Origin of the sequence: Streptomyces sp. NPDC091279 (assembly GCF_044757465.1) — a bacterium.
GTDB lineage: Bacteria > Actinomycetota > Actinomycetes > Streptomycetales > Streptomycetaceae > Streptomyces.
This window is the reverse complement of the sequence record NZ_JBIVVA010000002.1, coordinates 341,217-456,559: the sequence shown is the minus strand read 5'-3', so window position 1 is coordinate 456,559 and position 115,343 is coordinate 341,217. Positions and strand designations below refer to the sequence as shown.

Below are 115,343 nucleotides of genomic sequence, written 5' to 3'. Positions count from 1 at the left end.
GCGCCCGCTGCGGACGCGGCGCGGCAGCAGACCCCGCAGCAGCGGGCCGATCCTGCCGTAGAGGTCGGGGACGCCCGCGACGTCGGTGAGGATGTAGTAGCCGTCGAGCCGTGCGGTGGGCATCAGTTGCTCGAAGATCTCGAGGTGGCCCAGGTAGATCGCCGCGAGGAACACGGGGTGCCCGGTGCCGGCGTAGGCCGCGAGGAGCAGCAGCATGAAGACGACGTTGAAGTAGACGCCGCCGAGGTCCGTGCGCAGGCGTCCGGCGCGGGTGGCCCGGTAGACGTCGGTGACGTCGGTGTAGAGCGAGGGCCAGATGAGGTAGAGGCCGCAGCCGATGCGTCCGGGGGTGGCACCGGCGTGGTGGCAGGCCGAGGCGTGCCCGAACTCGTGGAAGACCAGGGACGCCACGATCAGGGCGAAGACGGTCAGCAGCGGGAGGGGTCGGCTCAGGGTGTCCAGGAGGGCCGGGATCGCCCCGTGGACGAGGAACAGCCAGCCGTCCATGGCCAGCGCCGCGCCCAGCACCAGCACGGTCACCGTCGGGCGGTGCAGCCACGCCAGCGCGCGGGCGGCCCTGCGGACCTGGGCCGGCGGGACGAGGGTGCGGCGGCCCATCAGGCCGAGGAGCAGGTCGTTGCGGGGCGCGTCGGCGGTCACGGCGGTCGGGGCACCGGGCTCCGCGATCACCCCTAGGGGGTGGAGTTTCCGTGCCACGAGATGGCGGATGTTGTCGGCGCTGACGTCTTTTCCGAACGCCTGGCCGACGCGTTCGGCGATGGTCTCGCTGTTTCTCGCACCGTCGATCTCCTGGGCGACGAGAAAGAGCAGAAAAGAGAGCTGGACCATCTGGCCGTCACCCCGGCGGGCGAGAAATACGGGATTCTCGTACTCCGCACCTTGGTAGCGGCCCAGTAATTCGAGACCTTCGGTACGGCGCGGGACGTCCGCGTCCGCCGTGGCCGACATCATTCCTTCATCCGGTGCGGGCATGTCCCGAGCGTTTCTCTCTTCAGCCGGAAGCCGGTGCGGCGCGGGGCGCACGGGGGCCTGCGTCGCCGCGCACCGCACCGGCCGATTCCCCCGCCGGGGGCGGGGAGTCGCGTCAGCGCTGGGGGTGCCCGTGGTGGCCCGGCGCGTGGTGCGTGGGCGCGTGGTGGACCGGTGCGTGGTGGCCCGGCGCGTGGTGAACGGGCAGGTGGTGGACCGGCGCGTGGTGGTGGTGCCCGTGGTGGCCGTGGCCGCCGGGCTCGGGGTGGTGGTGGACCGGCGGGGCGCAGGTCACGCCGTGGTGGGCCGGGGTCGTGCAGTGGAACTTGAGGACGCCAAGGGCCTCTCGGCTCGGCAGCAGGCCCGCGACCTGGGCGTCGAGTTCGGCTTCGTTGAGCATGTGCTTACCGCTTTCTTGAATACCCGGAACGGGAATGTGAGTCCCCTTCCGCCCCGGGTCTCCGGTTTTCCTGTGAAGGACGCTAGGCGCGCTCCAACACCGACGCAAGCGGCGCTCCGCGTTTCGCCGACCAAAACGCGGTCAAGCAGCACAAAGACGGACCCAATAAAGCCGTGATAAACGAACAGGGCACTCGCTCGCGTGAGCGATATTTATTGATTATGCAGCGGAAGTGATCGGGAGAATCGCGGAAATGATCGGGGTCATCCGCGCCCGGTCGCCCACTCCAGTCCGCCCCGTAGGTGGGCGCGGAAGTCCTCGTCGGCGTAGGCCTCCGTGGCGTGGCCGAGGGAGGTGTAGAAGACCCGGCCCGCCGCTTGGGCGCGGCACCAGGCCAACGGATGGTCGGGGCCCATCGCGCCGCCCTCGTAGGACGTCTCGTCGGCGCTGAGCAGGACCCGCACCGAACTCCGGGGATTGGAGCGGAAGTCGTACCACTCGTCGGTGAACTCCCAGACGGCGGGCAGGTGTCGGGTCGCCGGATGGTCACGGTCGTCGGTGATCACCCGGCCCGGCTGACAGGCGGGGTGCCGGTCGAAGCGGGCGCCCAACAGGTCGCCGTAGTAGGGCCATTCGTACTCCGTGCAGGCCGCCGCGTGCACCCCGACGAAGCCGCCGCCCCCGTCGACGTACGCGGCGAGCCGTTCCCGGCCTGCCGGGGTGAGCACCTCGCCGCTGGTGGACAGGAACACCACGGCCGCGTACCCGTCCAACTCCCCTTCCAGTACGGCCGGGTCCTCCGTGTGGTCCACGGGATGGTGAGCCAGCTCGCGAACGGCGGTGACGGCGGCCGGGATGGAGTCGTGCCGGTAGGCGGTGGTACGGGTGAAGACCAGGAGTCGGGGCGTCATGGGACCGAGCCTATGCGGGCGGTCCGGCGGGGAACGGGTACCGGGCGCGCCGACGGTTTCGGGGGCGGCGGCCTGTTCGAGCGGGGGCCGTTCGTTTGCGTGGGGGCCGATGGTGTCGCCGGAGGGGGTGGCTCCGCCGCGAGGGTGTTCCGCTGCCGGGGCGCCGCTGCGTAGGCTCGGGCCCGATGAACGCGATTCCTGCCCTGCTGGACCACTTGGTCCTCGCGACCCCCGATCTGGCCGCGACCGTCGCCGAGTTCACCCGGCGCACCGGCGTGACCCCCGCGCCCGGTGGTGCGCACGTCGGCTTCGGCACCCGCAACCACCTGGTGTCCCTGGGTGGTTCGCGCTACCTGGAGATCGTCGGACCCGACCCGGAGCAGCCCGATCCCGACGGGCGCCGGCCGTTCGACGTCGACGCTCTCGCCGGTGCGCGGACGGCGACCTGGGCGATCAGCCCGCCCGACCTCGACGCCGCCGTCGCCGCCGCGCGCGCCCGGGGTTACGACCCCGGTGACATCCGCCCGATGAGCCGGCGTCGACCCGACGGCGTCCTCCTGGAGTGGCGCCTGACCGACGGCGACACCGCGCACCCGTCCGGTCTGGTGCCGTTCCTCATCGACTGGCGCGGCGCGGCGCACCCGGCGTCGGGCCTGCCCGTCACTCCGCTGCTGGAGTTGACCGTGACGTCACCCGAACCGGCCGAGATCCAGGCCCTGTTGGCGACCCTGGACGTCCGACTCGACGTGCGGAAAGGGCCGGTGGCCCTGTCGTTCACCGTGGACACACCCCGGGGCCCGGTCACGTTCGGGTAGGGCCCCTGGTCGTGTCCGTTTCCTTCAAGACCGGCCGTCGGTTCGCACCGCTGCCCGACCGGCCGTTGCCCAACTAGCCTCTGTCTGCTGAGTCGTTGTCCGGCCGGGCCAGCAGTTCCCGCAGCGGCACTCCGGTCAACTCCTTGACGTCTCTTGCCAGATGGGCCTGGTCGGCGAATCCGGCCCGGGTCGCCGTGTCCGCGTACGGCACCCTGTCCCGGGCCAGCCGCAACGCCCGCTGGAGGCGCAGCACCCGCCCCGCGCCCGCCCCGCCGGACGGCACCCTGGACCTGTTCCCCCCTCGCGCTCCCCTCCCCCTACTCCCCGTCCTCCTTGGGTGGGTGGGGGTGGTGGTGGGTGTTCTTCGCGTGGGTGCGGAGGCGGGACGTGACGTCTTCCGGGGGGAGGAAGCGGGACCAGCGTTCCGGGAACTCGGACGGCATGTCGGGGTCGTCGTCCGGGTCGTCGTCGGCGAGGGCCGCCGCGCGGGCCACGTACTCGGCGACCTGGGCCTCGCGCAGCCGTTCGTTGGCGGCGCGGGCGGCGGCGGTCGCGGCGGCCGGCCAGACCCGGTCGATCGCGGCGTTGACCGCCGCCCCGACGAGCACGGCGAACGCGGCCACGCCGATCCACAGCAGGACGGCGACGGGCGCGGCGAGCGAGCCGTAGATGGTGGGGCCCTCGACCGTCCTGGTCAGGTAGATGCGCAGCAGGAAGCTGCCGAGCACCCACATCGCCAGGGCCACCAGGGCGCCGGGGACGTCCTCGATCCAGGGCGAACGGACCGGCACGGAGACGTGGTAGAGCGTCGTCAGGAAGGCGATCGACAGAAGGATGACGACCGGCCAGTACAGGACCTGGACGACGGTGGTGGACCAGGGGACGACGTTCACCACGGCGTCCGGGCCCGCCACCATCAGCGGCAGCGCGATCGAACCGATCAGCAGCGCGGCGATGAAGAGGAGGAAGGCGACCAGCCGGGTCTTGACGATGCCCCGGACGCCGTCGAGGCCGTACATGACGGTGATGGTGTCTATGAAGACGTTCACCGCGCGGGAGCCGGACCACAGGGCGAACAGGAAGCCGATGGAGATGACGTCGGGCCGGCCGCCCTTCATCACGTCGTGCAGGATCGGCTGGGCGATCTCGGCGACGCCCCGGTCGGACAGGACCGTCCGCGACGCCTCCAGGATGTTGTGCTCCAGGCTCTGGATGGTGTCGGCGCCGGTCCAGTCGTCGACGTAGCCGAGCAGGCCGATCATGCTGAGGAGCAGCGGCGGCACGGAGAGCAGGGTGAAGAACGCGGCCTCGGCGGCGAGGCCCAGGATGCGGTACTCCATGCAGGAGTTGACGGTGTCCTTGAGCAGCAGCCAGGCGGTCCTGCGCTTGGAGACGTTCCGGTAGAGAGCGCGGGCCCGGTGGAGACGGCCGGCCGGCGTCTGCGGGGGTTCACTTGCTGACTGCACGCGCTAAAGGTATCCGCCGTTGCCGAGTGCGCTCATCCCGCGCCCCCACCGTTCCCACCTGGAACGTGTCTGATGCGCACCATTTTTCGGTGCCGCCCGCGAGGGAGTGCCCCGGGCGACCGTGCGGCGGGGCGATCGGGGTGTCGTGTCCGTCCGGTGCCGGACGACGTTCGCCGAGGTAGGTTCGCCCGCATGGCAGGTACCACGCATGACGTGACCAATCAGGCCCCGCCGCTGGTCGGCTACGACGTCTTCGGGGCCGACCGGGTGCTCACGGAGGCCGTCGAACGGCATCTGGCGCCGGAGCTGCTCGATCAAGCGCGCGACGGGCTGGGCGAACTGGGGCGGGCCACCGGGTCCGCGCAGGTGCAGGAGTGGGCGGCGCAGGCCAACGACCATCCGCCCCGGCTGCGGACCCATGACGCGACCGGCGTCCGGATCGACGAGGTCGACTTCCATCCGGCGTGGCACCGGCTGCTCGGCAAGGGGGTCGGCGCCGGTCTGACGTCGGCCTGGAACCGGCCCGGCGGGCAGGTCCGCCGGGCCGCCGCCTTCGTGGTGTGGACGCAGGCCGAGGCCGGCAACTGCTGCCCCCTGTCGATGACCCACGCGGCGGTGCCCGCGCTGCGCACCGACCCGGAGCTGGCCGCCGAGTGGGAACCGCGGCTGACGTCGACGGTGTACGACCGGGGGTTGCGGCCCGTGCGGCTCAAGGCCGGGGCGTTGTTCGGGATGGGCATGACGGAGAAGCAGGGCGGCAGCGACGTCCGGGCCCTCAGCACCGTGGCGCGGCCGCTCGCCGAGGACGGCACCTATGAGCTGACGGGGCACAAGTGGTTCTGTTCGGCGCCGATGTCGGACGGTTTTCTGGTGCTGGCGCGGGCGGCGGGCGGGCTCACCTGTCTCCTGGTGCCACGCCTGCTGCCGGACGACAGCCGAAACGTTTTCCTGCTGCAACGGCTCAAGGACAAGCTCGGCAACCGTTCGAACGCGTCGGGCGAGGTCGAGTTCGACGGGACGTGGGCGCGGCGGGTGGGCGAGGAGGGGCACGGGGTGCGGACCATCATCGAGATGGTCGCCGCGACCCGGCTCGACTGCGTGCTCGGCTCGGCGGGGCTGATGCGGCAGGCCGTGGCGCGGGCGGTGCACCACTGCGGCCACCGCGAGGCGTTCGGGGCGCTCCTGGTCGACCAGCCGTTGATGCGCAATGTGCTGGCCGACCTGGCGCTCGAATCGGAGGCGGCGACCACCCTGGGGCTGCGGCTCGCGGCCGCGTACGACGACGGGGGTGAGCAGGAGCGGGCGTTTCTGCGGCTGGCGGTGCCGGTGGCGAAGTACTGGGTGACGAAGCGCTGTTCGGCGGTGGTGGTGGAGGCCGCCGAGTGCCTGGGGGGCAACGGCTATGTGGAGGAGTCGGGGTTGCCGAGGCTGGTGCGCGAGTCGCCGCTCAACTCGGTGTGGGAGGGCGCCGGGAACGTGCAGGCGCTGGACGTGCTGCGGGCGTTGCGGCGGGAGCCGGCGGCGTTGGACGCCTATCTGCGGGAGGTGGGACAGGCGCGGGGCGCGGACCACCGGCTGGACGGGGCGATCCGGGAGCTGCTGACCGAACTGGCCGATCTGGCGGGCGTGGAGGGGCGGGCGCGGCGGCTGGCGGAGCGGCTCGCGCTGGTGTTGCAGGGCGCGCTGCTGGTCCGGTTCGCGCCGCCCGAGGTGGCCGACGCGTTCTGCGCCGCGCGGCTGGGCGGCGACGGCGGGGCGACGTTCGGGACGCTGCCGTCGACGTTGGATCTGGCGTCGGTGGTGGAGCGGGCCCGGCCGGTGCACTGAGGCCAGGGTGACCTTACCGAGGGCCCTCGGCGGGCCAATTGGTCACTGTGTGTGCTCAACGGGTGGCATCTTCCGCATATTTGAGAGGTCTTCGGCCCACGCCGTACCGGACTGCCGTAGCATCCCGGTACGGGCCACCCCACCTGCTCCTGGACCAACACACGGACCAACAGACGCAGTTGGCTCGCCTCGGGAGGTTCGATGACGCAACGTGGCAGACACCGCAGACAGCGGCGCGGCAAGGCGGTGCGCGCCTTCCTGGCCGGAACGGCCCTCGCGCTCACCGCCGCCGCCACCATGATCAGCGCCTCGCAGGCCACGGTCGGCGACGACCCCGGCGCCCTCAAGCCCCTCGCCGTCTCCGCCGACACGGCCGGGCTGCGCCTTCAGGAGAACCTCGTTCCCCAGCGGACGCTCGACCGGCTGGCCTCGGCGATGGGCAGGCCGGTCGGGGTGCGCGCGGTCCTCGACGACGCCGACCGCAGCCTGCGCACCGGCGCCGGGTGCCGGGCCTCGGAGCGGGCGGCGCTGCCCGTGGAACCGGCGGCCACGCGCGCGTACTGCTGGAGCGACGTCGACACCCGGGGCTGGCAGCCCGGCGCCGTCACCACCTCGGGGGACGCGGACGACGACGGCCACTGGGGCGCGGACCGGGTGATCCTCTCCGGCTGGAGCGAGGACACCGGCGACGCGGCCCGGCCCGGTCTGGCCCGGGTCGCCTTCATCGACGCCACCGACCCCCAACACCTCAGCTACACCTGGGCGTTGCTCACCGTGCCGGTCGACGGCGGCCGGAGCTACCGGGGGCTGCCCTCGGCCGTGTCCGGCATGGTCTGGTACCAGGGCAAGCTGCTGGTGACCACGGCCGACGGGCTGTACGTCTACGACATGCACCGCGTCCAGCGGACCAGCGTGGCGGGCACCGGCGTCGGACGGGTGCGCGGCGGTTTCGCGGCCGACGGCTACCGGTACGCGTTGCCCGCCGTCGGCGTCTACCGCACCGTCGGCCCGGGTCCCCGGCCCGCGGCGCTCTCCCTGGACCGCAGTACCGCGCCGGACAGCCTGGTGGCGAGCGAGCGGGTCCCGGCGGACAGTGAGCGGCCCACCCGGCTGTGGCGTTGGGCGTTCAGTTCCGACGCGGGGAAGGCGGGGCTGCTGGCCACCGACTCCGGCGGGCGGGCGGTCGCCGAGGAGGCGTACGAGTCCAGGGCGGCCGGGGTGCGGGGCGTGCTGTCGTACGGGGCGCACTGGTACCTGGACCGGGCCGTCGGCTCGGGCGCCGGGCACGGCACGCTGTGGCGGCAGGACACCGAGGACGCGCGGGCCGCCGCGTGCGGCACGGACGACACCCGGCGCTGCTGGAGCGACGGGGCGGGGTCGCTGTCCTACTGGGAGGAGACCGGCGAGGTCTGGTCCCAGTCCGGGAAGATGCTGTTCGCACTACCACTGATGTCGATCGACAGGGCAGTGGGCTGACAGGGCTGCGGACTGACCGGGCTGCGGGCTGACAAGGCCGCTGACTGACAAGGCTGTTGGCCAGGGAGATGCCCCTAGGGACCCGGCAAGGTCGAGCCCCTACGGGCGGCCCTCCGGGCGGCCCTCCGGGCAGGCTCCGGCGGATTCGGGGCAGGTTCGGCGGGCTGGAGCCACCTAGGGAACCCGGAAGGGTCTGCCCCTACGGGACCCAGCAGGGTCGAGCCCCTAGGGGACCCGGTCGGGGCTGGCACCTAGGGAGCGTCCCCTAATGAGACCGGCCCCCTAGGGAGCGCCCCTTGGTCCGCCCCCGGCGCCTCCCTCAAGGGCTCCCCCCTCCCGGCGTCCCCCAGGCCTCCCCCGGCCTCCCCCGGCCTCCCCCGGCCTCCCCCGTCGGACAAATCCCCCGCTCCATCGACAGATGTCCTGGTCGGATGATTCCCTGGCCCGCATGACGAACGTGCCCGTGACCACCTGGTCCCTGGAGCAGACCGCGCCGACCGATCTCCTGCCGGCCGCCGCGCCGGACGGCGATGTCCGGGTCGTCCGCTCCGAGGTGCCCTCCCCCGAGTTCAGCCGGTTCCTGTACGCGTCGGTCGGCGGCGACATCCGCTGGGCCGACCGGCTGCGCTGGAGCTACGCACGGTGGTCGGAGCACCTGGAGCGGCCGGGCGTGGAGACATGGGTCGCCTACGACCGGGGCACGCCGGCGGGCTATGTGGAACTGGAGCCGCAGGACGACGGCGCCGTGGAGATCGTCTACTTCGGGCTGCTGCCCGCCTTCCGGGGCCGCCGGATCGGCGGACATCTGCTGGCGACCGGCACCGCCCGCGCCTGGGACCTGGCCGAACGCTGGCCCGGACGCTCGGTGACCAAGCGGGTCTGGTTGCATACGTGCAGCAAGGACGGGGAGCACGCGATGGCCAATTACCTGCGCCGGGGCTTCACCCTCTTCGACACCAAGGTCGAGGAGGAGCCGGACGGTCCGCCGACCGGTCCGTGGCCCGGCGCCCACCCCGCCTGACCTGCGCTCACTCTCCGTACCCGGGAGCTGCCCCGCGATTGTGACCAACGACACGCCCGTCTCGCTCTACGAGACAGGAGTGTCCGCATGACGGACGAAGCTGGACTGTGTCCAGAACGCCGTGACACGCTTCCGTCATGTCTGGAACTGGGATTGCCTTGGTGAGTCGGCGACACGTCGACCTCGGCCGCATGTCCAGCGCCATCTGTCCGGCGGGCTGACAGTCCCAGCACCGCCGACGTCTCCCCCGCTTTTTCCCTGGCCGACCGCGCAATGGCGCGCGGGTCCGCCCATGCGCCCGAACGCGCAGGTAAGAGCCGCCTTCCCGCCTGTCCCGGAGGACGTACAACCATGGCCGCCACCCCGCAATCGCCCGACGCCGCGTCCGCCCGCCGCAAGGCGAGCCGACACCGCGGCGAAGGCCAGTGGGCCGCGGGGCACTTCACCCCGCTCAACGGCAACGAGCAGTTCAAGAAGGACGACGACGGTCTCAATGTGCGGACACGCATCGAGACGATCTATTCGAAGCGTGGCTTCCAGTCGATCGACCCCAACGACCTGCGTGGCCGGATGCGCTGGTGGGGCCTCTACACCCAGCGCAAGCCCGGGATCGACGGCGGCAAGACCGCGATCCTGGAGCCCGAGGAGCTGGACGACGAGTACTTCATGCTGCGCGTCCGCATCGACGGCGGTCGGCTCACCACCGCCCAGCTGCGGGTGATCGGCGAGATCTCGCAGGAGTTCGCGCGCGGCACCGCCGACCTCACCGACCGGCAGAACGTCCAGTACCACTGGATTCGGATCGAGGACGTCCCCGAGATCTGGAACCGCCTGGAGGCCGTCGGCCTGTCCACCACCGAGGCCTGCGGTGACACCCCCCGCGTGATCCTCGGCTCGCCCGTCGCCGGTATCGCCGAGGACGAGATCATCGACGGCACCCCGGCCGTGGACGAGATCCAGCGCCGGATCATCGGGGACAAGGCGTTCTCGAACCTGCCCCGCAAGTTCAAGTCGGCGATCTCCGGTTCGCCGTTGCTCGATGTGGCGCACGAGATCAACGACATCGCGTTCGTCGGTGTCGTCCACCCGGAGCACGGCCCCGGCTTCGACCTGTGGGTCGGCGGCGGGCTGTCCACCAACCCGAAGATCGGCCAGCGGCTCGGCGCCTGGGTCCCGCTGGACGAGGTGCCGGACGTCTACGAGGGCGTCATCTCGATCTTCCGCGACTACGGCTACCGGCGGCTGCGCACCCGCGCCCGGCTGAAGTTCCTGCTCGCCGACTGGGGCACCGAGAAGTTCCGCCAGGTCCTGGAGGACGAGTACCTCAAGCGCAAGCTGGTCGACGGCCCCGCGCCCGACCAGCCCGTCGCCCGCTGGCGCGACCACGTCGGGGTGCACCGCCAGAAGGACGGTCTCTTCTACGTCGGGTTCGCGCCGCGCGTCGGCCGGGTCGACGGCACCACCCTCACCAAGATCGCCGAGGTCGCCGAGGCACACGGCTCGGGCCGGGTCCGCACCACCGCCGAGCAGAAGATGATCGTGCTCGACGTGCCCCAGGACCAGGTCGACTCCCTGGTGGCCGGCCTGGAGGCGCTGGACCTCTCGGTGCGCCCCTCGCCGTTCCGGCGCGGCACCATGGCCTGCACCGGCATCGAGTACTGCAAGCTCGCCATCGTCGAGACCAAGGCGCGCGGCGCCGCCCTCATCGACGAACTGGAGCGCCGCATCCCGGAGTTCGAGGAGCCGCTCACCATCAACATCAACGGCTGCCCGAACGCCTGTGCCCGCATCCAGGTCGCGGACATCGGTCTCAAGGGGCAGCTGGTCCTCAACGACCAGGGCGAGCAGGTCGAGGGCTACCAGGTCCACCTCGGCGGCGCGCTCGGTCTCGAAGCCGGTTTCGGCCGCAAGGTCCGTGGCCTGAAGGTCACCTCCGACGAGCTGCCCGACTACATCGAGCGGGTGCTCGGCCGGTTCCAGGAGGAGCGGGAGGACGGCGAGCGGTTCGCCGCCTGGGCCTCGCGCGCCTCGGAGGAGGCCCTGTCATGAGCGAGCGGGCCGCACCCTTCTACTGCCCCTACTGCGGGGACGAGGACCTGCGTCCGAGCGAACAAGGTCATGGCGCGTGGGAATGCGCGGCATGCAGTCGCGCCTTTCAGCTGAAGTTCCTCGGGCTGCTCGCCCGGGGACCGAAGCCCACCGACGCAGCGGGAGACCAGACATGACCGCCGTTCAGGAGAAGGACCGCACCACCGACCTCAAGGCGCTCGCCGAGCGGGCGGGCCGGGAGCTGGAGGACGCCTCCGCGCTGGAGATCCTCCAGTGGGCGGGCGACACCTTCGGCCGGGAGTTCTGCGTGACCTCCTCGATGGAGGACGCCGTCGTCGCCCACCTCGCCTCCCGCGCGCTGCCCGGCGTCGACGTCGTCTTCCTCGACACCGGCTACCACTTCCCGGAGACCATCGGCACCCGGGACGCGGTCGAGGCCGTGATGGACGTCAACGTCCTCACGCTCACCCCGCGTCAGACGGTCGCCGAGCAGGACGCCGAGTACGGTCCCCGGCTCCACGACCGTGACCCCGACCTGTGCTGCAACCTGCGCAAGGTGCAGCCGCTCGAACAGGGGCTGACCTCGTATCTGGCCTGGGCGACCGGGCTGCGCCGCGACGAGTCGCCGAGCCGGGCGAACACCCCGGTCGTCGGCTGGGACGAGAAGCGGCAGAAGGTCAAGATCTCCCCGATCGCCCGCTGGACGCAGGACGACGTGGACGCGTACGTCGCCGAGCACGGCGTGCTGACCAACCCCCTGCTGATGGACGGCTACGCCTCCGTCGGCTGTGCCCCCTGCACCCGCCGGGTGCTGGCGGGCGAGGACGCCAGGACCGGTCGTTGGGCAGGAAGCGCCAAGACCGAGTGCGGGCTGCACGGATGACGCACCGCGACCACACCGCCGACATCCAGGAGAGTGACGTGACGACCGGAGCCACCGTCTGGCTCACGGGTCTGCCGAGCGCCGGCAAGACCACCATCGCCAACGAGCTGGCCGCCCGGCTGCGCTCCGAGGGCCACCTCGTGGAGGTGCTCGACGGCGACGAGATCCGCGAGTTCATCTCGGCGGGCCTCGGCTTCAGCCGCGCGGACCGGTACACCAACGTGCAGCGCATCGGGTACCTCGCCGGGCTCCTCACCCGCAACGGCGTCAAGACGCTGGTGCCGGTGATCGCGCCCTACGCCGACAGCCGGGACGCGGTGCGCAAGCGGCACCAGGAGGACGGCGCCCCGTACCTGGAGATCCATGTGGCGACGCCGGTCGAGGTGTGCGGCGAGCGGGACGTGAAGGGGCTGTACGCCAAGCAGGCGGCGGGCGAGCTGACCGGGCTCACCGGCGTCGACGACCCGTACGAGGAGCCCGAGGCTCCGGATCTGCGCATCGAGTCGCAGCACCAGACCGTTCAGGAGTCCGCGGCGGCTGTGCACGCGCTGCTCACCGAGAGGGGACTGGCATGACGACGACCGCCGCGACCGTGAACGAGGGTACGGACAGCCCGTACGCCCTCTCCCACCTGGACGCCCTGGAGTCCGAGGCGGTGCACATCTTCCGTGAGGTGGCGGGTGAGTTCGAGCGGCCGGTGATCCTGTTCTCCGGCGGCAAGGACTCCATCGTCATGCTCCACCTGGCGCTGAAGGCGTTCGCCCCGGCGTCGGTGCCGTTCTCGCTGCTGCACGTGGACACCGGGCACAACTTCCCCGAGGTGCTGGAGTACCGGGACCGCACGGTCGAGCGGCACGGGCTGCGGCTGCATGTCGCGTCCGTGCAGGACTACATCGACCGCGGGGTGCTGCGGGAGCGTCCCGACGGGACCCGCAACCCGCTCCAGACACTGCCGTTGACGGAGAAGATCCAGGCGGAACGGTTCGACGCCGTCTTCGGGGGCGGGCGGCGTGACGAGGAGAAGGCCCGTGCGAAGGAACGTGTCTTCTCCCTGCGCGACGAGTTCTCCCAGTGGGACCCGCGCCGCCAGCGCCCCGAACTGTGGAACCTCTACAACGGCCGCCACGCCCCCGGCGAGCATGTGCGGGTCTTCCCGCTGTCCAACTGGACCGAGCTGGACGTCTGGCAGTACATCGCCCGTGAGGACATCGAGCTGCCGCAGATCTACTTCGCCCATGAGCGCGAGGTGTTCCGGCGCGCGGGGATGTGGCTGACCGGCGGCGAGTGGGGCGGCCCGAAGGACGGCGAGAGCGTCGAGCGGCGGCTGGTGCGCTACCGCACCGTCGGCGACATGTCCTGCACCGGCGCCGTCGACTCCGACGCGACGACGCTGGAGGCCGTGATCACCGAGATCGCCGCCTCCCGGCTCACCGAGCGCGGCGCGACCCGCGCCGACGACAAGATGTCCGAGGCCGCGATGGAAGACCGCAAACGCGAGGGGTACTTCTAAGCATGACGACGATCACGATCGAGGAACTCGCCGAGACCACGTTGCTGCGGTTCGCGACGGCCGGCTCCGTCGACGACGGCAAGTCCACCCTCGTCGGACGGCTGCTGCACGACTCCAAGTCCGTCCTCACCGACCAGCTCGAAGCCGTCGAGCACGCCTCCCGCAACCGCGGCCAGGACACCCCGGACCTCGCTCTGCTCACCGACGGCCTGCGCGCCGAGCGGGAGCAGGGCATCACCATCGACGTCGCCTACCGCTACTTCGCCACCCCCAGGCGGCGGTTCATCCTCGCCGACACCCCGGGCCATGTGCAGTACACCCGCAACATGGTGACGGGTGCCTCCACGGCCGAGCTGACGGTGATCCTCGTCGACGCCCGCAACGGCGTCGTCGAGCAGACCCGGCGGCACGCGGCGATCGCGGCGCTGCTGCGGGTCCCGCACGTCGTCCTCGCCGTCAACAAGATGGACCTGGTCGAGTACCGGGAGCCGGTGTTCGCGGCGATCGCCGAGGAGTTCACGGCGTACGCGACCGAGCTGGGCGTCCCCGAGGTCACCGCCATCCCGATCTCCGCGCTGGCCGGCGACAACGTCGTCGAACCCTCCGCGACGATGGACTGGTACGGCGGCCCCACCTTCCTCGAACACCTGGAGACGGTCCCGGTCAGCCATGACCTGAGCCACTGCCACGCCCGGCTGCCGGTGCAGTACGTGATCCGTCCGCAGACCGCCGAGCACCCCGACTACCGGGGGTACGCCGGTCAGATAGCCGCCGGTTCGTTCCGCGTCGGCGAGGCCGTCACGGTGCTGCCGTCCGGGCGCGCCTCGCGGATCTCCGGCATCGACCTGCTCGGCGTGCCGGTCGACGTGGCGTGGACGACGCAGTCGGTGACCCTCCTGCTGGAGGACGACATCGACATCTCGCGCGGCGACCTCATCGTGCCCAGCGAGGACGCCCCGCCGACCACGCAGGACGTCGAGGCGACCGTCTGCCATGTCGCCGACCGGCCGCTCACCGTCGGCCAGCGGGTGCTGCTCAAGCACGGCACCCGTACCGTCAAGGCGCTGGTCAAGGACATCCCGTCCCGGCTCACGCTCGACGACCTGTCCCTGCACCCGCATCCGGGACAGCTCGTCGCCAACGACATCGGCCGCGTGAAGATCCGCACCGCGGAGCCGCTGCCGGTGGACTCCTACGCCGACTCGCGCCGCACCGGTTCGTTCATCCTGATCGACCCGAACGACGGCACCACGCTCACCGCGGGCATGGTCGGCGAGTCCTTCGCGTCCCCGGAGCCGGTCAAGAACCCGGCCGAGGAAGACGGTTGGGACTTCTGACATGAGGGGTGACGACTTCTACTCGACGTTCGCGAAGGAGGGGGGCCGCGTCGGCAGCGGCCACCTCGGCAGCGGGCAGGGCGGGGTCGCGCGATGTGCGCGATGACGTACGCGCACCGCCTGCGCGCCCTGTCCCCCCGCCCGCCGTCGCGGACACGACGAAAACCCCCAGCCGAATTCCCGGCCACGACCTGACAGACCGTGACCCGCCGGGCCAACGAGAGGAACACCTCCCGTGCCTGCCAACCGCTCCACGTTCCTGCGCCGCGGCATCGCCGTCGTCGCGGCCCTGCCTCTGCTGACGCTCGCCGCCTGCGGCTACGGTTCCCAGGCCACAGGTGAGGCGGCGAACCAGAAGGTCGCCGCCGGGGCGAAGAAGATCGACGGTCTCGACACCGTGAAGATCGGCTACTTCGGCAACCTGACCCACGCGACCGCGCTGGTCGGCGTGAACAAGGGCTACTTCCAGAAGTCGCTGGGCGCCACGAAGGCCGCGTACCAGATCTTCAACGCGGGCCCGTCCGAGATCGAGGCCATCAACTCCGGTGCCATCGACATCGGTTGGATCGGCCCCTCGCCCGCGATCAACGGCTACACCAAGTCCGACGGCAAGAGCCTGAAGATCATCGGCGGTTCGGCGTCCGGCGGGGTCAAGCTGGTCGTGAACCCCAAGAAGATCAAGTCCCTGAAGGACGTCAAGGGCAAGAAGATCGCCACCCCGCAGCTGGGCAACACGCAGGACGTGGCGTTCCTCAACTGGATCGCGGACCAGGGCTGGAAGGTCGACGCGCAGAGCGGCAAGGGTGACGTGTCCGTCGTGCGGACCGACAACAAGGTGACGCCGGACGCGTTCAAGTCCGGTTCCATCGACGGGGCCTGGGTGCCGGAGCCGACGGCGTCGAAGCTGGTCGCGGAGGGCGGCAAGACGCTGCTCGACGAGTCGTCGTTGTGGCCGGACAAGAAGTTCGTGATCACCAACATCATCGTGCGGCAGGCGTTCCTCAAGGAGCACCCGAAGGCCGTCGAGGCGGTCCTGAAGGCGTCCGTCGAGACCAACAAGTGGATCAACGCCAACCCGGACGCGGCGAAGAAGGCGGCGAACGAGCAGCTCGCGGACGACTCCGGCAAGGCGCTGCCCGCCGACGTCCTCGACCCGGCGTGGACGTCCATCCGGTTCACCGACGACCCGCTGGCCTCGACCCTCGGCACCGAGGCGGAGCACGCGGTGAAGGCCGGTCTGCTGGAGAAGCCGAACCTCAAGGGCATCTACGACCTCACGCTCCTCAACAAGGTCCTCAAGGCCGAGGGCGACAAGACGGTCGGCGCCGCCGGTCTCGGCACCAGCTGACCCCGGTCCGACGAGTTCCCAGGAGGTGACGACCATGGCCACCACATTCGCCAAGGCCGAGGAGACGGTCGAGTACGCCGCCCGCCTCGACCATGTCTCGAAGTCCTTCGCGACGCCGGGAGGGCAGCAGCTCGTCCTGGACGACATCAGCATCGATGTCGCGCCGGGCGAGTTCGTCACCCTCCTGGGGGCCTCGGGCTGCGGCAAGTCGACGTTGCTGAACCTGGTGGCCGGCCTCGACAGGCCGACCGCCGGTTCCATCACGACGGACGGGCGCCCGGCCCTGATGTTCCAGGAGCACGCCCTGTTCCCGTGGCTGACCGCGGGCAAGAACATCGAACTCGCCCTGAAACTCCGGGGAGTTCCGAAGAACGACCGCCGCGACAAGGCCGAGCGGCTGCTCGAACTGGTGCGGCTGAAGGGCGCGTACGGCAAGCGTGTCCACGAACTGTCGGGCGGTATGCGCCAGCGCGCGGCCCTGGCCCGCTCGCTCGCCCAGGAGAGCAACCTGCTGCTGATGGACGAGCCGTTCTCCGCGCTCGACGCCATCACCCGGGACGTCCTGCACGACGAACTGACCCGGATCTGGGAGGAGACGGGCCTGTCCGTCCTGTTCGTCACGCACAACGTGCGCGAGGCGGTCCGGCTCGCCCAGCGCGTGATCCTGCTGTCGTCCCGGCCGGGCCGGATCGCCCGCGAGTGGGCGGTCGACATCCCGCAGCCACGCCGGATCGAGGACGCCCCGGTGGCCGAACTGTCCCTGGAGATCACCGATGTACTGCGTGGGGAGATCCGCCGCCATGGCCAGCACTGAGACACCGACGACGGACCCGTCGACGGACCCGTCGCGGACGAGCGCGGACCTGGCGACAGGAACCGCGAGCCAGGTCGCCGCCATGGGCGCGGGCCTGGACGCCCTGGAGACGTCCCTCACCACCCGCCCCACCCTCCGCCAGACCCTCACCACCAAGACCCTCCCGCCGGTCCTCGCGGTCGCGGTGATCCTGGTGGTCTGGGCGCTGCTCTACCCGGTCGTCGACAACCCGTCGAAGCTGCCGTCACCGGCGGCGGTCGGGGACGCGTTCCGGGACGCCTGGCTGCGGGGCACGCTGCTCGACTACATCTGGACCAGCGTCTCGCGCGGTCTGCTCGGCTTCCTCCTGTCGCTGGCGATCGGCACCCCGCTGGGGCTGCTGGTGGCGCGGGTGAGGTTCGTGCGCGCGGCGATCGGCCCGATCCTGTCGGGGCTCCAGTCGCTGCCGTCGGTGGCGTGGGTGGCTCCGGCCGTGATCTGGGTCGGCCTGAACAACTCCATGATGTACACGGTGATCCTGCTGGGCGCCGTCCCATCCATCGCCAACGGCCTGGTCTCCGGCGTCGACCAGGTGCCACCGCTGTTCCTGCGGGCGGGCCGCACGATGGGCGCGACCGGCGTCAGGGGCGTCTGGCACATCACCCTGCCGGCCGCGCTGCCGGGCTATCTCGCCGGACTCAAGCAGGGCTGGGCCTTCTCCTGGCGCTCCCTGATGGCCGCCGAGATCATCGCCAGCTCCCCCGATCTGGGCCTGGGACTTGGGCAGTTGCTGGAGAACGGCCGCAACGCCAGTGACATGGCGATGGTGTTCGAGGCGATCCTGCTCATCCTGTTCGTCGGCATCGCCATCGACCTGCTGATCTTCAGCCCGTTGGAGCGCCGGGTGCTGCGCAGCCGCGGTCTGCTGGTGAAGAGCTGAGCCCCATGGTCAACGAGCCGGTCCTCCTCGTCATCGCCCACGGCAGCCGCGACCCGCGGCACGCGGCGACCGTGCACGCCCTGGTGCGGCGGGTGCGGGCGCTGCGGCCCGGGCTGCGCGTGGAGACCGGCTTCCTCGACTTCAACGTCCCTTCCGTGCAAGGGGTGTTGGAGTCGCTGGCGGCGGACGGCGTCCGGGACGTGGTGGCGCTCCCGCTGCTGCTGACCCGCGCCTTCCACGCGAAGGCCGACATCCCGGCGGTCCTGCGGGACGCGCCACGGAGCCTGCGCATCCGGCAGGCGGAGGTGCTCGGCCCCTCGCCGCTGCTGCTGTCCGCTCTCGAACGGCGGTTGTACGAGGCGGGGTTGACGCCCGCCGACAAGTCCTCGACCGGGGTCGTGCTGGCCTCGGCGGGGTCCACGGACCCGGAGGCGATCGCAGTGATCGCAGATATCGCGCGGGAGTGGCGGCACACCGGTTGGTGCGCCGTGCGGCCTGCGTTCGCCTCCGCATCACTGCCCCGCACCGAGGACGCGGTCGACGAACTGCGCCGGCTCGGCTGCGCGCGGGTCGCGGTGGCACCGTACGTCCTGGCTCCGGGGTTCCTCCCCGACCGGATCGCGCGGGGCGCCGCAGGCGCCGATGTCCTCGCGGACGTCCTGGGTGCGGCGCCCGAGGTGGCCGCTCTCCTTTTGCGCCGTTTTCACACGGCGGTCACGGCTCCCGTCCTTGCGCCTTCACATGTTCCCGGCAGGTTCCTTTCCCGGGTGTAAAGAAGCTCAGGAGATCCTCAGATCCTTTGACCTCGAACTCATCCGTGGGCCAGGATGACAGTGCAACATCAACGGGGAAAGGAAACACACGTGAGGATCACCAAGAAGCGCATGGCCGTGGCCGCCGCGCCGATTGCGGCGGCGATTGCACTGTCCGGCGTCGCGGCCCCGCAGGCCAATGCCGCCAGCGCCACCACCGCCTGCGCCGCTTCGATCAACCCGACGTCCGACGCCAAAATCACGGTGAAGACGTACTACCTGAAGAAGACCAGCACGACGTGGCAGCACACGGACCGCTACTACTACCCGAGCAGCCACGGTTTCAAGAAGAGCCGTTCCGACTTCCGGATCTACTCCTACTTCCTGGACGGAACCAGCGGTAACCCGATCGGCAAGAACAGCCGGAAGAAGGGGCAGGAGCGCTGGGACGAGATCTCCTTCAGCACTCAGTACCCGGTGAGCCAGCGCCCGATCACGAAGAAGGGCACCACCCGTCTGATCGCCGAGGGTCAGTACAACATCGACGCCATCGGCGGCTGGCCCGTCACGTGCAAGTCGAAGTCGTTCGCTTTCTGATCGACGGATGAGGTAATCATGCGGGTGTGCGGCTTCGGCCGCACACCCGTCATTCGTCGCACGGGGGAAAGCATGAGATCAAAAACGGGCTCGGCCGCGCTCGCCGCGGCAGCCGCGGCCCTGGCACTGACCGTCGGCTGCTCGCCCACCGGCGGCGACCGGGCCGCCACCGCTCCGCCTCCCAGCAGCGTGGTCCTGACGGACGCGGACAGCCACGGGTACATCACCTTCGACACCGACCGACAGGTCCTCACCGGTTACACCCACGGCGGGAAGCGCGTGTGGGAAGAGGACCGGTATTTCCCGACCGATGTCCACTGCGCGGCATCCTGTCCGGACGCGGCGGTATCGGCCACGGCGGACATGAACAAGTCGGCGTCCGGAACACAGGTGTTGTGGAAACAGGACGGCCATTCCACGACCCAGTCCTTCACCGATAAATCCCTCGTGGTCCAGTGGGCCCGGGACAAGGACACCTGGGTCGCGACAACGAGTTCCGGCATCAGCTGGTCGGACCATGGCACGACCCATAAGGAGACCTTCGCCAAGGGGCTCGCCGACTCCATGGGGCGATTGTCCGCCGACAACGGCACGCTGCTGATCTCCATCCAGGAGAACGGCGGAAATTCCTGGAGTGTGTACCGGTTCCCGCTCAATAAGGCAGGCCTCTCGCCTTCGCGTATCGCCACGGATCTCCCGGGCAGCGTCGGATGCCTCTCTCCTGAACAGGACACGATGTGGACACTGGGAGACAAGGCATTCGAATTCAATCTGACCACGGGTAAGAAGATCCGTGATGTGAAGAAGTTCGCGAGTGACTGCGCGAGTTCGAAGACATCGACCGTTCTCGGAGCCTTCTCCGCGGACCCGGACCAGTCGACACAGGAAATCTCCATCACGTCCGGCAGCCGGGCCACGACTTTCCAGAAGGTCACGGTCAGGAGTTCCGGGGAGATCTCGGTGTTCCGGGACTGCGCCGTTCTCCTGTCGAACGGGAAACTCACCACGCTCTCCGCGCGGGGCACGAAGACCGAGTCGGAGATCGACGCGCACAGCATGCGGACGCTGCCCGACGGACACGTCTACAGCGTCGCCCCGTCCGGCAAGGTGGCGGAGCACCGCATCGACGCGAGCACCTGCCGGATCGTCTGAACGCCGGTTCCCCTCCGGTCCGGGCGCCGTCGGCTCGACGCCCGGACGGAAGGGACCGGTTCAGGGCTGCTGGACCGACGCGACGGCCTCGTCCGCCAGCGAGGCGAGGTCCGCGAACGGCAGCGATCCGGGTGCCCGGCGTGCGGCGGCGAACTGGTTGGCGAGGCGCTGGAGGAGTTCGTTCAGCGGGGTCGGCACGCCGTGCAGGCGGCCCAACAGGACGATCTCGCCGTTGAGATGGTCAGCCTCGATGGTGCCGGTGGCACGGGTCAACGACTGCCAGGAGGAACCGCCGCCGCGCGGCGCACCGGGCAACGGCACCAGGTCGACCTTGTGCCCGCGCAACGCCCGCTGCTCCTCGGTGCCCGCGTACGGGATGCCGGCGGCGTCGAGCACGGCCGTGCCCTCGGCCCGCACCCGGGCGAACAGTGCTCCGGCGTCGTCGCCGTCGAGGGGGCCCGTGACGGCTTCGATGGCGTTGCCGAGGTTGTTGAGGAGTTTGGCGTACCGCCAGCGCTCGACGTCGGCCACCACCGGCGCCTCGAAGTGCGAGCCCGCCAGGTCGGCGGCGACCAGACGGGCCGTCTCGTCGACCCCGTAGGGGTAACGCCCCAGGTGCAGGATGCCGGTGAGCGGGGCGCCCCCGGCGGAGACGGCGCCCGGCTCCAGATGGGTCGACGGCAGCCACACGCAGACCCCGTACACCCGGCGGAACACCCGTAGGGCGATGCGGGGGCTCTCGACGCCGTTCTGCGCGCAGAGCAGCGGCAGGCGCTCGGCCGCGGTGCCGCCACCGGCGACCTGCGCCGGGCCCCAGACGCTCAGCGCGGCCACCGTGTCCTGGGTCTTGACGGCCAGGACGAGAACGTCGTCCGGCCTCAACTCGCCCAGTTCGTCCGGCCCTTCGACGGCGGGCAGCCGGTGGGTGAACTCGCCGTCGGGCACCGTGAGCCGCAGTCCGTCCGCCCGCAGCGCCGCGAGGTGGGCGCCGCGCGCCACCAGAACCACGTCGTGCCCCGAGCCCGCGAGACGCCCGCCGATCGACCCACCGACGGCTCCCGCTCCAATGATGATGTAACGCATACCCCGAGCCTCGCACAGGGCGGGGGGTGAGGGCTCTTACTGCCGGGGCTGGGGACTGCCAAGGAGCTACGGGTTCGTGGAGCTGTAGGGCTACGGGTATGACGGGCCTACGGGTACTGCGAGGCCTCGCCTCCACGGGGCGTCCCGGGGCATGCCGCCCCTACGGGTCGTACGGGTATTACGGGGGCTCGCTCCGCCACTGGCGGGCCCCTCTCCGCCCCCTACGGGGCGCACTCCGCGCTGCGGGTGAGTTCCGCGAGCTTGGTGACGGTGTTCCAGTTGCGGGTCGTGGCGATGAGACCCCGGTTCACGCGGGGGCGCGAGAGGTGCTCGGCGAGCTGGGAGCGGCCGAGCCCGTCGGGGGCGTACAGGTACAGGGCGCGGTCGCCGAGGCGGAACTCCTCGGGTAGGTAGGTGTCCCGGCCGAGGTCGGCGAAGCGGGCGGGGTCGACGGGCGCGGAGAAGTAGGTGACGTGGAGCTGCTTGGGCTCCAGATCGGCGGCCGGGAAGGGGCAGGCCTCGACGATCGCCCGGAGGTAGGCGTGGTCGCGGACGATCACGTCGACGGGGAAGCCGAATCGTTTCTCGACGGCCTCGGCCAGCTCTGCGGCCAACGTCTCCTCGTCGCCGTGGTCGGCGGTGAAGACGGCCTGGCCGCTCTGGAGATGGGTGCGGACGCCGCCGTGTCCGAGGTCGTCCAGGAGCTGTCTCAGCTCGGCCATCGGGAGTTTCTTCTTGCCGCCCACGTTGATCCCACGCAGGAGCGCCGCGTACGTCGTCGTCATGCCCACACCATAGGTCGGCCGTCGTGCCCCGTGGGGGTGGGCACGACGGCCGGGTTCCGCAGGGGCGGACTGCGCGAAACTCTGGCCGATGGAGGGCTGTGTATTCAACAACTCCGCGCAGCTGTGATTTGTTCAACAAGGTTGCGTAACGACAAAGGGGCGCCGACCTGGGCGGACTGGACACGTCTGGGCTGACTGGGCTTATGCGCAGGGCATATGCCCGTACGGCTGCGAGGGGCGCGTCCTGCATTCCGGGGGCGGGCGTCGGCGCCGGAGGGGGGCGTTGACCGCGGCCCTGGAGGGGGCTGGCCTCGGCCCTGGAGGGGTGTCGGTCGCGGACCTGGAGGTGGTCAGCCCCGAACACCGAGGGTGTCCGCCCCCGGCCCCGACAGGTGTAGGGGCCCGCTCCTCCCCCGTGGGCAGGGGCCAGGGGGTCGTACTGAGGAGTCGAGCGCCCGGCATCTCGCCGGGGAGTGCGAGGAGCCGCGTTTGCCTCACCCCTGCATCCGGAGCGGGGGTGACGGCAGGGACATCCGGGGCGTGCTGCTCCCGGCGGTGCCGGCCCTGCTCGGCGGGTGCAACCGGTACTTCCCGAGGTGGCTCCAGCGCCTCCCCGCCCTCACCCACGACGACCTGCCGGAACCGACGGCACCGCCAGCTGGGCCTGCGGCTCGGGACGGCGAGGGGGAACGGGTCCGTGTGCGGCCCTCGAACTCACCTCGCCGTCAGTCGAGTTCGACTGGCGGCGGCTGAACTCGCCGGATGACGAGGGCCCGTTGAAGCCGCGAGGCCACAGACGGGCACTCGCCACGAACGCCCGCCGGGCACCTACCTGCCTCGCTGCGGGAGTTCGGCCTCGATCAGGTCGGCGGCCCGGCGTGTGCCGCCCTCCTGTGCCATCTCGGCCTGGATTCCCTTGAGTCGGCGGGCCGTCTCGGGGTCGTCGACGAGGGCGAGGGCGGTGGCCCGCAGGATCTCGGCCGTCGCCTCCCCCGTGTCGATACGCCGGGCCACGCCCAACGCCTGGAGCATGTCCGCGTTGCCGAACTGGTCGACCGCCTGCGGTACGGCGATCATCGGCGTGCCCGTCGCCAGCCCCTCCTGACTGCCGCCCGCCCCGGCGTGCGTGACGAACAGGTCGGCCTGTCTGAGGATCGCCAACTGCGGTACCCAGTCGTGGACTTCGACGTTGGCCGGGAGGTCCCCGAGGACGGCCGGGGCGACGCGGCGGCCGATCTGGAGGACCAGGTGCCAGCCGGGCAGGTCACCGAAGGCCCGCACGCACTCCCGGTAGAAGTCGGGCCGGTCGGTGAAGGAGGACCCCAGCGACACGAGGGCCACCTTCTCGACGCCGGCCGGCCGCTGCCAGTCGCCCTGCGCCGCGCGGTCGCCCTGGCAGGCGCCGACGAAGGTGTAGACGTTCTCGTCGACCCGGTCGGCGTTCGGCTGGAGGACCCGTGGGATCAGGACGAGGGAGCGGTCGGGGCGGCCCACGAACGGGTCAGGATGCAGGGAAATGCCGTTCGCCTCAAGCCAGTTGTGGAAGCGGGCGTAGTAGGCGCGGCCGCGTTCGGTGCGGCGGGGCTCGGCCCACATCGGCTCGGCGACCTCCTCCTCGTAGCCCTCCCAGGCGACGAGGTTCGGGGAGAGGGAGATCGCCGGTACGCCCCAGCGGTGGGCCAGAATCCGCCCCGGGTACCCGGTGATGTCGTGCAGGACGAGGTCCGGGGCGTCGCCCTCGTAGGCGTCGGTCAGTTGGGGCAGCGCCTGGATGGCGTCGTTCAGGAACGGCTCCACGTAGTCGAGGAGTTCGTTGCCCCACTCGGCCGGGTCGGCGCCGGGCAGGGGCAGGGTGGAGTGCCAGATCTTCGGTTCGGCTCCGGTCTCGGCGACCTTCTCCGCGAACGCGGGCGGGATCGCGTACGTGACCCGGTGCCCACGTGCGACCAGCTCGCGGATCACCTCAAGGCTCGGGTTCACATGACCGTGGGCGGCGATGGAGAACATCGCGATGTGAGCGGGGGTCGTCGTATCAGCCATATCCCGACGGTAGGCGAGACGAGACGTCTCGTACAACCTGATTGACGACGGGGAGGGTGGGGCGGGTGTGCGTGCGTCGCGGGCGCCCGAGCGGCCGGAGCCCGCGTGACCGTCGGGGGGCCACGCGGGCCTGCCGTCGCCGAGGGGTGGCCCGGCAGGGTGTCCCCTACGGGTCAGCGTGAGAGTTCCTTGTACAGGCGGAGCCAGTGACCCGGGGGCACCTCGCCCACCAGTGACTTGGGGGTGAGGTTCGCCGCGTGGAAGGCCGCGTCGACGCGGTGGCGGGGGTGGGCTCGACGGAGGGAGGCGTGCAGGGTGCCGCCGAGGCCGGAGAAGCCGAGTTCGACCAGGTGGCTCCAGGCGCGGTGGTGCGCCGGGGGGAGCAGCGGGGTGGGGCGGCGTTCGATGCGGATGACCCCGGCATCCACGCGGGGCACGGGGCTGAACCGGGTGCGCGGGACCCGTCCCACCAGTCGCCAGCCGAAGCGGGGCCAGCTGCGGACGGTCAGGAGGGTCCAACTCCCCTAGTCGCCGGTGCGTTTGCGGGCGTATTCGAGCTGGGTGAGGAGGGTGGCGTCGGTGAGGGCGTGCGCCCGCAGGCACCAGTCGACGATGTCGGCGGTGCGGGAGAAGGGCACGTTCCCGGCCACGGAGAAGGAGGCTCGGGGTGGCCGTGCGGTGACGAAGTCGCCCTCGATGAAGCAGACTTGGGGCGTGGTGGCGAAGCGGGCGCGCAGGGCGGGGACGAGTCGGCGGTCGATCTCGTAGGCGCGCAGTTCACGACAGCGGGCGGCGAGGTGTTCGGTCAACGCGCCTTTGCCCGCGCCGACTTCGAGGAGGAGCGGGGTTGGTCGGCCGTGCGGGACGGCGAGTCGGGCGAGGTGGGCGACGACGGCGCGGTCGGCGAGGAAGTTCTGCGAGAGCGCGCGCGAGGTACGGGTGGGGCGGGCCATGGCCTGCGGTCCTTGTCTTCCGTGACGGTGGGGAACGGGCAGCCGTAGGCCCTGACCGGAAGACAGGAGAAGGGCACACCGAGGGGGCGCACGTCAGATGCGTGCGCCCTGTCAGGCGTGCGGGAGCAGGGGACGTCGCTGCGGCTCGGCCGTCAGCGAGCGTCACTTCCCGGGCCGGTCAGGGCTCCGGGACCGCGCCGCATCCGGAGGGAATGCGTGGGGCCCCGGCCGTGACCGGTGAGGATGATCGCGTTGAACGCTGCCATGGGCGCGACGCTAGGGGGTTCGGGTGGCGCGGGCAACGGGTTTTCGGTGGGCGGGCGGTCAGCGCTGGTAGCGGGCGAGGACGAGGTTGCCGTCGTGTTCGAGGCGGTGGCGGAGTGCGGCAAGGCCGATCGCGCCGCTGTAGTACTCCTGGAACGCGGGCGTGGCGACCTTGTCCTTCCACTCGGGGTAGCCGCGCACGGACTGGGCGGGCGCGGGGATGAGGTGGCCGGCGAGCGCGGTGCCGGTCGCCCAGCCGTCGGTCGGTGTGTGCAGGGCGGGGTCCGCGAGGGCCTCGGTGCCGGTGGGCAGCATCCAGTCGCCGAGGGCGAGGCGGACCATGTTCTTCGGGCGCAGCAGAAAGTCGAGGAAGGCGGCGGCCTCCTTCTTGTGCGGGCTGTCCTGGGCGACGGAGAGGGTCTGCGGGCTGACGCCCTGGGTGAGTCCGGCGGCGCCGGCCGGGGCGGGCAGCACCTGCCAGCGGAACCCCTCGGGCGCCTGCTGGGCGATCTGCTGACGGTAGGAGAAGCCGAGCGGGACCATCGCGTACCGGCCGGCGAAGAAGCCGGGGAGCGTGTCGGAGCCGCTGCTGCCCAGGGTGGTGCCGGGGGCGCTGTGGTCGGTGCCGACCTGGTCGCGGACGGTGCGCGGTACGACCTGGTTGGCGGCGCCGAAGCGGACGGTCACCTTGCCGTCGGTGCCTCGGTGGAACATCCGGCCGCCCGCCGACAGGGAGAGGTTGAGGGAGGCGGAGACGGGCTCCTTGAGCGGCCAGGCGACGCCGTGACTCCCGTTGCCGCTCAGCCGTTCGGTGGCCTGCCGGAACTCCGGCCAGCTCCAAGGCCGTTGGGGCGTCGGGATGCGTACGCCGGACTTCTTCAGCAGGGTGCTGTTGGCGATCAGGACACGTGGTTCCTGGAGGAACGGCACTCCGTAGACGCCTTCTCCGAAGGTCGCCGTCTGCCAACTCCGGTGCGGGATGGCCGACTTCAGCCGGGCGGGGAGGAGGTCGCGCAGGTCGGCGAGGTAACCGCCGTGGGCGAAGTCCGCGAGGTCGTCGGAGGCGTCGTGGAGGATGTCGGGTGCCTCACCGCCCTCGAAGGAGGTGAGGAGCTGGTCGTGGACGCTGCCCCAACTCCCTTGCACATACTCGACCTTGACGTCCGGATGGCTCGCGTTCCACTCGGCGACCAGCTCCTTGGTGGCCCGGACGGACTCCTGCTGCCAGGCCAGGGACTGGAAGCGGAGGGTGATCCGGCCGTCGTGCGGGGCGGGGTCGCCGCCGGTGCAGCCGGCCAGCAGGGCGAGGGCCAGCAGGAGGGTGAGGAGGGGGCCGCCGGTCGTGGTCCGCATCAGCTCTTCACCGCCCCGGCCAGCATGCCGCCGGTGATGCGGCGTTGGATCAGCGCGAACACCAGCAGCGAGGGCAGGGTCGCGAGGAACGCGGCGGCGGCCAGCGGGCCCAGGTCCGCGACGCCCTCCGCGCCGATGAAGTGCGTGAGCACCACCGGCAGCGTCTGATGGTCCGGCGTCTTCAGCAGAACGAGCGCGAAGAAGAACTCGTTCCACGCGGTGACGAACGCGAACAACGCCGTCGCCACGATCCCCGGTGCCAGCAGCGGCGCCACCACCGACACCAGGGTCCGCACCCGCCCGGCCCCGTCGACCGCCGCCGCCTCCTCCAACTCCCTTGGCAGCGAACGGACATACCCGGCGAGCAGCCACAGCGAGAACGGCAGCGCCCACACCACGTACACCAGGACCAGACCGATCAGGGAGTCGATCAGCCGCAGGTTCTTCAGAACCAGGAACAGCGGGATGATCACCAGCACCAGCGGGAACGCCTGGCTGACCACCACCCAGCCGGTCGCGGCGCGGGTCAACGGGGAGCGGCGGCGGGCGATGACGTAGGCGAGCGGGGCCGCGATCAGGACGGCGAGCAGGGCCGAACCGGCGGCGGCCAGCAGGGAGTTGGCCGCCGCGTGCAGCAGGGGCTGTTCGTCGAAGGCCCGCCGGAAGTTGTCCAGGGTCGGGTGCCCGGGAATCCAGCGGGGGTGCGAACTGCCCAGCTCGCGTGGGGACTTGAACGCCGTGGACAGCAGCCACAGCAACGGGAGTGCGAGGAAGGCGAGATAGCCGAGCAACGCCAGGTACTGGCCCGCGCGGACGCCGGGTGGGGTCCTCATGTGTCGTCGCCTCCTGAGAGCCGGCCGGCCAGGAAGACGGCCAGCAGGATCGAGACGACGGCGACCAGCGCGCAGCCCATCGCCGCCGCGTACCCGAACTGCCCGTAGCGGAAGGCCTCTTCGTAGGCGAACAGCATCGGCAGCCGGGTGCGTCCGCCGGGGCCGCCGCTGGTGAGCACATAGACCAGGGCGAAGGAATTGACGTTCCAGATGAGGTTGAGGGCGGTGATGGCGAGGGCGACCGGTCGCAGGGCGGGCCAGGTGACCGTGCGGAAACGGCGCCAGGCTCCGGCGCCGTCGACGGCGGCCGCGTCGTGCAGTTCGCGCGGGGTGCCTTGCAGGCCGGCGAGGAGGGCGACGGTGGTCTGCGGCAGGCCCGCCCAGACGCCGACGACGATCACGGCGGGCAGGGCGGTGGCGAGACCGCCGAGCCAGTCGTACCCGGCGCCGAGGCCGAGGTCGCGCAAGGTCTCGTTGAGGACACCGGCGTCCGGTTGGTAGACGAGCCGCCACATGATGCCGACGACGACCTCGGGCATCGCCCACGGGACGATCGCCAGCGCCCGGGCGAGCGGGCGCAGCCGGAGGTCCGCGTCGAGCAGCAGGGCGAGGCCGAGCGCGAGCAGGAACTGCGGCACGGTCACGCCGGCCGCCCACACCAGACCGATCCGGAACGACTCCCAGAACAACGTGTCCTGCGCCAGGTCCCGGAAGTTGAGGAGGCCGATCCAGCGGGTGGGCCGCAGGCGGCCGGACTGGGCGTCGGTGAAGGCCAGCAGGACGCCGTAGAGGAGCGGACCGACGCTGAGGACGAGGATCGGGATCAGCGCGGGCAGCACCAGGAACCAGGCCCCGCGGTCGGGCGGGCCCGCACCGGAGGCGCCCTGCGCGGGCCGCTTCGTCGCGGTCACCGGGGTCACGTCATCGGCTCCTTCACACGGGTCGCGACGGGTGGGGCTGGTAAGTCCGGTGGGGGCGGTGGGCTCTATGAGGCCGGACGGCCCTTGCGGGTCCGGTGGGTTCTTGCGGGTCCGGTGGGTTCTCGCGGGTCCGGTGGGTTCTCGCGGGTCCGGTGGGCCCGGCGGGACTTCGTCATGGTCGTGACGTGAGGGTGGTCCGTCAAGGGCCCGCGCACGTGGTCCGACCTGTACGAATGCGAGACTGGCCGCCGGTGGTGCGGGTCGGTGCCACCGGCGCGACCGACCGGCACGGTTCTGGTGGGCGCGGTTGCGGCGGGACATGGAGGCGGACGATGGACGAGGCACGGGCCCGGAACGTACTGGCCACGGCGGGCGTGCTGCCCGGGCCGCCCGAGCGAGCGCGGCTCCTCGCGCTCGGCGAGAACGCGGTGTTCGCCGCCGGTGACCTGGTGGTCAAGGTCGGCCGCGACGCCGAACTCCTCGATCGGGCGCGCCGCGAACTCGCCGTCGCCGGGTGGCTCGCCGAGGCGGGCGTGCCCGCGGTGCGGGCGGCGCGTCCGGAACCGTTGCTCGTCGACGGGCATCCCGTCACCGTGTGGCAACGGCTGCCCGACGCCGTGCGGCCCGCCGAGCCCCGTGACCTGGCCGGGCTCCTGCGGCTCGTCCACGCCCTCCCCTCTCCCTCCTTCGCCCTCCCGCCCCGCGAACTGCTGGGCGGGGTCGAGCGGTGGTTGCGGCTCGCGGGGGACGCGATCGATCCGGCGGACGCGGAGTATCTGCGTCGGCGGCGGGACGGGTTCGCGTCCGCTGAGGCTGCGCTCACTCCGCACCTGGCGCCCGGGCCGATCCATGGGGACGCGTTGCCGCGCAATGTTCAGGTCGGGCCTGGTGGGGCGGTGTTGGTGGATCTGGAGACGTTCTCCTTCGACTTGCGTGAGCATGATCTGGTGGTCATGGCTCTGTCCCGTGATCGGTACGGGATGTCTGGCGAGGCGTATGACTCCTTCACCGCCGCGTACGGGTGGGATGTGCGGGAGTGGGAGGGGTGCGGGGTGCTGCGTGGGGCTCGGGAGACGGCCAGTTGTGCGTGGGTTGCGCAGCATGCGCCGGGGAATCCGCAGGCGTTGGCGGAGTTCTCGCGCCGGGTGGGGTCCCTGCGGGACGGGAACGAGTCGCTGCGGTGGCGTCCGTTCTAGGTGGGGCTGCGTTGCACTGACGTGCGGGTGAGGTTGCCTTTCGGGCGCGGCGGCGTTGCGGCTGGTCGCGCCCTCGCGGCGGAGCCGCATGTCGGTGCAGCCCCGCGCCCCTTATCGGTGTTGCCGGGCCGGAGTTGGCAGCGTGCGGTCCGCTTGGGTGTCGTTCGGGTGCGGCGCCGTCGTGGCTGGTCGCGCAGTTCCCCGCGCCCCTTCCGGCGCGCTGCTGAGCCGTCGGTGACAATGCTCGGCCCAGCTGGTCGCGCCCTCGCGGCGGAGCCGCATATCGACACAGCCCCGCGCCCCTTCAGGGGCGCTGCTGGGCCGTCGGCTGACACAGCTCGGGCCTGCTGGTCGCGCCCTCGCGGCGGAGCCGCATGTCGGTGCAGCCCCGCGCCCCTTCAGGGGCGTTGCTGAGCCGTTGGCTACATGCTCGGCCCAGCCGGGCGCGCCCCCTTGCCGGCGTTGTTGGGACGTCGGTTGGGCTGGTCGGTCCAGTTGGGTGTCCAGCTCATCTCGCCGGTGTGTTTGATGGTTCTCGTAGGGGCCAGGTGGGGTCTATGACGGCTTTGGGGTTGGAGTGGGTGCGGAGGTAGGACTGGAAGTCTGCTGCCCAGTCGGCGTGCCAGTCGATCTGGCGGTGGTGCAGTTCTGCCGGGCCCAGAGCGGCGAGTTTGGGGTGGCGGGTGGCTATTGCTGTGGCTAGGCGGGCTGCGGCCAGGGCGTCGGATGTGGCGTCGTGGGCCGTGTCGAGCGGGACGCCGTACTCCGCGCAGACCGCTTCGAGGTTGCGCTTGCCCCGGCGGTAGCGGTCGACCCAGCGGTCGATGGTGAGGGGGTCGACGACCGGGGCGGGCTCGCGGCCGCCGAGCCGCTCACGCAGGGACGGCAGGCCGTGGCGGCGCAGTTCGGCGGCGAGCAGGCTCAGATCGAAGGCCGCGTTGTAGGCGACGACCGGCACGCCCGCGTCCCAGTAGCCGACCAGGACGTCCGCGAGGGCGTCGGCGACCTCGTCGGCGGGGCGCCCCTCGGCCGTCGCGCGTTCGTTGCTGATGCCGTGCACGGCGACCGCGTCGGCCGGTATCTCCACGCCCGGGTCGGCCAGCCACTCCCTGCGGCCGCCCGGTACCGAGGCCGTCACCTCGATCACGGCGCCCGTGACGATGCGTGCCTCGAACGGATCGGTCCCCGTCGTCTCCAGGTCGAAGCCGATCAGCAGCTCCCGGTGCCAGCCCATGGGCGGCCCCCCTTCTCATGGTGCGTTCCCCCAGTGGTCTCCACCTTCGCACGGGCCACTGACAATCAGAGGAGCGCGTTCCGCTTGCCCGGGGGACACTCAGGACACAGGGCGCGAATCCACCCAGGACGTCTCGAACTCCTCGCGGTAGGTGGCGAAGAGCCCGACCTCGTCCGCCTCGTGGGTGTCCCCCGGCTTGACCACCCGGTTGCCGTTGCGCAGCACCAGTACCGGCGCCTCCATGCCCCGGGAGTGGCGCAGATAGGACTGGACGACGGCGATGCCGTCCGTGCCGTCGCCGTCGACCAGGTAGGCAGCGGTGCGCGGGGTCTCGTCATAGACCTGGATCTCGAAGGCGTCCGGGTCGCGCAGCCGGGAGCGGACCCGGCGCATGTGGAGGATGTTCATCTCGACGGCGCGGCTCAACTCGCCGCGCTTGATGCCGAGTTCACGCTCACGGCGTTTGACCGCGCTGGAGGCCGGGTTCAGGAAGAGCAGCCGTACCCGGCAGCCGCCCTCGGCGAGCCGGACCAGTCGGCGCCCGGAGAAGTTCTGCACCAGCAGGTTGAGGCCGATGCCGACGGCGTCCAGGCGCCGGGCGCCGCCGAAGATGTCCTCGGCCGGGAACTGCCGCAACAGCCGGACCCGGTCGGAGTGGACGGCGACGACATCGGCGTACCGTTCGCCGACCAGGTCCTCGACGGCGTCGATGGGCAGCCGGCGGGCGGAGGGGACGTCACCGGCGGCGCCGAGCGTCTCCAGGAGCCGCGCCGAGGCCCGTTCGGCCTGACCGAGGACGGCCTCGGACAGGGCGCGGTTGCGGGAGACGACGTTGCGGGTGACTTCCAGTTCGTCCAGGGCGAGTTCGACGTCGCGGCGGTCGTCGACGTAGGGCTCGAAGCACGGCCAGTGCTGCACCATCAGCTCGCGCAGCTGGGGCAGGGTGAGGAAGCTGAGGACGTTGTCGTCGGCCGGGTCGAGCAAGTAGCCCTTGCGGCGGCTGACTTCGCGGACGGCGACCGCGCGCTGCACCCACTCCTGACCAGCCGGTCCCGCGGCGGCGACCACCCAGTCGTCGCCGTGGACGGGCTCGTAGACGGGCCGCAGGACGGCGGCCACCACCGTGCGCAGCCGCTGTTCGACGAGGTTCAGCCAGATGTAGGCCCGGCCGGCTCGCTGCGCGCGCGTACGCACCTCGCGCCAGGCGTCGGCGTCCCAGTCGAGCTCCGGGCCGATGGAGGTCGTCTCCATCGGCCGGGCCAGGGACACCGTGCCGGGCGGGACTTCTGCGGAGTTCCCCTCGTGACCCTCGCCACCAGGGGGCAACTCCAGCCCTCCCGCGCCCACCCGCGCACCGCCTTCCGCTCCCCCGAGCTCTCCCCGTCCCAACGATCAAGGAAGGGTACTCCGGGAGCGGTCGGCGGTGCAGCCGGATGGACAAGGGTCTTTCCCGACCGAGGGCTCAACTACGGGGTTCCACGCGCCCGTTCTGATCGGCGAGGGCGGCCGGAGTGAGCGGATTCATAGCGGTCACGTCCCGTGGGGCGATGGAGAAGCCCTGCCAGTGGACGGGCATGGGCTGCTGGTCCTCGTCGCGGGCGATGTGGTGGAAGCCCACATTGACCCAGGTGATGGGGTGAGTGAGGGTCTGTCCGTTGACCCAGGTGTCGACGGACGTGCCGCGCCCGGCCGGGCAGGCGCCGGGGTTGTTGCTGGCGAACTGCTCGCATTTGTCGTACTCGGTGACGTACAGGTCGTGTTGGGTGAAGGAGCGGCCGGGGAACTTGGTGGTGGCGCCGGGCACGAACTCGTACGAACGCGCGTGCCCGTCCTTGTTCTTGCCGGTCGCGCTGACCATCCGCCACCAGCGGTAGTTCTTGGCGTCCCCGGCGAGTTCCTTGGTGACCTTGGTGACGGTCGTCCTGCTGGTCGGCGCTTGCTGGCCCGTGGCGGGCGGGCTGACCTGGGAGTCGTACTGTTCGACGCGGCCCTTGGTGGAGCCGTCGAGGGCGAAGTCGAGCCGCCAGAAGACGTTGTGGCTGTGGCTGGTGGCGAACGCCTTGGGGCCCTTGCCGATCGGCCAGCCCCGGCCGTCGCCCGCGTCGTAGTCGACGGGCGAGAGGCTGCCGGTGGCGCCGACGTTCATATTGATCGTGCCGTCGTCCTGGAAGCGCCACTCCGTCATGTACTCGTACCAGCCGACCTTGTTGACCGTATAGATCAACAGGTCCTTGCCCTGCTGCTGGTACACCTTGTTGCCGGTGTCGGCCTGCATCCGGTAGGCGTGTCCACGCGCGCGCGTGGTGGTGCACATGCCCTTGATGTTCGGCGTGCCGGAGTAGAACGGGTCGGCGACCTTGACGGTCTTGATCGTGCCGCCGGGACATTCGGCGGCGTCCATATGGACGAGTCCCTGGGCGAAGCCGAAGCCGGTGAGGTCGTCGTACTCGACGCTGCCGTCGTCATAAGGGACGTCGATCTGGCCGAGGCGGGCGCTGGCGAGGACCTTGATGGGCTTGGGCTCGCCCTTGGGCTGGTAGGAGATGTTCTCCAGGACCAGCCCGGCCTTGCTGTCGTAGTGCCAGCACATCCGCCAGGTCGTGCCGGTGGAGAGCTTCTGTTCGACGCGGTAGGCGGCGCTGCACTCGGCGGCGGGGGCCACGGCGGCCCCGGGCCGCGTCTGCGGCTGGGCTGCGGCGGGTCCGGCACCGGTCGCGGCGCCGACGGCGAGCGCGGCCACGGACAGGCCCAGGGTGGCCCGGCTGCGGGCACGGCTGATTCTGTTCACGGGCATGACGAAGTGACTCCCTTACAGGAGGTGCGAGTTCGTGAGGTGTCAGAAGGGCGCGGTCAGTCGCGGCCGAGCGCGACGACCGTGCGCGCGCTGAGGTCGATCACCAGGTGACGGGCGTCGATCCAGGGCCCGTTCTTCACCTTCGGGAAGAGCCGTACGCACCGGTGTGCGCCGCAGGCGTCGAGCGCGGCCGGCTGGGCGCCCGGGGTGGCCCGGTAGACCGCGCCATTGATCAACAGTTGATCCGGGGAGGTCAGCGCGGCGCCGGTGGCGTCCTTGAAGTCCTCCTTGAGTCCCGCGCCGAGCGGGTCGGCGATCAGCAGTGCGGTCGCCTCGTCGAACTCCGCGCGCGCGAGCGGCGGTTGGACGCCGTGCTGCCGGGTGGTCGCCTCGACCTTGCCCGTCGACAGGTTCACCGTCCGGGTGACGAGGGCGTCGTCGCGGTAGTCGTAGAACGCCACGTCCGCGCGGCGCGGCGCGTCCGGGCCCGCCGCCCGGCCCTCCACCGGGTCGGCCAGGTCCACGGTCAGCCGCTGCGGTCCGCGCTGTCCCGCCACGTTCTGGGCGGAGTTGAGCTGCTTCCCCTGGGCGGCGATCTTTTCGACCCGCTTCAGCTCGTCGTCGGTGAGCGGATCGCGTCCGGTCCCCTGGGCGCCTTCCACGGGCGCCTGTTCGACGACGGTCTGCGGGACCACGTCGTTGTGCCCCTGGCCCGCCCATCCGGCGTCCTGGGCCCCGTTGCCGGTCCTGGCGGCGGTGTCGTCGGCGCCCGCCGTGCCCGGCAGGGTGACGGCGACCATCACCGCCGTCGCGGCCACCGCTGTCGCCGCACCGGCCACCACCTTGCCGAGGTGGCGGTGGACTGTCCTGCGCACCATGTTCCCCCCTACTCCCCCTGAAACTCCGGGAGTACGTCTGCCCCATCGCTTCGGCGTTCCCGGTGCGCGGTGGTCATTCCGCTCACAGGGAACGCACTGGTCGGGCGGTAAGAGGGGCGTAAGTCATGGGTGGTTCCCTCACTTTCGGGGAGACTCGGGAGCGAGGCGCGTACGGTGGCGCGCTCTACCTGGAAGAGTCGTGACCATGCAGGTCTGGCCTGGCGAGGCGTATCCGCTCGGTGCCACGTACGACGGCGCCGGTACCAATTTCGCGGTCTTCACGGAGGCCGCGGACCGAGTAGAGCTGTGTCTGCTGCACGACGACGGCTCGGAGACGGCGGTGGAACTGCGGGAGAGCGACGCGTTCGTGCGGCACGCGTACGTGCCCGGCATCATGCCCGGGCAGCGGTACGGGTTCAGGGCGCACGGACCGTACGCGCCGGGGCGCGGGCTGCGCTGCAATTCGGCGAAGCTGCTCCTCGACCCGTACGCGAAGGCCGTCAGCGGTGCGGTCGGCTGGGGCGAGGAGGTGTACGGGTATCACTTCGGCGAGCCCGAGCGCCGCAACGACCTGGACTCGGCGCCGCACACCATGACGTCGGTCGTGATCAACCCGTACTTCGACTGGGGCGACGACCGGCGCCCGCGCACCGAGTACCACCACACGGTGATCTACGAGGCGCACGTCAAGGGCCTCACGATGCGGCACCCGGCGCTGCCCGAGGAGCTGCGCGGCACGTACGCGGGGCTCGCGCACCCGGCGGTCATCGAGCACCTCACCGAGCTGGGCGTGACGGCGCTGGAGCTGATGCCGGTGCACCAGTTCGTCAACGACCACCGTCTGGTGGACATGGGGCTCAACAACTACTGGGGCTACAACACCATCGGGTTCTTCGCCCCGCACAACGCGTATGCCTCCTGGGGCGACCGGGGCCAGCAGGTCCTGGAGTTCAAGTCGGCGGTGCGGGCGCTGCACGAGGCCGGGATCGAGGTCATCCTGGACGTCGTCTACAACCACACGGCCGAGGGCAATCACCTGGGGCCGACGCTGTCGTTCCGGGGCCTGGACAACCCGTCGTACTACCGGCTGACGGAGGACGACGCCCGCTACTACATGGACACCACGGGCACCGGGAACTCGCTGCTCATGCGGTCGCCGCACGTCCTCCAGATGATCATGGACTCGCTGCGCTACTGGGTGACCGAGATGCATGTCGACGGGTTCCGTTTCGACCTCGCGGCGACGCTGGCCCGGCAGTTCCACGAGGTGGACCGGCTGTCGTCGTTCTTCGACCTGGTGCAGCAGGACCCGGTGGTCTCCCAGGTGAAGCTGATCGCGGAGCCGTGGGACGTGGGCGAGGGCGGCTACCAGGTGGGCAACTTCCCGCCGCTGTGGACCGAGTGGAACGGCAAGTACCGGGACACCGTGCGGGACATGTGGCGGGGCGAGCAGCGGGCGCTGGCGGAGTTCGCGTCCCGGCTGACCGGTTCCTCCGACCTCTACCAGGACGACGGGCGCCGTCCGCTGGCCTCCATCAACTTCGTGACCTGCCACGACGGTTTCACCCTGCACGACCTGGTGTCCTACAACGACAAGCACAACCGGGCCAACGGCGAGGACAACCGCGACGGCGAGAGTCACAACCGGTCCTGGAACTGCGGCGCCGAGGGCGAGAGCGACGACCCCGAGGTGCTGGAGCTGCGGGCCCGGCAGATGCGGAACTTCATCGCCACCCTGATGCTGTCGCAGGGCGTGCCGATGCTCAGTCACGGCGACGAGTTCGCCCGCACCCAGCGCGGCAACAACAACGCCTACTGCCAGGACAACGAACTGGCGTGGGTGCGCTGGCCCGACGAGGGCGAGGGTGAGGGCGCCGGTGCCGGGCTCGACGCCTTCACGCGCGCGATGGTGTGGCTGCGCAAGGACCATCCGGTCTTCCGCAGGCGGCGCTTCTTCCACGGGCGGCCGGTGGAGGGCGCCAAGGGCGAGCTGTCGGACATCGCCTGGTTCACGCCGGAGGGGCGCGAGATGACCGGGCGGGACTGGAACTCGGCGCGGGCCTCGGCGCTCAGCGTATTCCTCAACGGCAACGCGATCTCCGAGCCGGACACGCGCGGGGAGCGGATCACGGACGATTCGTTCCTGCTGATGTTCAACGCCTCGCCCCGGCCGCTGGAGTTCGTGGTGCCGGTCAACCACGGGCGGCAGTGGCAGGTGGTCGTCGACACCGCGCGCGCGGACGGCGTGGCGCCGGGCACGGGTCCCAAGGTGGCGGCGGGCGACCGGCTGACCCTGGTGGACCGCAGCATGACGGTGCTCCAGCGGCCGGTGTAGCGGACCTGACCGGTGTCCGCCCCGCGCGCGTACACCCGTGCGGGAGCGGTGATGACAGGAAAGGCGGCGGGGCGGGTACGTAGGGTTCCATGACTCCTGAGCGCCCCGCCTCCGTCGTGCCCACGGCCACCTACCGGCTCCAGCTGACGCCCGAGTTCCCGTTCGCCGCCGTGGCCGGGGCGGTGCCGTACCTGGCCTCGCTCGGCGTGTCGCATCTGCATCTGTCGCCGGTCCTGGAGGCGGTGCCTGGCTCGACGCACGGCTACGACGTCGTCGACCACGCGCGCGTGCGGGAGGAGCTGGGCGGCGAGGAGGGGCTGCGCGCGCTGTCCCGGACGGCTCGGGGGCACGGGCTCGGGCTGGTCGTGGACATCGTGCCGAACCACATGGCGATGTCCCCGCGCCACAACCACGCCCTGTGGGAGGTGCTGCGGGAGGGCCCGGCGTCGCCCTACGCGCGCTGGTTCGACATCGACTGGGAGGTACGGGGCGGGCAGCTGCTGGTACCGGTGCTCGGCGGGCCGCTCGGCACCCAGGTCGAGGCGTTGCGGGTCGACGGCGACGTCCTGCGCTACCACGACCACGCGTTCCCGCTGCGTGCGGGCACCGAGCAGTTGCCGTTGCCCGAGCTGCTGGAGGCCCAGTGGTACCGCCCGGTGTGGTGGCGGCTGGCCCGCACGGAACTGAACTACCGGCGGTTCTTCAGCATTTCGGAGCTGATCGGCGTCCGGGTCGAGGACCCCGAGGTGTTCGCGGCCACCCATGCCAAGACGCTCCAGCTGCTGCGCGAGGGCGTCGTCGACGGGCTGCGGGTCGACCACCCCGACGGGCTCGCCGACCCGGACGCGTACCTGGCGCGGCTGCACGAGGCGACGGGCGGGCGGTGGACGGTGGTGGAGAAGATCCTGTCGGCCGGGGAGCCGCTGCCACCGTCCTGGCCGGTCGCGGGCACCACCGGCTACGACGCCCTGCGCCAGGTCGACGGGCTCTTCACCGACCCGGCCGGGTTCGACGAACTCCTCGCCGGATACCGGCGGTTCGCGGCCCCGCAGACCGACCGGGGCGGCGAGTGGGCGGCGACGGTGCGGCGGGCCGCGTACAAGGTGCTCACCTCCGAACTGGCCGCCGAGACCGACCGGCTGGCCCGCACGGCGGCCCGGCTCTGCGCCGCCTCCCACGACCTGGCGTTGCGCGACCGGGCGCCCTGGGCGCTGCGCACCGCCCTGGAGGAACTCCTCGTCCGCCTCGGCGTCTACCGGCCCTACGAGAGCGGGGACGCGGCGTCGGTGGTCACCCGGGAGGCGGCGGCCGAGGCACGGCTCGCGTTCGTCGTGCCGGAGGAGGCGGGCGCCGTCGACGTGGTCCGCGACCTGGTCCTCGGGACGGCCTGCCCCGGGCCCGAAGGGGCCGAGTTCCGGGCGCGGTTCGCGCAGACGGCGTCGGCGCTGCGGGCCAAGTCCGTGGAGGACACGGCGTTCTACCGCTATGTGCCGCTGCTGTCGGCGACCGAGGTGGGCGGCGACCCGGGGCGACCGGCGGTGTCCCCGGAGGAGTTCCACGCCCACTGCGCGCGCGTGCAGCGCGACTGGCCGCACACCGGGACCGTCGTCACCACGCACGACACCAAGCGCAGCGCGGACGTCCGGGCGGCCCTCGCGGTCCTCACCGAGTGCCCGCAGCGCTGGACGGACGTCCTGGCGGAGGCGACGCACGCCGACACGCCGGTGCCGGACGGGCAGTTGGCGTGGGCGGCCTGGCAGACGCTGTTCGGCCTGGGCGAGGCGGACGAGGAACGGGTCGGGCAGGCGCTGCTGAAGCACATCCGGGAGGCGGGCCTGTACACGAGCTGGACGGAACAGGAGCCGGCCTACGAGGAGGCGGCCGCCGCGTTCGTCGCGGCGGGCCCGTGCGGGGCCCCAGGGCGCCTTGTGACGGCCTTGCGGGACTCCTTGGGCTCCCCGATCCAGGCCAACGTCCTGGGGGCCGCTCTCGTCCATCTGACGATGCCGGGGGTGCCGGACGTGTACCAGGGCACGGAGGGCGAGTTCCGGGCGCTGGTGGACCCGGACAACCGCAGGCCGGTGCGGTTCCCGCCGGTCGACCCCGGGGACAAGAGGGCGCTCACCACGGCCGCGCTGCGGCTGCGGGCCCGACGCCCGGACGTCTTCGGCGCCGGGTCCTCGTACGCGCCGCTGACCGTGACCGGCCCGGCGGCGGCGCACTGTCTGGCGTTCACGCGCTCGGGCGAGGCCGTCACGGCCGTCACCCGGCTGTCGCTGCGCCTCGCGGAAGCGGGCGGCTGGCGCGACACCCGCCTGACCCTGCCTCCGGGCCGCTGGACGGACACCCTGGCCCCGGAACGCGAGTTCACGACCCACGCACGCGTGGAGGAACTCTTCGCCCGACTGCCGGTGGCCCTGCTGGAACGGGTGCCGGAGTAGCGGCAGCTCACCGCAGGTGCCGCCCCGGGGCGGTGGGCGGACGCGGCGGCCTGGAGGGCGAGTTAGCGGGGTACGCGTGCGTGGAGGAGCTTTTGCCCGGTTGCCGGGGCGCTACTGAGCGAGTGCCGGAGTAGTGGCCGCACACCGCAGGTGCCGCCCCAGGGCGGTGGGCGGGCTCGGCAGCCTGGAGAGCGAGTTCACGGGGCACGCGCGCGGGGAGGAGCTTTTGCCCGTTGCCGGGGCGCTACTTGAGCGAGTGCCGGGGCGATAGCCGTCCCACCGCCAGGTGTCACCCCGGCGGTGGGCGGTGCGTGGCGGCCCGGAGGGCGAGTTGGCGGGGCACGCGTGCGTGCAGGAACTTTGCGCCTGGGCGGCGGGCGGGCGCGCGGGCCCCGGAACCTGAGTTCACGGGGCACGCGTGCGTGGTGGAGTTTCTGCCCGCGCACCCCAGCGCCTCAGCACCCCAGCGCCCCAGCGCCCCAGCGCCTCAGCGGCAGGCCCCCCCGGCGGAGGTGTCAGGTGTCGAGGGCGAAGACTGCTCCTGTGCGGTCGGCGAGTACGCATGCGTTGGGGAAGGTGTGCCGGTACTCGATCGACCGTCCGTCCCACACCCCGCGCGCGTGGACGGCGACCGGGGCTTCGAGCGCCGGGCAGTAGCCTCGGGCGGCCGGGATGGCGGCGATGTCGCCCCGCGCGGTGGCGAGTTGGGCGCAGGCCTCGGCGGCGCGGGAGTGTCCCTGGGGCGGGGCGCACATCAGCAGGGTGCCGCGGGTGTCGCTGGACTGGGGCGTGCCCTTGGTGACCGTGAGGTAGAGGTGGTTGCCGGGGATCGTGTGAGCGGCGTCGGCGCCGGCCGGGGTGGCGCAGGCGAGCAGGAGGGTGGCGGCGAGCAGGCCGGCCCGGAGGGAAGAAGTGACGTTCATTCCCGGTGCATCGGCACCACGGCGCCGTGACCCCAGCCCGGCTCACCCGAATGGGAGCGGCAACCGGAACGGGCGCGCGGGAGCCGCCCGGCCAGTTCGAACGCGGCGAGCACCATCCGTGCCTGGTACTCGGCCTGGCGGGCGACCGGTATCCAGCGGGCCCCGCAGCGGTCGCGGTACTCGGCGCACCAGGCGTCGATGAGCCGGTCGAGGCCGGGCCGGACACCGGCCGGGTCGTGGCGCCCGGCGAGCTGGTGGAGCAGTCCGGCGGTGCGCAGGGCGATCCTGCGGCCGGACAGGCGCAGGGCGGTGAGGTGGCCGCCGTTGAGCGTCGGGAATCTGCGGGTGCCGTCGGCGACGTCGGGGTCCCAGGCGTCGGCGAGGCGGGGGCCGACCAGGAGGTAGTCGTCGACGGGGGCGAGCAGCCGGGCGGCGTCCGGCACGCGCGCGAGGTGCGGGGCGAGGCGCGCGAGGACCTCGTCGAGCAGCCGGATGTCGTGGCGCAGGGTGTGGCTGACGGTGCGCAGGACGGCGTCGGGGTCGGCGGCCGGGGTGTCGTCCTCGACGGCGGCCACGCCCCACATGGGGGCCTCGACGACGGCGGTGACCGTGCCGTGCCGGCAGGGGTGCAGCCAGGTCGACTCGACGGCGGCCTCGGTGATCGCGGCGGCCAGGTCGCCGGGGCGGGGTGGTGGTATCCGGTAGACGGCGGGGCCCAGGCTCGGCCAGTACAGGGTGTCGTAGGGGCCGAGTTCGCGCGGGATGCCGAGGCGGGCGGCGGTGTGGGCGAGGCGCCGGGCGAGTCCCGGCAGGTCGTGGGTGACCTCGACGAAGCCGCCGCCGACGTCGACGCCGTGCAGCGAGCACTGGAGGAAGGGACGCAGTTCGTCCTGGAGGGCGAGCAGGGCGCGGGTCTCGGGGAGCGTGGCGCCGGCCGCACCCGTGGGCAGCCACTCGGGCTGTTCGAGGAAGCCGGGGCGGAAGAAGTTCCGGATGTAGCGGCCGAGGGTGTAGGGGCCGGCGAGCCAGCCCTCGTTGTGGCCCAGTCCGTCGGGGTCGGCGCTCAGCAGGAGGTTCCAGGTGGCGTCGGCGCCGTCGGTGAGCCGGGGGTCGGCCAGGACGCGGGCGGCGAGGCGCAGGACGGTGGCGCCGCCGACGGGTTCGTTGGCGTGCGGTCCGGCGACGACGAGGGCCTGGCGGCTGCCGTGTCCGACGCTCAGGAGCAGCAGCGGGCGTCCGGCGCGGGAGGTGCCCACGCGGCGCAGGCGGGCGTTCGCGGGATGGCGGGCGACGAGGGCCGCGGCCCGCGCGCCGAGTTCGTCGACGGTCGGGTAGTACGGGAGGGGCGGCAGGGCACACCTCCACGAGGGCGGCGCCGAGACGGTTCACCTGACGTGCCGGACGTACGCACAGTCAGTCATGGAGTTCCGGGGTACGTCAACACCCGTACGGGCAAAGGGATGTGGGCCCGATGGCCCCGGCGGCAACGTCGTTCAGTGGGCGGCGAGGCGGAACGCCATCTGTCCGAATCCGACCTGGTCGCCCTCGCGGACCACGGCGGCGGCGATCACCCGTCGTCCGTTGACGGTCGTGCCGTTGGCCGAGCCGAGGTCGCGCAGCACCCACATGCCGCCCTGCATGCTCAACTCGGCGTGCACCCGGGAGACCGTCTCGTGGGTCAGCCGCAGCCCGTTGGCGGGGTCGCGGCCGATGCGCAGCGGGTGACCGGCGCCGGGGTGCGGCAGCAGCAGCTTGGGCAGCCGCTCGGCCTGCCAGGCCCGCCGCAGCCGCACGGTGAACCCGGAGACCGCCTCGACCGAGCCGAACACCACCTGGGAGAAACGGCTGCGGGTGGGCAAGTCGGCGGTGAGCACGGCGAGTTCGTCCGAGCGGCGGGCGGTCAGCGCCAGTTCCATGCGGCGCACGAACGTGTCGTGCGACAGCCGTCCGGTGGCGACGCCGTCCCGCAGCAGCTTCAGCGCCTTGTCGCGCTCCACGTCGGAGAGCCGCGCGGGCTGCGTGTTGAACTCGAAGGACGACGTCACATCGGTGATTGTCGGTCAGTGGCCGCCGCGCTGTCCAGAAAGCGGGCTCCACGGGACCCGCCCCGCCCGGGCGACGACACCCGCCGCGCGATCAGGCGCATCCGAGGGCGGATCGACGGCGCATGCAGCACGATGGACGGGACGCCGTCACATGGGGCAGACGAAGGGGAACCGTCCGTGCAGTTCGAGGTGTGGGCACCGCAGGCCGACCGAGTGACGCTCCATCAGGAAGCGTCGTCCACGCGCGCGTTGGAGCGCGATCCCGACCGTGCGGGGTGGTGGCGCACGGAGGCGGAGGCGCGGGACGGGACACGGTACGGCTTCGCGCTCGACGACGGCCCCGTACTGCCCGACCCGCGCTCGCGCCGCCAGCCGGACGGCCCGGACGGGCTGAGCGCGGTCGTCGACCACGGGCGGTTCCCGTGGCGCGCCGAGTGGGCGGGGCGTCCGTTGCCGGGGGCGGTCCTCTACGAGCTGCACGTGGGCACGTTCACCCCCGAGGGCACCCTGGACGCGGCGGCCGAGCGGCTCGGGCATCTCGTCGAACTGGGCATCACCCACGTCGAGTTGATGCCGCTGTGCCCCTTCCCCGGGCGGCACGGGTGGGGCTACGAGGGGGTGTCGCTGTGGGCGGTGCACGAGCCGTACGGCGGCCCCGAGGCGCTGAAACGGTTCGTCGACCGGGCGCACGGGCTCGGCCTGGGCGTCGTCCTGGACGTCGTCCACAACCACCTCGGTCCGTCCGGGAACTACCTGCCGGCGTTCGGCCCGTACTTCACGGACACGCACCACACGCCGTGGGGCTCGGCGGTGAACCTGGACGCGCCCGGTTCGGACGAGGTGCGGGCGTTCCTGGTGGGCAGCGCGCTGGCCTGGCTGCGGGACTACCGCCTGGACGGGCTGCGCCTGGACGCGGTGCACGCGCTCGTCGACACGCGCGCGTGCCACTTCCTGGAGGAGTTGTCGACGGCTGTGGACAGTCTCGCCGCCGAACTGGGCCGGTCGCTGTTCCTGATCGCCGAGTCCGATCTGAACGACCCCCGGGTGATCACCGCGCGCGCGAGGGGCGGGCTCGGGCTGCACGCGCAGTGGAACGACGACTTCCATCACGCCCTGCACACGGCGCTGACCGGCGAGTCGCAGGGCTACTACGCCGACTTCGCGCGGGCCCCGTTCGCCGCCCTGGCCAGGACCCTCACCGGGGGCTTCTTCCATGACGGCGGCTACTCGTCGTTCCGGGACCGGTGTCACGGGCGGCCGCTGGACCGCGCCCGGGTCGCGGCGTACCGGCTGCTGGGCTACAGCCAGACCCACGACCAGATCGGCAACCGCGCCCAGGGCGACCGCCTCTCCGCCGGTCTCTCCCCCGGTCTGCTGGCCTGCGCGGCCACGCTGACGCTGACGGCGCCGTTCACGCCGATGCTGTTCATGGGCGAGGAGTGGGCGGCGGGGACGCCCTGGCAGTTCTTCACCGACCACACCGACCCGGAGCTGGCCGACGCGGTACGGCGGGGCAGGCGGCGGGAGTTCGCGGCGCACGGGTGGGCCGAGGAGGACGTGCCCGATCCGCAGGACCCGGCGACCCGGGACCGTTCCTGCCTCGACTGGTCCGAGCCCGAGCGGGAGCCCCACGCGCGCGTACGGGACTGGTACCGGCGCCTGATCGCCCTGCGGCACGAGCAGCCCGACCTCACCGACCCGGACCTCACCGACACGAAGGTGGCCTACGACGAGGAGAACGGCTGGCTGGCGCTGCGGCGCGGGGACGTCCGGGTCGCCGTCAACCTCTCGTCGTCCCCGGCGGCGATCCCGTTGGGCTCGCGGCACGCGCGCGTGCTGGCCGCGTGGGAGCCGGTGCGGGCGCCGGGGGCAGACGGGCTGCTGCGTCTGCCCGGGGAGTCGTGTGTGGTGCTCTTGCAGGACTGAGCCGGGTCAGGGGCCCTTCTCCTGGGCGTCGTCGCGGAGTTCGGTCACCCGCTCCAGCAGGATCGCCTCCCACGCGCGCGTGAGCCGCAGCCGGAGCAGCGGGAGGGGCTCCTCGGCCCGCCCGTCGACAGCGGCCGCGAGACGCAGCAGGGTGTCGCAGCGGGCCAGCCAGAGGCCGCGCAGGCAGGGGCGGGCGCCGTAACCGGCCAGGGTGGCGGCGCGGACGGCGGCGGGCGAGCCCACGGCGACGGCGAGGCCCGCGATGTCCTCGGCCGGGTCGCCGAGGGCCGCGTCCGTCCAGCCGAGGACGCCCCGCACCCGTCCTTCGGCGCTGAGCACGAGGCGCTCGCCGGTGAGGCCGTGGTGGACGAGGACCGCGCTGCCGGGCTGCACGGCGAGCTGAAGGGCCGCCGTCGCCGGGAACTGCTGGATCAGGTCCGGGTCGAACTCGTCGGCCGCGCCGAGCCGTCCGGCGCTCTGCACCGCCATCCGGCGCAGCGCCTCCAGGGAGCGCGGCGCGAGCTGCGGCACGCCGAGCGCGTCGGCGTGTCGGGCGGGCACCTCGCGCATCCCGGTGAGCATCCCGGCGAGGTCGGCCTCGCCGAGGGCGGAGACGTCGTGCTCCTCGGCACCGACGCCGGGCACCACGGTGTCGAGGGTGTACGTCAGGCCCGGCGTCCACTCGCCGTGCGCGACGCTGACCGGCACGGCGACGGGCAGGTGCGGGCGGACCAGGTCACGCAGGCGCAGTTCACGGCGTTGCCGCAGGGCGGTGTCCCGGTCGCGGGCGAGGCGCAGCACCTGACGGGCACCGACCCACCAGGTGTAGGGCGCGTCGCCGGTCCCGACGGGCCGCACGTCGAGGCCGGGTCCGTCGTCGCCGTTGCCGCCCTTCTTGTCGCCGTTGCCGCCCTTCTTGTCGCCGTTGGCGGCCTTCTTGTCGCCGTTATCGGCCTTCTTGTCGCCGTTGGCGTTCCTGTCGGCCTTGAGGAGCGTGCCGACCAGGCGGCGGACGGTGTCGGCGGTGGGCGCGGGTGCCTGGGTCATCGGCGTACCGCCGTCGCTCCGGTGCCCACGGTCCGCTCGGTCTGCTCGGCGCGCACGGCCCGCTCAGTTCACGACGACGAGGTCGCGGTCGGTGTCGTTGAGGCGTCGGCCGCCGTGCTCGGTGACGGTGACGATGTCCTCGATCCGGACGCCGAACCGGCCGGGCAGGTAGATGCCGGGCTCCACGGAGAAGCACATGCCGGGCACCAGGGGCTGTTCCTCGCCCTCGATCATGTAGGGCGGTTCATGGGTGGTGACGCCGATGCCGTGGCCGGTGCGGTGGATGAAGTACTCGCCGTACCCGGCGTCCACGATGACCTGGCGGGCGGCCCGGTCCACCTCCTGGCAGGCCACCCCGGGCCGCACCGCGCGGAACCCGGCCTCCTGCGCCTCGCGCACGACGGCGTGCACCCGGCGCTCCTCGTCGGTGGGTTCACCGACGTGGACCGTGCGGGAGGTGTCGGAGCCGTAGCCGTCCTTGAGGCCGCCGAAGTCGAGAACGACCATGTCGCCGTCCTCGATGACACGGCCGCCGACCTCGTGGTGCGGGTTGGCGCCGTTCGGCCCGGAGGCGACGATGGTGAAGTCGACCTGGGAGTGCCCGAACCGGCGCAGCAGATCGGCGAGTTCCGCGCCGACGTCGGACTCCTTGCGCCCGGCGAAGGGAACTTTCCTGATCTCCTCGAACGTTGCGTCGGCAGCCGCGCCCGCGGCTGCCATCAGTTCCAGTTCGGCCGCGTCCTTGACGGCCCGCAGCATCGGCAGCGCCTCGCTGAGGGCGGTGTGCTCGGTGTCGGGCAGCGCGCGCTGGAGGCCGAGCAGGTGCAGCGCCCAGGCGTTGTCGCTGATGCCGAAGCGGCCGGTGCTGTCGAGGAGGGCGGCGGTGGCGGCGTAGGGGTCCTTGCCGTCGGTCCAGTCGCGCAGGCTCAGCGCGGCGGCGCCGGGGGCGTGCGCGGCGTCGGGGGCCTCCAGGGTGGGCACGACGAGGACGGGGGGCCGGTCGGCGGTGAGCACCAGCAGGGTGAGGCGTTCGGTGGCGGCGGGGGGCGTGTAGCCGGTGAGCCACACCAGGTCGGGGCCCGGCGCCACGAGGAGTCCGGCGAGACCGGCGTCGGCCGCGGCGCGCACGGCGCGTTCCATGCGGGCCCGGTAGTCGTCGACGGTGAAGGACGTGGGCGTGCGGCCGGACATCCGGGCCTCCCTGGGCGCTGAAGAACGATCGGTGGCTCCACGACAGCGCGTGCGAGGAGCGATCACACGGTACGGGGAGCATCCTGCCCGGCCCGCCGGGGCCACGCGAGCCGATTCGGGGCTTTCGTCCGGCCGCCGGGGGGGCGCCGGGAGGAAACTCCCCCGGCGCGGGGCCGCCGTTACAGGCCGTCGGTGAACAGGAGCTTGTCGGGGGTTCCCGCGTGAACGTCCGTCAGGACGCCGGGGGTGGCGGTGGTGGTGAGGAAGGCGGTGAGGTCGGCGGGGGTCGCGGCGGGGTGCTGCGCCGCGTAGAGGGCGGCGACGCCGGTGACGTGGGGCGTGGCCATGGAGGTGCCGCTGAGGGTGGTGCTGCCGCCGCCGAGTTTCGCGGAGACGACGGAGCGGCCGGGGGCGTACAGGGTGACGCAGCGGCCCCAGTTGGAGAAGCTGCTCTGCCGGTCGTCCCGGTCGGACGAGGCGACGGTCACGACCCGGTCGGCGGAGGCCGGGGACGCGGTGCAGGCGTCGACGGCGTCGTTCCCGGCGGCGACGACGGGCAGGACGCCCTGGTCGGAGAGGGCGGTGAAGGCGTCGTTGAGGGCCTGGGAACGTTCCTCGCCGACGGACGCGTTGAGCACGGCGGGGCGGTGGGCGTGCTGGGCGACCCAGTCGAGCCCGGCGATCGTCTGCGCCTTGTCGCCGTTGCCCGTGCAGTCCAGGACGCGCACGGCGACCAGGGCGGCCTGCGGGGCGACGCCGTAGGTGCGGCCCGCGACGGTGCCGGCGACGTGGGTGCCGTGGCCCTGGCAGTCGAGGCCGTTCCTGCCGTCGCCGACGGCGTCGAAGCCGGGCACGGCCCGCCCGCCGAACTGCTCGTGCCCGAAGTCGATGCCGGTGTCGAGGATGTAGGCGCTCGCCCCGGCGCCGTGCCCCTGGGTGGTGAACTCGCCGTCCAGGGGCAGGTTCCGCTGGTCGATGCGGTCGAGCCCCCAGCTGGCGGCGGGCGCGCGGACGGCGGTGTCCTCGGGGCTCGCGGGAACGCTGACGGTGGAGTTCTCCTCGACGGCGGCGACGGCCGGGTCGGTCCGCACGGCACGCAGCACCAGCGGGTCCAACGTGGCCGCGAAGCCGTTCAGCGCCCGCGCGTACGTGTACCTGGGCGTGATCCCGAGCGCCCGCAGGATCTCCCCGGGGACCCGGCCGGGCTTGAGCGTGACGATGTACTGCCCGCGCACGGCCCGCGGGGAGCGCCCGACGGGAACGGCGGGGGCGGTGGCGGGCAGTTCACCCGCACGCGGGCCGACAACGGCTGCGACGGGCGGTCCGGCCGCGTGCGCGGTGGGAACGGCGGCCAGGGCGGCGGCCAGCAGCAGGGCCGCCGGGGTCTGACGCGGGGACAGGTGCACGGGTGCTCCGTTCCGTCGGATCGCCGGGCCGACGGCCCGGGGCACGATCCCCCGGATCATCGCCGCCACCCGGCCCCCATCCACGCCACCCGCCCGGACCGGCCCGACGGACAACCCTTACGGGGCCCACTACGGGTCTCCGGCCAGCCGTCCCCTTACGGGTCCGGCCACTACGGGTCCGGCCACTACGGGCCCGCCCACTACGGGCCCGCCCACTACGGGTCCGGCCACTACGGGCCCGCCCACTACGGGCCCGCCCACTACGGGTCCGGCCACTACGGGTCCGGCCACTACGGGTCCGGCCACTACGGGTCCGGCCACTGGCTGGGTCCCTTACGGGTCTTGTTGGCTGGGGGAGTTGGCGGCGTTCCTGGGTGGTCCCCTGCGGGTTTCCGCGCGGGACCTTGTGCGGGCGGGCTCGCTTACGGGGCATCCCATACGGGGGGCGTTGCCGGGCCTTGCGGGGCTTCGGGTGAGGTCGTTCAAGGGGGCCCTGAACGGTTGTGACCGCCGCCGGGGCGGTCAGTCCCGGGTGCCCAGCTCCCGGGCGAACTCCGCCGCCGCGCCTCGCAGGGTTCCCGTGGAGAGCAGTTCCGTGCGGTGGACCAGGCGGGGGTGGGTGAGGGGGACGGCGACGGTGCCGGGCACGCCCTCGGCGGCCGGGGCGGGCAGCAGGGTCAGGCCGTGGCCGGCCGCCGCGAGGGCGGTGAGGGTGCGCACGTCGGTGCCGGTGCAGCGCAGGGCGGTGCGGAAACCGTGGCCCCCGTTCGCGGCCCGCAGCTGGGCGAGCGGCAGACCGGCGTCGGGGGCGTCCAGCCAGCGGGCGTCGGCGAGGTCGCCGAGGCGCAGGCCACGGCGTCCGGCGAGGGGGTGGGCGGTGGGCAGCAGGACGCGGACGGCGTCCTCGGCGACGCCGTGGGTGGTGAGCGGGGCGACGTCGGGCAACCGCAGCGGGTCGGTCGGCGCGGCCAGGCCGTCGACCAGGCCGAGGTCGGCCGCGCCGGTCGCCACCGCCGCCGGGATCTCGTCGCGGGCCAGCACCCGCAGGGTCGCGCCGGTGCGCGGGAGGGCGGCGAGGGCACCCGGGGACAGCGCCGTCGGCGCGGCGGCGAGGGTCAGGCCGGGTGCGGGGGCGGCGGCGATGCGGGCGACGTCCGCGCGGGCGGCGTCCAGGCGCAGCAGCAGCGGGCCCGCGTGTTCCAGCAGGCGTTCACCGGCTGCGGTGGGAGCCACCGGGCGGCGGGTGAGCAGGGGCGTGCCGAGGTCCTGTTCCAGGGCGGCGATGTGCTGGGACACCGCCGACTGGGTGTAGCCGAGGGCGCGGGCGGCCTCGGAGAAGGAGGCGAGGTGCGCGACGGTGACGTACGTGCGCAGCAGGTGCGGGTCCATCGCACCAGCATGCATCAGCATCGCTTATCGGCGGACCAGAAATCATCGTTGGACGTGATCCTCGGGGGTGCGGAGGATGGGCGCATGACGAACTCCGCAGCTCACACGCCCCGGATCGCCCTGGTCGGCGACCGTTCGCCCAACGTCGCCGCACACACCCGGGTGCCTCTCCTGCTCGACGCCCTCGCCGAACGGGACCGGCTGGTCCTGGACGCCTACTGGATCTCGACCGAGGACGCGCTCGCCGAGGACGCGGTGAGCGGTTTCGACGCCGTGTGGGTGCTGCCGGGCAGCCCCTACCGCAGCGAGGCGGGCGTGCTCGCCGCGATCCGCACCGCGCGCGTGGCGGGCATCCCGTTCCTCGGCACCTGCGGCGGCTTCCAGCACGCGCTGCTCGAATTCGCCCGGAACGTCTGCGGGTTGACCGGTGTCGCGCACGCCGAGAACGACCCGGGGGCGGCCGATCCGCTCATCGAACCGCTCGCCTGTTCGCTCTCCGGGCACGAGGGCGCCGTCGTGATCGAGCCGGGTTCGCTCGCCGAGTCGGTGCTCGGGACGCGGCGCACGGTCGAGCGTTACTTCTGCTCGTACGGACCCTCCCGGCACCTCGACACGTTGCGGGCGCACGGGCTGCGGTTCTCCGGGCACGACGACGACGGCCACGTCCGGGTGGCCGAACTGCCCGGCCACCCCTTCTTCCTGCTCTCCCTCTTCCAGCCCGAACTGTCCAGCGCCACCGGCCCGCACCCGCACCCGATGATCCGGGCGCTGGCACGGGCCGCGACCGAGCACGCGGCTCAGCGGGCCGTCCGCTGAACGGCCTTACGCTGAACGTCCTTACGCCGAGCGGCAGTTGAGCGGACGGCGGTCGGCCGCTCTCAGCTGAACGACATCGCCGTCATCACCGACATCGCGGACGGGGCGGTGAAGGCGGGCGCGGTGGGAGCGGCAGGGGCGGCCGTGGGAGCGCCGGACGCCATGGGGACGGCGGGGGCGATGGGGGCAGCGGGTGCGATGGGGACGGTGGGGGCCTGGTCGGGGCGGAAGCCGTGGGTGCGGCCCGCCAGGTGTTCCGCCTTGTAACGGTCCACCTCCCGATGCCAGTTGAGGATGCCCGCGAGCCAGTTCTCCAGGTCCTTGACGTAGGCGTCCATGGCCGCGCGGGCCTCCCGGGAGAGGTCGAAGTCGTCGTAGACGATGGGCAGTTCGTGCGCGGCGACGTGCTGGAACTGCTCCATGCGCTGCGTCATGAGGTCGTGGACGACGGCGAGTGCGGACGGGTAGTCGATGCCGAAGAAGTTCTGCACGACGAGGATGGCGTTGTGGATCTCGCCCTCGTACTCGATCTCCTTCTGGTACGAGAAGACGTCGTTGATCAGGCAGGCGTAGTCGATCGCCGCGTTCTCCAGGGAGCGGACCGGGCCGCTGCGGTAGACCTCGGGCGGCACGGCGGGGCCCGCGCCCATCCGGCACAGGTCGAGGGTGAGGTCGGAGCCGAAGGTGCTGCGGCGCATCTCCAGGTAGTCGACGGGGTCGGGGATACGGTTCTGCAACTGGTTGGACAGCTCCCAGACCCAGCTCTCGGTCATCTTGTTGACGGCTTCCTTGAGGGAGACCTTGTCGTCGGTGCTCATCTCGGCCGTGGTCCGCGCCCACAGGTCGATCAGCCCGCGCTCCATGCCGTTGGCCGGCGCGGGCACCGGTTCGCCGCCGACCGGCATGCAGTCCGACAGCCGGTGGGTGATCAGGCGGGCGGCGGCGAGGTCGCGCCGGTGGCCGAAGACCAGCGGGTAGTAGTCGTCGCCGTAGGTGCCCCAGGCGAGCCACTGCGCGCTCAGGTCGAGGGCCTCGGGGGTGGCGTCCGGGTCGATGCCGGCCGAGCACAGCGGCAGGTCGGCGGCGGCGAGCCGGTCCTCGTCCCAGACGCCTTCCTGGAGCATGCCCATGGCGTGCATCCACTCGGTGAGATGGGTCCGCGCGGCGTCGATGTGCGGGCTCAGTTCCAGTGAGAAGGGCATGAAGAAGTCGGGCAGCAGGGAGGGCCCGACCTTCTGGTGCGGCACGTGCGTGTACGCGCGCAGCCGTTCGGCTCCGGCCGCGGCGAGCAGGGTGCGGATGTCGGCGGCGGAGGTGCCGGGGCCGGTGGGCGTCGTCCAGGGTGTGGTGCTGCGCGCGCGTGCGTTCATGTAACGGCTGGAGCGCATGTGCCACTCATGGCCGCCCGACTGCCAGTCCTGGAGTCCCTGCGTGTACTGCGCGACGGCGAGCACCTCGGCCGGAGTCAGCCCCATCTCCAGTGCCACGGCCGGGACTTCGGTGAACGCCGAGTGCTCGAACTGGTGCAGCCGTGAGGTCAGGACGTCGTTGACGATCTCGGCGGCCTCCTGGGTGCCGCAGCCGAAGAACCGCTCCAGGACGAGCACGCCGTTGCTCAACTCGCCCTCCTCCTCGACCTCCCGCTGGTACGAGAAGAGGTCGTTGCGCAGGTGGACGCCGTCCGAGAACGTCTCCATCAGCACCCGCAGCGGCCTCGACTCGGCGACGGAGGCGGGGACTTCGGCGGTCGCGTACTCCACGAGCCCGGCCGACCAGGGGGCGCCGCCGACCTTGCGGCGCATCTCGATGTACTCGACGGGGTTGGCGACCCGTCCCTCGTTGATGTTGGACAGCTCCCACAGGGACTCGTTGAGCAGATGCTCGGTGGCGGTCGCGAAGCGGCGCCGCCACTGCTCGGACATGGCCGGGACGGTGCGGGTCCACAGGTCGGCGAGGCCCGCCTCGACGGGGTTCTGCGGCTCGGGCATCGGGGTGGAGAGGTCCATCGGCATGAAGAGCGGGAGCCGGTCCAGGTAGGCCTTGCCGCCGACCCGGTCCTGGGTGCGCTTGAAGATCTCCAGGAAGTGGTCGTCGAAGAAGAAGACCCACACGTACCAGTCGGTGATCAACGACAGTGCCGGGCCGTCGCAGTCGGGGTGCGTGTAGGCGCACAGCAGACCGTAGTCGTGCGCGTCCAGATCCGACTGCTCCCAGACCCCGGACCCCTCCAGCATGCCCATCTCGCGCGCCCACGCCGTCGAATGGGCGCGCGCCTCGTCCAGGTGGGGATTGAGCCGCGCGAGGTACGGCATGTAGAAGTGCGGAAGTTCAAAGGGCTGCTGCGTCATGGCCGGGCCTTACCCAGGGCCCTCCTGAGCCATCCGTATCCGGGGACATGATCACACCATCGCGTGAATCAGGAGTGATTCCGGGAGTTCTGCGGGGCAGGTGTGACGTTCTTTCACGGGGAGGCCCGAGGGAGTGCCAAGAGGCCTTCGGGGCGGGAGTGTTGGCCGGGGGGGCTGGATCGGACGTGGCACGACTTGGCTCGACGTGGCTTGGGGAAGCGGCTTGGGGATGCGGCGCGGGGACGTGGCTGGGACACGGCTTGGACACGGCTTGGACATAAAGCCACCAGTCCCGCATTCCACGCTCGACTCCCAAGTCAGGGTGAAGGCCTTGCGGTTCAGGTGGCGGACGGCACTCCCACCGCCCTACGCTCGAACATCACATGGAAGCCGACCGGCCGTCCAGGCCCGGGGGAGGTAGGCCGTCATGACGGACACACCGCTGCGCTCCGAACTGCTGCTCGCCCAGGAGGTGTCGGAGCCGGAGGAACGGGAACTGGCCACGCTGTTCGGTGAGTTGGGCGCACCCGCGAGCCGCGTCCGGCGCCGGGCGCCGCACCGTGGCCCGGAGGAGCTGCACTGGTTGGTGCTGGCGTCGCTTCCGTTGCAGGGGTTCCTCGCCGGGATCGGGGCGGAGGCGGTCAAGGACGCGTACCAGGGGCTGAAGGCGCTGGTGAGCCGCCTGGCCCACCGCGACGGATCGCCGGCACCTGGCCCGGTGCCGCGCCCGCTGGTGCTCCAGGACGAGCGGACCGGGTTGCGGGTGGTCCTGGAGGGGGATCTGCCCCAGGAGGCGTACGAACAGCTGGCCGTCCTCGACCTGTCCCGGTTCGCCCTCGGCCCCGTCCACTACGACCGGGCCCACGGCCGGTGGCGGTCCGAACTGGACGAGGCGGCGGGCTGAGGCGAGGCGCGCGATGGCGTGCGACGGGGATGCGCAGCACGGAACGGGGGCCGGGAACTCAATGCCGCCCACTGATCTGCACGAGGCCCAACGGGCCTGCGAACACGCCGAGTCCCTCCTGACCACCGGCTCCCCCAAGGAAGCGCAACAAGCCTTCCAAGCGGTACTCGCGGGGCTGGGGCCACTGGAGGACGGGGATGCGGGGGCTAGCGAGGGTGGGGGTGCCGCCGGGGGCGGGGATGGCTACGGGGGCGAGGGTGCCGCCGGGGGTGGGGGCGACGTTGCCTCCGGAGGCGGGAGTGAGGTTGCCGCTGAGGGCGGGAGTGGTGTTGCCGCCGGGAGTGGAGGTGCGCCCTGGAGTGGGGGTGACTGCACGTCCGGGGGTGAGGGTGGCTACCCGGGCTCGTCCGGGGGGCGGTTCGGGCCGGGGGCTCGGGGTGAGTGCGGGCACGGGGGCGTGGGTGAGGGGCAGGGGGCCGTTCCGGCGGGGGGCGCGGGCGTGGCCGGCGACGGGAGCGCAGGGGCGGGTGATGAATCGGGGATGCCCGACTGGCGTGTGGGCACGGGTGAAGGGGGGCGTGCCTATCCGGCTGGGGGCGGGGACACTGGCTCGTCCGGTGACCGGCGCGCACGAGCACGTGACGACGCGGGAACGCCCAACTGGCGCGCAGGCAGCGGCGAAGGGGAGCAGTCCGGCCCGGCTGGAGGTGGGGACACCGGCGCTCCGGGCGACCGGCGCGCACGGCCGCGCGACGATGCCGGAGGCCCCAACTGGCAAGCAGGCAGCGGCGAAGCGCGATACGCCGACCCGGCACGAGGCCACGGCGGCGACAGCCCCGAGGTGCGGCGCGTCGGCCCCGCTGGTCTCGGGGAGGCCGACGCGTCCGGGGAGCGTGGCCCGGGTGCACGTGGGGGCGGCAGAAACAGCAGCTGGCCTGCGGGGACGGGCGGAGAGTGGCTCGTCGAACCAGGTGGAGCTGGGGACGCGGACTCGTCCGGAAATCGGCATGGGCGGTCGAGCGAGGATGCCAACGGCGTTAGTTGGACGGCGAGTTCAGGCGAAGGGCTGCACGCCGACCCGACCAGGGACACGGAGGCCGACCCGGCCGGGGAACCGTGCGCGCAGGCGCGTGGAGACGCTGGCAGCGGACATCAGCCTGCGGGTGCGAAGGTCCCCGGCGATGCTGAAACCCCCGGCGCTTCAGGGCCAGTTCGCGATCCCGGCACCAGCCCGGAAGGCGCAACGCAGGGCGCCCCCTCCTCCGGCGTCCGCACCGATGACGTCGCCTCTGCCGACCGGCTCGGGGCGCGGGCGCATGTCGGGCTCGGGCGGGTTCTGCTCGGCGCCGGGGACGCGCGGCGGGCGGAGAAGGAGTTCCGTAGGGCCCTGCGGTTGCGGCCGGTCGACCGGGGGCCGGCGTACTGGCTGGGCTGTGCCGCCGCTCACCGGGGTGAGTACGAGATCGCGGAGGACAGGTTCACCCGGCTGCTGGAACGCCGGCCGGGCGATGGGCCCGCGCTGATCCAACGGGGTTACACGCGCGTACGCCTCGGCCGTCCCGGCGATGCCCTCGCCGACTTGCGGTCGGCCGGGCGGCTCGGTGCCCTGGACGCGGAGGCCCGCTGGGTGCTGGCCGCGCTGTCCGGCGGGACGTCTCGCGAGGTGGCCCGCCTGCTGAGCGCGGCGGCGCGAGCCGCCATGGGCAACGGCGAGGTGAGCGGTGTCGGGGGCCCACCGGAGCGGCAGTCGGAGGGGCGAGCCGAGCCACCCGGCCAGACCGAACAGGCTGAACGGCGCGACCGAGCGCAGGAACATCCTGTCCTGACCGGCCAGGCGGAATTGGCCGAACGGCGAAGCCAAGCACAGGAGCGAACCGCCCCAACCAACCAAGCGGAGCAGGCCGAACGGCGGAACCAGGCACAGGAGCGAACCGCCCCGACCGCCCAAGCAGAACTGGCCGAACGGCGAAGCCAAGCACACGGAGGAACCGCCCCAACCGGCCAAGCACAACCGGCCCAACGACGACACCAGGCGCCGCAGGCCGAAGAGGCCGGGTTGCCCGGTCGCCCGGACGCACAGGGCGATTCACGGGGCCGAGCGGAAGAGGCAGACCGGCGTGCCTGGCCCGAAGAGCAGGCCGACGGCCGGGGCGGAAGGAGGTCAGCCGAGGGCCACGCCACCCCACCCACAAACCCCACCGACCCCACCGACCCCACCGACCCCACCGACCCCACCGACCCCCAACCCGAGCCCTCTGCCGCCGACACGGCCAGCGTCACCGGAACCGAGACCCCCACCCGCCCTCACAACCACCCAGTCGCCGCCGACCAGAGCGGAACCGCCAGGTCAAGCGAGCAGGCGGGCCACGGCAACCGGACGCCGGTCGTCGACGTCGGCACCGTCACCGACCAGCACCCGGCGACGTTCAACAGCCAGGCGGACGCGAGCAGTTCGGGACGTCGAGCCGATCACCGGAGCCGACCCACCGCGCCCGGCCAGGGCCCCGAGGGCCCCGCCTCGCCCCAGGCAGCCCAGCCCGCCCACCGGCGTCATGCAGCCCCCGCCCCGGAGGGCCCGGCCGCTCTCCAGCGCCGCGCGTCCGAAGGGGCGACGCCACCGAAGCGCCACGCACCCCCCACCGCCGTCGACTGGGGCAGGGCCGCTCTGCTGCTTGATCGGGCTCGGCAGCTTGACCCCGCTGAGAAGGGGTTTGTGGTGGCGCATGCTGTGGCGCTCTGTCGGGGTGGGCGGCGGGGGGACGGGGTCGAGTTGCTGGCCGGGGCGTCCCGTTCCGCACCCGCGGACCGGCGTCTCACGCACGCCCTCGCCGTGATGGCGTGGCACGCGCTGGACGCCGTTCACGGTGACCGCACGCCCGAGACCTGGCGGCGTTGTGTCGCCCTGTGGGCAGGGCTGTTGCACGACGCCCGGTTCTGGGAAGCGCGGCGCGTCGAGGCCGCCGAGCGGTATGCCACCCCTCTCGGCGACGACGTGCTCACCGCCCTGCGCGCCGACGTGCTGACCCGCCTCGAAGCCCGGATGCCCGAGGCCGATCCGTCCGTCCGCCCCTCCCCCGACATCGTCCTGGACCGCGAGACGGAGGCGGCACGGCTGCTCGCGGAGAACGGCGGTTTCCCGCCCGCCCCCGGCATCGAACCCCTGGTCTGCGGCCCGCTGCGGATCGTGGAACTGGGCCGGGAGGGGGAGTTGGGCGCCTATGTCGCCGGCGCGGGCGAGGCGGCACCGGAACTGCGGCAGGCCTTCTCCCACCTCGGTTACGCACACGCCCTGCTCCGTCTCGACCGCCCGGCCGAGGCCCTCTCCGCCCTGTCCGGCCTGCGCTGCCCGAGCTGTCGCGCCAGGGGGGCGAGTGACTCGGGGTCCAACTCCCTTGACCGACGCAGTCGTTCGGACCGCAATCCCCAAGACTCACAGAACTCGTCAGATCACACCGACGCCTCCGTCGAGCGCCCGGCGACCCCTGTCCAGGCTCAGCGTTCCCGGGCCGCTGTCTGTGATGTGGGGTGTCCTCATTTCGACGCGCGGAATCCCGCGTACTCCGGACTGCCGGACAAGGAGCGGCAGTTGGTGGGGGACGGGCGGGTGGTGGCGTTGGCGGCGCGGCTGGCGCAGGGGCGGGCGGCGCTCGGGGCGGGCGGGGTCGATGTGCGGGCCGCGGCGGTCAGTTGGCAGCGGGCGCTGACGCATGCCCAGGCGCTCGGGAGGCTTCCGGAGGTCGAGGGTGTCGTCGCGGAAGCCGCGCTCGGGGCGGCCAAGAGGCTGCACCGGGCCGGTGACGTGCAGGGCGCGGGGGACACCCTGGAGGCCGCCTACGCGCTCCTGGGCGAGGGGCAACACGACCGGATCAAGGGGCAGTTGGCGCGGGTGCTGACCGACCGGGCGATCGCGCGGGCCAACCGCACCCGGGACCGGATGGAGTCCCCGGCCGCCGATCTGCGCCGTGCCGTCGAACTCAACCCGCATCTGCTGCGCGCCCAGCTGAACCTGGCCGTGGCCCTGCACATCCTCGGCGCGCAACTGCGCTGGTCGGGCAGTCTGTCCGGGGCGATCAGGAACTGGCAGGAGGCGGCCGACCGGCTCACCGCCGCGCTGGTCCACTTCCCCGCCGATCCCGAACTCACCGAGCTGCGGGATCTGGTCAATCATGATCTGGCCCTGGTTCACTCGGAGTTCGAGCAGGGGCGGATCGGGGGTCTGCCGGAGTGATGGAGTACGAGGAGCTACGGGTCCGGGTGCGCCCGGTCGGCGTGCGGCGCCATGTGCTGACGGTCAGCGGGGTCGGCGGCGGCGCGCAGCTGCTGATCGTCGGCGACCGGGCCGAGGAGTACCGCGAGCGGTGGGAGCGGCTGATCGAGGCGGACCTCGGTTACGCCCCGCTGCGCGACCAGGATGCCGCCTCCCGCCTGCGTGACCTGGGCCGGGATGTGTTCGCGCTGCTCGGCACCACGGTCGCGGAGTGTCTGCGGGACGCCCACGACCAGGTGCGGCGGATGCGTCCGGAGCGCGGGCTGCGGCTCCGTTTCGACCTGCCGCCCGAGCTGCGCGCGCTGCCGTTGGAGACTCTGTGCGCGCCCGCGACCGAGCCGGGCCAGTCGCCCGCGCTGCACGACGGGGTGTCGCTGGTGCGGTCGTTGCCGGGCGGTCCGATCGGGCGGCGGCTGCCGGAGCCGGACGACGAGTCGAGCAAGATCCGGCTGCTGGTCGTGCACGCCGCCCCCGACGGCGCCCAGTTGCCGGTGGCCGAGGCCGAAGTGACCGACCTGCTGCGGGAGTTGCCCCGGATCGCGGTGGAGACGACGGTGGTGCGCCCGGCCACCAGGGAGCGGCTGGAGGAGGCGCTCGGCGAGGCGTCCGACCTGCCGACGGCGATCCTGCTGATCGCGAACGGGTCCTACGACAAGGAACTCGGCAAGGGGCTCGTCCATCTGGAGACCCCGGACCGCGCCGTCGATCCGGTGCCCGCCGATCTGCTCAGCGGCATGCTGCTGCGGGTGCCCCGGCTGCGGCTCGCGGTGCTCAACCTCTGTGCGGGGGCGGACAGTTCGCACAGCGAGCCGTTCTCGGGGCTGGCGCAGGCGTTGATCGGCGGCGGGGTCCCGGCCGTCGTCGCCATGCACGGTCTGGTCAGCGACCGGTCCGCCGGGCTGTTCGGGCCCGCGCTGCTGAAGGGCATCGCGCTCAACCGCACGATCGACGAGGCGATGGCCGCCGCCCGGCGCCGGATCTCCTACCAGCCCGGGCACACCGTCGCCGAGTGGACGACCCCGGCGCTGTTCCTGCACGAGGAGTGCCGGCACGGCTGGCTGTTCAAGGCGCGGGAGATCCGCGACGACGAGCACCCGGCGCACGACCCGCTGCGCCGGGGCGCCCAGGCGTGGGAGGCGTACGACAACTCCACCGGGGACGTGCACGCGACGCAGTTCATCGAGGCGGCCCGCTATCAGCGGCTGCGTCGGCAGTGGGGCGAGGTGCGGCGCATCCTCGACACCGGTCATGTCTTCCACGAGGAACAGGAGTTGCTGCGCGACGAGGCGGTGTACGAGCTGGCGTGGCCGCAGGTGGAGCGGTTGTGCCGGCGGCTCGCGGACGGCCGCCCGGCGGAGGCCGCCCAGGCGCTGGCCGGCGTCCGGGACGCGCTGCCGCGCGGCGGCGCGGGCTGGCTGTCGGTGCTGGACGCGGAGGTGCGGGGCCTGGACCGGCTCACCGCCCTGCTGGAGCGGGCCCGTACGGCGGAACGCACCGGTGACTGGGCGGCGGCCCGCGCCCTGAGCGAGGACATCCTCGCCGAGCGGCCCGACGGTTTCGCCGAAGCCGTCCGGCTGCACGGCACGGCCGGTACGGAACTGGCCCTCGCCGCCGCCTGCGCGCGCGCCACCGCCGCATGCGCCGACGCCGACTGGTCGGGTGCGGCGGCCGCGTACGGCGAGGCGCTCGGGCTGCGCGCCGGTCATGGCCCGGCGCTGGCCGGTGCGGCGTACGCGCGCGGGCGCGGCGCCGAGTCCGCCGAGGACTGGCGGGGTGCCGCCGACGCCTTCGGCCACTGTCCGGCCCTGTACGACGGGGCGGCCCGCGCCGCCTACGCGCGCGGGCGGGCGGCTGCGGCCGAGGACGACTGGAGAACGGCGCACGACGCGTTCCGCGAGGCGACGGCGCACCGCGCCAACCCCAGGGCCACACCCCCGGACGCCCCCACGCCCCCTTCGCCCCCGAACGGCCACCGGCCCCAGGACACCCCCTCGGCCAACGGCCCTACAGACGACGCCGACCCGACCAACACCCGGCTGGACAACGGCCGTTCGGGCGCCGTCGCCCCGTCCGGAACCCCCTCGGCCAACGGCCGTCCAGGCGACGCCGACCCGTCCGAGACCAGCCCCGGGAACGACGGCCCGGACACGCCCTGCCCCTCCCCCGCCCTCGGTTCCTGGTTCGCCTACGCGGCCGGGCGGGTCGCTGAGGACGGGGAGCGGTGGGCGGACGCCGAGGCGCGGTTCGGGGCGGCCGTCGGCTTCGAGGACGCCGCACTGCGGGCTCACCATGCCCGGGGTCAGGCGGCGGCCGAGGCCGGTTCCTGGCCGGAGGCGCTCACGGCGATGGAAGCGGCCGTCGCCGAACTCGCCGCCGTCACCGCGCCCCACGCCGCACAGGCCGGGTCGGCCACCGCGCCCGATGCCGACGCACCCGGCACCTCCACCGCCGACGCCCGTTGCACCGCCCTCACGACCGACGCCCGCCCCGCTCCTCCCACCGCCGATGCCCGTTCCGTCGGCGCTCTCCCCGATCCCGCCGCGTGGCTCGGGGAGTTGCGGGGGCGGGTCTACGAGAGCGGGGTCGCCGCAGGTGAAGTCGGGGACTGGGGGCGGGCGTTGGAGTGTCTGGGGCTGTTGCCCGAGGGGTACCGGGACGCGGCGGAGCGGCGGAGGTTCGCGCGGGGGCGGGTCGCCGAGGGGCGCGGGGCGTGGACGGAGGCGGCGAAGGCGTACCGCGAGGCCCGGCATCCGGACGCCGACGCCCGGCGGCGGTACGTGCTCGGGCGGGCCGCCGCGCAGGCCGGTGAGTGGGACGCGGCCCGGGAGCATTTCGCCGAAGTGCCGGACGGCATCGACGACTTCCCGGAGCCGACGGCGCCGTTGCTGCTGTACGCGCGGGGCCGGGCCGCCGCCGCGCGGGAGGACTGGAAGGCGGTCGTCGAGGACTTCGGCGGGCTGCCGGACAGTCACGCGGAGGGCGACGTCGGCCATCGGCGCCGTTACGCGCGGGCCCGGCTCGCCGAACGGCAGGACGCGACCCGGCCCGACACCTGGACCTCCGTCCTCGGCCACCTCGACGACGTGCCGGACGAGGCGCTGGGCGGCGCGGTCGGGCTGCTGCGGCGCAAGGCGACGGCGTTGCACGCGCTGAGCCTGGGCGAACTGGAGCGGGCGCGCGGCCCGTTGGCGGTGTACGCCGACGTCGACGACGAGTTCGCGCTGCTGCACGCGTATGTGCTGGCGCGGCTCGCGGAGCGGGACGAGGACTGGGCGGCGGCGCTCGCGGGCTACCGGGGGCTGCCCGAGGGGCACGGCGATGTGGCCCCGCGTGCCCGGTACACCGGGGCCCGGGTGGCCGAGGAGTCGGCGGCCGGCGCCGATCAGTGGCGCGACATAGCGGAGATCTACGGGGAGTTGGCGGACGCGTTCGCCGACGACGGGGGGTTCGCGGACGCCACCGTGCGGGCCGCCTACGCGCGGGTGCGGCAGGCGGAGGCCGAGGGCGACTGGGCCGAGGCGGTCCGGGGCGGCACCGCGCTGCGCGGGCACGCGGACGCGGCGTCGCTGACGGAGTACGCGCGTGGGCGGCTGACGGAGGCGGAGCGGGACTGGCGGCGGGCCGCCGACGCCTTCACGGTCTGCGGCGGGTTCCGGGACGCGCCGGAGCGGCTGGCGCACTGCACCGGGCGGCTGTTGGAGGAGCAGGGCCGGTTCGCCGCCGCCGTCGACTCCTACGAGCGGGCCGGTGCCGAGCACGAGGGGGCGCGGGCCCAGGCGGCGCGGCTGCGGGCGGTGCTGCGGCTGTCGTGGGTGGAGGGCACGGTCGGTGAGCCGCTGGTGGCGGACCCGTTCGCGCTGCGGGACGGGACGTTCCCCTATCTGGCGCTGAGGGACGCGGGGATCGGGCCCGGTTCGTCCATCGCCGACGTCGACAACGTGTCGTACCTCCTGATGGAACGGCATCAGGCCAACGCCTGGCCGTGGGAGGAGCGGGAGGCCTGGAACCAGCTGCGCAAGGCCGGTCAACGGCTGGAACTGGACGCGTTGTTGTACCGCTGGCACGCGCCGGACGCGATCCGGGAGGCGGTGGCGCGGCTGTCGCCGGACGACCTGTCCGACCCGTTGGACGCGCTGTGCGCACGGTTCCCGAAGGACGCGCCGCTGCTGCTGCTCGTCGCCCGGGGGCGGGACGCGGCGATCGCGGCCTGGCGGGAGCGGCTGGCCCAGGCGCCCGGGGACATGGCCGTGGTGCACGCCCTGGCGGTGGCCCGGCTGTGGCAGGCACGGGAGTTGGAGCACATCGGCGCCTGGGAGCACGCGGTGCGGGTGTGGGAGGAGGCGCTCGCGTACTGGGCGGCGCTGCTCGGGGACGCCCGGCACTGGGACGGCTGGCGCGCCGAACGGGCCGCCTGCTACCGGCATGCGGTGTCCGCGTCCGACGTGGCGAGGCTGCGCCGGGACCTGGGGCTGCGGCTCGCGGACCGGCTGATCGCGGCCGAGCAGGAGCACCTGGACCAGGACCGGCCCGAACCGGCGTCGGCGTACCGGGAGTTGGCGGCCGTTCTGGAGGCGGAGCTGGCGGGGGCGCGGGTGCTGAGGGAGGCCGGTGGGCTGCCGTCGGTGCCGGGTTCGGGGCGGGCGCTGGCCTGTGGGCCGCGGTTCGTGCGGATGCTGGGGCTTGAGGATCAACTCGCGGAGCAGGTCGCCGAGTTGAGTGCGGCGGCTCAACGGGGCGAAGATCCCGGGGAGTTCACGGCGCGTCGGCTGCGCTGGGCGTTCTCGGCGCTGTCGCCCGCCTACGCGTTCGTGGAGGCCCGGCGGTTCGAGGAGGCGTTGGCCGGGCTGCCCGAACTGCCCGCGCTGACCGGGCTGCCCCAGGACTGCGCGGGTCCGGGCGGCGCGGCCGATCCGCGGGAGCATGTGCGGGCGTGCGACCACTGCGCGGGGTTCCTGCGGGACAACCCGGCGTATCTGCGGCTGCCGCGCCGGTATGTGCGCTGCGCGCAGGACGGGGCGGCGCTCGCGGTGCAGGCCCGGCTCTCGCTCGCGCAGACGGCGCTGACCAGCGGCAGTGACGGTCTGGAGGGGGCGTTGGAGCACTGGTCGCAGGCGCTGCTGGTGTCGGGGCGGGCCGGGATGCGGTCGCGCACCGAGGGGGCGGTGGTGCAGATGGTGCTCGGCCGGATCGACTGGCTGATCGAGCGGGAGGCGGCGCAGCGGGACGCGGCCCTGGCGGAGGCGGTGGCGCTGGCCGAGCGGGTCACTCCGATGCTGCGGCCCCTTCCCCCGGACCTGTCGGGGCAGTTGGACGCCCAGCTGTCGCTGGTGCTGTCGGTGCGCGGGGTGTGGCGGGCGTCGTTGCGGGCCCGGCACGGGCTGCCGTTGGACGTGCCGGCGGCGGAGGTCGATCTGCGGCGGGCGCTGGAGCTGAACCCGGAGTCGGGGCACGCCCGCGACAACCTCGTCCGGTGCCTGGTGTACACGCTGGACGAGCGCACCGCCGACCCGGTGGAGCGGCTGGCGTTGATCGAGGAGGGGCTGACGCTGCTGCACACCGGGTTGCGGGGGGCGTTGGCGCACGGGTACCGGGAGACGCTCGCGGACACACTGATCGCCCTGGAGGCGCTGGTGTCCGAACGGATCGGCCTGGCCGGTCTCGCCGAGCTGATCCGCACGACGGACCTGGAGGAACCGGTCGCCCCGCATCAACTCCCGGCGCTGGCACGGCGGTTGACCGAGCGGGCCCGGACGGTTCTGGCGCAGGACGAGCAGGTGCCGTTCGCGCTCTATCTGTTGATCCGGGCGGCCCGCACGGACTCGACGTCGACGGTGGTGCGTCAGGTGCTCCTGGACGCGGTCCGGCGCTGGCGCCGGCTGCTGGGGGCCGACGGGGCGGAGGAGGACGCGTGAGGATCGAGGACCCGGCCGACGGCGAGAGGTCGCCGTACGCGGCGCTGGCCCCGGTGGGGGTGACGCCGTGGACGACGCACGACGAGATGCAGGACATCTCCTTCCCGTTGCAGGAACAGGGACTGATGAACTCCCGTACCCAGCAGGCCTGGAACGACCTGCGCGCGCTGCGCGGCCGCCTCCTGTTCGACCTGTTCGTGTACGACGTCGACGACGGCCCCGAGCCGGGTCCCGAGCCCGACCCGAACCGGCCGTCCGGGCCGCCCCCGCTGTGGGCGGCGCGGCTGCTGGACGATCTGATCCGGTTCGACCGGTGAGCGCGAGGAGTCCGATGAGCGAAGGCGATCCGACGGTGGCCCGGCTCGGCTACGACCACGCCCGGGAGCTGGCCGCCCGCGAGGCGCTCCACCAGGCGCACCGGGAGCGGCTGTTGCTGCTGTGCGCGGACACCCTGGACGGCTTCGACCGGCTGCTGGCCCCCGGTTCGGACCGGGACGCCGAGGGGTTCCGGCGTCATCTGCGGCTGCTCGCCGAGCAGTTGGAGAGCGGGCTGCGTGAGGAGGGCCTCGAACCGATCGGCGTGGTGGGCGAGCGGGCCGGGCCCGGCACCCACCATGTCGTCGACGTGCGGGAGTCGGGGACCGCGGCCGAGGACGAGGTCGTGGAGGTGGTGCGGCGCGGCTACCGCCACGCGGGCCGGCCGCTGCGGCCCGCGCAGGTGGTGGTCGCCGCGCCCGGCACCCGGCCGGGCGGCGGCGCGGAAGTGAACGACAGCGAGGGGGAGCGGGAATGACGGCGATCGGGATCGATCTCGGCACCACCAACAGCGTGATGGCGCACTACGACCCGGCTCGGCAGGAGACCCGAGTGGTGGCCAACGGCGAGAGCGAGCATCTGACACCGTCGGTGGTCGGGGTGCTGCGCCGGGACGGCTCCGAACAACTCCTGGTCGGCAACGACGCGTTGACCTGGGCGGACCGGCAGCCGGAGGACACCGTGGTGTCCGTGAAGCGGCTGATGGGCCGGGACTTCACCGACCGCAAGGTCACCGAGGCCCGGCGGCGGCTGAGTTACCGGATCGTGCCGGGTCAGGACGACGACCCGCGCGCGCATGTGGCGTTCGGCGGGCGGACCACCACCCCGGCCGGGGTCTCCAGCGTGATCCTGGGCAAGCTGGTCAAGGACGCCGGGCAGATGCTCGGCGAGGACGTGACGCATGCCGTGATCACCGTCCCGGCGCACTTCAAGGACGCGCAGCGGGCGGCGACCCGGGAGGCGGCGGAGCTGGCCGGGATCACCGTCAAGAAGATCATCGACGAGCCGACGGCGGCGGCGATCGCGTTCGGCATGGACAAGCGGGCCGGGGAACGCAGCCGCATCCTGGTCTACGACCTCGGCGGCGGCACCTTCGACATCTCGATCCTCGACGCCACCAAGAGCGTGACGGGCACGGCCCAGTTCACGGTGCGGAAGTTCGCGGGCGACGACTGGCTGGGCGGCGACGACTTCGACATGGCGCTGGTCGAGCGGATCGCCGCCTGGGTCGAGGCGGACTGCGGCATCGACCCGTCGCAGGACCCGCGGTTCCTGCTCACCGCGAAGCGCGCGGCGGAGAAGGCCAAGCGGCAGCTCAACAACCTCACCGAGACCGTCATCAGCATCCCGGCCGGGTTCCGCACGGACGACGGCGTCGTCGTCGACGTCCATATGACCGTGACCCGGGAGGAGTTCAGGCAGTGGACGGAGCCGCTGGTGCAGCGCACCATGGACCTGGTCACCGGGACCCTGGACCTCGACGGGCTGACCCCCGCCCAGATCACCGACGTCCTGCTGGTGGGCGGCGGGACGCTGGCGCGGCCGGTGTACGAGACGGTGGAGGCGTACTTCGGGCGGGACAAGGTGCGCCGCAGCATGGGCGCGATGGAGTGCGTGGCGCTCGGCGCGGGCATCCTGGCCGGCACCCTGGACGGCGTGGAGTGCCCGGAGCCGGGCTGCGGGGTCATCAACGACGAGGCCCAGAGCGCCTGTTCGCAGTGCGGCGGCAGTCTCGCGCACGGCCGCACGGCGGGCAGCACCGGGCTGTACGAGGTGACCGGCGTGGACATGGGGATCGGCGCGGTGCGCGGCTCGCGGCGCGATGTGTTCGTGCCGATCATCGAGCGCGGCACCTCGTACCCGATGCGTGATCCGCGCACCAAGCGGTTCCAGGCGACGGACAGCCGGGTGATCCGGGTGCCGGTGTACGAGGGCAACAAGCCGATCGCCAGCGAGAACGACGAACAGGGCGTCGTGGAGTTCGAGTTGCCGCAGCAGATCGAACTGCACCAGCCGGTGGAGGTGTCGTTCAACTACGACGCGAACCGCACGATCACCGTGACGATCACCGTGCCCGGCACCGGGATGCGGCTGGAGGCGCGGCCCAAGCGGGAGAAGCCGCGCACCCCGGCGCCCGTCCTGGCACCGGAGCCGGACAGCGCGACGCTGCGCCAGCGTCTGGAGTACGCGCACCGGGACACGGAGAAGTTCCTCGGCCGGTACGGCGACTACATCGAGGACAGTCAGGAGCAGAAGGTCCGGGAGGACCTCAAGCGGGCCGAGCAGGTGCTGCGGCAGGCGGAGAGCGGCGAGTACCAGCGGCTGACCGAGATGCTGATCGCGGACATGTACAACCACTGCGGGGTCGCCAGTCAGTTCCTGCACGCGCGGGAGGCCGCCGACGGGGCGCCCCCGGACACCGCGAGACTGATCAACGAGGCCGTCGACTATGTGCAGCGGGCGCACTCCGAGGGCAATGAGACGAAGGCCAGGCAGCAGGCCCGGAATCTGACCAACCTGGTGGCGCAGGCGTACGAGGCGCGCCGGGTGTCGGTGCTGCGGGACGCGGAGCGCTTCGACGGCATCCTGCGGGTGCCCGACGACGCGGGCGACGCGTGAGGCCGCCCGAGGACGGCGCCGGTGGGGAACTGGGGCTCGGCATCGACTTCGGCAGCACGGCGCTGCGGGTGGCGTTCGGACGCCCCGGCGGGCCGGTGCGCCGGTTCGCCCTGCACGGCGGGCGCTGGCCGTGGCTGCTGTGCGAACCAGCTGCGGCGGGCCCGCTGCCGGTGACGTTCCCGAGCCTGAAGAGCCGCCTGGGCGGGCATCGTCCGGTGCGGGTCGACGGCGTGGCGGCGACGCCGGAGGACGTGCTGGCGTCGCTGCTGCGGGTGGTGCGGGAGCGCATCGAGGGCGACACCGGCGGCCGGATCACGCACACCGTGGTGAGCGTGCCGGTGTCCTACCGGTCCGCGCAGCGCACCGCCCTGCTGGAGGCGGCGCGGGCGGCCGGGCTGGCGGAGGTGCGGCTGATCGGCGACGCGATGGCGGCGGTCATCGGCCACACCGAGGGCCGCACCAGCACCACCTGCCTGGTCTACGGGCTCGGCTACGGCGGGTTCGAACTGGGCCTGGTGCGCGGGGCGCGGGAGCACTACCGGGCGCTCGGGCACGAGTCGGCGACCGGCACCGGCGGCCGGGCCTTCGACGCCGAGGCCCTCACGGCGGCGCTGCGGGCGGTGCGGGGCCGGTCGGGAGCGGCGGGCCCGGACGAGGCGGGCTGGCTGCGGCTGCGGGCCCGGGTGGCGCAGATCCGGGAGGACCTCGGCGCCCCCGACGGCGGCTCGGGCACCGTCCTCGCACTCGACGAGGGCGCCGGGACACCCGTTCAACTCCAGTTCGACGCCTCCCAGTTGGGGGCGTATCTGGAGCGGCACGCGCGGCGTACGGTGGATCGGGCGCGCACCCTGCTCGACCAGTCGGCGATGACCGCGCGGGACGTGGACACGCTGCTCCTGGTGGGCGGCGGCACCCGGCTGGCGTCGGTCGGGGCGGCGGTGCGGGAGCTGGCGCGGGACATCGTGCGGGCCCCCGAGGACCTGCTCGCGCACGGCGCCCTGCTGCACGCCTGTCAGCTGGCCGGTGCCCCGCCCGGCGCCGTCGACGGGCTCGCGCCGGCCGTCACGGACACCGGTGACGACACCCTCGCGGACGCGCCCCGGCTGTCGGTGACGCTGGTGCCCGCCGCCCCGGCACGGCCCGCGCCGGGCACCCTGGACGTGGGCCGGGCACGGGAGTTGGCCGATCGGGGGCGGGTGGAGGAGGCGCGGGCGCTGCTGGAGACGATCGTCACCGAGGCCCGGGGGCTGCTCGCCGTCCTGCCCGCCGAGAAGGAACAGCCGCTGCCCGTCGATCCCCGCACCCTGCCCGGCTCCCCCGAGCCGCCCGGCGCGCGGGAGCCGACCGAGCAGGAGTACCGGGCCGACCGCAAGGCCGCCCGGCTGCTGTCCACCGCCCGGGATCTGCTGACCGAGGGCCGCTACCGCGAGGCGATCGGCACCGCGCACGCGGCCTGGCGGGCGGCCGGGGAGGGCACGATGGGGCCCGAGGTGCTCGACGCGATGATCGGCGTGCACTGCGCGGCGGCGATGGCCGACTTCTCACCCGAGCACTTCCCCGACGCGGAGCAGTGGCTGTTGTGCGCCTACGGGATCGACCCCACCAACGCCCGGGTGCGGGAGCTGCTCGCCGAGCGCACCTTCAAGCACGCGGAACGGCTGGAGGAGCGCGGACGGCACGAGGACGCCGTCGACGCGGCCCGCCGCTGTCTGACCTGGAACACCGAACACGCGTCCGCAGCAGCCCTGTTGGAGCGGCTGAGCGGGCGTGGCAGGAACCACCGGGATCGAGGCGGCGTCCCTCGCTGAGCAGAGCCCGGCAGATCGCAGGAGCACCGGAGCACCCGGTGCTGAGTCAGGAGAAGGCGCTTGACCACCGCATCCACGCCCCCGGGAGCGAACTTCCTGGACCCCGGCGAACTGGGCAAGAAGCTGACCGTCATGCTCAAGGTCCACGCCGGCCGCTTCGACCGCCGACGGGACGAACTGACGTGTCTCGCCGAGGACTTGAAGAACGACGACGACCGTCTCGACAGCTGGGCGGAGATCGACCTGCTGGACGCCTTCGTGCGCCCCGAGACCCTCAGCCCGCCGCCCGCCCCGGCCGCGCACGCCCCGGGACGTCGGCGCTGGTCGCCCCGGGACGGCGTCCTGGAGGCGGTGCTCGGGGTACTGGTGTTCGTGCCGCTGCTGATCACCTGGTTCGGGCTGCGCGAAGCGGTGCGCGCCTACGGCGAGTTGAGCCGGGTCGATCCCAAGGAGGCGACCCGGCCGTTCCTCCAGCTGTGGCAGACCGGCTTCGACGGCCATCTCGCGGCGGTGGGCCGGTTCGAGAACGTGGCGCTGATGGCCGTGGTGCTGATCACGCTGCTCGTGCTGCTGTCGGTGTGGCACGCCCGTGCCCGCACGGTGGCCGAACGGCGTGAGGAGGAGCGGGAGTTGGAAGATGAGCAGCTTCTTGCCTCGCTGGCCTCGCTGTTGACCCGGGTGCATCTGTGTCTGGTGCCGCGCCGGGCGGCCTCGCCACATCAGTTCTCCCAGGAACTGACCAAGACGGCCAAGCAGTTGCAGACGCTGGTGCAGAACGCGCGGGCCGGAAATGAGGGGCTGCGCACCAGTGTGAAGGCGATGGGCAAGGCCACCGACGCGCTCCATCTGGCGGCCACCGGTCTGACGGCCGAGATGCCCGCCCTCGCGGAGGCGACCCGCCGGGTGGAGACGGCCGTGCAGGCGAGCGCCGCCGCCTCCGACAAAGTGCGCGCGGACGGCGCGGCGGTCTCCCGCGACCTCGCCGCGAAGATCAAGGACGCGGGGGACGGCATGCGGGCGGCGTTCGCGTCGCTGGTCGCCGAGCAGAAGGCGCTGGCGGCCGGTACCGAGCAGACCGCGCGGGCGGCCGAGCGGGCCGCGCAGGCCGTCGCGGAGGGCGCCGGGCGCACCCATGACGTGGTCGACGGCATGCGGGAGGCCACCGAACGCTGGGACGCGGCGGCCGCCCACTGGCAGGACGCCGCCGCCCGCCTCGACCAGGGCATCCGGGGCCTGTCACCGGCCCAGCCGCACCCGGCCCCGGTGGGCCAACCGCCGCTGACGGAGCCCCCGTTGGGGCGGCCCCCGGCCGCCCGGCGGCCCGCGCCCGACGACTTCCCCGGCGCTGTGCCGGACGGCGGCGACGGCCTGGGCGCCGCCCCCGGCACCGTTCCGCTGCGGCGGGGCGGGCGCGCGGACGGTGAACGGTGAGCAGGCGGCCCCGGCAGCGCGGTCCCGGCGTGGTCGTGCTCGCCGGGTGGCTCTTCGCGGACCTGGTGCTGGTGCTGGCCCTGGTCTCCATGGCCGACCGCCCCGACCCGCTCGCCGCCCAGGCCACGCCCTCCCCGAGCCCCACCGTGTCCGCGTCGCCCTCCCCGTCCGCGAGCCCCTCGCCGACCGGCCCCGAGGGCATCTCGCGCACCCCACGGCAGTTCCGGGTGCACGGCACGGACAAGGGCGACCTGGCCCGCCAGATCCGCTCGGCCACCGAGAAGTGGAAGGGCAGCACGGCCGCCCTGGTCCTGACGTTCGGCGGGGGCAACGGCGGAACCGTGTACGCGCATCTGGTCAACGGGCAGCTGGGCAAGGCCCGTTCGGAGATGTTCGGGCGCCGGATGGCGACGGACGACTACCACGATCTGAGCGAGGCCGCGAACACGGCGTTGATCCGCGTGTACTTCTACACCCGGCTCGGCGACTGACCCCCGAGGAAGGGAACGAACGGCGTGGCACAGTGGCGGCCGGGTGAGCGGGCGGCGTGGGACGAACCGGGCGGGCAGGCGCGGCCACCTCTGCCCGAACTGCCCTGTTTCCCGGCCCTGCGCGGCTGGTCCCGGCTCCGTGCGGACCTGGAGCTGCTGGGCTTGCGGCATCTGGCGGACCTCCTGCGCCCGCCCGCGCCGACCAGCGCCCCGGCGTTCGGGAACGCCCCGGTCGCCGACGACTTCCGGGTCCTGGACGGCGTCTGGCTGCGCGCCCGTGGCACCCGCTGGCGGCGCATCGACGAGGACCAGCTCCAGCAGGCCCGCACCGACTGGCTGGCCTGCGGTGACGCCCGCGCGAGCGGTGCGGCGGACCTGCTGGACATCCTCCTCGTGCGGGTACGGCACGACCCGGACGGGCTGCGCAGGCTGCTGCTGTGGCAGCTGGCGTGTCTGCTGCGGGACGGTTCCGCCGGACCCACCGAGGAGGCGGCCGTCGCGCTCGGCGTGCACCGGGACGAGGCGCGTTGTCTGGCGGCGGCGGTCGCGCTCGGGTTCCCGGCGGCGGGCCCCGGCCGGGTGGCCGCGGAGCAGCTCGCGGACGTGTGGCCGGACCGGCGGCTGTGCCGGGCGGAACGGACGGCCCTGGCGGTCCGGGACACCGGCCACGACCGCGCGCTGACCGCGCTCTTCACCGAGGTGCGCGCGCACCGCGCCGAGGTGGACCGGCTGATCACCGAGGCGGGCCGGCTGGCCGGGCGGGGTGCGCACCGGGCGGCGGCCCGGGCCTGGTTCGGGGCGCTGCGCCGGGCGGTGGACGATCCGGACCTGGAGATCGGCCTGTTGGGCGCGGCGGCCGACGCCGCCGTCTCGTCCTCGGACGGCCCCCGGCTGAGGGCCGAGCCGGACGAGCGCACGGTCCGCCTGACCTGGCCCGCCACCCGCTCCACCACCCCGCTCACCTTCCAGCTCCTGCGCTTCCCGGACGGAATGCCCAGCCTGGTCACGGAGTTGGCGGTCGGCGAGCTGCCGGACCAGCGCCACACCGACGTCGACGCACCGGTGGGCCGCCCCCTGCGCTGGGCCCTGGTCCCGCTGCGGGAGGGCCAGGTCGCCGGGGTGCCGCTGGTGTCGGCGCCGGTGGTGATCGCGCCGGGCGTCCGCCAGGTCACGTCCGCGCTCGTCCCGGAGGGCATCCGGCTGCGCTGGCGGACCGACGACGCCTGCACCCGCGTCACGGCGGTCCGGCATACGGGCGGCCACGGCGATCCGGTGCCGGTGCCCTGCGCGCGCGACGGCCTGCTGGACGTGCCGCTGCCGCCGGGCCCCTACGCCTACGAGATCCACTGCCACTATCCGGGCCCCGACGGCACACCGGTGCGGTCGACGGGCGTCCGGGTCGATGTCCGCGCCGAGGAATGGCCGGGCCAGGTCCGGGACTTGACGGCACGCCTGCTGGACGGCGGCGAACGCGTCGCCCTCACCTGGTCGCCCCCGCCCCGGGGCACCAGCACGGTCCTGCCCTGGCCGACGGGCCCGGTGCGAGAAGGCCAGGACGTATCGACCCGCACCGACCTACCCTCGCCCCCGAAGCAGCCCCTCGCCCCGGAACCGTCCCTGGAAGTCCCGGTGCCGGAGGGCTCCCGACTCCGCCTGACCGCCCTCAGCACCCTGGAGGGCCGCGCCCTGACCGGCCCCGACGTGATCGTCGAACGCCCTTGCACGGTACGGAACTTGACGGTCCACCGCCTGTCCGACGTCAGGGCAGCCGCCCGCTTCGACTGGCCTGAACCGGCGATCCTGGTCCACCTGACCTGGGAAACCGACGGCCACCGCGAGGAACGCCGGGTCCCCCGCAGCCAGTACCTGTCCGAGGGCCAGGCGGATTTCCCGGTGGGCCCGACGTCCTACCGGGTAACAGCGGCCGCCCACACCCGCCCAGACGCCCTGACACCCCCCACAGACAGAGCCCAGACAACCCTCCCCGCCCTCCCCCCACCCACCCCACTCCCCCCACCCCCACCCCCTTGGACCAACTGGCGCCGCTGGTGGCCGTTCAGAAGGTAGAAGAAGAGCAAGCCCACCAAGAAAGCCCAGGGCCGAGCAACGCCGCAAAGGGGCGCGGGGAACTGCGCGACAAGCCACAACGGCGCCGCACCCACCCACAACCCCACTTGTCCAGGGGCGCGGGGAACTGCGCAAAACCCCCCACCGGCGTGGCAGCCAAGGAACTACCCAGTCCCCCACCTCACAGCGAAGCGTCACTCACGGATGACCGCCTCCGCCCCGCCCCCAAATTCCACTTGCAGCCCCGGGCTGAGAGCAACCGTCCGCCCAGGATCAACGTCATGCACAGACCCGTCCGCCCGCCGCACAACCCACCGCTGCCCGGACCGATTCGTGATCCCGAACCGCCCCCGCTGCTGCGGATGCTCCGTCACCTCCCCCACCACCGCACTGAAGTCATGCCGCTCCGCCTCCACGGCAAGGTGATGCGCGTACACCCGTGCCTGCGGCCCCAGCCGCAACGACCGAGGCCGACTCCGCGAGGTGGCGGTCCCGGTGGTCAGCTGAAGGCGGGGCGGCAGGTCGAGCCGGCTGCCACACCCCCAGCACAGCGGAGCGGGCCCATCGGGCTCGGTGAGATTCTGCCGCCCACAGGACACGCACCCGCAGATGGTGTCGAGGACCTCGCTGAGCGCGTCCCGCCACTGCCCCTCCCGCACCCGTCGCGCGGGGTGATGCAGCCCGTCGGTGAACGTCTGCACGAACAGCTCACGCAGGATCGGCGGCAGAGCACCCCACGTGGCGACGACGGTCTGCTGCTCCTCGGCCACCGGCCGGTTACGGGTGTCCTTCGGGTCGTAGAGGAAGACGGGCTCGGTGCCGTACAGCTTCTTGCGGGCCTTCTCGTCCATGCAGCGGATCTGCAACGCGAGGGCGCCTTCGAGGGGGTGATGGTTCATCAGGAGCAGGAAGAGCAGCACGGCGAGGGAGTGCAGGTCGCTCTGGATGCCGGGCCGCGCGCCGCGCTCGCCGCGGACCAGCTCGGGTGCCATGAAGTCCATCGTGCCGGCGACGCCCGCGTCCTCACCCTCGAAGACGGCGTTGTCGTTGTCGCAGACCAGGACGTCACCGGTGCGCGGCTCGAAAAAGATGTTGCCCCAGTTGATGTCCCGGTAGGCGATGCCCCGGCCGTGCAGGGCGCGGTAGGCCTCGACGGTGTGCAGGGCGGCCGTGACCAGGGTGCGCTGGGTGGTCGCGGCGACCTCCGGGTCACGCCGGAACAGCGCGGGCAGGTCGTGGAAGCGGTCGGGACGGACGTCCATGAGGTAGCCGAAGCCGGGGTGTCCGCCGTCGGGGTCGACGACGACGGTCTGCGGCCACAGGAACCGGTCGTCGCTCCAGGAGCAGCCGATGAGCCCTTCGAGGATCTGCCGCTGGCGGGCGTCGGCGAGCTGCGGGTAGTACCACTTCAGGGCGCGGTCGCCCTTGCGGGTGTGGACCCGGTACACCTCGCCCTGGCCGCCGGAGCCGAACATCTCGGCGACCTTGATCCGCTCCCCCTCCTCGGTCACCAACGTCAGCCCGGAGGCGAGCATGCCGTTCACCATTGGCGTTCCTCTCGTGCTCAGACGGTGGGCGCGTCGTCGGTGCGGGGCCCGAGCGGGCCCACCGCCTCGAAGGCGCCCACCAGGGTCGTGTCGTCGCCGGAGAACTGGGCGGCGTGGGCCAGCCACTCCGGGAGCCGGTTCTGCACGGCGGGCATCCCCAGTTCGTGGGCGCGGCCGTGCACACCGGCCGCGAAGTCCAGGAAGCCCTGGTGGTCGGTGAAGCTCTTGGAGAGCCCGTCAGTGGACAGCAGCACCCCGGAGGGGCCCTCGCGGGTCAGCGGCTGCCAGTGGCAGCGGGCCCGGTGCCAGGCCTCGGGCGCGCACAGCGAGTCGGTCTCGTCCCCGAGGTCGGGCCCGGTGTACAGCGGCGTGTACGGCGTGCCGACGGCGTCCAGGACGACGATGTCGCCGTCGCCGAGCTGCCAGCAGACCAGGAGCCTGCGGGTGAGGACGGCGCCGACCAGGGTGGTGCCGTAGGCGGTGAGGTCGGGTCCCTCGTCGGTCCGCCAAGGGCGGCCGTGGGCCGGGGAGTTGGCGTCGTGCAGGGCGGCCCTCTGGAGCCAGCGGTGGCTGATCTGCTGGGGCAACCGGCGGGCCTCGCCGCGTAGTTCGGTGAGCGCCTGCCACCAGCGGCCGTCGTCCTCGGGGGCGTCGGGGTCGTCGTGGCCGACGGCGGCGTGGGCGAACTCCCCTGCGCAGGCGAGGAATTCCTCCACGGCCCAGCGGGCGCCGAGGTCGCTGCGGAAGTGCGGTGCGGAGCCGTGCCCGTCGGCGACGGCGAGCACCACGGCCCGCCCGTCGGCGATCCGGCGGGCGACGCAGCGGTCCTGGCTGTGTTTCTTGGCGGCGCCCTTGACCGCGCCTTCGAGCAGCTCCCACTGCTCGGCCGGGGCCACGACGCCCGTCACCAGACGGGGTCTTCGTCCTTGCCCAGGTCCACCTGCGACGGGACCGGGGCCGGTGTCGGGGCCGCGCCGTCGACCCGGGGGGTGGAGGCGGCCTTGACGGCGGTGGACATCCAGCGGATGGCGGCGGCGAGTTGACGCGGGTTCTTCGCGAGCAGCGGTTCCAGCTCGGGGTTGGCGAGGAACTCCTTGAGCATGCTCTTGTCGGCGTCGTCGCCGATGGCGAGGGCGACCCGGACGGCTCGTCTGCCCCAGGGGGTGTCGTCGATGGCACGCAGGCCCGCGCGCCAGTCGTCGGTGGGCTGGCCGTCGGAGACCAGGGCGAGGACCGGCGGCAGGGCGCGCTGCGGCATGGGCGGGGTCTGGAGGGCGCCGGCCGCGAGGCGGAACGCGGCGCCCATGTCGGTGCCGCCGTAGGTGTGCAGGTCCTCCCAGGTGAACTGGTCGACCGGGGTGGGTTCGTCGAGGTGCCAGCTGGCGCCGCTGGCGAAGGACACGGCGCGGACCAGCAGGGTGGCACCGGGGTTGGATCGGGCGGCCGACTGCATCTCCGGGATGGCCTCGCGGATGGCGAAGTTCAGCTCGGCGATCTTGCCGTTCACGCCCATCGAGCCGGAGCAGTCCAGCAGCCAGATGAAGTGCACGGGTCGGCTGGCCATGCTGCCGCCCGGCAGGTCGAAGGTGTCGCTCACGTTGGTCCTCTCCCCCGAGGTCGGGCCGTGAACGGGCCCGGGATTTCCTTGGTTCCAAGCCTAGTTGAGAATGCGCCCAAAGATCTGGTGCCCGCGAGGATTGCCGGACCCGCAGAGGTGAACTGTCCCCCTGCGCGCCCCGTGCGCACCACCCGCACCCGGCGTCACCTGATGCCGTGCCGCCACTTGTTCCAGGCGCCCACCCAGGGCTCCCCGCCCCGCCTGAGCAGCAGTTGGGCCACCTCGGAGAGGTCCCGTTCGTCGAGGTGCGGGAGCACGGCGCCGAGGACGTCGTGGAGGAGTTCGTCGGAGAGCTGGCGCCAGCTGGTGCGGGCGTTGTCGACCGGTTCGTACCAGACGACGAACAGGGCGGCGACCCGGCGGGGGTCGCGCAGCTGCGCCGGTGCCAGCGTGCCGCCCTGTGCGCGGGCCTCGCGGACGGCGTCCCCGTACTGCCGGATCAGGTTGACGCGGCCGGTGGCGAGCCAGCGTTGGGCGCCGGTGCTGCGCAGTTCCTCCGGTTCGGCGCGGATGATCCCGCGGGCGGTCCAGTAGTCGACGGCGTCGTCGAGGACCCGGTCCAGGCCGCCCACCCGCTCCTTCAGCGCCGGGAGCCGGTGTACCGCCTCGGCCAGCGGCAGCCGTCCGGCGGCGAACTCGTGCGCGAGATGGAGGAGTTGGGCGAGGGCGTGGTCGGACTCGGTGAGCTGGCCCTGGCTGTGGGCGGCCGCCCGGGTGAAGTCGTTGTATCTCCGGGTGGTGCTGTCGGGGTGGCGCAGCCAGTGGACGAGGAAGCGGGTCAGTCCGGCGTCGATGATCAGCTGGGGCGGGCAGACCTCGGTGACCCGGCCCTGTTCCCTGGGCGCGGGCTGGCCGCTGCGGGACGGCCAGGCCAGCGGCCACAGCAGCCGTACGGCGGCGGCGTCGGGCACCTGGCCGTCGAAGTGCCGGTGGACCAGTTCGATCCAGAGGTCGACGCCGTCGAGGCCGCGGCCGCGCGCCAGCCGGACCGCCGAGACCGCGAGCCGCAGCGGGAGGGGTCCTGTGGTGTCGAGGTGGTCGTGCAGCCAGTCGCCGTGGGCGGACTCGGCCAGCGCGCGCAGGGCCCTGATCTGCTCCAACCCGACGCCCTGGGCCAGCCGTTGGAGGACCCGGCGGGTGAAGGCGCGGTCGCCGAGGCTGTCGAGGAGGGCCACCGCGTCGGCGCAGCCCCTGCGGTCCCCGGGCCGGGTGAGGGCCCGGGCGACACCGGCCTCGGCGTCGGACAGGACGGCGTCATGTCCGCCGCCACCGGCGGTGAGCAGGATGTGCAGCGGTCTCACCCAGGCCGTGGTGGGCGGCTTGCCGAGCAGCCCGCGCAGTTCGTCCTCGGGCGGCGGCCCGTACTCGGCGCGGACCGCGCGCCGGGTGTCGGCGTCCAGCGGCAGGTCGACGGCGGCGGCCAGGACGGGGTCGATCTCCAGCGGGCCCGCGCCCTGGAGGCGGCGGCGGAGCAGGGCGGCGGCCAGCTGCTGGACGTCGGGGCGGCGGTGCGCGCCGACCCGGGAGCAGATCTCGGTGAGGTCGTGGAGGGCGGCGGCGTCGGTGGTGGGGTCGGCGGCCGCGTCGGTGGCGGCGGCGAGCAGGTCGCGCAGCGGCTCGGAGGCGAGCACGCTCCAGTCGCGGACGGCGAGGGCGCGGCGGGCGAGCGGCAGCAGCGTGAACGCGTCGTCGGCGCGGTCGGCGGGCTTGGGGATGATGCCCTCGCGCCAGAGCCAGGCGGTGAGTTCGGCCCAGGTGTCGGTGAGCGGGGGGCTGCCCGGGCCGCCGAGGCCGTCGTGCACCCGGAACAGATGGGTGCGGGTGACCAGGTCGAACCGGTCGAAGACGGCGTCGTCGAGGTCGGGCCCGATGCCGATGAGCTGCTGGGGGGCGGCGGCCGGGTCGTCGGTGCGGGTGGTGAAGGTGAGGGCGCGGGCGAGCGGCACGGGCAGCGAGGCGCAGGCCAGCGCGATCCAGCGGGCCACGGTCTCCTGCTCGCCCTCGGCGAGCACGAGCTGGCGGCCCGCCGGGTCGGCGAAGAGGCGGCGCACGTCGGCGAGGAAGGGGGCGATGCGGCCGGTCTGGTCGGCGGCGAACTTGACGAGCAGCGCCTCGTCCCAGCGCCGGTCGTGCCGGGCGAAGCTGTCGGCGCCGGGGCCGCCCGCCAGCGCGCGGGGCAGCCAGGAGTCGACGGGCCAGTGCGGCCAGTCCCCGTCGGGCGTGAAGCGGGCGTCGACGCGCACTCCGGCGTACGTCTCGTCGTGGCGGGCGCTGCACAGCAGGGCGCCGCCGTCCCGCTGTGGGAGCCGGGTGTGGCTGAGGGCGGCGGCGGGTGCCGAGCGGTGGGTGACGGCGATGACCCGCCGCAGCAGCGCGTCCGGCACGTCGTCGGGCAGCTCGGTCACCGGGGTGAGCCGGTCGGCTCCGGTGTCGGGATCGCGGTGGAGCACATAGCTGAGTTCACGGATCGCCATGGACCGATTCTGGCGATCCGCGCCGGAAAGCGCAGCAGGACGGACAAGTTGGGCGGGCAACGGGTGGAGAGGGCGGCCGCGCCTGCTCCGTACCGGCCGTTCAGGCCCGCACCTGAACGAGGGCGTGCGTGCCGCCGGTGCGCCAGCGCTGTCCCTCGGCCGCGACGAGGGCCGCCTCGGTGGCCGGGGTCAGTCCGGTGATGACCTCGGACTTGAGGGTGCGCAGCGCGGCGACCGGGCTCGGGAAGTACCCGGTGACGTCGGTGAACGGGGTGGTCGGCGGCCAGCGCCGATCGCCCACCAGGCGGCGGTAGTTGAGGTCGCCCTTGACGATGGTGAGGGTGGCACCGGCGAGTTCGGAGCGGACGTCGTCGGGCAGTTCGGCGTAGGGCAGCGGGCCCGCGGAGAAGGGGTGGGCGCGCAGGGTGAGGGTGCCGTCGGCGAGCGCGGCCCACAGCAGCCTGCCGTACCCGGCGGCGGCGCCGTCGGCCCGCACCAGCCGGGTCAGCGCGTCGACGACGTCGGCGGGGGTGGCGTCGGAGACGTAGTAGGGGTACGGCTTGACGTGCAGCACGGCCCGGCCGACGCGCCCCTCCCGCAGCAGGTGGGCGATGAGGAGCAGGTCGGGGATGAGTTCGCGGCCCGCGTTGTCGGCGATCAGGGCGAGGGTGGCGGCGCCGGAGGGCGGGAGCAGGGACCAGAGGGTGTCGCTGTCGTCGGCGACGAGTGCGGACACGGCGGCCGCGGCGGCCGCGTTCGCGTCGGAGAGGCGGAAGCCGAGGTCGGCGCGGTTGCCCCAGAGGGAGCCGTGCAGCAGGGCGCGGGCCTGTGCGGCGGCGGGGCGGTCGGCGAGGTCGTCGAGGGCGGCGAGTTCCGCGTCGGTCTCGGGGGCGGCGAGTTCGGCCTGCTTGAACGGGCGGAACGGGTCGATGCCCTGCCAGGGCCCCGGCGTGAAGTAGCCGACGGCTTCGAGGAGTCGGCGGTAGAAGTAGCTCTCCGACCAGAGCCACGGCAGCTCGTACCAGGAACGCCCGGCGTAGCCGTCCAGACCCCAGGACGTCCAGTGCTCGCGGTCGTGCGCGTCGGCGGGGAGCGGCTCGACGACGCCCCGCACGCAGCTGGCGTGGAGGGCGTCGAGCGCGCGATGCCGGTCGGGGTCGTAGGGGAAGGCGTCGCGGACCTGCCGGATGATCGCGGGATGCCGCTCGGCCAGGACGCTGCGGGGAAAGGACCCGGGTTCGTCACCGAGGATCACGGCGGGGGTCGGGGCACTGGACATACGACCCACGGTAGCGCGCACCCCACCAGACCCGACGCGCCGCACTGGGAGCCCCGCCTACCCGTACGCCCCGGGCGCGACTCCCACCGACCCACGCCCCCGCGCCGGCCCACGGACTCCCCCGCCTCGAACGCCCCCCCCCAGCCGAGCCCACCCACCAAGGCCAACACCGCCCGCCCCGGCCACCGTTCAGCCGAGCCCGCGCTTTGCGCCCCGCACTCCGCCCGACCGGGCCCGATCCCGCATTCCGGGCCACGCCCACCCGGCTCGAACGCCCACCCCGGGCCACGCCCACCCGGCCAACACCGCGCGCCCCGGCCGCCGTTCAGCCGGGCCTGCGCCCCAGGCGCCGTTCAGCCGGGTCTGTGCTGCGGGCGCCGTTCAGCCGGTCTGTGTTGCGCGCCTCGTTCAGGCCGGTCTGATCTCGCGTTCCAGGCGGGAGGCCAGGTTGAGGTAGCGGGCTCGGCGGGTGACCGGGACCATGCCGCGGATCATGACGTGCCACATCTCGGCGACCCGGCGCGGCTGACGCGCGACGGGTTCCAGGGAGCGGCCGACGACCCGGGTGCCGACGAACCAGCTGACGAGGGCGTGCGCGACCGCCTCCACGTCGATGTCCGGGTGGATGTCGGACTCCTTCATCGCCCCGTGCAGTCTGCGCACGGCGATGTCACGCCACTGGTTGAAGGGGTGGGTCAGCGGCGGGCGCACCTCCACCGGGCCGGTGGCGAGCCGGAGTCCGGCGCGCGGGATGGGGCTCTCGACGGAGAGCCGGGCGATGCCGAACGTGATCCGGATCAGCGCCTCCAGCGAGGAATGACCGCGCGCGTCCATCTCGGTCACCACATCGCGCAGGGTGCGCGACTGGATCTCCATGATGGCGTGCGCGAGGTCCTCCTTCGCCGCGAAGTGGAAGTAGAGGGCGCCTTTGGTGACCTGCGCGTGGTCGACGATGTCGCTCAGGCTGGTCGACTCGTAGCCGCGGCGGTCGAACAGGTCGGCTGCGGCCGTGATGATCGTCGCGCGGGTCTGTTCGGCGCGTAACTGCCTCGCCATCGACTGAACACTCCTGGGACGGAACCGAAGACTCCTGGGACGTGAAAGAACGGGTCATGCCGTTTGTTTCTTACTCCGCGTACACGATAGCTCACGGTGCGAGGGTGTTCGCGGCATATTCCAAGACCGCCGACGGCCGCTGTCCGAAAGGGACTTGGTCCGCCGGGCGACACGTGTCACCGCCCTGCCGGACGCTGCGGTACATCGGTGGTTCACAGATGGGAACGGCCACGGCATGTCATGTCCCTCCTCGGTCCCCCCGAAGCGACGACTGACCAGACGGCCGGGTGCCCGTGCCGGTGAGCGTTAGAGTACGAGGCGACCGGTTGGTTTTCAATGAGACGCAGAAGGCCCACCGCGACGTGCGACCGGTTTACGCACGCCCGGGGCATCGGCCGACCGGGGCGGCGAAGGGGGATCGCATGGTGAGGCAGGAGCGCGCGATCAGGACGCGCAGGACGATTCTGGAGGCGGCGGGCGCCGTCTTCGACGAGTACGGGTACGCCTCCACCACGATCGCGATGGTGATGGAACGGGCCGATGTCACCAAGGGCGCCCTGTACTTCCACTTCCCGTCGAAGGAGTCCCTCGCCCGCGCGGTCCTTGCCGAGCAACCGCCCCTGGGGGACGTGCCGTCGCAGCCGTGCAAGCTCCAGGAGATGGTCGACGTCACCTTCGTGCTGGGCCAGTGGCTGCTGACCGACCCGCTCGTCAAGGGCGGCGTCCGGCTGGCCGTGGACCAGTGCGCGCCGCAGAGCGTGGCGTACGCGGGCCTGTTCCGGCGCTGGACGGACCGGCTCACGGAACTGTTGCAACGGGCCGAGGAGCAGGGCGAGTTGCTGCCCTCGGTGGTGCCGAGGGACACCGTCGAGACGCTGGTCGGCTCCTTCGCCGGTCTCCAGTTGATGTCCCGGGCGCTGACCGACCGGGCCGATCTGGCCCACCGCATCTCGGTGTTGTGGTCCCACGTGCTGCCCAGCATCGCCGTACCGGGCCTCCTCCCCCGCATCGACACCTCCCCGGAACGCGCCCCGAGGATCATGACCAACCTCACCTGAACGCCCCGCACTTGACGCCGACCGGCCCTGACCCCGGCCCTGCACCCGGCCCTGCACCCGGCCCTGCACCCGGCCGGTGAACGCGGCGGCCCCCACCCCCGTACTCCCCGGGAGCCCCCTTCCCGCGTCGGCCGAGGAGACGTTCCGGATGTTCCGGATGACCGCACATCGCACCGCCCTGGCAGCCGCCCTCGCGACCCCGTTCCTGCTGTGGGCGGCGGGTCCGGCGCAGGCGCACGGCGCCCCGACCGATCCCGCGAGCCGGGTCTACGCCTGCTCCCCCGAGGGCGCCTCGACCGGGACCGCGTCCTGCCGGGCGGCCATCGCGGCGAACGGCGGTCCCTTCACGGCGTGGGACAACCTCCGGGTCGCGAACGTGAACGGCCGGGACCGGCAGACGATCCCGGACGGAAAGCTGTGCAGCGGGGGCCTGTCCGCGTACCGGGGGCTCGATCTGACCCGCTCCGACTGGCCGACGACCCGGCTGGCCCCGGGCGCCCGCATGACCATGACGTACGCGTCGACGATCGCGCACACGGGGACGTTCGAGCTGTATCTGACCCGGCAGGGCTACGACCCGGCGAAGCCGCTGACCTGGGCCGATCTTCCGGAGCGGCCGTTCGCCTCGGTCACCGACCCGGCGCTGACCGGCGGCGCGTACCGATTCGGCGCGAAACTGCCGTCCGACCGGACCGGCCACCACGTGCTGTTCACGATCTGGCGGAACACCAGCACCCCGGACACCTACTACGCGTGCTCGGACGTGACGTTCCCGGCGGCGCGCAAGGCCCCGGCGAGCGCCCCGGCCGCGCGGCAGCAGCCGAGCCCTTCGCCCACCCCGACTCCCGTGCCCAGCAAGGCATCCAGCCCGAGCCCCTCCCCTTCCCCCTCCGTCTCGGAGCGCACCGCGGCCCCGGCGGCGGAGGCAGCGGCCGCGCCGAGGAGCACGCCGGTCGCCGCGACCTCCGCCTCGGGCCCTTCGGCGCCGTCGATCGCGGGCGGCGCCGCGGCGGTGCTGGTGCTCACCGGCGGCGCCGCCCTGGCCCTGCGTCTGCGTCGACGCTGAACCCGCCCTGCGGGGGCGTCAGTTGACGTAGACGGTGGCGCCGTTGTCCTTCACCGGGGCGTACTTGGCGGTGAAGTAGCCGCTGCTGAAGCAGAGCGTCGAGCCGGACACCTTGGTGAACTGCTGGTTGGTGAAGTTGATGCTGTTGTCGGCGTTGCTGGATGTGCCGCTCAGCCCCGCCGACTGGTAGACGCAGGTGATGGAGCCGAGCAGGGTGCTCAGCTTGACCGTGGTCTGGATGGTGGAGCCGCTCGCCGGGGTCACCGCGAGCGCGCCGCCGGAGGCCACGGTGGTGGTGTACGGCATGTTGTCGACGGTGATGCTGCTGACGCCGGTCACGCCGACGACGTTGCTGGTGCAGCTGCTGCTGTCGAAGGTCTGGGCGGTGGCCGACTCGGTGGCGGTGCCGGGGGCGGCCGGGTTGGCGGTGACGGTCGCGGTGAACGTCGAGGACGTGCACTTCACCCCGCTGGTGCCGGTCGCGCTGGAGTAGAGGGTGGCGCTGGTGCCGGTGGCCAGGGGCGCGGTCAGGACATCGCCGACGGCGACGGCGGTGCCGCCGGCCGAGCCGGTGGTGAGGACGGTGCCGGCCGCCGAGGCGGGGACGGCGGTGAAGGGGACGGCGAGCGCGGCGACGGTTCCGACGAGGGTGAGCAGAGTGCGAGTGCGCATGCGGGCATGCCTCATTTCGGAAGTGACGTGGAACGGGGGTGAGTGGGAGGGGGCGCCGAACGGGAGAGGGCGCGGGCGGACGCGGGGCGGCGTCCGCCGTCGCCGGTCCCTCACGCCTTCTCCGTACGTGACGGACCGACAACGACGACCGGCCGGTGACCGGCGTGCGGACCCGTGGGGAGGGCCAGCAGCCGTGACCGGGCGGGCAGGACGGCTCGGCACGGACCGGGGGTCAGGGCCCGTGCGGGCCGCCGGTGGAGATCTGGTGCGGGCGGTCCAACGCCCGTGCTGCACAACGAGGTCCGGGAGACGCGGCGGTGCCGCGTCGGGGAATCCGGCGCCACGGATTCATGAGCGAGCCAGGGGAAGTTGTAGACCTGACGATCGGTCAACGTCAAGGGATCTCAAGGGAGTTGCTCAATGAGCTGGGATTCGGACCGGGACTGATCGACTCAGGACCCATAGCCGCAACACAACCAACACCCTTTTTTCACATCTCTCTTGACCCCAAAAAGTAACCCCCGGTAACTTCCAGGCAGGCTACTGCGGAGTACGAGCCGCACCTCAGCGCTCACCGGGAGGCGAGAGGAGGCGCGCCGCGCAGCCGCTGTCCGCGCCAGGACAACGCGCCGCTGATGCCCAACCCGCACGTCACGATGCACATGGGAGCAGAAATGGCCTCGTCCTCGGACGTCACCTCGTCCGCCGAGCAACCCGAGAACCCGCAGGGAGACCCCGCCGCGCGAGGCGGCCGGGTCCGGCTGCGCCGCGCCGCCGTGCTGGCGGTGCCGGCCACCGTGGTCGCCGCCGGTCTCGCCGTCCTGACCGCGCAGGGCGCGCTCGGCGTGCAGTTCGCGATCTCCGGCATGCCGTTCACGGTCACCGCGACCGAGCTGAAGGGCACCGGCTTCGAGCAGTTCGGCTCGCTCGACAACATGGCGGACGGCAGCCCGAACGCGGGCGACACCGGCGGCCAGGTCCTGGTGGTCACCTCGGCGATCAAGAACGCCACGCTGGCCAGCCTCTGCCAGAGCGTCGACCTCGGCGGCACCAACCTGCTGATCAAGGCGGGCAGCGGCGCGCACAAGGTCGAGGCGACCGACCTGACCACCGACTCCACCGAGCTGTCGGGTGACGCGTCGTTCGACAACATCGAGATCGGCAACGACGCCAGCACCCTCACCGAGGCGGGCGTCAAGGGTCCCAAGGGCGTCTTCAGTCAGCAGGCGGACACCGTGCGCATCGCCAACCTGCGGCAGACCAACTACGCGACCACGGCAGGTGTGTTCAAGCTTCCGGGTCTCAAGCTCGGCTTCAGCGACTCGGGTTGCTGATGGCGGGCGACTCCTCGCGGGGCATGCGGTCCGCCTTCCGGCACTGGCGGGCCGCACGGCCGTTCTGGGGTGGGCTGTTGCTCGCCCTGGGCGGCGCGGAGATCCTGCTGACCGAGAAGGCCTCCCTGAAGGTCGTCATGCACATCGGCATGCAGGGCCTGGCCGGGTATCTGCTGCCGGCCGTGATGGTGCTGTGCGGGGTGCTGACCCTCGTCAGCCCCGGCCAGCGGCTGTTCTACTCGATCCTCGGGGTGCTGGCCACGCTGGGCACCTGGCTCACCTCGAACCTCGGCGGCTTCTTCGTCGGCCTGCTGCTCGGGCTGGTCGGCAGCTGTCTCGCCTTCGGCTGGCTGCCGGACCAGGAGCCGCGCGTCGGCCGCCGAGAGCGGCGGAGGCTCAAGAAGGCGGCGGGGCCGACCCAGGCCGTACAGCCTTAGCCCGTACGGCAGTTGAGGGCGTCGCGGCCCCCGGGAGCGCCGCGTCGCTCACCTCTCCCCAACAGTTGCTATATTGCGCAACCGTATAACCATGGGGAAGGACGCAACGGCGCCGATGACTGTGACCAGCAGCCGAACCGCAGCTCACCCGAGGCACCGGGGCGAGCCTCCCCAGGGCCGCGCCGACCGCCGCCGCAGGAAGGGCGGCACCCGGCTGCGCACCACCCTGATCGTCGGCCTCTCGCTCCTGGTGCTGGTGGCCGCGGGCGGCGGCTGGCTCTATCTGCGGCTGAACGGCAACATCACCACGTTCGGCTCGGACGGTGTCTCCGACGACCGCCCCGACGCGGGCTCCTCCCAGGGCGAGAACATCCTCGTCATCGGCTCCGACGCGCGCACCGGCGGCAACGCGGCGCTGGGCGGCGGCGACCGGGCCGACGTGGGCCGCTCCGACACGTCGTTCCTGCTGCACATATACGCCGACCACCGGCACGCGCTGGCCGTCTCCATCCCGCGCGACACCCTGGTCACCATCCCGCCCTGCAAGCTGCCGGACGGGACGTGGACGACGACGCGGGCCGACACCATGTTCAACGCGGCCTATTCGGTCGGCCAGACCGCGCAGGGCAACCCGGCCTGTACCCAGAACACCGTCGAGCAGCTCACCGGGTTGCGCGTCGACCACACGGTCGTCGTCGACTTCAAGGGGTTCGCGCGGCTGACGGAGGTGGTGGGCGGGGTGCGGGTGTGTCTGCCGCAGGACGTCTACCAGAAGGACCTGAACCCCAACCGGGCCACGCGCGGCGACCTCCTCTTCAAGGAGGGCGAGCAGAACGTCTCCGGGGAGAAGGCGTTGGACTACGTGCGGATCAGGCACGGGCTCGGGGACGGCTCCGACATCGGCCGCATCAAGCGTCAACAGGCCTTCGTGGCCAGCCTGTTGAAGAAGGTGAAGAGTGACGGGCTGACCCCGGCCAAGCTGCTGCCGCTGGCCGACGCGGCCACCGGGTCGCTGACCGTGGACGCGGGTCTCGGCACCGCCGACAAGCTGATCTCGTTCGCGATGTCCCTCAAGGACGTCGACCTGCACAACACCAAGTTCGTGACGGTGCCCTGGCGTTACGAGGGGTCCCGGGTCGCGGTCGTGGAGCCGGACGCCGACGCGCTGTGGGCCGCCCTCAAGGCCGACCGCACCCTCGACGGCAAGGACGCCGGCGGCGGCACGAACACGCCGAGCGCGACGAAACAGAGCGCGACGACACCGACCCCGACCCCGAGCGCCGTCGACGGCACGGGCATCGCCGTCGCCGTCTACAACGGCACCACCGTCTCCGGCCTCGCCCAGCGGGCCGCCGACGAGCTGACCGCCGACGGCTTCACGGTCACCGGTACGGCCACCGCGACCACGCAGGACCACCCGACCACGGTGATCCAGTACGGGCCGGGTCTGGAGAGCCGGGCGCGGACGGTGGCCGGGGCGTTCCCGGGAGCCGGGCTCCAGCAGATCACCGGGACCGGCATCAACGTCGTTCTCGGGCAGTCGTATGCGAGCAGCGCGTCGCCCTCGCCCGTGCCGACGGCGGTGTCCAGCACGGTCGCCGGGGACGCCCGGTCGGCGGACGACGACCCGTGCTCGGACCTCAGTTACGGGTGACGGCGGGCGTAGCGGGCGCGGGCCAGCAGCAGGGCGAGGGTGTACAGGCCGAGGACCCCGGCGAGCAGCAGAGGGAACAGCGGCGGCAGCTCCGTCAGGCCCAGGGCGGCGCCGAGCGGGGTCGGCGGGAGCAGCAGGCCGATGACGGCCAGCACGGCGGCGGCCCCGCCCACCGGACCCGGTCTGCGGTCCTCGGCGAACCGGCGTCCGGTGCGCAGCAGGACCATCACCAGGGCCTGGGTGAGGAGGTTCTCGGTGAACCAGGCGGAGTGGAAGAGGGACTCGTCGTCGAGCGCGTCGGGGCCGTGCAGGGCGACCGCGAGGACCGCGAAGGTGGCGAGGTCGGCGACGGCGTTGAGCGCCCCGAAGACGGTGATGAACCGCAGGAACGCCCACGGCCGCAGCCCCGTCGGACGGCGCAGGGCGCCCGGCGCGGGACGGTCGAGGGCGAAGGCGAGCTGGGCGGCGTCGAAGCAGAGGTTCTGCACCAGCACCTGCGCCGGGAGCATCGGCAGGAACGGCAGCAGCAGTCCGGCGGCGAGCATCGCGAGGACGTTGCCGAGGTTGGAGGAGAGGGTCACGCGGAGGTAGGAGGCGATGTTGCCGCTGCTGTAACGGCCGGCGACGACGGCGTGCCCGATCGCGGTGAGGTCCTTGGCGCCGAGCACCACGTCGCCGGCCTCGCGGGCCACGCCGACCGCGCCCCGGGGCACGATGCCGACGTCGGCGGCCCGCAGCGCGGCCGCGTCGTTGACGCCGTCGCCGAGGAAGCCGACGGTGTGTCCGGCCGCGCGCAGCCCGGCGACGATCCGGGCCTTGTCGCCCGGGGTGCAGCGGGCGACGACGGTCGGGTGCGGGCCGGGTGCGCCGGGGTCGGTCGCGAGGCGTACGTCGGCCGGTTCGAGGCCGAGGTCGCGGCAGGCGCGGGCGGCGGTCGCCGGGTGGTCGCCGGTGAGGACGTGGACGGTGACGCCGAGCCCGGTGAGGGTGCGCAGGGCCTCGGCGGCGGTCGGGGCGGGCGCGTCGTGGAAGGTGACCAGGCCCAGGAAGCCGAGGTCGCGGGCGTCGGTCGGGGGCCGGTCGCGGGAGGGGCGTTCGCCGGTCGCGACGGCCAGCACCCGCACCCCGGCGGCGGCTTCGCGGGCGGCGAGCGCGAGGTGGCGGTCCCGTTCCTCGGGCGAGGCGGCGCACCGGTCGAGGACGTCCTCGACGGCGCCCTTGACGATGACGGTCTCGGTGCCGAGCCCGGGGCCGCGCAGCACGGCGGTGGCGAGCCTGCGTTCGGGGTCGAAGGGGGTGGCGGCGAGCCCGTCGTACTCCTCGCCGACCGCTCCGGCCGCGTCCAGGAGGGCTTCGTCGAGGGCGTCGGGGGCGGGGAGTTCGGCGAGTTGGAGGGTCCACCAGGTGTGGACGGCGGCCCAGCGCAGCACGTCGGGGTCGTCGCGCCCGGCCGGGTCCAGCGAGCGGGCGACGACCGGGCGGTCCTGGGTGAGGGTGCCGGTCTTGTCGACGCAGAGCACGTCGACGGCGCCGAGGTCGTGCAGGGCGGGCAGGCGTTTGACGATGACGTCGTGGCGGCGGGCGAGCAGGGCGGCGCCGCGTGCCAGGCAGGTGGTGACGATCACCGGCAGCATCTCGGGGGTGAGCCCGACGGCCACCGCGACCGCGAACGGCAGCGTCTCAAGGCCCCGGCCGCGCAGGGCGGCGTTGGCCATCAGGACCAGCGGCGGGGTCAGCAGCATGAAGCGGATCAGCACCCACGAGATGCCGTGCACGGACCGGTCGAACGCGCTGTCCTCGCGCGGCCCGGCCACCCGGTGCGCGGCGGCGAACCGGGTCCGCGCGCCGGTCGCCACGACCACGGCGGTGGCGCTGCCGGTGGCGACCCCGCTGCCCTGGAAGCAGAGGTGCTCCTGCCCGAACAGTCCGTCCCGCTCCCCGCCGGGCAGGTCGACGGCGGCCTTGGCGACCGGCGCCGACTCCCCGGTGAGGGCGGCCTGATGGACGGTGAGCCCGCGCGCCCGCAGCAGCCGGACATCGGCGGGGACCAGGTCGCCGGGGCCGAGCCGGATCACATCGCCGGGGACCAGGTCGGCGACCGGGACCTCGCGGGGGCGTTCGGGGCCGGTGTCGCCGCGTCGCAGGACGGTCGCGGTGCCGGTGACGAGGTCGCGCAGGGCGGCCATGGAGCGGTCGGCGCGGTGTTCGCCGGTCGCGCGCAGCACACAGCTGACGGCGACCAGGGAGAGGATCACGGTGGCCGGGCCCCAGGAGGCGACCAGCGCGGAGAGCACGGCGAGGCAGAGCAGGACGGCGGTGAAGGGGTCGCGCACCCCGCGCAGGCAGCGGCGCGGCCAGGACGGGGTGCGGACGGCCGGGACGGTGTTCTCGCCGGTCTCGGCGAGTCGGGCGGCGGCCTCGGCGTCGGTCAGTCCGCGCGGGCCGCTGTCCAGGCTCCGCAGGACGTGCAGCGTGCTGCCGTGGCCGTCGGCGGGGGCCGGGGAGGCCGTGTCAGAGGCCACGGAGGCGGGGCGCCGGCAGTGCGGTCCGGTCGGCCCGGTCGGCGAGGCGGCCCATCATCAGCCGCACCACGTCGACGATGTCGGGGTCGTCGACGAAGTAGACCTGGCGTCGGCCCTCGCGGCGGGCCCGGACCAGGCCCGCGAGCTTCAGCTTGGTGAGGTGCTGGCTGACGGCGGGCAGGGCGCCGCCGACCCGGTCGGCGAGGCCGGTGACATCGCTCTCGCCCTGGGCCAGCGCCCACACGATGTGCAGGCGGGCCGGTGAGGCGAGCATCCCGAAGGCCGCGGCGGCCTGGTCGAGCACGTCGGCGGAGGGGTCCTCGAAGCCACTGCCGGCTGTCGGCACCGTCGTCGCCCTTTCCTGTTCGTCGTGGGTGCGTGCCGGGTCGGTCCCGGAACCGGTCCAGTGTAGGTGGCCGGAAGCGGATCAAGGAGGGGGGAACCGCGCGGGACATCCGGTAGTTTCTACATTGCTGTAGAAACAGGTGGTCGGACGCACCCGCGCCGACCACCGTTCCGCGCGCCCCCGAACACCCCGAAACACCCCTGAACACCCTGAACACCCCTAGAAACACTCATCGACACCTCCGAGCACCTGGAGATCCGCATGGCCCTGTGGGACCGCGTCAAGGAATCCGCCACGACGATGCAGACCCAGCTCGTCGCGAAGAAGAACGACCTCAAGAGCGGCGCCTTCCGCGACGCCAGCATGGCCATGTGCGCCCTGGTCGCCGCCGCCGACGGCACCATCGACCCGGCCGAACGGCGCCGGGTCGCGCAGCTCATCGCCACCAACGAGGTCCTCCAGAACTTCCCGGCCGACGACCTGCGCCGCCGCTTCGAGGAGAACCTCGACAAGCTCACCTCCGACTTCGACTTCGGCAGGGTCAGCGTCCTCCAGGAGATCGCCAAGGCGAAGAAGAAGCCGGCCGAGGCCCGTGCCGTCGTCCAGATCGGCATCGTCATCGGCGGCGCCGACGGCGACTTCGACGCGACCGAGCGGGCCGTGGTCCGGGAGGCCTGCTACACGCTGGACCTGCCCCCGCACGAGTTCGACCTCTAGAACGTCCGGCGCCTGCGGGGCGTCCGGCACCTCACGCCACCTGAAGACCTCAAGCACCTCAAACACCTCAAGCACCTCAAGCACGCGCGGACCGAGGCGGTCCGGCCCTCACTCCCCCGAGGGCCGGGCCGCCTCGGCCGTTCGCTCCCGCGCTCTTGCGGTGCTCCCGTTCATTACGATGCGGCCGCGACAACTCACCGCATGCGGTCGGTCACTTGACGACCAGTGGTCCCACGCGATTGGCTCCGGCCCAGCGAGAGTCACCCGTTCGGCGTACCATCAGCCGCTACCCGGATGGCTCCTTCTCGCCGTTCCTCCAGTTCGGCCGCACAGCGAGGTGCCGCACCCTCATGAAGACTCCACCCCGACCGCTCCCGCGCCGCAGACCCGGGCCGCTCCTGGCCCTGGCGCTGGCCTGCGCGCTGTTCGCGGCCGGCTGCTCGGCCACGGGCGGGTCCGCCGACGCCTCCGGCGAGGGCGGCGCGGCACACGCGACTCGGCCGAAAATCGCCCTGGTCACCCATGGTGGCAAGGGCGATGCCTTCTGGGACCGGGTGAAGCGGGGCGCGGAGGACGCGGCCGCCAAGGACGGCGTCGACCTCGCCTACAGCAACGACCCCGACCCGACAGGCCAGGCCGACCTGGTGCGCGACGCCGTCCGTGACCGGGTCGACGGCATCGCCCTGACCCTCGCCAAACCGCAGGCCATGAGGGGACCGATCGCCCAGGCCAAGGCCGCCGGCATCCCGGTCGTCGGCCTCAACTCCGGTATCGACGCCTGGCGGGCCTCGGGGCTGCTGGGGTTCTTCGGCCAGGACGAGAGCCTGGCCGGGCGCGCGGTCGGCGAGAAGCTGAACGCCCTCAAGGCCACGCACGCGCTCTGTGTGATCCACGAGCGCGGCAACGTCGCCCTGGAGGCGCGCTGCGCCGGGGTGAAGAAGACCTTCGACGGGCAGACCGACATGCTCTACGTGGAGGGCACCGACCAGGACGCGGTCGCCGCCGCCGTCACCGCCCGGCTGCGCCAGGACCCGACCATCGACGAAGTCATCGCCAACGGCGCCCAGTTCGCGCTGACCGCCGTCAAGTCGGTGCGGGCGTCGGGCAGTAGGGCCAAGGTCGCGACCTTCGACCTCAACGGCGACCTGGTGGCCGCCGTGCGCGCTGGTGATGTGCAGTTCGCCGTGGACCAACAGCCCTACTTGCAGGGATATCTGGCCGTCGACGCCCTCTGTCTGTACCGGGCCAACGGCAACGTCAGCGGCGGCGGTGTCTCCCCGGTGCTGACCGGACCGGCGTTCGTGACCAGGGGCAACGCCGATTCCGTCGCCAAGTACGCGGCCGACGGGACCCGTTGACGCCCTCCCGATGACGCCCTCTGTCGCATTCGTGCAGGTGTCCGGATAACATCCATGGCATCCTGTGCGCCCCTCGCTCCGCAGCCTTCGCAGCAGTCCCCCGCGTCCGCCCCGCTCCCCGACGTTCCCCGACCCCCTCCCCTCCCCGCTCCGCAGATCGCCTAGGACGACGATGTCTCCACGGACAGGTGCCCGGCGCCGGCTCGGCTCCATACGTCTCTCGCTGATCCTGCTGGCCCTGGTGCCCAGCGTCACCCTCGCCGCCCTGTGGGGGGTGACCACGACGCAGATGTTCGCCGAGGGTCTCAGGCTGCGTGCCCAGACCGAGTTGAGCCGTTCGACCGGCGCGATGGGCACCGAGGCGGCCCTCGCCCTGCAACGCGAGCGCAGCCTCTCGGCGCTCTGGCTGGCCCACCCGGGCGGTTCCCGCACGGCCCTGGACGCGCAGCGGGCGGTCACCGACAGGGCCGTCGCCGAGCTGGTCGGGCAGTCCGACGCGATCCGCAAGGCGCCGTCGCGGATCTCGGACCGGCTGTACTCGGTGCTCGGCTCGGTCGGCAGCCTGGAGTACTACCGCAGCCAGGTCGACGACCCGACGGACATCACCGCGGCGCAGGCCCTGGACCAGTACGGCTCGATCATCGACGACCAGATCCACGCCTTCCAGGAGCTGTCCCAGGTCGACGACGGCGACCTCACCTCGCAGGCCGGGCCGCTGGTCGCCCTGGAGCACGCGGCGGAGCTGACCTCCGAGGAGGACGCGCAGCTCATCCAGGCCTGGTCGAAGGGGCGGCTCAGCGCCTCCGGCTGGTCGTCGTTCACCGAGGTCGTCAACGTCCGGCGGTGGCTGGTCAAGGACCAGATCGTGCCGGCCCTCACGGGCAGCGCCAAGGCACAGACCGAGCGCATCCTCCAGAGCCCCGAGTGGCAGACCCTCACCGACATCGAGGACCAGGTGCTCGCGGCCCGCCCCGCCGACGGCGGTGACGGTGAGGTCGCGCTGCCGGACGAGTCGAAGCAGTGGCGGACCGCGCTGGAGAAAGTCGGCGACCAGTACGGCGCGTTGATCCAGCGGCAGACGGCCGGACTCCTGGACCGCAGCGCCGACAAGGCGCACAGCATGCTGCTGATCGCCGCCTCGCTGAGCGCGGGCGGTCTGGTCGGCCTGGTGGTGTGCGCGGGCATGTCGTGGCGGATCACCCGGTCCCTGTCACGCCGGCTGCGCGGGCTGCGGGAGGCCACCCTGAGCCTGGCCGAGGAACGGCTGCCCGACGTGGTGACCCGGCTCGACCGGGGCGAGACGGTCGACGTGGACCTCGCCGCGCCGCCCCTGGACTACGGCCGCGACGAACTCGGGCAGGTGGCACGGGCGTTCAACAAGGCGCAGCGCACGGCCGTGCACACCGCCGTCGAACTCGCCGACACCCGGCGGGGTTTCCAGAAGGTCATCCTCGGGATCGCCCGGCAGAGCCAGAACCTGGTCAACCTCCAGCTCACCAAGCTCGACGCCCTGGAACGCCAGCACACCGACCCGGACGTCCTCAAGGGCCTGTACGAACTCGACTCCACGGCCAGCCAGTTGCGCCGCTACGAGGAGAACCTCGTGATCATCAGCGGGGAGCAGCCGCGCCGCAGCTGGCGGGAGCCGGTCGCCCTGGTCGACATCCTGCGCGGCGCGGTCGGCGAGGTCGCCGAGTACCGGCGGGTGGAGGTGCACACCGACGAGGACGTGTACGTGGCGCCGCCCGCGGTGGGCGACGTCATCCATCTGCTGGCCGAGCTGATCGACAACGCGACGGCGTACTCACCGGCCCCGAGTCCGGTCGGGGTCCGCGCGACGACCGTCGCCAAGGGCCTCGCGATCGAGATCGAGGACCGCGGGCTCGGCATGTCGGAGGACGACTACGCCTCCATGAACGCCCAGTTGGCAGTGGCGCCGCAGTTCGACGTGGTGGCGCTCGCCGGTGATCTGCGGCTCGGCATGTTCGTGGTCGCGCAGCTCGCCACCCGGCACGGCATCGCCGTCACGCTGCGGCCCTCGCCGTTCGGCGGGACGACGGCGATCGTGCTGCTCCCGCACGACATCGTGGTCCGCGAGGCACCGCAGGAGACGGCACTCGCCCCGACGGTGACGGCGCCCGCGTCCCAGGAGGACGTCCCGGTGGTGCGGGAGCCGTTGCACGCGGTGCCCGCGCCCGCCCGGAGCGGGCCCGTGGCGCGGCGCGCGGGGGCGGCGCCGTTGCCGCGCCGGGTGCCGCAGACCTCGCTCGCCGCCGAGCTGCGCGAGGAGACGCCGGCCGAACCGGGCGGCGGCGCCGAGGAGTTCACCGCGGAGCGGGCCGCCGCCTCGCTCGGCGGATTCCAGCGCGGCACCTTCCAGGCCCGCGACGAGGACGTCGAACCGCCGCCGGACACCCCCGTGACCTCTGCGGGCTCCCCCGTGACCTCGACTCCGCCTGACGAACGCTGACGAAGGAACCGCCATGACACGCCCGATACCCGCCACGCACACCCAGCTCGACCAGTTGCTGACCGGCCTGGTCGACCGGGTCGCCGAGGTCAACCACGCCGTCGTACTCTCCGAGGACGGTCTGGTCGTCTCCAAGTCGACCGGGTTCCTGCGCGACGACGCCGAGCGGCTGGCGGCGACCGCGTCCGGTCTGATGAGCCTGAGCAAGGGCGTCAGCATGGACTTCCGGGGCGGTCCGGTGCGCCAGGCGCTGATCGAGATGGCGCACAGCTATCTGATCCTGACCTCGGCCGGGCCCGGCGCCCATCTGGTGGTGCTCACCAGCCAGGGCGCCGATGTCGGGGTGGTCGCCTACCAGATGAACATGCTGGTGAAGAAGATCGGCGAGCACCTGAGCGCGGCGCCGCGGGCGGGCGTCGGCCCCTCTGCCGAACCCGGCGCGTGAGGTGAACGGCGGCGAGACGGCGGGCCGTCTGGTCCGGCCCTTCGCCCTCACCGGCGGCCGGACCCGGCCCAGCCGCGCCGACTTCACGCTGATCACCATGGTGACCGCGGTCGATCCGCCGCCGAGCCGGGCCGCCCGCCCGCAGCCGGAGCAGCAGCGCATCCTGCGCCGGTGCGTGGAGCCGATCGCGGTGGCGGAGCTGGCCGCGCTGCTCGACCTGCCGGTGAGCGTGATGGTGATCATGCTCTGCGATCTGCTGGAGGACGGCCGGATCACCGCCCGCGCGCCGCGCCCCGTCTCCCGCACCCCGGACCTGGACCTGCTGAAGAAAGTGAGGGACGGCCTTGGCCGGCTCTGACACCGTCGTCCGCGACGCGCCGCTCGCCCCGGCGGCGCCGGACACGGTCAAGATCCTGATCGCCGGGGGTTTCGGCGTCGGCAAGACCACGATGGTCGGCGCGATCAGCGAGATCGCCCCGCTGCGCACCGAGGAGCCGCTGACCACGGCGGGCCTCGGCGTGGACGACCTGGACGGCATCGAGGAGAAACGGGCCACCACGGTCGCCCTGGACTTCGGCCGCATCACCATCAGCCAGGAGCTGGTGCTGTATCTGTTCGGCACCCCGGGTCAGCAGCGGTTCTGGTTCATGTGGAACGACCTCGCGGTGGGCGCGCTCGGCGCGGTCGTCCTGATGGACGTGCGGCGCCCCGAGTCCAGCTTCGCCGCCATCGACTTCTTCGAACGCCGGGGCATCCCCTTCGTGGTGGGCGTCAACGGCTTCCACGGCGACCATCCCTATCCGCCCGAGGAGATCCGCGAGTCGCTGACGCTCCCGGACCATGTCCAGGTGCTGCTGTGCGACGCGCGGGACCGCGAGTCGTGCCGGGATGTGCTGATCGCCCTGATCGACCAGCTCATCACCAGGGCACTGGGCCCGAACGGGACGGGACGGCTCGCGCGTCCGGAGGGGTGAGGGCGCCGATCCGGCCCGGACCGGCCGCGTTCAGGGTGCGGTTCAGGGCCTGTTGGAGCGCGAACCGGCCGGCGCCGACGAGTGCGGCGTCGGCGCCGAGGCTGGCCCGCTCGATCACCAGGTGCTCGGTGACGAGCGGATGGCAGCCCTCGTAGAGCTGGCTGCGGACGGCGGCGACGAACGGCTCCAGGGTGGAGAGGCTGCCGCCGAGGTAGACGGCGTCGGGGTGGAAGAAGTTGACGTTGGCGGCGAGCACCTGGCCGAGGTAGCGGCCGGCCTGCCGGACCGCGCGGGTGGCCTCGGGGTCGGCGTCCCGGGCGAGCCGTACGACGTCCTCGGTGTGGTCGACGTCGAGTCCGCGCCCGCGCAGGATGCCCACCAGCGCCGCCCCCGAGGCGACGGTCTCCAGGCATCCGGTGTTCCCGCAGGAGCAGGGGGTGTCCTGGGCGGCCTCGACGCGGACGTGGGTGATCTCGCCGGCCGCGCCCGCGCCCCGGTAGAGGCGGCCGTCGGCGATGACACCGGCGCCGATCGCGGTGCCCGCCTTGACCATGATGGACTGGTGGCGTTCGACCGGCTGGGCGGAGTGTTCGCCGACGGCCATGCAGTTGGCGTCGTTCTCGATGGCCACCGGGACGCCGAAACGATTCTCCAGCCAGTCCCTGACCGGGAAGCGGTTCCAGCCCGGCATCCGGGAGGGCAGCGCGACCACGCCCCGCGTCACATCCACCGGTCCGGGTAAGGAGAGCCCGATGCCGCGCAGCCGGGTCCTGCCGTGCTGGTCGACCAACCCCTGGAGCGCCTCGGCCAGTCCGGGCAGCGCCGCGTCGGGGCCTTCGGCGGTCGGGAACGGCACGGTCGCGACGTCGGTGAGGCGGCCGCCGGGCAGGGCGACGCCCACGCGCGCGTGCCGGCCGCCCAGTTCGGCGGCGACGGCGAACCCGTCGCTGCCGCCGATGCGCAGCACCTTGCGGGGGCGGCCGCCGGCGGAGGACACGGTGCCCTCCTCGGCGACCAGGCCGTGTTCGAGGAGCTGGCTCACGGCGAAGGAGATCGTGGACGGCGCGGCGCCGAGCAGTCCGACGAGTTCGGTGCGCGTCGACGCCTGGCCGGACGCGAGAAGTTCGAGGACATGTTCCGTGAGGGAGGAGAAACCGGCGTGGTTCCTGCGGCGCGACCGCACGCGCCCGGGACTTTTTTCGACCATGGGGGGAACTTCCGAACTCGGCGACCGGGGAGCGTCGAGCGTAAGCCTTGGGTAGGGGGTGCAGGCTTTTTCCAGAACAGCAGAAACAGTCTGTTTACCAAACCGGAGTGAACCCTCTCATGGAGCGTCAGGCGCCCACTCCGCCACCGACGCCAACAACGCCAGGGCATCGGGCTTCGAGGTCGTCGACGCGTGGCCGGGTGGCGGGAATGCCGATCGGCGAGCAGATCCGGCCAAGGCCGTCGGGACGATTGACGCGGACACGGCGCACTTTTAGCTTCTGACCGGCCTGTCGGACTCTGTTCGATATTTCGACGGCCGTCTCCCTCCCCCCGCGCCCGCGCGCACCCGCACCCTGGAGATGAAGATGAGTGCAGGTCCCCACCTGTCAGGGCCCACGCCGTCCCGCCGTTCGTTCCTCGGAATGGCGGCGGCCGTTCCGCTCGCCACGACCGGCGCCCTGGCGCTCGGGGCCGGGACCGCGTACGCGGCGGACGCCGCCTATGTGATGGGCTACTTCACCGAGTCGCCGGACATGCTGGGCGCCAACTACGGCCTGCACCTGGCCGTCAGCACCGACGGCCTCCAGTGGACCCCGCTCAACCAGAACGCGCCGGTCGCCACCCCCACCGCCGGGTCCCTCGGGCTGCGCGACCCGTTCATCCTGCGTAAGCGGGACGGCTCCTTCGTGGTGCTCGCCACCGACCTGAACGGCACCGACTGGAGTTACGTCAGCCAGTACATCCACGTCTGGGACTCACCCGACCTGCGCACCTTCACCGGGTACCGGCGGATGAAGCTGCACGACATGAACACCCACAGCTGGGCGCCGGAGGCCTACTGGGACGCGGGGCGGCAGCGGTACGGGGTGATCTACTCGGCCGTCGACGACAGCGGCCACAACGTCATCATGGTGAACTACACGACCGACTTCGTGACCGCGAGCGCCCCGCAGGTCTTCTTCGACCCGGGCTACGACGTCATCGACGGCGACCTCGCGATCGGCGTGAACGGCGTCAACTACCTCTACTTCAAGAAGAATTCGACGCTGGTCGGCGCCCGCTCCAGCTCCCTGGACCCGGGCAGCTTCACCGAGTTCTCCACGGCCGTCTCACACGGCGGCACCGAGGCACCGACGTTGGTCAAGTCCCTCACCTCCAGCTCGACCTGGTACCTGTGGGGAGACACCTGGTCGCCGAACGGGGTCTTCTACGCCTGGACGACCAGCAGTCTCGCCTCCGGTACCTGGACCCCGCTCGACCAGCGGACCTACACGCAGCCCCTCAACTCCAAGCACCTCACCATCCACCCGATCACCACGGCCGAGTACGCCGGTCTGCTCGCGACGTGGGGCACCCCGGCCTGGAACCGGCTCAAGTCCTACAACTACCCGGACCGTTACGTCCGCCACTCCAACTACACGGCCCGCATCGACGCGTACGCCTTCGACCCCTACCAGGACTCCCAGTGGACGCTGGTGCCGGGCCTCGCCGACGGCGCCGGTGTCTCGTTCCGGTCGGTCAACTACCCCTCCCGGTACCTGCGTCACTGGGATTACGCGCTCCGGCTCGACGAGAACGACGGCACGCCGACGTTCGCCGGGGACGCCACGTTCTACCGGACGGCCGGGCTCGCGGACCCGGCGTGGACGTCGTTCCGCTCCTTCAACAACCCGACCCGCTACCTCCGGCACGCGGACTACGTGCTGCGGATCGACCCGGTCGCCACCGCCACGGAACGGCAGGACGCGACCTTCTCGGTCGGGTACTGACGGCTCACAACCCGGCCAGCACCGGCAGGAGTTCGCTCGCGGCGGCCACGTCCGCCGTGAGCGGGCGGTCGTCGGTGCCGACCGGCAGCACGGCCGCGGCGGCCGCCAGGGCGGGCGGCCTCGGCGCCCCCGGGCGCAGCCGCAACGCCCGTACGGCGCTGACGAGTTCGCAGGCCAGCACGGTGGCGTAGGCGTCGGCCGCACGGAGCGCCTGCCGCGCGGCCTGCCCGGCGAAGCTGGCCGCCTCCTCCAGACCGTGCGAGAGGACGGCATGCCCGGCGGACGCGGGCGCCGCGCTCCACCGCAGCTCCGCCAGCGCCGAGTTGGCGGTGTACTCCAGGATCATCGTGCCGGAGCTGCTCGCCGGACCGGCGGCCAGGAAGGCGGGCAGCGCGGTCAGATCGGGGCGGCCCAGCGCGGCCAGCCGGGCGGTGGAGAGCTGGGCGGTTTGCAGGACCGCCAGATTCAGCCCGTCCAGGGCGAGCCCGAGCGGCGCGGCGAAGAACCCCCCGTGATGGTGGGCGGTGCCCGCCTCGGCGTCCAACAGGGGGTTCTCCGAAGGGCAGTTGATCTCCACCTCGATGATCCGCCGCAGCGCCCTGGACGCGTCCAGGGCGCACCCGTGCACCTGTGGGAAGGCCCGGAAGCCGAACGGGTCCTGGATGCGGCGGGCGGCCGGGGCCGTGTCCGCGAGCAACCGCCGTATCTCGGCGGCCGCGTGGGCGGCGCCGGGGTAGGGGCGCAGCGCGTGCACCGGGGCCGCGTAGGCCTCCAGGGAGCCGGAGACGGCGGCCAGCGAGAGGGCGGCGACCGCGTGGGTGGCCCGCAGCAGGGTGCCCAGGGCGTGCGCGGCCAGCGCGGCCTGCCCGAGCGCGAGGGCGTTGCTGCTCAGCAGGGCGAGCGCGTCACCGGGGCCGAGGGTGACCGGGGCGGGCAGTTCCCTGACCGGCTCGCAGCACCAGGGCCGTTCCCCGATGAGGGTGAGGCCGGTCTGCGCCAGCGCGGTCAGGTCGCCGGTGCCGACCCCGCCGTACTCGCTGATCGCGGGGTGGACGCCGAGGCGCAGGGCGTCGGTGAGGGCGGTGACGAAGGCGGGGTGGATGCCGGAGCCGCCGGCCAGGAGTTGGTTGGCGCGGACGGCGAGCAGGGCGCGGGCCTGCCGGGCCGGCAGCAGTTCGCCCGCCCCGCCGGCGTGGCTGCGCAGCAGCCGCAGACCGTGCTCGGCCTCGTCGCCGGGGTCGACGGCGATGGAGCGGTGGGCGCCGACGCCGGTGCCGCGCCCGTACAGGCGTCCGGCGGCGGCGAGCCGCCCGGCGGTGCGCCAGGAGCGGTGGGCCCGCTCCAGCGCCTCGGGGGCGGGTTCGGGGTGGGTGTCGGCGTCGGCGATCCGGACCAGGGTGTCGACGTCGAGCGTGGCTCCGTCGAGGGCGACGCGGGCCTCCCCCTGGCTCGGGGGGAGGCGCGTCGGGTCGTCCGCGGTGGTGTCCAACGGTGCCTGTCCTGCGGTCAGTTGAGTCCGACGGACTTCAGCCAGGCCTGGGCGACGTCCAGCGGGTCCTTGTTCTCGGACTGCACCTGGGTGTCCAGGGTGAGCAGGGTCTTGGTGTCGAGCTTGGCGGAGACCTCGTTGAGCGCGTCGACGCCCTTCTGCGGCAGTCCGCTCTTGTAGACGAGCGGCTGCACGTTGGCGAACCCGAAGAGGTTCTCCGTGTCCTGGAGGACGACGAACTTCTCCTTCACGATCGTCGGGTCGGTGGTGAAGATGTCCGCGGCCTGCACGGTGTCCTTCTTCAGCGCCGCCTGGGTGAGCGGGCCGCCCGCGTCGAGCGCCTTGAACGACTTGAACTCCAGGCCGTACACCGACTTCAGGCCCACCAGACCCTGCTGGCGGGTCTGGAACTCCGGCGAGGCGCCGATGGCCAGGTCCTTGGCGATGTCCTTGAGGTCCGCGATGGAGGACTCGGCGGTCAGGTTGTACTTGGTCGCGGTGGCCGCGTTGACCGTGACGGAGTCCTTGTCCTGCGCGGACGCGGGGTCGAGGAGCGTCAGCTTGGAGTCGAGCTTGGTGTCGATGGCCGCGGTGGTGGCCGCCACCGTCTTCGGCGTGGCCTTGGCGTCGAGGTAGGCGAGCAGCGCGCCGTTGTACTCGGGCAGCACGGTGATCGAACCGTTCTTGAGCAGCCCGTACGTCGTCTCGCGGCTGCCGATGTTCGGTTTGTAGGTGACCTTGACGCCCTTGGCCTTGAGGGCCTCGCCGTAGATGTCGGCGATCAGGATGCTCTCGGCGAAGTTGTTGGAGCCGACGACGACGGTCTTGCCGTCGGAGCCGCCTCCCTTGAGGGGGTCGGAGCCGCTGTCGCCGGACGAGGAGGAGGAACATCCCGCCAGCAGGGCCGTCGTCGCGGCGAGCGCGACGGCGACCGCGGGGGTCGACTTGGGGGACCTGCGGCGAGGGGCGTTGGAAGTCACGATTCCCGTTCCGGACGCTGGGGATGGGGCGGAAACAAGCTCTGCCCTTTGATCCAATCCAGCCAGTTCCGGCCCGGTCAAGGGGCACCCGGTCACCAATTGGCCTCAATGCGTGGTCGTTTGTGAAGGAAAGGCGAACATACTCGGGCGGATGCGGAGGCTCTTTGTGATGGATTCTTGACGTAGGGCGACGGCGTTGATCGTTCCAGGAGGCGGTAGTCTCACGGCAGTTGGCGTCGGCCACAGCGGTGCGCGGGGGTCACTTCGGTGCCGTTCCGCAGCTCCCCAGCCCCTCGCTCGGGTGTCGAGCAGCGTCCAGACATCGATCAGAATCTGTCACGTGCACCGTCGCGCGCGACGAATCCCCCACGAAGGAGGCCCGGTGTCCACGAACGAGGTGGACGCGACCGCCCGACAGGCCCCACCGCCCTACCGGGCCGGCCGCCTGCGGGCCATCGCCGACCGGTGGCCGTTCCGGCGCAAGCTCAACCTGCTCGTCGGCATCCCGCTCGCGGGCGTCGCCCTGCTCCTGACATATCTGATCGTCGACCAGGTCGAGCAGTCGACCGCCGCCAACGACGCCGCCCGCACGGTCCGCGACAGCGCCCAGGTCGCCACGCTGGTCGACCGGGTGGAGGCCGAGCACCAGCAGGCCATCCTGCTCTCCGTGCGCTACGAGTCCCTCGGCTCCGGCGCCAAGCCCTCGCCGGCCGACTACCGCTCCGCCCAGGCCGCCGTCGACCGGCAGGTCGAGAAGGTCCGCGACACCTTCGGCGAGCAGCTCCCGGACTCCGAGGCGCAGGCGCTGCGCGAGGTCAACGGCCTCAGCAGCCTGCGCGAGACGGTCGAGCAGGGCTATCTGCCCGCCGACAACATCGACCCCGCGTACACCAACGCCTCCAAGGGTCTGATCGACGGCCTCAACCTGGACCGCGACCCCGCCCTCGCCGCCACCTTCACGGGCAACCTGCTGGACTCGCTGCTGCGCGCCGACGCCGCCCACAGCTCCTTCGAGACGAGCGTGTTCTCGGCGCGCACCGGGGACACCAACGCGCTGATCGAGTTCACCAACGCGGTCGGCGCCTACGAGCTGTACAACCACCAGGCCGAACGGTTCGCCCGGTTCGCCACCGAGGAACAGACCAACCGCCTGGGCGGCATCGAGCACAACGCGGCGCAGGCCACGATCATCCAGCACTACGCCGAACTCCAGCTCGACCCGGGCTCGTTGCAGGCCCAGACGCCCACCGAGATCGACAAGGCGCTCGCCGCCGCCCTCGCCGCCTACCCCGACTACCGCAAGCAGTCCGAGGCCCGGCTGAAGATCACCGGTGCGCTGATCGGTGAGATCGCCGACCGGGCCGACAGCGCGTCCACCGAGGCCGCTTTCCGCGCCGGGCTGCTGCTCAACATCGGTCTGATCGGGTTCGCGGTGTGGATCGCGTTCTCGGTGCTGGTGCGCCGCTCGGTGATCGGCCCGGTGACGGCGCTGACCGGTGCCGCCCGCGAGGTCGCCGAGGTGGCCGGGCGGGAGCTGGCCCGGGTCGCGGACGACGACACCGGCGACGAGCGACCGCCGCAGCTGCGCGCGATGCCGGTCACCGCGCGCGACGAGATCGGCGAACTCGCCGAGGTCTTCAACCGGGTGCAGAGCACGGCCATCGCGCTCCTGGAGCGCCAGGTGCTCAGCCGCCGCAACGTCGCCGAGATGTTCGGCAACGTCGGCCGCCGCGTCAGCAACCTGACGACCCGTCAACTCGCCCTGATCGACGCCGTGGAGCGCGGCGAGACCGATCCGGCGCTGCTCGAACGCCTCTACTCCATCGACCACATCGCCGTCCGGCTGCGCCGCAACGCGGACTCCCTGATGCTGCTGGCCGGCATCCGCGAGACCGCCCTCGGCTCCGGGCCGACCGAGCTGACCAACGTCGTGCGGGCCGCGCTCGGGCAGATCGAGGGCTTCCAGCGGGTGCAGTTGCAGGCCCGCACCGAGGCCATGGTCGGGCCGGACATCATCGGTGACCTCACCCTGATGGTGGCCGAACTCCTGGAGAACGCCGTCGCGTTCTCGCCGGTCGGCAGCCCCGTCGAGGTCGCCGTGCGCGGCAACGAGGACGGCGCCTCCATCGTCGTCGCCGACCACGGCCTCGGCATGAGCGCCGAGCGGCTGGCCGAGGAGAACGCCCGGCTGATCCGCCGCGAACGCCTGGACCTGGTGCCGACGAAGGTGCTCGGCCTGTTCGTGGTCGGCACCCTGGCCCGCCGCTGGGACGTCGACGTCACCCTCTCCCGCACCCCGGGCGGCGGCGTCACCGCCGAGGTCCTCGTCCCGTCCGGCCTGCTGCTGACACCGACCCCGGAGACGGCCGCCGCGCCCCGACAGCCCAAGCCCCCGCACAACGGCGCCGAGCGCCCCGCCCTGCCCACCGCCCCGGAGGTGTCGGGCCCCCGCCCCGCCGCCGGTGCGGACCGGGCACCGTCGGCCGGACCCGCCGGGGACACCCAGGCCGATCCACCGCTCCCCCGCCGGGTGCCACGCCGGGACGCCGCCGAGGACGCCGCCGAGGACGCCGTCCAGGCGGTGCCCACGCCCACGAGCACGCCGTTCATCCCCAAGGCCCGCGCCGAGGCGACGCCCGAGGAGCCGACGCTGTCCGCACCGCCCGCAGGCGACGGCTCCCGCCCGTTGCGCCGCCGTGTCCGCGGAGCGACCCTCCGCACCACCCTCGACGAGGACCAGTTGACGTCGAAGCAGGCGGCGAAGCCCGCCGACCCGGAAGCGGTCCGTGACTCGCTCGACGAGTTCGAGGCCGCCGTGGCCCGCGCCCACCGCGACAGCGCGCAGGCCCCGCCCGACCTCCCCCGCCGTACGACCTCCGAACAACCCCGCAAGAACGACCTCCCGGAAGGAGTGGAGCAGTGAGTACGTCGACAGGTGACACTCCTACGGGAGGCACCCCGCCGACCGATCTGCAAACCGCCGCAGCCGACTTCACCTGGCTGCTCAACCGGTTCGCGACCGAGACCGCGGGTGTCGTCGACGCCATCGCGGTCTCCTCGGACGGACTGCTCATCGCCGTTTCGGAACTGCGCGAACGCGCGCACTCCGAGCGGCTCGCGGCGATCGTCTCCGGCATCACCAGCCTGGCCGCCGGCGCCTCCGGCAACTACGGTCTCGGCCCCCTGAACAAGGTCATCATCGACCTGGAGGGCGGCCATGTGCTGGTCTCCGCGATCGGCAGCGGCGCCGTGCTCGGCGTGGTCGCCGACAAGGAGGCCAAGCTCGGCAACATCGCCTACGAGATGACGTTGTTCGCCAACCGGGCCGGTTCCGCGCTCAGTCCGCAGCTCGTGCTCGAACTGAAGAACAACGTCGGCGTCGCGTCGGCCGGCTGACCGCTCCACCCGGTCCGGAAAGGAAGACGACACTATGGCCGACGGCCGCGAACCGGTTGCGCAGCCAGGTGAAGCCGACCTGACCAGTCCGGCCGACCCGGTCGGCCCCGCCTCCGCCGTACGGCCGTTCCTGCTCACCGCGGGGCGGGTGGCGCCCAGCGCGGCCGGCCGGCCGGTGCCCGTCGAGACCCAGGTGGTGGCCACCGCCGAGGGGCTCACCGCGCTCGACGGGCTCTCCTTCGAACAGCACGACATCGTCGCCGCCTGCCGGTTGCCGCAGTCCATCGCGGAACTCGCGGCCCGGCTGCGGCTGCACCTGAACGTGGTGCGGGTCCTCGCCGAGGACCTGCGCGCGGCCGGTCATCTGACGGTGTACGTGCCCGACAGCGACCTCACCCATGACGCGTCCGTGCTGCGCAGGGTGATCGATGGCCTCCGTGCCATCCCCGACTCCCGAGGGGTACTCCGTGACACCGACTGAACCTCTCGCCCCGCTGCGTCCGCCGCTGCCGGTCAAGATGGTGATCGCCGGCGGGTTCGGCGTGGGCAAGACCACCGCCGTCGGCGCGATCTCCGAGATCGAACCGCTCACCACCGAGGCCGCGATCACCGAGGTCGCGGCGGGCGTGGACGACCTGAGCCACACCCCGGCCAAGACCACCACCACGGTGGCGATGGACTTCGGCTGCATCACCATCGACCCGACGCTCAAGCTGTACCTGTTCGGCACGCCCGGCCAGGAACGGTTCGGGTTCATGTGGGACGACATCGTCGAGGGCGCCCTCGGTGGCCTGGTCATCGTCGACACCCGCAGGCTCGACGACTGCTATGCCGCCGTCGACTACTTCGAACACCGCCAGATCCCGTTCGCGGTGGCCGTCAACGCCTTCGACGGCAAGGTCGAACACACCCTGGACGAGGTCCGCTGGGCCCTCGACGTGGCCGACCGCACCCCGGTGGTCGTCTTCGACGCCCGAGAACGAGGCTCAGTAAGAGACGCCCTACTCAAGGTCCTGGAACAGGCGTTGTCCCGCACAGAGCCCTGACCGACCCCAAAAAAGCGGGCCTGAGACCCCTGTCCCAGGCCCGCCAACTCGGGCTTGCCAGCCAACAGTTCGGCAACGCCCTGCTTTTAAGGGGCGCGGGGCTGTATCAAATTTGCGGCTCCGCCGCGCGGGCGCGACCAGCCCCCACCGGGCCGCACCCGACCGACAACCGCTAGTTCCCCCGCCGAACCCCCGGCGAGACCGCCACCCGGTGGACGACCCAGAAGAACCCCAGCGTCACCAGCGCGAGGACCGCGACCAACGTCGCACCCCCCACGACCTTCTCGTAATTCCGCTGGTACAGCCCATCGACGATGTACCGCCCAAGCCCCCCGAGACTCACGTACGCGGCGATCGTCGCCGTGGAGACGATCTGAATCGCCGCCGACCGCAACCCACTCAGGATCAACGGCAGAGCAACCGGCAGTTCCACCCGGAACAAGATCCGCCCCTCCGCCATCCCCATGCCCCGCGCCGCGTCGACCGGCGCCGGATCGACCGACCGCATCGCCTCGTACGTGGTCACCAGGATCGGCGGCACCGCCAGCACGACCAACGGAATCATCACCGGCAGATGCCCGAGCCCGAGCAGCACGAACATCAGCACCAGCAACCCGAAACTCGGCAACGCCCGCCCCGCCGTGGCGATGAACGCGAGGCTGTTGCCACCCCGCCCGGTGTGCCCGGTGATCAGCCCCACCGGCAACCCGATGACCGCGGCGATCACCAGCGCGAGCAACGAGTACTGCACATGCTCCCGCAGCCGCGTCGGGATGCCGTCATAGCCGTGCCAGTGCGCACCGTCGCTGAAGAACTGCTGCATGAAGTGGAGTACGTTCACCGGACGGCGTCCTTCGAAACGGGTGCGGCGGGCCGGGCCTCGGCGGAAGCGGACGTGGACGGAGGCGCGGGCACGGCCACGGCCGCAGGCTCGGACACGGACGCGGCACGGGACCCCCCGCCCCCACGCGGCATCCACGGCGTCAACAGCACCCGCACCCCCACCAGCACCACGTCCGCGGCGATGGCGAGCACGGCGGTGCCGATGACGGAGAGCCAGATCAGCCGGGGCTGGTGGTAGATCATGCCGTCGTTGAGGAGGTTGCCCAGCCCGCCCTGGTTGCCGATCAGCATGCCGACGCTGACCAGCGAGATGCTGGAGACGGTGGCCACCCGCAGCCCGGCGACGAGCGCGGGCACGGCGATCGGCAACTGCACCTGGAGGTACCGGCGGACCGGCCCGAGCCCCATCGCGGTGGCCGCGTCAAGGGTCTCCTGCGGCACCGAGCGCACCCCGTCGACGATGGCCGGCACGAACACGACGAGGCTGTAGACGGCCAGCGGGATCATCACCGTCGTCTCGGTCTGCCCGGTGTAGTCGATGAGGACGACGAAGAAGGCGAGCGACGGAACGGCGTACAGGATCGTCGTCACCCACAGCACCGGCGGGTACAACCAGCGCAGCCGGACGCAGAGTTGGGCCAGCGGCAGCGCGACCACCAGACCGGCGAGGACCGGCACGAGGGCGAGCCGCAGATGCAGGACGACCAGCCCCCCGTACGTGTTCTGGAGGTCGCTCGGTATGTCGAACAGCCCGCTCATCCGGCGTCCTTCCGCAGGACCGGGCCGCCCGCGTCGACGGCGTCGCTCGCCTCGGCCGGGCGGGCCGCGTGGGCGGTGCGGATGGCCTCGGCGATGGTCTGCTGGGAGACCACGCCGGTGACCCGTCCGTCGGCGCCGACCGCGACGGCCCACCCGGTCGGCGAGAGCACCGCGCCGTCGAGCGCGGCCCGCAACGACTCCGTGGCGGGCGCGAACGGCCGCCCACAGGCGAGGAGTTGCGACGGTTCGATGCGTCCGGCGCGCAGCGCGTGCGGCTCGGCCCAGCCCAGCGGCCTGCCGTCGAGGCCGGTGACGAGGAGGTAGGGAACCTCCGGGGTGGCGCGGGCGGCGATCTGCTCGGCGGTGGCGTCGAGGGCGACGATCGGCGTGGTCAGCAGCGGGAGTCCGGCGGCGGGGAAGAACGACAGCCGCCGGATGCCCCGGTCCGCGCCGAGGAAGTCCTCGACGAACGTGTCCGCCGGGTCGGTGAGCAGGTCGGCCGGGGGTGCGAACTGCGCGAGCCGCCCGCCGGTGCGCATCACCGCGACCATCGTGCCGATCTTCACGGCCTCGTCGATGTCGTGCGTGACGAAGACGATGGTCTTGCCCAACTCGTCTTGGATGCGCAGGAGTTCGTCCTGAAGGCCTTTGCGCACGATCGGGTCGACGGCGGAGAAGGGCTCGTCCATCAGCAGCAGGGGCGGATCGGCGGCGAGGGCACGGGCCACGCCGACGCGCTGCTGCTGGCCGCCGGAGAGCTGGTAGGGGTAGCGCTTGGCGAGCGAGGCGTCGAGGCCGACGCGGCCCATCAACTCCCGTGCCCGGTCCCGGGCCCGGCCCTTGTCCCAGCCGAGCAGGCGGGGCACGGTGGCGATGTTGTCGAGGATCGTGCGGTGCTGGAAGAGGCCCGCGTTCTGGATGACGTACCCCATGGACCGGCGCAGGGTGGTGACGGGTTCCTTCAGGATGTCCCTGCCGTCGATGAGGATGGTGCCCTCGGTGGGCTCGATCATCCGGTTGATCATGCGCAGGGTGGTGGTCTTGCCGCAGCCCGAGGGTCCCACCAGGACGGTGATCGAGCGGTCGGGTATCTCCAACGAGAGGTTGTCCACCGCCACCGTGCCGTCCGGGTACCTCTTGGTGACTGAATCTATCCGTATCAAAACGCCGAATACCCTTCGGGTCTGGCAGGTGTCGCCCGCGGTGGCGGGCGGTTACGGGCCGATGCGGATCGAGTCTAAACGGCCGGTGGCGGGGTGCGGCGGGGCCCCGGGGCACGGTTCGGCACCGACCTGGTGAACTCCCCGCCGGGGCCGGTGCCTTGGAGCCCGATGCGGTAGGGCTGTGCCGTTCCTGTGAGTTCACTGATTCTCACCCTCCGCACAGGGAGCGCTCAGAGATCCCCCAGGAGCACCCCTGATCGTCAGGGTCATGAACGAAACGAACGCGGGAGGCGTCCGGCGCCGGTCGGTCGAGGTCGTGGTGCCGGTGTACAACGAGGCACACGTCCTCGCCGACAGTGTCGGCCGTCTCCACGCCTACCTCGAAGAGTCCTTCCCGTTCCCGTTCCGCATCACGGTCGCGGACAACGCCAGCACCGACGGCACGTGGGAGGTGGCCCGCGACCTGACGCTGCGGCTGCCGCACACCCACGCCGTGCGGCTGGACCAGAAGGGGCGGGGGCGCGCGCTCAAGCACGTGTGGAGCGCGTCCACCGCCGATGTCGTCGCCTACATGGACGTCGACCTGTCCACCGGTCTCGAAGGGTTCCTGCCGCTGGTCGCGCCGCTGCTGTCCGGGCACAGCGACCTCGCGATCGGCAGCCGGCTGCACCGGCAGGCGGCCGTGGTGCGGGGCCCCAAGCGGGAGTTCGTGTCCCGCTCCTACAACCTGCTGCTGCGGCTCGGGCTCGCGGCCCGGTTCTCGGACGCGCAGTGCGGGTTCAAGGCGGTGCGCACGGACGTGTTCCGGGCGCTCGCCCCGCACATCGAGGACACCGCCTGGTTCTTCGACACCGAACTCCTCGTGCTGGCGCAGCGCAACAAGCTGCGCGTCCACGAGGTGCCGGTCGACTGGACCGACGACCCGGACAGCCGCGTCGACATCGTCCGCACCGCCGTCGACGACCTCAAGGGGATGGCCCGGCTGCTGCGCGCGACGGCGACCGGCCGCACCCGTCTGACCGTTCCCCGGCGGACCGCCACCCCGCAGGTGCCGGCCGCCCGCCCGACCACCGCAGTCCTGCCCGGGGCGAACGCCTCTTCCTCCTCCCAGCACCTGGAGCACGCGTCATGACCACCCTCGCCCCGCCGCCCGCGTCGGCCGCCCCGGAGGGCGGGCAGCGCTCCGCGACCCCGTCGGCCCGACTCGGCAGACTGTTCACCGGCGCCCCCGAGGACCCCCGTTGGGCCCGCCCGGCGCTGTGGGCGATCCTCGTCCTGGCGACCGCCCTCTACGCCTGGAACATGAACTCCCTGACGGGCAACAGCTTCTACAACGCGGCCGTCTACAGCGGCACGAAGAGCTGGAAGGCGTTCTTCTTCGGGGCGCTGGACGCCGGCAGCTTCATCACCGTCGACAAACCCCCCTTCGCGCTCTGGGTGATGGGCCTGTCGGCCCGGATATTCGGGTACGGGAGCTGGCAGTTGGCGCTGCCGATGGTCGCGGTCGGCACCGGTTCGGTCGCGCTGCTGTACCGGATGGTCAAGCGGGACTTCGGGGCGGTGGCCGGCACGATCGCCGCGCTGGTGCTCACCCTCACGCCGATCACGGTGGCCATCACCCGGGACACCAACCCGGACCCGATCCTGGTCTTCCTGATGCTGCTGGGCGCCGCCGCCCTGATGAAGGCGGTGCGCAACGGGCGGCTGATGCCGCTGGTGTGGTCGGCGGTCGCGATCGGCTTCGCGTTCAACACGAAGATGATGCAGGCGTACGTCGTGCTGCCGGTGTTCTTCCTGGTCTACCTCTGGGCCGCGCAGCTCTCGCTGGGCCGCCGCATCCGCAACCTGGCCGTCGCCACCGTCGCCCTGGTCGTCTCCAGCGCCTGGTGGATGGTGATCGTCGACCTGATCCCGGCGTCCTCGCGGCCCTACATCGGCGGTTCGACCGACAACACCGTCTGGGACCTGGTCATCGGCTACAACGGCTTCGGCCGGATCTTCGGCGCCAGCTCGTCGGTCGGTTCGCAGGGCAACGGCGCGAGCTTCGGCGGCAGCGCGGGCATCTACCGGCTGTTCAACGAGATCATGGGCGGCCAGATCTCCTGGCTGATCCCCTTCGCCCTGATCGCCCTGGTCGGCGGTCTGGTGCTGCGCGGCCGGGCACCCCGTACGGACGCCAAGCGGGCGGCGCTGCTGCTGTGGGGCGGCTGGTTCGTCCTGCACTACCTGACCTTCGCGCTCGCCGAGGGCACGTTCCACCCGTACTACGTGACCGCCATGGCCCCGGGTATCGCGGCGGTGGCCGGTGCGGGCGGGGTGCTGCTGTACCGCGCCTTCAAGGAGGGCTCGGCGGCCAAGTGGGCGTGGGTGCTGCCGCTGGCGATCGCCGCCAGCACCGTCCTCGCGGTCGTGCTGCTCCAGCGGGTGTCCGGTTCGGGCACCGTGTACACGGTCGCCGAGGTGGTGGCCGGGGTCGCCGGTACGGCCGCGGTGCTCGGTCTGCTGGCCGGGCGGTTCCTGGGCCGGCAGCGGCTGATGGGCTTCGCGGTGCTGGCGGCGGTCGTCGCCCTGCTCGCCGGTCCCACCGCGTACTCGGTCTCCGCGGCCACCTCCTCCAGCGCCAACGGCACCAACCCGACGGCCGGTCCGAGCACGGGCGGCGGCATGGGCGGCGGTCCCGGCGGCAGCAGCTCCAAGAGCGGCTCCACGAGCGGCCAGTCGATGGGCCAGCCCCCGTCGGGCACCAAGCCGAGCGGCAACGCGCCTTCGGGCAGCGGGAGTTCGTCCACGAAGACGGAGTCGGGTGCGGCGCCGTCGGGTTCCGAGTCCAGTAAGTCGTCCGGCGGTGGCGGCGGCATGGGCGGCGGCACCCAGGTCAGCAGCGCGATGATCTCGTACCTGAAGAAGAACCAGGACGGGGCCACCTGGCTGGTGGCGGTGGCCACCGACCAGACGGCGTCGGAGATCATCCTGGAGTCCGGTCAGCCGGTGATCTCGATGGGCGGCTGGTCCGGCAGCGACAACGCGATGACGCTGGCCAAGCTCAAGTCCCTGGTGAAGTCCGGCACGTTGCACTACATCGTCGTCAGCAGCAACGGCGGTCAGAGCACCAACTCCGAGATCTCCACCTGGGTCAAGAAGCACGGCACGGCGGTGAGTTCCTACAGCGGCCTGTACCGCCTGGACGCCTCCGACGTCAGCTGAGCCCCGTCCCCCGGGAAAAAGGGCGGGCCCACCGGACTCCAAGTCCGGTGGGCCCGCCCTTTGTTGTGCGTGCCGGAGGTGCGGCGGCTCTGTTGTGCGTGCCCGAGGTGCGGCGGCCGTTACGCGGCGGCCGACTCCGGTGCCGTCGGGAACCCGGCCGTGCGCAGCACCTGCCGTGCGCCGTCCACGGCGAACACCTCGCAGCCGGGCTGGTCCGCCGCCCACGCGATGCCGTCGGCGCCCAGCGCGAACGCCGCCGTCGCGACCGCGTCGGCCACCGTCAGGGAGTCGGCGACGACCGTCATGCTGAGCAGTCCGGTCGCCGGGCGTCCGGTGCGGCCGTCGATGATGTGGTCGCCGCGCTCGTAGCGGGCGGACGTGGCGACCGCGCCGTTCGTCAGTTCCAGGACGGTGCACAGCTGGTCGGCGTGTTCGGGGTGGCGTACGCCGACCCGCCACGGCCCGCCCGAAGTGACCACGTCTCCCCCGGCGTTGAGGCAGAACCGGCGCGCCCCGGCCGCCGTCAGGAGCCCGGCCGCGCGCTGCACGGACCAGCCCTTGACGACCGCGCACGGGTCGAAGGGGCGGCCCGGCAGCCGGACGTCGAAGGCGCCGTCGGTGGCGGCCCGGTAGTGCTCGCACAGGTCGAGCACCTCGGCCAGGTCGGCGCTCAGCTCCCCGCGCCGCAGCTCGCCCCGGCCGAAGCGGGAGACCTCGCTGCCGGACTTGAAGGGGCTGAACCGTTCGTCGACCTCGCGCAGCCACCCGAAGACGGCGTCGGCCGCCGACTCGGGGACGTCGGGGTCGTCGACCCGCAGCGAGACCGGGAACCCCATGACGTGTTCGACGCGGCGCACGTCAGGAGGCCTTCGCGTCGATGGCGGCCTGGAGGGAGGTGCGGTAGCCGCCGCTGGTGATGGTGGCGCCGGAGACCGTGTCGATCGTCGCGCTCTGCGCCTTCAGCGTCTCCGCGATCAGCTTCGGCACCGCCGCCGCCGTCTGCGGGTGGTTCGGCTGCTGGAGCATCCGCACGGCCGTGATCTTGTCCCCGGCGAAGGTCACCTCGACCTGGACCGGGCCCTTCTCCGTCTGGACCGTCGAACCGGCGACGACCTGCTTGGCCGTCGAGGTGGACGCGGTGGCCGAGGGCGACGGGGAGGCGGCGGCCGCCTTCTCCTGCTGGTCGATGGCGGCCTGGAGGGAGGTGCGGTAACCGGTGCTGGTGATGGTGGCGCCGGAGACCGTGTCGATCTTGGCGCTCTGCGCCTTCAGCGTCTCCGCGATCAGCTTCGGCACCGCCGCCGCCGTCTGCGGGTGGTTCGGCTGCTGGAGCATCCGCACGGCCGTGATCTTGTCGCCGTCGAAGGTCACCTCGACCTGGAGGGGACCCTTCTCCGTCTGGATCAAGGTGCCCTTGACGACGGTGCCCGACGAGGTGCCGGAGGAGGCGGACGCGGAGGTGGTCGGCGTGGGGGTGGCGACCGTGGTGGTCCCGGTGGACGGTTCGTAGCGCCAGATCGGGATCAGACCGGCGACCGACAGGACCAGGACAGGTATGGCTCGCTTCATGTCGTGTCTCTCATCCCGCCAGGCTGAAGCGTTCGAAATGGACCTGCTGCTTGGGTACGCCCAGCTCACGCAGGTTGTTGATCACCGCGTTCATCATCGGCGGCGGCCCGCACAGGAACACGTCCCGCTCGACGATGTCCGGCACCATCCGGGCCAGCTCGCCGGGGGCCAGCAGATCGGGGGCGACCGGTCCCGTCACCAGGTGCAGTTCGGCGCCCTTGGCGTGGGCGAGGTCGCGCAGCTCGTCGTAGAGAACGGCGTCACGGTCGGCGCTCACCCGGTAGATGACCACGGCGTGCCCCTCCAGGTCCTCCAGGAGGGCGCGGATCGGGGTGACGCCGACGCCACCGGCGATCAGCACGGACTCGGAGCGGGTGCGGTGCAGGGTGGTGAAGGCGCCGTAGGGGCCCTCGGCGAAGACCCGGGTGCCGACCTTCACATGGCGCAGGGCGGCCGAACCGGCACCGGCGCGCTTGACGGTCAGGCGCAGCCGCTCGCCGTCGGGCGCGGCGGACAGCGAGAAGGGGTTCGCCTGCCACCAGCGGTCGGCGGTCAGGAACCGCCAGAGGAAGAACTGTCCGGCCCGGGCCGGCATCCGGTCGAGGTCACGCCCGGTGACATAGATCGAGACGACGTCGTCGGACTCGGGCACGACGGCGGAGACCCGCAGCTGGTGGCGGTAGTTGCGCCACAACGGCAGCACCACGCGGCCCAGGAGCACCGAGCCGAGGGCGACGCCCCACACGCCGTACCAGTACGCGGTGGCGGCGGGCGACGAGGTGAACGTCGTGCCGACGGCGACCTGGTGGGTGAAGGCGAGGAACACCGCGACGTAGGTGTAGAGGTGGATGAAGTGCCAGGTCTCGTAGGCGAGGCGGCGCCGGGCGAAGCGGCCGGAGACCGCGCCGACCACCAGGACGATGGTGAACGCGGCGATCGCGCGCAGCACGCCCTCGGTGGTCTCGGCGAGGTCGATCACCTCGGCGATGGGCCCGACCCCGGCGCTGTCCGCGTACCCGAAGGCGATGAAGACGACATGCCCGAGGAGCGTCCACAGGATGCCGAAGCCGGTCCAGCGGTGCCAGGAGGTGAGCCGGTCCATGCCGATCCGGCGGTCGAGCCAGGGCAGCCGGGCCACCAGGAGCAGCTGGAACGCCATGAAGAGGGCGCCGTAGAGACCGAACAGGCGGCCGATCACGATGAGCGCGTTGGAGGCGAATCCGGCCTGGGCGAAGAAGTAGGTCACCACGGCCGCGTTCGCGGCCAGCACGGCGTACAGACCCGTGCGGGCCACCGCCCTGGGGCGTATCGCCGTGGGGGGCGCAGGGGGCGATTGGACGGTCGTCACGGACGGCAGCTCCTTGATCGGTGCAGGGGTATTCGAGCTTCCCTGTCGGGAGCTGTCGTTCTGCTGTCGGTCAACTTTCAAACACTTATCGATTCGATGGCTCCCGGCGGCCGCCTGTGGTGGGGCGGGCCGGGTGGCGCACTATGAGCGGGTGGAAAAAGTACGCCTTCTCGTTGTGGACGACGACCCGCCGATCGCCGATCTCGTGGCGACGGTCGCCCGCTACGAGGGCTGGGACGCGGTCACCGCCAACAGTGGCGAGGAGGCGTTGCGGCTGGCCGGTGAGTTCAAGCCGGACATCGTGGTGCTCGACCTGATGTTGCCCGATCTGGACGGTTTCGGGGTACTGGACGGGTTGCGGCGCTCGGGCGCGATGGTGCCTGTGGTGTTCCTCACCGCGCGCGACACGGTGGCCGACCGGGTGGCCGGGCTGACCCGGGGCGGCGACGATTACCTGGTCAAACCGTTCGCGGTGGAGGAATTGATGGCCCGGCTGCGGACCGTGCTGCGGCGCAGCGCCGGGCCCGGCTTCCAGCGGTCGGTGCTGCGCGTGGCGGATCTCACCATGGACGAGGACACCCGGGAGGTGCGGCGCGGTGCGAAGGCGCTGACCCTGACGCCGACCGAGTACGAGGTGCTGCGCTACCTGATGCGCAAGTCGCCGACCGTGCTGACCAAGGCGCAGATCCTCGACCATGTGTGGGAGTACGGCTTCGGGGGCCGCTCCAACGTCGTCGAGCTGGTCGTCAGCAGGCTGCGCCGCAAGCTCGACGACACCGGCGAGCCGTTGATCCACACGGTGCGCGGGTTCGGGTACGTGGTGCGGCGGGTGCCCGAGTGAGGGGGCTGCCGTGGCGCTACCGGCGGCTGCGCCTGGGGACGCGGCTGGCGCTGGGCCTGGGCGCGCTGGCCCTGGTGGTGTTCGGGGTGGTCGGCACGGCCCTGACGACGTACATGCGCACCTACCTGTCGAACCAGCTCGACGATCAGCTCGGGCTGGCCCAGGTCGCCCAGTCGAAGAGCATCGTCGACAGCGGCTCGCTCCAGGGCAAGAAGTACTACCGCTGGTACTACGCGGTGTACGACGTGAAGAACGGTTCCCCGGTGCTGCGCAGGCCCGAGGAGTCCGGCGACCTGCCCGCCGACCTCGACGACCTGACGGCGGTGGCGCGGGCCCAGCTCCGCAGCGGCACCGAGGTGCTGCGCACCAGCGACCTCACCGACGAGGGCGAGTACCGGCTGCGGGCCTGCGCGGTCGAG

93 protein-coding genes and 2 pseudogenes (2 of these 95 cut by a window edge) are annotated in these 115,343 nt (G+C 72.5%); 52 read left to right on the top strand and 43 right to left on the bottom strand.

All coding sequences use genetic code 11. The features are described 5' to 3' along the window. From ACIQOU_RS05615 to ACIQOU_RS05605, 3 genes are all read right to left on the bottom strand, one after another. A protein-coding gene (locus tag ACIQOU_RS05615; RefSeq protein WP_401534107.1) for a hypothetical protein crosses the window boundary here: on the bottom strand, positions 1-993 show its 5' portion. Its footprint begins 378 nt before the window's first position; 993 of the gene's 1,371 nt are visible here — the first part of the coding sequence; the start codon lies at positions 991-993; its stop codon lies off the left edge, out of view. Positions 994-1,105: 112 nt separating this feature from the next. Continuing rightward, a complete protein-coding gene (locus tag ACIQOU_RS05610; protein WP_401534106.1) occupies positions 1,106-1,390 on the bottom strand; it encodes a hypothetical protein in 285 nt (94 codons plus the stop codon). A 263-nt stretch (positions 1,391-1,653) separates the two neighbouring features. Beyond that, positions 1,654-2,301: a ThuA domain-containing protein gene (locus tag ACIQOU_RS05605; RefSeq protein ID WP_401534105.1), complete on the bottom strand. Its 648-nt coding sequence runs from the start codon at positions 2,299-2,301 to the stop codon at positions 1,654-1,656. A 185-nt stretch (positions 2,302-2,486) separates the two neighbouring features. Here ACIQOU_RS05605 and ACIQOU_RS05600 point away from each other — a divergent pair, with 185 nt between their 5' ends. After that, positions 2,487-3,116, top strand: a complete 630-nt coding sequence (locus tag ACIQOU_RS05600; RefSeq protein ID WP_401534103.1) for a VOC family protein — start codon at positions 2,487-2,489, stop codon at positions 3,114-3,116. Between the two features lie 73 nt (positions 3,117-3,189). Here the strand turns inward: ACIQOU_RS05600 and ACIQOU_RS05595 are convergent. Next, positions 3,190-3,432, bottom strand: a pseudogene (locus tag ACIQOU_RS05595) (hypothetical protein); the annotation flags it as partial. Between the two features lies 1 nt (position 3,433). Next, positions 3,434-4,582, bottom strand: coding sequence for a YihY/virulence factor BrkB family protein (locus ACIQOU_RS05590; RefSeq protein ID WP_401534100.1), 1,149 nt, complete (start codon positions 4,580-4,582; stop codon positions 3,434-3,436). Positions 4,583-4,774: 192 nt separating this feature from the next. Between ACIQOU_RS05590 and ACIQOU_RS05585 the strand changes: the two genes are divergently transcribed. The 16 genes from ACIQOU_RS05585 (at position 4,775) to ACIQOU_RS05510 (ending at position 20,267) form a co-directional block, all read left to right on the top strand. Continuing rightward, a complete protein-coding gene (locus tag ACIQOU_RS05585) occupies positions 4,775-6,409 on the top strand; it encodes an acyl-CoA dehydrogenase family protein (protein ID WP_401534098.1) in 1,635 nt (544 codons plus the stop codon). 201 nt (positions 6,410-6,610) lie between these two features. Then, positions 6,611-7,885: a hypothetical protein gene (locus tag ACIQOU_RS05580; protein WP_401534097.1), complete on the top strand. Its 1,275-nt coding sequence runs from the start codon at positions 6,611-6,613 to the stop codon at positions 7,883-7,885. A gap of 448 nt (positions 7,886-8,333) precedes the next feature. Beyond that, complete coding sequence (locus ACIQOU_RS05575) at positions 8,334-8,906, top strand: GNAT family N-acetyltransferase (RefSeq protein ID WP_401534095.1); 573 nt, start codon at positions 8,334-8,336, stop codon at positions 8,904-8,906. A gap of 137 nt (positions 8,907-9,043) precedes the next feature. Next, on the top strand, positions 9,044-9,127 hold the full coding sequence (locus ACIQOU_RS05570; protein ID WP_309500612.1) for a putative leader peptide: 84 nt from the start codon (positions 9,044-9,046) through the stop codon (positions 9,125-9,127). Between the two features lie 130 nt (positions 9,128-9,257). Beyond that, positions 9,258-10,955 carry a nitrite/sulfite reductase gene (locus tag ACIQOU_RS05565; protein ID WP_401534093.1) on the top strand — a complete coding sequence of 566 codons (1,698 nt, stop codon included), beginning with the start codon at positions 9,258-9,260 and terminating at the stop codon, positions 10,953-10,955. Beyond that, positions 10,952-11,131: a hypothetical protein gene (locus tag ACIQOU_RS05560; RefSeq protein ID WP_401534091.1), complete on the top strand. Its 180-nt coding sequence runs from the start codon at positions 10,952-10,954 to the stop codon at positions 11,129-11,131. Before ACIQOU_RS05565 ends, ACIQOU_RS05560 begins: the two co-directional genes overlap by 4 nt. After that, the gene (locus ACIQOU_RS05555; protein WP_401534090.1) at positions 11,128-11,838 is read left to right on the top strand and encodes a phosphoadenylyl-sulfate reductase; all 711 of its coding nucleotides are present in this window, start codon (positions 11,128-11,130) and stop codon (positions 11,836-11,838) included. Before ACIQOU_RS05560 ends, ACIQOU_RS05555 begins: the two co-directional genes overlap by 4 nt. Then, on the top strand, positions 11,835-12,413 hold the full coding sequence (cysC, locus tag ACIQOU_RS05550; protein WP_401534088.1) for an adenylyl-sulfate kinase: 579 nt from the start codon (positions 11,835-11,837) through the stop codon (positions 12,411-12,413). Before ACIQOU_RS05555 ends, cysC begins: the two co-directional genes overlap by 4 nt. Next, entirely contained in the window at positions 12,410-13,348 is a 939-nt protein-coding gene (cysD, locus tag ACIQOU_RS05545; RefSeq protein WP_401534086.1) for a sulfate adenylyltransferase subunit CysD, read from the top strand. The genes cysC and cysD overlap by 4 nt, the downstream gene beginning before the upstream one ends. Positions 13,349-13,350: 2 nt before the next feature. Then, on the top strand, positions 13,351-14,685 hold the full coding sequence (locus tag ACIQOU_RS05540; RefSeq protein WP_401534085.1) for a sulfate adenylyltransferase subunit 1: 1,335 nt from the start codon (positions 13,351-13,353) through the stop codon (positions 14,683-14,685). Between the two features lie 235 nt (positions 14,686-14,920). After that, positions 14,921-16,033, top strand: a complete 1,113-nt coding sequence (locus ACIQOU_RS05535) for an aliphatic sulfonate ABC transporter substrate-binding protein (RefSeq protein WP_401534083.1) — start codon at positions 14,921-14,923, stop codon at positions 16,031-16,033. 34 nt (positions 16,034-16,067) lie between these two features. Next, positions 16,068-16,847 carry an ABC transporter ATP-binding protein gene (locus ACIQOU_RS05530; protein ID WP_401534081.1) on the top strand — a complete coding sequence of 260 codons (780 nt, stop codon included), beginning with the start codon at positions 16,068-16,070 and terminating at the stop codon, positions 16,845-16,847. Positions 16,848-16,929: 82 nt separating this feature from the next. Beyond that, positions 16,930-17,766: an ABC transporter permease gene (locus tag ACIQOU_RS05525; RefSeq protein WP_401534677.1), complete on the top strand. Its 837-nt coding sequence runs from the start codon at positions 16,930-16,932 to the stop codon at positions 17,764-17,766. Positions 17,767-17,771: 5 nt separating this feature from the next. Beyond that, entirely contained in the window at positions 17,772-18,539 is a 768-nt protein-coding gene (locus ACIQOU_RS05520) for a sirohydrochlorin chelatase (RefSeq protein ID WP_401534080.1), read from the top strand. Positions 18,540-18,629: 90 nt separating this feature from the next. Continuing rightward, positions 18,630-19,115 carry a hypothetical protein gene (locus ACIQOU_RS05515; protein WP_401534078.1) on the top strand — a complete coding sequence of 162 codons (486 nt, stop codon included), beginning with the start codon at positions 18,630-18,632 and terminating at the stop codon, positions 19,113-19,115. Positions 19,116-19,133: 18 nt separating this feature from the next. Continuing rightward, positions 19,134-20,267 carry a hypothetical protein gene (locus ACIQOU_RS05510; protein ID WP_401534077.1) on the top strand — a complete coding sequence of 378 codons (1,134 nt, stop codon included), beginning with the start codon at positions 19,134-19,136 and terminating at the stop codon, positions 20,265-20,267. A 60-nt stretch (positions 20,268-20,327) separates the two neighbouring features. Here ACIQOU_RS05510 and ACIQOU_RS05505 read toward each other — a convergent pair whose 3' ends face one another. The 7 genes and pseudogenes from ACIQOU_RS05505 to ACIQOU_RS05475 all read right to left on the bottom strand — a co-directional run bounded on the left by ACIQOU_RS05505 (position 20,328) and on the right by ACIQOU_RS05475 (position 28,498). Then, positions 20,328-21,350, bottom strand: a complete 1,023-nt coding sequence (locus tag ACIQOU_RS05505) for a ketopantoate reductase family protein (RefSeq protein ID WP_401534075.1) — start codon at positions 21,348-21,350, stop codon at positions 20,328-20,330. Positions 21,351-21,571: 221 nt separating this feature from the next. Further along, positions 21,572-22,135 carry a DUF1697 domain-containing protein gene (locus ACIQOU_RS05500; protein ID WP_401534073.1) on the bottom strand — a complete coding sequence of 188 codons (564 nt, stop codon included), beginning with the start codon at positions 22,133-22,135 and terminating at the stop codon, positions 21,572-21,574. 828 nt (positions 22,136-22,963) lie between these two features. Further along, on the bottom strand, positions 22,964-24,175 hold the full coding sequence (gene mgt / locus ACIQOU_RS05495) for a macrolide-inactivating glycosyltransferase (RefSeq protein ID WP_401534072.1): 1,212 nt from the start codon (positions 24,173-24,175) through the stop codon (positions 22,964-22,966). 173 nt (positions 24,176-24,348) lie between these two features. After that, positions 24,349-25,128 (bottom strand): annotated as a pseudogene (erm, locus tag ACIQOU_RS05490) (ErmE/ErmH/ErmO/ErmR family 23S rRNA (adenine(2058)-N(6))-methyltransferase). A gap of 324 nt (positions 25,129-25,452) precedes the next feature. Further along, positions 25,453-26,745: an ABC transporter substrate-binding protein gene (locus tag ACIQOU_RS05485; RefSeq protein WP_401534070.1), complete on the bottom strand. Its 1,293-nt coding sequence runs from the start codon at positions 26,743-26,745 to the stop codon at positions 25,453-25,455. Further along, positions 26,745-27,578, bottom strand: coding sequence for a carbohydrate ABC transporter permease (locus ACIQOU_RS05480; RefSeq protein WP_401534069.1), 834 nt, complete (start codon positions 27,576-27,578; stop codon positions 26,745-26,747). Before ACIQOU_RS05480 ends, ACIQOU_RS05485 begins: the two co-directional genes overlap by 1 nt. Next, positions 27,575-28,498 (bottom strand): carbohydrate ABC transporter permease, encoded by a 924-nt coding sequence (locus tag ACIQOU_RS05475; protein ID WP_401534068.1) that lies wholly within the window; start codon positions 28,496-28,498, stop codon positions 27,575-27,577. Before ACIQOU_RS05475 ends, ACIQOU_RS05480 begins: the two co-directional genes overlap by 4 nt. 332 nt (positions 28,499-28,830) lie before the next feature. Here ACIQOU_RS05475 and ACIQOU_RS05470 point away from each other — a divergent pair, with 332 nt between their 5' ends. Then, positions 28,831-29,694 (top strand): phosphotransferase enzyme family protein, encoded by an 864-nt coding sequence (locus tag ACIQOU_RS05470; RefSeq protein WP_401534065.1) that lies wholly within the window; start codon positions 28,831-28,833, stop codon positions 29,692-29,694. Positions 29,695-30,202: 508 nt separating this feature from the next. Here the strand turns inward: ACIQOU_RS05470 and ACIQOU_RS05465 are convergent. The 4 genes from ACIQOU_RS05465 to ACIQOU_RS05450 form a co-directional block, all read right to left on the bottom strand. Then, positions 30,203-30,928, bottom strand: a complete 726-nt coding sequence (locus ACIQOU_RS05465) for a 3'-5' exonuclease (RefSeq protein WP_401534064.1) — start codon at positions 30,926-30,928, stop codon at positions 30,203-30,205. Between the two features lie 99 nt (positions 30,929-31,027). Beyond that, a complete protein-coding gene (locus ACIQOU_RS05460) occupies positions 31,028-32,275 on the bottom strand; it encodes an SAV2148 family HEPN domain-containing protein (protein ID WP_401534062.1) in 1,248 nt (415 codons plus the stop codon). Positions 32,276-32,390: 115 nt separating this feature from the next. Then, positions 32,391-33,722 carry a copper amine oxidase gene (locus tag ACIQOU_RS05455; RefSeq protein WP_401534059.1) on the bottom strand — a complete coding sequence of 444 codons (1,332 nt, stop codon included), beginning with the start codon at positions 33,720-33,722 and terminating at the stop codon, positions 32,391-32,393. Positions 33,723-33,778: 56 nt separating this feature from the next. After that, positions 33,779-34,597 carry a Tat pathway signal sequence domain protein gene (locus tag ACIQOU_RS05450; protein ID WP_401534674.1) on the bottom strand — a complete coding sequence of 273 codons (819 nt, stop codon included), beginning with the start codon at positions 34,595-34,597 and terminating at the stop codon, positions 33,779-33,781. A gap of 208 nt (positions 34,598-34,805) precedes the next feature. Here ACIQOU_RS05450 and glgX point away from each other — a divergent pair, with 208 nt between their 5' ends. Further along, positions 34,806-36,935 carry a glycogen debranching protein GlgX gene (gene glgX, locus ACIQOU_RS05445; RefSeq protein ID WP_401534057.1) on the top strand — a complete coding sequence of 710 codons (2,130 nt, stop codon included), beginning with the start codon at positions 34,806-34,808 and terminating at the stop codon, positions 36,933-36,935. Between the two features lie 89 nt (positions 36,936-37,024). Beyond that, a complete protein-coding gene (gene treY, locus ACIQOU_RS05440; RefSeq protein ID WP_401534055.1) occupies positions 37,025-39,376 on the top strand; it encodes a malto-oligosyltrehalose synthase in 2,352 nt (783 codons plus the stop codon). 515 nt (positions 39,377-39,891) lie between these two features. Here the strand turns inward: treY and ACIQOU_RS05435 are convergent. From ACIQOU_RS05435 to ACIQOU_RS05425, 3 genes are all read right to left on the bottom strand, one after another. Next, positions 39,892-40,299, bottom strand: a complete 408-nt coding sequence (locus tag ACIQOU_RS05435; protein ID WP_401534053.1) for an SSI family serine proteinase inhibitor — start codon at positions 40,297-40,299, stop codon at positions 39,892-39,894. After that, a complete protein-coding gene (locus ACIQOU_RS05430) occupies positions 40,296-41,651 on the bottom strand; it encodes a M14 family zinc carboxypeptidase (protein WP_401534671.1) in 1,356 nt (451 codons plus the stop codon). Before ACIQOU_RS05430 ends, ACIQOU_RS05435 begins: the two co-directional genes overlap by 4 nt. Positions 41,652-41,792: 141 nt before the next feature. Continuing rightward, positions 41,793-42,344: an FHA domain-containing protein gene (locus ACIQOU_RS05425; protein WP_401534051.1), complete on the bottom strand. Its 552-nt coding sequence runs from the start codon at positions 42,342-42,344 to the stop codon at positions 41,793-41,795. 177 nt (positions 42,345-42,521) lie between these two features. Between ACIQOU_RS05425 and treZ the strand changes: the two genes are divergently transcribed. Beyond that, positions 42,522-44,270 carry a malto-oligosyltrehalose trehalohydrolase gene (gene treZ, locus ACIQOU_RS05420; RefSeq protein WP_401534049.1) on the top strand — a complete coding sequence of 583 codons (1,749 nt, stop codon included), beginning with the start codon at positions 42,522-42,524 and terminating at the stop codon, positions 44,268-44,270. 6 nt (positions 44,271-44,276) lie between these two features. Here the strand turns inward: treZ and ACIQOU_RS05415 are convergent, their stop codons facing one another. From ACIQOU_RS05415 to ACIQOU_RS05400, 4 genes are all read right to left on the bottom strand, one after another. After that, positions 44,277-45,317 carry an aminoglycoside phosphotransferase family protein gene (locus ACIQOU_RS05415; RefSeq protein ID WP_401534047.1) on the bottom strand — a complete coding sequence of 347 codons (1,041 nt, stop codon included), beginning with the start codon at positions 45,315-45,317 and terminating at the stop codon, positions 44,277-44,279. Between the two features lie 63 nt (positions 45,318-45,380). After that, positions 45,381-46,508, bottom strand: coding sequence for a M24 family metallopeptidase (locus tag ACIQOU_RS05410; protein ID WP_401534045.1), 1,128 nt, complete (start codon positions 46,506-46,508; stop codon positions 45,381-45,383). Positions 46,509-46,687: 179 nt separating this feature from the next. Further along, on the bottom strand, positions 46,688-47,914 hold the full coding sequence (locus tag ACIQOU_RS05405; RefSeq protein ID WP_401534044.1) for a S8 family peptidase: 1,227 nt from the start codon (positions 47,912-47,914) through the stop codon (positions 46,688-46,690). Between the two features lie 522 nt (positions 47,915-48,436). Continuing rightward, positions 48,437-49,303: a LysR family transcriptional regulator gene (locus tag ACIQOU_RS05400; protein WP_401534042.1), complete on the bottom strand. Its 867-nt coding sequence runs from the start codon at positions 49,301-49,303 to the stop codon at positions 48,437-48,439. An 84-nt stretch (positions 49,304-49,387) separates the two neighbouring features. Between ACIQOU_RS05400 and ACIQOU_RS05395 the strand changes: the two genes are divergently transcribed. After that, entirely contained in the window at positions 49,388-50,119 is a 732-nt protein-coding gene (locus ACIQOU_RS05395; RefSeq protein WP_401534037.1) for a hypothetical protein, read from the top strand. A gap of 62 nt (positions 50,120-50,181) precedes the next feature. Here ACIQOU_RS05395 and cyc2 read toward each other — a convergent pair whose 3' ends face one another. Further along, positions 50,182-52,467 carry a germacradienol/geosmin synthase Cyc2 gene (gene cyc2, locus ACIQOU_RS05390; protein WP_401534036.1) on the bottom strand — a complete coding sequence of 762 codons (2,286 nt, stop codon included), beginning with the start codon at positions 52,465-52,467 and terminating at the stop codon, positions 50,182-50,184. A gap of 427 nt (positions 52,468-52,894) precedes the next feature. Between cyc2 and ACIQOU_RS05385 the strand changes: the two genes are divergently transcribed. Continuing rightward, positions 52,895-53,371: a hypothetical protein gene (locus ACIQOU_RS05385; RefSeq protein ID WP_401534035.1), complete on the top strand. Its 477-nt coding sequence runs from the start codon at positions 52,895-52,897 to the stop codon at positions 53,369-53,371. A 1,201-nt stretch (positions 53,372-54,572) separates the two neighbouring features. Here the strand turns inward: ACIQOU_RS05385 and ACIQOU_RS05380 are convergent. Further along, positions 54,573-55,232, bottom strand: coding sequence for a hypothetical protein (locus ACIQOU_RS05380; protein WP_401534034.1), 660 nt, complete (start codon positions 55,230-55,232; stop codon positions 54,573-54,575). An 855-nt stretch (positions 55,233-56,087) separates the two neighbouring features. Here ACIQOU_RS05380 and ACIQOU_RS05375 point away from each other — a divergent pair. Genes ACIQOU_RS05375 through ACIQOU_RS05335 form a run of 9 tightly spaced genes read left to right on the top strand, consistent with a single transcriptional unit; the run spans position 56,088 to position 72,281 of the window. Next, positions 56,088-57,599, top strand: coding sequence for a hypothetical protein (locus ACIQOU_RS05375; protein ID WP_401534033.1), 1,512 nt, complete (start codon positions 56,088-56,090; stop codon positions 57,597-57,599). Continuing rightward, positions 57,599-63,550 carry a CHAT domain-containing protein gene (locus tag ACIQOU_RS05370; protein WP_401534031.1) on the top strand — a complete coding sequence of 1,984 codons (5,952 nt, stop codon included), beginning with the start codon at positions 57,599-57,601 and terminating at the stop codon, positions 63,548-63,550. The genes ACIQOU_RS05375 and ACIQOU_RS05370 overlap by 1 nt, the downstream gene beginning before the upstream one ends. After that, positions 63,547-63,867 (top strand): hypothetical protein, encoded by a 321-nt coding sequence (locus tag ACIQOU_RS05365; protein WP_401534029.1) that lies wholly within the window; start codon positions 63,547-63,549, stop codon positions 63,865-63,867. Before ACIQOU_RS05370 ends, ACIQOU_RS05365 begins: the two co-directional genes overlap by 4 nt. A 14-nt stretch (positions 63,868-63,881) precedes the next feature. Further along, positions 63,882-64,343 (top strand): nucleotide exchange factor GrpE, encoded by a 462-nt coding sequence (locus ACIQOU_RS05360; protein WP_401534028.1) that lies wholly within the window; start codon positions 63,882-63,884, stop codon positions 64,341-64,343. Beyond that, on the top strand, positions 64,340-66,484 hold the full coding sequence (locus ACIQOU_RS05355; protein ID WP_401534026.1) for an Hsp70 family protein: 2,145 nt from the start codon (positions 64,340-64,342) through the stop codon (positions 66,482-66,484). Before ACIQOU_RS05360 ends, ACIQOU_RS05355 begins: the two co-directional genes overlap by 4 nt. Next, a complete protein-coding gene (locus ACIQOU_RS05350) occupies positions 66,481-68,292 on the top strand; it encodes an Hsp70 family protein (protein WP_401534024.1) in 1,812 nt (603 codons plus the stop codon). The genes ACIQOU_RS05355 and ACIQOU_RS05350 overlap by 4 nt, the downstream gene beginning before the upstream one ends. A gap of 60 nt (positions 68,293-68,352) precedes the next feature. Continuing rightward, on the top strand, positions 68,353-69,723 hold the full coding sequence (locus ACIQOU_RS05345; protein WP_401534022.1) for a hypothetical protein: 1,371 nt from the start codon (positions 68,353-68,355) through the stop codon (positions 69,721-69,723). Then, the gene (locus ACIQOU_RS05340) at positions 69,720-70,214 is read left to right on the top strand and encodes a hypothetical protein (RefSeq protein ID WP_401534021.1); all 495 of its coding nucleotides are present in this window, start codon (positions 69,720-69,722) and stop codon (positions 70,212-70,214) included. Before ACIQOU_RS05345 ends, ACIQOU_RS05340 begins: the two co-directional genes overlap by 4 nt. A 24-nt stretch (positions 70,215-70,238) precedes the next feature. Then, entirely contained in the window at positions 70,239-72,281 is a 2,043-nt protein-coding gene (locus ACIQOU_RS05335; RefSeq protein WP_401534019.1) for a hypothetical protein, read from the top strand. A gap of 194 nt (positions 72,282-72,475) precedes the next feature. Here the strand turns inward: ACIQOU_RS05335 and ACIQOU_RS05330 are convergent, their stop codons facing one another. From ACIQOU_RS05330 to ACIQOU_RS05305, 6 genes are all read right to left on the bottom strand, one after another. After that, the gene (locus tag ACIQOU_RS05330) at positions 72,476-73,828 is read right to left on the bottom strand and encodes a protein kinase (RefSeq protein ID WP_401534017.1); all 1,353 of its coding nucleotides are present in this window, start codon (positions 73,826-73,828) and stop codon (positions 72,476-72,478) included. Positions 73,829-73,845: 17 nt separating this feature from the next. After that, positions 73,846-74,736 (bottom strand): protein phosphatase 2C domain-containing protein, encoded by an 891-nt coding sequence (locus ACIQOU_RS05325; protein ID WP_401534016.1) that lies wholly within the window; start codon positions 74,734-74,736, stop codon positions 73,846-73,848. Then, positions 74,733-75,392, bottom strand: a complete 660-nt coding sequence (locus ACIQOU_RS05320) for a tellurium resistance protein (RefSeq protein WP_401534669.1) — start codon at positions 75,390-75,392, stop codon at positions 74,733-74,735. Before ACIQOU_RS05320 ends, ACIQOU_RS05325 begins: the two co-directional genes overlap by 4 nt. A gap of 197 nt (positions 75,393-75,589) precedes the next feature. Then, entirely contained in the window at positions 75,590-77,920 is a 2,331-nt protein-coding gene (locus ACIQOU_RS05315; protein WP_401534015.1) for a GTPase-associated protein 1-related protein, read from the bottom strand. Between the two features lie 100 nt (positions 77,921-78,020). Further along, positions 78,021-79,199 carry a damage-control phosphatase ARMT1 family protein gene (locus tag ACIQOU_RS05310; RefSeq protein WP_401534014.1) on the bottom strand — a complete coding sequence of 393 codons (1,179 nt, stop codon included), beginning with the start codon at positions 79,197-79,199 and terminating at the stop codon, positions 78,021-78,023. 408 nt (positions 79,200-79,607) lie between these two features. Further along, positions 79,608-80,255, bottom strand: a complete 648-nt coding sequence (locus ACIQOU_RS05305) for a ScbR family autoregulator-binding transcription factor (RefSeq protein WP_401534013.1) — start codon at positions 80,253-80,255, stop codon at positions 79,608-79,610. A 422-nt stretch (positions 80,256-80,677) separates the two neighbouring features. Here ACIQOU_RS05305 and ACIQOU_RS05300 point away from each other — a divergent pair, with 422 nt between their 5' ends. Further along, a complete protein-coding gene (locus tag ACIQOU_RS05300) occupies positions 80,678-81,313 on the top strand; it encodes a ScbR family autoregulator-binding transcription factor (RefSeq protein ID WP_401534011.1) in 636 nt (211 codons plus the stop codon). 148 nt (positions 81,314-81,461) lie between these two features. Continuing rightward, positions 81,462-82,379, top strand: a complete 918-nt coding sequence (locus ACIQOU_RS05295; protein ID WP_401534009.1) for a lytic polysaccharide monooxygenase — start codon at positions 81,462-81,464, stop codon at positions 82,377-82,379. 18 nt (positions 82,380-82,397) lie between these two features. On the opposite strand, the gene ACIQOU_RS05290 is transcribed toward ACIQOU_RS05295, so the two are convergent. Further along, positions 82,398-83,051 carry a Tat pathway signal sequence domain protein gene (locus ACIQOU_RS05290; RefSeq protein WP_401534007.1) on the bottom strand — a complete coding sequence of 218 codons (654 nt, stop codon included), beginning with the start codon at positions 83,049-83,051 and terminating at the stop codon, positions 82,398-82,400. A 674-nt stretch (positions 83,052-83,725) separates the two neighbouring features. Here ACIQOU_RS05290 and ACIQOU_RS05285 point away from each other — a divergent pair. The 3 genes from ACIQOU_RS05285 to ACIQOU_RS05275 all read left to right on the top strand — a co-directional run bounded on the left by ACIQOU_RS05285 (position 83,726) and on the right by ACIQOU_RS05275 (position 86,476). Further along, positions 83,726-84,385, top strand: a complete 660-nt coding sequence (locus tag ACIQOU_RS05285; protein ID WP_401534666.1) for a DUF6230 family protein — start codon at positions 83,726-83,728, stop codon at positions 84,383-84,385. Next, on the top strand, positions 84,385-84,822 hold the full coding sequence (locus ACIQOU_RS05280) for a DUF6114 domain-containing protein (protein ID WP_401534006.1): 438 nt from the start codon (positions 84,385-84,387) through the stop codon (positions 84,820-84,822). The genes ACIQOU_RS05285 and ACIQOU_RS05280 overlap by 1 nt, the downstream gene beginning before the upstream one ends. 115 nt (positions 84,823-84,937) lie before the next feature. Then, the gene (locus tag ACIQOU_RS05275) at positions 84,938-86,476 is read left to right on the top strand and encodes an LCP family protein (RefSeq protein ID WP_401534004.1); all 1,539 of its coding nucleotides are present in this window, start codon (positions 84,938-84,940) and stop codon (positions 86,474-86,476) included. Here ACIQOU_RS05275 and mgtA read toward each other — a convergent pair. Beyond that, on the bottom strand, positions 86,467-88,998 hold the full coding sequence (mgtA, locus tag ACIQOU_RS05270) for a magnesium-translocating P-type ATPase (RefSeq protein ID WP_401534003.1): 2,532 nt from the start codon (positions 88,996-88,998) through the stop codon (positions 86,467-86,469). The genes ACIQOU_RS05275 and mgtA overlap by 10 nt on opposite strands. Then, on the bottom strand, positions 88,988-89,344 hold the full coding sequence (locus ACIQOU_RS05265; RefSeq protein ID WP_401534002.1) for an ArsR/SmtB family transcription factor: 357 nt from the start codon (positions 89,342-89,344) through the stop codon (positions 88,988-88,990). The genes mgtA and ACIQOU_RS05265 overlap by 11 nt, the downstream gene beginning before the upstream one ends. Positions 89,345-89,605: 261 nt before the next feature. Here ACIQOU_RS05265 and ACIQOU_RS05260 point away from each other — a divergent pair, with 261 nt between their 5' ends. The 6 genes from ACIQOU_RS05260 to ACIQOU_RS05235 all read left to right on the top strand — a co-directional run bounded on the left by ACIQOU_RS05260 (position 89,606) and on the right by ACIQOU_RS05235 (position 95,308). Beyond that, positions 89,606-90,061: a tellurite resistance TerB family protein gene (locus ACIQOU_RS05260; RefSeq protein ID WP_401534001.1), complete on the top strand. Its 456-nt coding sequence runs from the start codon at positions 89,606-89,608 to the stop codon at positions 90,059-90,061. 350 nt (positions 90,062-90,411) lie between these two features. Further along, entirely contained in the window at positions 90,412-91,419 is a 1,008-nt protein-coding gene (locus tag ACIQOU_RS05255; RefSeq protein ID WP_401534000.1) for a substrate-binding domain-containing protein, read from the top strand. Positions 91,420-91,591: 172 nt separating this feature from the next. Then, the gene (locus tag ACIQOU_RS05250; RefSeq protein WP_401533999.1) at positions 91,592-93,889 is read left to right on the top strand and encodes a nitrate- and nitrite sensing domain-containing protein; all 2,298 of its coding nucleotides are present in this window, start codon (positions 91,592-91,594) and stop codon (positions 93,887-93,889) included. A 13-nt stretch (positions 93,890-93,902) separates the two neighbouring features. Beyond that, the gene (locus ACIQOU_RS05245; RefSeq protein ID WP_401533998.1) at positions 93,903-94,334 is read left to right on the top strand and encodes a roadblock/LC7 domain-containing protein; all 432 of its coding nucleotides are present in this window, start codon (positions 93,903-93,905) and stop codon (positions 94,332-94,334) included. Position 94,335: 1 nt separating this feature from the next. Further along, positions 94,336-94,692, top strand: coding sequence for a DUF742 domain-containing protein (locus ACIQOU_RS05240; RefSeq protein ID WP_401533997.1), 357 nt, complete (start codon positions 94,336-94,338; stop codon positions 94,690-94,692). Continuing rightward, positions 94,679-95,308, top strand: a complete 630-nt coding sequence (locus ACIQOU_RS05235) for a GTP-binding protein (protein WP_401533996.1) — start codon at positions 94,679-94,681, stop codon at positions 95,306-95,308. Before ACIQOU_RS05240 ends, ACIQOU_RS05235 begins: the two co-directional genes overlap by 14 nt. On the opposite strand, the gene ACIQOU_RS05230 is transcribed toward ACIQOU_RS05235, so the two are convergent. Then, positions 95,253-96,515 carry an ROK family protein gene (locus tag ACIQOU_RS05230; protein WP_401533995.1) on the bottom strand — a complete coding sequence of 421 codons (1,263 nt, stop codon included), beginning with the start codon at positions 96,513-96,515 and terminating at the stop codon, positions 95,253-95,255. The two genes, ACIQOU_RS05235 and ACIQOU_RS05230, sit on opposite strands and share 56 nt — an antisense overlap. A 367-nt stretch (positions 96,516-96,882) precedes the next feature. On the opposite strand from ACIQOU_RS05230, the gene ACIQOU_RS05225 reads away from it, so the two are divergent. Then, the gene (locus ACIQOU_RS05225) at positions 96,883-98,286 is read left to right on the top strand and encodes a glycoside hydrolase family 43 protein (protein WP_401533993.1); all 1,404 of its coding nucleotides are present in this window, start codon (positions 96,883-96,885) and stop codon (positions 98,284-98,286) included. A gap of 4 nt (positions 98,287-98,290) precedes the next feature. On the opposite strand, the gene ACIQOU_RS05220 is transcribed toward ACIQOU_RS05225, so the two are convergent. Beyond that, positions 98,291-99,775: an aromatic amino acid ammonia-lyase gene (locus ACIQOU_RS05220; RefSeq protein ID WP_401533992.1), complete on the bottom strand. Its 1,485-nt coding sequence runs from the start codon at positions 99,773-99,775 to the stop codon at positions 98,291-98,293. A 17-nt stretch (positions 99,776-99,792) separates the two neighbouring features. Continuing rightward, a complete protein-coding gene (locus ACIQOU_RS05215; protein WP_401533991.1) occupies positions 99,793-100,755 on the bottom strand; it encodes an ABC transporter substrate-binding protein in 963 nt (320 codons plus the stop codon). Positions 100,756-101,137: 382 nt separating this feature from the next. On the opposite strand from ACIQOU_RS05215, the gene ACIQOU_RS05210 reads away from it, so the two are divergent. The 4 genes from ACIQOU_RS05210 to ACIQOU_RS05195 are packed head-to-tail and all read left to right on the top strand — an operon-like array spanning position 101,138 to position 105,197. Further along, complete coding sequence (locus tag ACIQOU_RS05210; RefSeq protein ID WP_401533990.1) at positions 101,138-103,678, top strand: ATP-binding protein; 2,541 nt, start codon at positions 101,138-101,140, stop codon at positions 103,676-103,678. Continuing rightward, a complete protein-coding gene (locus tag ACIQOU_RS05205; RefSeq protein ID WP_401533989.1) occupies positions 103,675-104,151 on the top strand; it encodes a roadblock/LC7 domain-containing protein in 477 nt (158 codons plus the stop codon). The genes ACIQOU_RS05210 and ACIQOU_RS05205 overlap by 4 nt, the downstream gene beginning before the upstream one ends. A 34-nt stretch (positions 104,152-104,185) precedes the next feature. Further along, positions 104,186-104,632 carry a DUF742 domain-containing protein gene (locus ACIQOU_RS05200; protein ID WP_401533988.1) on the top strand — a complete coding sequence of 149 codons (447 nt, stop codon included), beginning with the start codon at positions 104,186-104,188 and terminating at the stop codon, positions 104,630-104,632. Further along, complete coding sequence (locus ACIQOU_RS05195) at positions 104,619-105,197, top strand: GTP-binding protein (protein WP_401533986.1); 579 nt, start codon at positions 104,619-104,621, stop codon at positions 105,195-105,197. Before ACIQOU_RS05200 ends, ACIQOU_RS05195 begins: the two co-directional genes overlap by 14 nt. 172 nt (positions 105,198-105,369) lie before the next feature. Here ACIQOU_RS05195 and ACIQOU_RS05190 read toward each other — a convergent pair whose 3' ends face one another. The 3 genes from ACIQOU_RS05190 to ACIQOU_RS05180 are packed head-to-tail and all read right to left on the bottom strand — an operon-like array spanning position 105,370 to position 107,962. After that, entirely contained in the window at positions 105,370-106,038 is a 669-nt protein-coding gene (locus tag ACIQOU_RS05190; RefSeq protein WP_401533984.1) for an ABC transporter permease, read from the bottom strand. Further along, the gene (locus tag ACIQOU_RS05185) at positions 106,035-106,799 is read right to left on the bottom strand and encodes an ABC transporter permease (protein WP_401533982.1); all 765 of its coding nucleotides are present in this window, start codon (positions 106,797-106,799) and stop codon (positions 106,035-106,037) included. Before ACIQOU_RS05185 ends, ACIQOU_RS05190 begins: the two co-directional genes overlap by 4 nt. Continuing rightward, a complete protein-coding gene (locus ACIQOU_RS05180; RefSeq protein ID WP_401533980.1) occupies positions 106,796-107,962 on the bottom strand; it encodes an ABC transporter ATP-binding protein in 1,167 nt (388 codons plus the stop codon). Before ACIQOU_RS05180 ends, ACIQOU_RS05185 begins: the two co-directional genes overlap by 4 nt. 268 nt (positions 107,963-108,230) lie before the next feature. On the opposite strand from ACIQOU_RS05180, the gene ACIQOU_RS05175 reads away from it, so the two are divergent. Together ACIQOU_RS05175 and ACIQOU_RS05170 are read left to right on the top strand one after the other, a co-directional pair. Beyond that, positions 108,231-109,094: a glycosyltransferase gene (locus ACIQOU_RS05175; protein WP_401533979.1), complete on the top strand. Its 864-nt coding sequence runs from the start codon at positions 108,231-108,233 to the stop codon at positions 109,092-109,094. Further along, a complete protein-coding gene (locus tag ACIQOU_RS05170; RefSeq protein ID WP_401533978.1) occupies positions 109,091-111,166 on the top strand; it encodes an ArnT family glycosyltransferase in 2,076 nt (691 codons plus the stop codon). Before ACIQOU_RS05175 ends, ACIQOU_RS05170 begins: the two co-directional genes overlap by 4 nt. Positions 111,167-111,285: 119 nt before the next feature. On the opposite strand, the gene ACIQOU_RS05165 is transcribed toward ACIQOU_RS05170, so the two are convergent. The 3 genes from ACIQOU_RS05165 to ACIQOU_RS05155 are packed head-to-tail and all read right to left on the bottom strand — an operon-like array spanning position 111,286 to position 114,083. After that, a complete protein-coding gene (locus tag ACIQOU_RS05165; RefSeq protein WP_401533977.1) occupies positions 111,286-112,023 on the bottom strand; it encodes an FAD:protein FMN transferase in 738 nt (245 codons plus the stop codon). Between the two features lies 1 nt (position 112,024). Further along, on the bottom strand, positions 112,025-112,735 hold the full coding sequence (locus ACIQOU_RS05160; protein WP_401533976.1) for an FMN-binding protein: 711 nt from the start codon (positions 112,733-112,735) through the stop codon (positions 112,025-112,027). 10 nt (positions 112,736-112,745) lie between these two features. Then, positions 112,746-114,083: a ferric reductase-like transmembrane domain-containing protein gene (locus tag ACIQOU_RS05155; protein ID WP_401533975.1), complete on the bottom strand. Its 1,338-nt coding sequence runs from the start codon at positions 114,081-114,083 to the stop codon at positions 112,746-112,748. Between the two features lie 151 nt (positions 114,084-114,234). Here ACIQOU_RS05155 and ACIQOU_RS05150 point away from each other — a divergent pair, with 151 nt between their 5' ends. Then, positions 114,235-114,924 carry a response regulator transcription factor gene (locus ACIQOU_RS05150; protein ID WP_401533974.1) on the top strand — a complete coding sequence of 230 codons (690 nt, stop codon included), beginning with the start codon at positions 114,235-114,237 and terminating at the stop codon, positions 114,922-114,924. Beyond that, positions 114,921-115,343, top strand: the beginning of a protein-coding gene (locus tag ACIQOU_RS05145; protein WP_401533973.1) for a sensor histidine kinase. It continues 1,029 nt past the right edge of the window; the window shows 423 of its 1,452 coding nt (coding positions 1-423); it begins with the start codon at positions 114,921-114,923; the stop codon falls past the right edge of the window. Before ACIQOU_RS05150 ends, ACIQOU_RS05145 begins: the two co-directional genes overlap by 4 nt.

Bases quoted from the DNA above. Each gene is read 5' to 3' on its own strand.
- ACIQOU_RS05610 (WP_401534106.1), bottom strand. From the start codon at position 1,390: ATGCTCAACGAAGCCGAACTCGACGCCCAGGTCGCGGGCCTGCTGCCG.
- ACIQOU_RS05605 (WP_401534105.1), bottom strand. From the start codon at position 2,301: ATGACGCCCCGACTCCTGGTCTTCACCCGTACCACCGCCTACCGGCAC.
- ACIQOU_RS05600 (WP_401534103.1), top strand. From the start codon at position 2,487: ATGAACGCGATTCCTGCCCTGCTGGACCACTTGGTCCTCGCGACCCCC.
- ACIQOU_RS05585 (WP_401534098.1), top strand. From the start codon at position 4,775: ATGGCAGGTACCACGCATGACGTGACCAATCAGGCCCCGCCGCTGGTC.
- ACIQOU_RS05580 (WP_401534097.1), top strand. From the start codon at position 6,611: ATGACGCAACGTGGCAGACACCGCAGACAGCGGCGCGGCAAGGCGGTG.
- ACIQOU_RS05575 (WP_401534095.1), top strand. From the start codon at position 8,334: ATGACGAACGTGCCCGTGACCACCTGGTCCCTGGAGCAGACCGCGCCG.
- ACIQOU_RS05570 (WP_309500612.1), top strand. From the start codon at position 9,044: ATGTCTGGAACTGGGATTGCCTTGGTGAGTCGGCGACACGTCGACCTC.
- ACIQOU_RS05565 (WP_401534093.1), top strand. From the start codon at position 9,258: ATGGCCGCCACCCCGCAATCGCCCGACGCCGCGTCCGCCCGCCGCAAG.
- ACIQOU_RS05560 (WP_401534091.1), top strand. From the start codon at position 10,952: ATGAGCGAGCGGGCCGCACCCTTCTACTGCCCCTACTGCGGGGACGAG.
- ACIQOU_RS05555 (WP_401534090.1), top strand. From the start codon at position 11,128: ATGACCGCCGTTCAGGAGAAGGACCGCACCACCGACCTCAAGGCGCTC.
- cysC (WP_401534088.1), top strand. From the start codon at position 11,835: ATGACGCACCGCGACCACACCGCCGACATCCAGGAGAGTGACGTGACG.
- cysD (WP_401534086.1), top strand. From the start codon at position 12,410: ATGACGACGACCGCCGCGACCGTGAACGAGGGTACGGACAGCCCGTAC.
- ACIQOU_RS05540 (WP_401534085.1), top strand. From the start codon at position 13,351: ATGACGACGATCACGATCGAGGAACTCGCCGAGACCACGTTGCTGCGG.
- ACIQOU_RS05530 (WP_401534081.1), top strand. From the start codon at position 16,068: ATGGCCACCACATTCGCCAAGGCCGAGGAGACGGTCGAGTACGCCGCC.
- ACIQOU_RS05525 (WP_401534677.1), top strand. From the start codon at position 16,930: ATGGGCGCGGGCCTGGACGCCCTGGAGACGTCCCTCACCACCCGCCCC.
- ACIQOU_RS05520 (WP_401534080.1), top strand. From the start codon at position 17,772: ATGGTCAACGAGCCGGTCCTCCTCGTCATCGCCCACGGCAGCCGCGAC.
- ACIQOU_RS05510 (WP_401534077.1), top strand. From the start codon at position 19,134: ATGCGGGTGTGCGGCTTCGGCCGCACACCCGTCATTCGTCGCACGGGG.
- ACIQOU_RS05505 (WP_401534075.1), bottom strand. From the start codon at position 21,350: ATGCGTTACATCATCATTGGAGCGGGAGCCGTCGGTGGGTCGATCGGC.
- ACIQOU_RS05500 (WP_401534073.1), bottom strand. From the start codon at position 22,135: ATGACGACGACGTACGCGGCGCTCCTGCGTGGGATCAACGTGGGCGGC.
- mgt (WP_401534072.1), bottom strand. From the start codon at position 24,175: ATGGCTGATACGACGACCCCCGCTCACATCGCGATGTTCTCCATCGCC.
- ACIQOU_RS05485 (WP_401534070.1), bottom strand. From the start codon at position 26,745: ATGCGGACCACGACCGGCGGCCCCCTCCTCACCCTCCTGCTGGCCCTC.
- ACIQOU_RS05480 (WP_401534069.1), bottom strand. From the start codon at position 27,578: ATGAGGACCCCACCCGGCGTCCGCGCGGGCCAGTACCTGGCGTTGCTC.
- ACIQOU_RS05470 (WP_401534065.1), top strand. From the start codon at position 28,831: ATGGACGAGGCACGGGCCCGGAACGTACTGGCCACGGCGGGCGTGCTG.
- ACIQOU_RS05465 (WP_401534064.1), bottom strand. From the start codon at position 30,928: ATGGGCTGGCACCGGGAGCTGCTGATCGGCTTCGACCTGGAGACGACG.
- ACIQOU_RS05455 (WP_401534059.1), bottom strand. From the start codon at position 33,722: ATGCCCGTGAACAGAATCAGCCGTGCCCGCAGCCGGGCCACCCTGGGC.
- glgX (WP_401534057.1), top strand. From the start codon at position 34,806: ATGCAGGTCTGGCCTGGCGAGGCGTATCCGCTCGGTGCCACGTACGAC.
- treY (WP_401534055.1), top strand. From the start codon at position 37,025: ATGACTCCTGAGCGCCCCGCCTCCGTCGTGCCCACGGCCACCTACCGG.
- ACIQOU_RS05435 (WP_401534053.1), bottom strand. From the start codon at position 40,299: ATGAACGTCACTTCTTCCCTCCGGGCCGGCCTGCTCGCCGCCACCCTC.
- ACIQOU_RS05415 (WP_401534047.1), bottom strand. From the start codon at position 45,317: ATGACCCAGGCACCCGCGCCCACCGCCGACACCGTCCGCCGCCTGGTC.
- ACIQOU_RS05410 (WP_401534045.1), bottom strand. From the start codon at position 46,508: ATGTCCGGCCGCACGCCCACGTCCTTCACCGTCGACGACTACCGGGCC.
- ACIQOU_RS05400 (WP_401534042.1), bottom strand. From the start codon at position 49,303: ATGGACCCGCACCTGCTGCGCACGTACGTCACCGTCGCGCACCTCGCC.
- ACIQOU_RS05395 (WP_401534037.1), top strand. From the start codon at position 49,388: ATGACGAACTCCGCAGCTCACACGCCCCGGATCGCCCTGGTCGGCGAC.
- cyc2 (WP_401534036.1), bottom strand. From the start codon at position 52,467: ATGACGCAGCAGCCCTTTGAACTTCCGCACTTCTACATGCCGTACCTC.
- ACIQOU_RS05385 (WP_401534035.1), top strand. From the start codon at position 52,895: ATGACGGACACACCGCTGCGCTCCGAACTGCTGCTCGCCCAGGAGGTG.
- ACIQOU_RS05370 (WP_401534031.1), top strand. From the start codon at position 57,599: ATGGAGTACGAGGAGCTACGGGTCCGGGTGCGCCCGGTCGGCGTGCGG.
- ACIQOU_RS05360 (WP_401534028.1), top strand. From the start codon at position 63,882: ATGAGCGAAGGCGATCCGACGGTGGCCCGGCTCGGCTACGACCACGCC.
- ACIQOU_RS05355 (WP_401534026.1), top strand. From the start codon at position 64,340: ATGACGGCGATCGGGATCGATCTCGGCACCACCAACAGCGTGATGGCG.
- ACIQOU_RS05330 (WP_401534017.1), bottom strand. From the start codon at position 73,828: ATGGTGAACGGCATGCTCGCCTCCGGGCTGACGTTGGTGACCGAGGAG.
- ACIQOU_RS05320 (WP_401534669.1), bottom strand. From the start codon at position 75,392: ATGGCCAGCCGACCCGTGCACTTCATCTGGCTGCTGGACTGCTCCGGC.
- ACIQOU_RS05315 (WP_401534015.1), bottom strand. From the start codon at position 77,920: ATGGCGATCCGTGAACTCAGCTATGTGCTCCACCGCGATCCCGACACC.
- ACIQOU_RS05310 (WP_401534014.1), bottom strand. From the start codon at position 79,199: ATGTCCAGTGCCCCGACCCCCGCCGTGATCCTCGGTGACGAACCCGGG.
- ACIQOU_RS05305 (WP_401534013.1), bottom strand. From the start codon at position 80,255: ATGGCGAGGCAGTTACGCGCCGAACAGACCCGCGCGACGATCATCACG.
- ACIQOU_RS05300 (WP_401534011.1), top strand. From the start codon at position 80,678: ATGGTGAGGCAGGAGCGCGCGATCAGGACGCGCAGGACGATTCTGGAG.
- ACIQOU_RS05295 (WP_401534009.1), top strand. From the start codon at position 81,462: ATGTTCCGGATGACCGCACATCGCACCGCCCTGGCAGCCGCCCTCGCG.
- ACIQOU_RS05290 (WP_401534007.1), bottom strand. From the start codon at position 83,051: ATGCGCACTCGCACTCTGCTCACCCTCGTCGGAACCGTCGCCGCGCTC.
- ACIQOU_RS05285 (WP_401534666.1), top strand. From the start codon at position 83,726: ATGGCCTCGTCCTCGGACGTCACCTCGTCCGCCGAGCAACCCGAGAAC.
- ACIQOU_RS05280 (WP_401534006.1), top strand. From the start codon at position 84,385: ATGGCGGGCGACTCCTCGCGGGGCATGCGGTCCGCCTTCCGGCACTGG.
- ACIQOU_RS05275 (WP_401534004.1), top strand. From the start codon at position 84,938: ATGACTGTGACCAGCAGCCGAACCGCAGCTCACCCGAGGCACCGGGGC.
- ACIQOU_RS05260 (WP_401534001.1), top strand. From the start codon at position 89,606: ATGGCCCTGTGGGACCGCGTCAAGGAATCCGCCACGACGATGCAGACC.
- ACIQOU_RS05255 (WP_401534000.1), top strand. From the start codon at position 90,412: ATGAAGACTCCACCCCGACCGCTCCCGCGCCGCAGACCCGGGCCGCTC.
- ACIQOU_RS05250 (WP_401533999.1), top strand. From the start codon at position 91,592: ATGTCTCCACGGACAGGTGCCCGGCGCCGGCTCGGCTCCATACGTCTC.
- ACIQOU_RS05245 (WP_401533998.1), top strand. From the start codon at position 93,903: ATGACACGCCCGATACCCGCCACGCACACCCAGCTCGACCAGTTGCTG.
- ACIQOU_RS05230 (WP_401533995.1), bottom strand. From the start codon at position 96,515: ATGGTCGAAAAAAGTCCCGGGCGCGTGCGGTCGCGCCGCAGGAACCAC.
- ACIQOU_RS05225 (WP_401533993.1), top strand. From the start codon at position 96,883: ATGAGTGCAGGTCCCCACCTGTCAGGGCCCACGCCGTCCCGCCGTTCG.
- ACIQOU_RS05200 (WP_401533988.1), top strand. From the start codon at position 104,186: ATGGCCGACGGCCGCGAACCGGTTGCGCAGCCAGGTGAAGCCGACCTG.
- ACIQOU_RS05185 (WP_401533982.1), bottom strand. From the start codon at position 106,799: ATGAGCGGGCTGTTCGACATACCGAGCGACCTCCAGAACACGTACGGG.
- ACIQOU_RS05175 (WP_401533979.1), top strand. From the start codon at position 108,231: ATGAACGAAACGAACGCGGGAGGCGTCCGGCGCCGGTCGGTCGAGGTC.
- ACIQOU_RS05170 (WP_401533978.1), top strand. From the start codon at position 109,091: ATGACCACCCTCGCCCCGCCGCCCGCGTCGGCCGCCCCGGAGGGCGGG.
- ACIQOU_RS05160 (WP_401533976.1), bottom strand. From the start codon at position 112,735: ATGAAGCGAGCCATACCTGTCCTGGTCCTGTCGGTCGCCGGTCTGATC.